This is a genomic window from Rhodococcus pseudokoreensis, assembly GCF_017068395.1.
GTDB classification, from domain to species: Bacteria; Actinomycetota; Actinomycetes; order Mycobacteriales; family Mycobacteriaceae; genus Rhodococcus_F; species Rhodococcus_F pseudokoreensis.
This window is the reverse complement of record NZ_CP070619.1, coordinates 4,297,075-4,412,417: the sequence shown is the minus strand read 5'-3', so window position 1 is coordinate 4,412,417 and position 115,343 is coordinate 4,297,075. Positions and strand designations below refer to the sequence as shown.

102 protein-coding genes, 2 tRNA genes and 2 pseudogenes (2 of these 106 only partly in view) are annotated in these 115,343 nt (G+C 68.0%); 55 read left to right on the top strand and 51 right to left on the bottom strand.

The window, feature by feature from the left end; all coding sequences use genetic code 11:
* The 3 genes in view from dmpG to JWS13_RS25425 are tightly spaced (each overlapping or abutting the next) and all read right to left on the bottom strand, a layout consistent with a single transcriptional unit that may run on beyond the window.
* On the bottom strand, window positions 1–723 hold the 5' portion of the coding sequence (dmpG, locus tag JWS13_RS25435) for a 4-hydroxy-2-oxovalerate aldolase (protein WP_206008131.1). 309 nt of this gene lie to the left of the window's left edge; only the first 723 of its 1,032 coding nucleotides appear in the window; its start codon is at window positions 721–723; its stop codon lies off the left edge, out of view.
* Window positions 720–1,691 carry an acetaldehyde dehydrogenase (acetylating) gene (locus JWS13_RS25430; RefSeq protein ID WP_206008130.1) on the bottom strand — a complete coding sequence of 324 codons (972 nt, stop codon included), beginning with the start codon at window positions 1,689–1,691 and terminating at the stop codon, window positions 720–722. Before JWS13_RS25430 ends, dmpG begins: the two co-directional genes overlap by 4 nt.
* Entirely contained in the window at window positions 1,688–2,503 is an 816-nt protein-coding gene (locus tag JWS13_RS25425) for a 2-keto-4-pentenoate hydratase (protein WP_206008129.1), read from the bottom strand. Before JWS13_RS25425 ends, JWS13_RS25430 begins: the two co-directional genes overlap by 4 nt.
* A gap of 132 nt (window positions 2,504–2,635) precedes the next feature.
* Here JWS13_RS25425 and JWS13_RS25420 point away from each other — a divergent pair, with 132 nt between their 5' ends.
* Window positions 2,636–3,418 (top strand): IclR family transcriptional regulator, encoded by a 783-nt coding sequence (locus JWS13_RS25420; protein WP_206008128.1) that lies wholly within the window; start codon window positions 2,636–2,638, stop codon window positions 3,416–3,418.
* A 14-nt stretch (window positions 3,419–3,432) separates the two neighbouring features.
* Here the strand turns inward: JWS13_RS25420 and JWS13_RS25415 are convergent, their stop codons facing one another.
* From JWS13_RS25415 to JWS13_RS25400, 4 genes are all read right to left on the bottom strand, one after another.
* Window positions 3,433–4,062 (bottom strand): alpha/beta fold hydrolase, encoded by a 630-nt coding sequence (locus tag JWS13_RS25415; protein WP_206008127.1) that lies wholly within the window; start codon window positions 4,060–4,062, stop codon window positions 3,433–3,435.
* 29 nt (window positions 4,063–4,091) lie between these two features.
* Window positions 4,092–4,736 carry a dihydrofolate reductase family protein gene (locus JWS13_RS25410; protein WP_206008126.1) on the bottom strand — a complete coding sequence of 215 codons (645 nt, stop codon included), beginning with the start codon at window positions 4,734–4,736 and terminating at the stop codon, window positions 4,092–4,094.
* 87 nt (window positions 4,737–4,823) lie between these two features.
* Window positions 4,824–5,657: an aldo/keto reductase gene (locus JWS13_RS25405; RefSeq protein WP_206008125.1), complete on the bottom strand. Its 834-nt coding sequence runs from the start codon at window positions 5,655–5,657 to the stop codon at window positions 4,824–4,826.
* Window positions 5,654–6,412 (bottom strand): SDR family NAD(P)-dependent oxidoreductase, encoded by a 759-nt coding sequence (locus JWS13_RS25400; protein WP_160100570.1) that lies wholly within the window; start codon window positions 6,410–6,412, stop codon window positions 5,654–5,656. The genes JWS13_RS25405 and JWS13_RS25400 overlap by 4 nt, the downstream gene beginning before the upstream one ends.
* Before the next feature lie 167 nt (window positions 6,413–6,579).
* On the opposite strand from JWS13_RS25400, the gene JWS13_RS25395 reads away from it, so the two are divergent.
* Window positions 6,580–7,737, top strand: coding sequence for a dihydrodipicolinate synthase family protein (locus tag JWS13_RS25395; RefSeq protein ID WP_206008124.1), 1,158 nt, complete (start codon window positions 6,580–6,582; stop codon window positions 7,735–7,737).
* Between the two features lies 1 nt (window position 7,738).
* A complete protein-coding gene (locus tag JWS13_RS25390; protein ID WP_206008123.1) occupies window positions 7,739–8,542 on the top strand; it encodes a sugar phosphate isomerase/epimerase family protein in 804 nt (267 codons plus the stop codon).
* A gap of 31 nt (window positions 8,543–8,573) precedes the next feature.
* On the opposite strand, the gene JWS13_RS25385 is transcribed toward JWS13_RS25390, so the two are convergent.
* The 5 genes from JWS13_RS25385 to JWS13_RS25365 all read right to left on the bottom strand — a co-directional run bounded on the left by JWS13_RS25385 (window position 8,574) and on the right by JWS13_RS25365 (window position 17,336).
* Window positions 8,574–9,374, bottom strand: a complete 801-nt coding sequence (locus JWS13_RS25385) for a TetR/AcrR family transcriptional regulator (RefSeq protein WP_206008122.1) — start codon at window positions 9,372–9,374, stop codon at window positions 8,574–8,576.
* Between the two features lie 38 nt (window positions 9,375–9,412).
* Window positions 9,413–10,996 carry an FAD-dependent monooxygenase gene (locus JWS13_RS25380; protein ID WP_206008121.1) on the bottom strand — a complete coding sequence of 528 codons (1,584 nt, stop codon included), beginning with the start codon at window positions 10,994–10,996 and terminating at the stop codon, window positions 9,413–9,415.
* A 147-nt stretch (window positions 10,997–11,143) separates the two neighbouring features.
* Window positions 11,144–12,841 carry a (2,3-dihydroxybenzoyl)adenylate synthase gene (locus JWS13_RS25375; protein WP_206008120.1) on the bottom strand — a complete coding sequence of 566 codons (1,698 nt, stop codon included), beginning with the start codon at window positions 12,839–12,841 and terminating at the stop codon, window positions 11,144–11,146.
* Between the two features lie 55 nt (window positions 12,842–12,896).
* Window positions 12,897–15,221 (bottom strand): hydantoinase B/oxoprolinase family protein, encoded by a 2,325-nt coding sequence (locus tag JWS13_RS25370; RefSeq protein WP_206008119.1) that lies wholly within the window; start codon window positions 15,219–15,221, stop codon window positions 12,897–12,899.
* A gap of 12 nt (window positions 15,222–15,233) precedes the next feature.
* Window positions 15,234–17,336, bottom strand: coding sequence for a hydantoinase/oxoprolinase family protein (locus tag JWS13_RS25365; protein WP_206008118.1), 2,103 nt, complete (start codon window positions 17,334–17,336; stop codon window positions 15,234–15,236).
* A 277-nt stretch (window positions 17,337–17,613) separates the two neighbouring features.
* Here JWS13_RS25365 and JWS13_RS25360 point away from each other — a divergent pair, with 277 nt between their 5' ends.
* The 6 genes from JWS13_RS25360 to JWS13_RS25335 all read left to right on the top strand — a co-directional run bounded on the left by JWS13_RS25360 (window position 17,614) and on the right by JWS13_RS25335 (window position 22,797).
* Window positions 17,614–18,372, top strand: a complete 759-nt coding sequence (locus JWS13_RS25360) for a maleate cis-trans isomerase family protein (RefSeq protein WP_087558582.1) — start codon at window positions 17,614–17,616, stop codon at window positions 18,370–18,372.
* Window positions 18,373–18,395: 23 nt separating this feature from the next.
* The gene (locus JWS13_RS25355) at window positions 18,396–19,040 is read left to right on the top strand and encodes a VOC family protein (protein WP_206008117.1); all 645 of its coding nucleotides are present in this window, start codon (window positions 18,396–18,398) and stop codon (window positions 19,038–19,040) included.
* Entirely contained in the window at window positions 19,037–19,282 is a 246-nt protein-coding gene (locus tag JWS13_RS25350) for a hypothetical protein (protein ID WP_160100588.1), read from the top strand. The genes JWS13_RS25355 and JWS13_RS25350 overlap by 4 nt, the downstream gene beginning before the upstream one ends.
* The gene (locus JWS13_RS25345) at window positions 19,279–20,514 is read left to right on the top strand and encodes an alpha/beta hydrolase (protein ID WP_206008116.1); all 1,236 of its coding nucleotides are present in this window, start codon (window positions 19,279–19,281) and stop codon (window positions 20,512–20,514) included. Before JWS13_RS25350 ends, JWS13_RS25345 begins: the two co-directional genes overlap by 4 nt.
* Window positions 20,515–20,581: 67 nt before the next feature.
* Window positions 20,582–21,886 carry an MFS transporter gene (locus JWS13_RS25340; protein ID WP_206008115.1) on the top strand — a complete coding sequence of 435 codons (1,305 nt, stop codon included), beginning with the start codon at window positions 20,582–20,584 and terminating at the stop codon, window positions 21,884–21,886.
* Complete coding sequence (locus JWS13_RS25335; RefSeq protein WP_206008114.1) at window positions 21,883–22,797, top strand: SDR family NAD(P)-dependent oxidoreductase; 915 nt, start codon at window positions 21,883–21,885, stop codon at window positions 22,795–22,797. The genes JWS13_RS25340 and JWS13_RS25335 overlap by 4 nt, the downstream gene beginning before the upstream one ends.
* A gap of 49 nt (window positions 22,798–22,846) precedes the next feature.
* Here JWS13_RS25335 and hppD read toward each other — a convergent pair whose 3' ends face one another.
* From hppD to JWS13_RS25320, 3 genes are all read right to left on the bottom strand, one after another.
* Complete coding sequence (gene hppD / locus JWS13_RS25330; protein WP_206008113.1) at window positions 22,847–24,061, bottom strand: 4-hydroxyphenylpyruvate dioxygenase; 1,215 nt, start codon at window positions 24,059–24,061, stop codon at window positions 22,847–22,849.
* A 65-nt stretch (window positions 24,062–24,126) separates the two neighbouring features.
* Window positions 24,127–25,542: an amino acid permease gene (locus JWS13_RS25325; protein WP_206008112.1), complete on the bottom strand. Its 1,416-nt coding sequence runs from the start codon at window positions 25,540–25,542 to the stop codon at window positions 24,127–24,129.
* A gap of 13 nt (window positions 25,543–25,555) precedes the next feature.
* Window positions 25,556–26,890: a Glu/Leu/Phe/Val dehydrogenase family protein gene (locus JWS13_RS25320; RefSeq protein WP_241032294.1), complete on the bottom strand. Its 1,335-nt coding sequence runs from the start codon at window positions 26,888–26,890 to the stop codon at window positions 25,556–25,558.
* A 132-nt stretch (window positions 26,891–27,022) separates the two neighbouring features.
* Here JWS13_RS25320 and JWS13_RS25315 point away from each other — a divergent pair, with 132 nt between their 5' ends.
* Window positions 27,023–28,234 (top strand): PucR family transcriptional regulator, encoded by a 1,212-nt coding sequence (locus JWS13_RS25315; RefSeq protein ID WP_206008111.1) that lies wholly within the window; start codon window positions 27,023–27,025, stop codon window positions 28,232–28,234.
* Between the two features lie 3 nt (window positions 28,235–28,237).
* Here JWS13_RS25315 and JWS13_RS25310 read toward each other — a convergent pair whose 3' ends face one another.
* The gene (locus JWS13_RS25310) at window positions 28,238–28,876 is read right to left on the bottom strand and encodes a GntR family transcriptional regulator (RefSeq protein ID WP_206008110.1); all 639 of its coding nucleotides are present in this window, start codon (window positions 28,874–28,876) and stop codon (window positions 28,238–28,240) included.
* A gap of 133 nt (window positions 28,877–29,009) precedes the next feature.
* On the opposite strand from JWS13_RS25310, the gene JWS13_RS25305 reads away from it, so the two are divergent.
* On the top strand, window positions 29,010–29,744 hold the full coding sequence (locus JWS13_RS25305) for a haloacid dehalogenase type II (RefSeq protein ID WP_206008109.1): 735 nt from the start codon (window positions 29,010–29,012) through the stop codon (window positions 29,742–29,744).
* 14 nt (window positions 29,745–29,758) lie between these two features.
* On the opposite strand, the gene leuS is transcribed toward JWS13_RS25305, so the two are convergent.
* Window positions 29,759–32,623, bottom strand: coding sequence for a leucine--tRNA ligase (gene leuS, locus JWS13_RS25300; protein WP_206008108.1), 2,865 nt, complete (start codon window positions 32,621–32,623; stop codon window positions 29,759–29,761).
* Window positions 32,624–32,738: 115 nt separating this feature from the next.
* Here leuS and JWS13_RS25295 point away from each other — a divergent pair, with 115 nt between their 5' ends.
* Complete coding sequence (locus JWS13_RS25295) at window positions 32,739–33,140, top strand: SdpI family protein (RefSeq protein ID WP_072942681.1); 402 nt, start codon at window positions 32,739–32,741, stop codon at window positions 33,138–33,140.
* Between the two features lie 22 nt (window positions 33,141–33,162).
* On the top strand, window positions 33,163–34,134 hold the full coding sequence (locus tag JWS13_RS25290; protein ID WP_206008107.1) for a DUF1648 domain-containing protein: 972 nt from the start codon (window positions 33,163–33,165) through the stop codon (window positions 34,132–34,134).
* A 32-nt stretch (window positions 34,135–34,166) separates the two neighbouring features.
* On the opposite strand, the gene JWS13_RS25285 is transcribed toward JWS13_RS25290, so the two are convergent.
* Window positions 34,167–34,844, bottom strand: a complete 678-nt coding sequence (locus tag JWS13_RS25285) for a FadR/GntR family transcriptional regulator (RefSeq protein ID WP_206008106.1) — start codon at window positions 34,842–34,844, stop codon at window positions 34,167–34,169.
* Between the two features lie 68 nt (window positions 34,845–34,912).
* Here JWS13_RS25285 and JWS13_RS25280 point away from each other — a divergent pair, with 68 nt between their 5' ends.
* Both JWS13_RS25280 and JWS13_RS25275 read left to right on the top strand, forming a co-directional pair.
* The gene (locus tag JWS13_RS25280) at window positions 34,913–36,217 is read left to right on the top strand and encodes an MFS transporter (protein WP_206008105.1); all 1,305 of its coding nucleotides are present in this window, start codon (window positions 34,913–34,915) and stop codon (window positions 36,215–36,217) included.
* A gap of 9 nt (window positions 36,218–36,226) precedes the next feature.
* The gene (locus tag JWS13_RS25275) at window positions 36,227–37,009 is read left to right on the top strand and encodes a Mut7-C RNAse domain-containing protein (RefSeq protein WP_206008104.1); all 783 of its coding nucleotides are present in this window, start codon (window positions 36,227–36,229) and stop codon (window positions 37,007–37,009) included.
* On the opposite strand, the gene JWS13_RS25270 is transcribed toward JWS13_RS25275, so the two are convergent.
* From JWS13_RS25270 to JWS13_RS25260, 3 genes are all read right to left on the bottom strand, one after another.
* Window positions 36,997–37,173, bottom strand: coding sequence for a hypothetical protein (locus JWS13_RS25270; protein ID WP_206008103.1), 177 nt, complete (start codon window positions 37,171–37,173; stop codon window positions 36,997–36,999). The two genes, JWS13_RS25275 and JWS13_RS25270, sit on opposite strands and share 13 nt — an antisense overlap.
* A gap of 88 nt (window positions 37,174–37,261) precedes the next feature.
* The gene (locus JWS13_RS25265) at window positions 37,262–37,867 is read right to left on the bottom strand and encodes a YqgE/AlgH family protein (RefSeq protein WP_087554905.1); all 606 of its coding nucleotides are present in this window, start codon (window positions 37,865–37,867) and stop codon (window positions 37,262–37,264) included.
* 67 nt (window positions 37,868–37,934) lie between these two features.
* Complete coding sequence (locus JWS13_RS25260; protein ID WP_206008102.1) at window positions 37,935–38,630, bottom strand: TetR/AcrR family transcriptional regulator; 696 nt, start codon at window positions 38,628–38,630, stop codon at window positions 37,935–37,937.
* A 145-nt stretch (window positions 38,631–38,775) separates the two neighbouring features.
* Here JWS13_RS25260 and JWS13_RS25255 point away from each other — a divergent pair.
* Both JWS13_RS25255 and JWS13_RS25250 read left to right on the top strand, forming a co-directional pair.
* Window positions 38,776–39,716, top strand: a pseudogene (locus tag JWS13_RS25255) (NAD-dependent epimerase/dehydratase family protein).
* A 10-nt stretch (window positions 39,717–39,726) separates the two neighbouring features.
* Window positions 39,727–41,025, top strand: coding sequence for an MFS transporter (locus JWS13_RS25250; protein ID WP_206008101.1), 1,299 nt, complete (start codon window positions 39,727–39,729; stop codon window positions 41,023–41,025).
* An 8-nt stretch (window positions 41,026–41,033) separates the two neighbouring features.
* On the opposite strand, the gene JWS13_RS25245 is transcribed toward JWS13_RS25250, so the two are convergent.
* Together JWS13_RS25245 and JWS13_RS46485 are read right to left on the bottom strand one after the other, a co-directional pair.
* Window positions 41,034–41,444 carry a PaaI family thioesterase gene (locus JWS13_RS25245; RefSeq protein WP_206008100.1) on the bottom strand — a complete coding sequence of 137 codons (411 nt, stop codon included), beginning with the start codon at window positions 41,442–41,444 and terminating at the stop codon, window positions 41,034–41,036.
* Window positions 41,441–41,842 (bottom strand): hypothetical protein, encoded by a 402-nt coding sequence (locus JWS13_RS46485; RefSeq protein WP_206008099.1) that lies wholly within the window; start codon window positions 41,840–41,842, stop codon window positions 41,441–41,443. Before JWS13_RS46485 ends, JWS13_RS25245 begins: the two co-directional genes overlap by 4 nt.
* A gap of 223 nt (window positions 41,843–42,065) precedes the next feature.
* On the opposite strand from JWS13_RS46485, the gene JWS13_RS25235 reads away from it, so the two are divergent.
* Window positions 42,066–43,598: a DUF4185 domain-containing protein gene (locus JWS13_RS25235; protein WP_206011718.1), complete on the top strand. Its 1,533-nt coding sequence runs from the start codon at window positions 42,066–42,068 to the stop codon at window positions 43,596–43,598.
* Between the two features lie 21 nt (window positions 43,599–43,619).
* Here JWS13_RS25235 and JWS13_RS25230 read toward each other — a convergent pair whose 3' ends face one another.
* The 4 genes from JWS13_RS25230 to JWS13_RS25215 are packed head-to-tail and all read right to left on the bottom strand — an operon-like array spanning window position 43,620 to window position 46,709.
* Window positions 43,620–44,699: a sulfate/molybdate ABC transporter ATP-binding protein gene (locus JWS13_RS25230; RefSeq protein WP_206008098.1), complete on the bottom strand. Its 1,080-nt coding sequence runs from the start codon at window positions 44,697–44,699 to the stop codon at window positions 43,620–43,622.
* Entirely contained in the window at window positions 44,696–45,502 is an 807-nt protein-coding gene (locus JWS13_RS25225) for an ABC transporter permease (protein WP_206008097.1), read from the bottom strand. The genes JWS13_RS25230 and JWS13_RS25225 overlap by 4 nt, the downstream gene beginning before the upstream one ends.
* Window positions 45,499–46,308: a molybdate ABC transporter substrate-binding protein gene (gene modA, locus JWS13_RS25220; protein ID WP_206008096.1), complete on the bottom strand. Its 810-nt coding sequence runs from the start codon at window positions 46,306–46,308 to the stop codon at window positions 45,499–45,501. Before modA ends, JWS13_RS25225 begins: the two co-directional genes overlap by 4 nt.
* Window positions 46,305–46,709 (bottom strand): TOBE domain-containing protein, encoded by a 405-nt coding sequence (locus JWS13_RS25215; RefSeq protein WP_072942706.1) that lies wholly within the window; start codon window positions 46,707–46,709, stop codon window positions 46,305–46,307. The genes modA and JWS13_RS25215 overlap by 4 nt, the downstream gene beginning before the upstream one ends.
* 239 nt (window positions 46,710–46,948) lie before the next feature.
* On the opposite strand from JWS13_RS25215, the gene JWS13_RS25210 reads away from it, so the two are divergent.
* Window positions 46,949–48,100: a DUF3089 domain-containing protein gene (locus tag JWS13_RS25210; RefSeq protein WP_241032293.1), complete on the top strand. Its 1,152-nt coding sequence runs from the start codon at window positions 46,949–46,951 to the stop codon at window positions 48,098–48,100.
* An 18-nt stretch (window positions 48,101–48,118) separates the two neighbouring features.
* Here the strand turns inward: JWS13_RS25210 and JWS13_RS25205 are convergent, their stop codons facing one another.
* Window positions 48,119–52,255, bottom strand: coding sequence for a bifunctional nitrate reductase/sulfite reductase flavoprotein subunit alpha (locus JWS13_RS25205; protein ID WP_206008094.1), 4,137 nt, complete (start codon window positions 52,253–52,255; stop codon window positions 48,119–48,121).
* Between the two features lie 248 nt (window positions 52,256–52,503).
* On the bottom strand, window positions 52,504–53,955 hold the full coding sequence (locus JWS13_RS25200) for a CCA tRNA nucleotidyltransferase (protein ID WP_206008093.1): 1,452 nt from the start codon (window positions 53,953–53,955) through the stop codon (window positions 52,504–52,506).
* A gap of 149 nt (window positions 53,956–54,104) precedes the next feature.
* On the opposite strand from JWS13_RS25200, the gene JWS13_RS25195 reads away from it, so the two are divergent.
* The 5 genes from JWS13_RS25195 to JWS13_RS25175 all read left to right on the top strand — a co-directional run bounded on the left by JWS13_RS25195 (window position 54,105) and on the right by JWS13_RS25175 (window position 62,570).
* Complete coding sequence (locus tag JWS13_RS25195; RefSeq protein ID WP_124392372.1) at window positions 54,105–54,680, top strand: NUDIX hydrolase; 576 nt, start codon at window positions 54,105–54,107, stop codon at window positions 54,678–54,680.
* A 2-nt stretch (window positions 54,681–54,682) separates the two neighbouring features.
* On the top strand, window positions 54,683–57,079 hold the full coding sequence (locus JWS13_RS25190; RefSeq protein WP_206008092.1) for a DUF6049 family protein: 2,397 nt from the start codon (window positions 54,683–54,685) through the stop codon (window positions 57,077–57,079).
* Between the two features lie 113 nt (window positions 57,080–57,192).
* On the top strand, window positions 57,193–61,101 hold the full coding sequence (gene murJ, locus JWS13_RS25185; protein ID WP_206011717.1) for a murein biosynthesis integral membrane protein MurJ: 3,909 nt from the start codon (window positions 57,193–57,195) through the stop codon (window positions 61,099–61,101).
* Between the two features lie 47 nt (window positions 61,102–61,148).
* Entirely contained in the window at window positions 61,149–61,730 is a 582-nt protein-coding gene (gene sigM, locus JWS13_RS25180) for an RNA polymerase sigma factor SigM (RefSeq protein ID WP_124392370.1), read from the top strand.
* A 90-nt stretch (window positions 61,731–61,820) separates the two neighbouring features.
* The gene (locus JWS13_RS25175) at window positions 61,821–62,570 is read left to right on the top strand and encodes a hypothetical protein (protein WP_206008091.1); all 750 of its coding nucleotides are present in this window, start codon (window positions 61,821–61,823) and stop codon (window positions 62,568–62,570) included.
* Between the two features lie 3 nt (window positions 62,571–62,573).
* On the opposite strand, the gene JWS13_RS25170 is transcribed toward JWS13_RS25175, so the two are convergent.
* Window positions 62,574–63,143, bottom strand: a complete 570-nt coding sequence (locus JWS13_RS25170) for a TetR/AcrR family transcriptional regulator (RefSeq protein ID WP_206008090.1) — start codon at window positions 63,141–63,143, stop codon at window positions 62,574–62,576.
* A gap of 89 nt (window positions 63,144–63,232) precedes the next feature.
* Between JWS13_RS25170 and JWS13_RS25165 the strand changes: the two genes are divergently transcribed.
* The 5 genes from JWS13_RS25165 to JWS13_RS25145 all read left to right on the top strand — a co-directional run bounded on the left by JWS13_RS25165 (window position 63,233) and on the right by JWS13_RS25145 (window position 68,254).
* Window positions 63,233–64,204 carry an NAD-dependent epimerase/dehydratase family protein gene (locus JWS13_RS25165; protein ID WP_206008089.1) on the top strand — a complete coding sequence of 324 codons (972 nt, stop codon included), beginning with the start codon at window positions 63,233–63,235 and terminating at the stop codon, window positions 64,202–64,204.
* A 33-nt stretch (window positions 64,205–64,237) separates the two neighbouring features.
* Entirely contained in the window at window positions 64,238–65,425 is a 1,188-nt protein-coding gene (nox, locus tag JWS13_RS25160) for a 4,4'-dithiodibutanoate disulfide reductase (protein ID WP_206008088.1), read from the top strand.
* 111 nt (window positions 65,426–65,536) lie between these two features.
* Window positions 65,537–66,520, top strand: a complete 984-nt coding sequence (trxB, locus tag JWS13_RS25155) for a thioredoxin-disulfide reductase (RefSeq protein ID WP_087554923.1) — start codon at window positions 65,537–65,539, stop codon at window positions 66,518–66,520.
* Between the two features lie 47 nt (window positions 66,521–66,567).
* Entirely contained in the window at window positions 66,568–66,891 is a 324-nt protein-coding gene (trxA, locus tag JWS13_RS25150; protein WP_005249122.1) for a thioredoxin, read from the top strand.
* Between the two features lie 163 nt (window positions 66,892–67,054).
* Complete coding sequence (locus JWS13_RS25145; protein WP_124392364.1) at window positions 67,055–68,254, top strand: N-acetylmuramoyl-L-alanine amidase; 1,200 nt, start codon at window positions 67,055–67,057, stop codon at window positions 68,252–68,254.
* Between the two features lie 16 nt (window positions 68,255–68,270).
* On the opposite strand, the gene JWS13_RS25140 is transcribed toward JWS13_RS25145, so the two are convergent.
* The 4 genes from JWS13_RS25140 to rsmG all read right to left on the bottom strand — a co-directional run bounded on the left by JWS13_RS25140 (window position 68,271) and on the right by rsmG (window position 71,984).
* A complete protein-coding gene (locus JWS13_RS25140; RefSeq protein ID WP_206008087.1) occupies window positions 68,271–68,969 on the bottom strand; it encodes a GNAT family N-acetyltransferase in 699 nt (232 codons plus the stop codon).
* A gap of 157 nt (window positions 68,970–69,126) precedes the next feature.
* Window positions 69,127–70,221, bottom strand: a complete 1,095-nt coding sequence (locus JWS13_RS25135; protein ID WP_206008086.1) for a ParB/RepB/Spo0J family partition protein — start codon at window positions 70,219–70,221, stop codon at window positions 69,127–69,129.
* A complete protein-coding gene (locus JWS13_RS25130; protein WP_087554928.1) occupies window positions 70,218–71,231 on the bottom strand; it encodes a ParA family protein in 1,014 nt (337 codons plus the stop codon). The genes JWS13_RS25135 and JWS13_RS25130 overlap by 4 nt, the downstream gene beginning before the upstream one ends.
* Window positions 71,232–71,300: 69 nt before the next feature.
* Window positions 71,301–71,984: a 16S rRNA (guanine(527)-N(7))-methyltransferase RsmG gene (gene rsmG / locus JWS13_RS25125; protein WP_012690670.1), complete on the bottom strand. Its 684-nt coding sequence runs from the start codon at window positions 71,982–71,984 to the stop codon at window positions 71,301–71,303.
* A gap of 136 nt (window positions 71,985–72,120) precedes the next feature.
* Here rsmG and JWS13_RS45555 point away from each other — a divergent pair, with 136 nt between their 5' ends.
* Window positions 72,121–72,480, top strand: a complete 360-nt coding sequence (locus JWS13_RS45555; RefSeq protein ID WP_241032292.1) for a hypothetical protein — start codon at window positions 72,121–72,123, stop codon at window positions 72,478–72,480.
* Between the two features lie 369 nt (window positions 72,481–72,849).
* Here JWS13_RS45555 and JWS13_RS25115 read toward each other — a convergent pair whose 3' ends face one another.
* The 6 genes from JWS13_RS25115 to rpmH all read right to left on the bottom strand — a co-directional run bounded on the left by JWS13_RS25115 (window position 72,850) and on the right by rpmH (window position 76,834).
* Complete coding sequence (locus tag JWS13_RS25115; RefSeq protein WP_241032595.1) at window positions 72,850–73,254, bottom strand: nuclear transport factor 2 family protein; 405 nt, start codon at window positions 73,252–73,254, stop codon at window positions 72,850–72,852.
* A 987-nt stretch (window positions 73,255–74,241) separates the two neighbouring features.
* Window positions 74,242–74,796, bottom strand: a complete 555-nt coding sequence (locus tag JWS13_RS25110) for a Jag family protein (protein ID WP_037234922.1) — start codon at window positions 74,794–74,796, stop codon at window positions 74,242–74,244.
* Between the two features lie 19 nt (window positions 74,797–74,815).
* A complete protein-coding gene (gene yidC, locus JWS13_RS25105; protein WP_206008084.1) occupies window positions 74,816–75,919 on the bottom strand; it encodes a membrane protein insertase YidC in 1,104 nt (367 codons plus the stop codon).
* A 4-nt stretch (window positions 75,920–75,923) separates the two neighbouring features.
* Window positions 75,924–76,289 (bottom strand): membrane protein insertion efficiency factor YidD, encoded by a 366-nt coding sequence (gene yidD, locus JWS13_RS25100; protein WP_206008083.1) that lies wholly within the window; start codon window positions 76,287–76,289, stop codon window positions 75,924–75,926.
* The gene (gene rnpA / locus JWS13_RS25095) at window positions 76,286–76,663 is read right to left on the bottom strand and encodes a ribonuclease P protein component (RefSeq protein ID WP_206008082.1); all 378 of its coding nucleotides are present in this window, start codon (window positions 76,661–76,663) and stop codon (window positions 76,286–76,288) included. Before rnpA ends, yidD begins: the two co-directional genes overlap by 4 nt.
* A gap of 27 nt (window positions 76,664–76,690) precedes the next feature.
* On the bottom strand, window positions 76,691–76,834 hold the full coding sequence (gene rpmH, locus JWS13_RS25090; RefSeq protein ID WP_005263481.1) for a 50S ribosomal protein L34: 144 nt from the start codon (window positions 76,832–76,834) through the stop codon (window positions 76,691–76,693).
* A 739-nt stretch (window positions 76,835–77,573) separates the two neighbouring features.
* Between rpmH and dnaA the strand changes: the two genes are divergently transcribed.
* The 21 genes and pseudogenes from dnaA (at window position 77,574) to JWS13_RS24985 (ending at window position 101,655) form a co-directional block, all read left to right on the top strand.
* A complete protein-coding gene (dnaA, locus tag JWS13_RS25085) occupies window positions 77,574–79,163 on the top strand; it encodes a chromosomal replication initiator protein DnaA (protein ID WP_206008081.1) in 1,590 nt (529 codons plus the stop codon).
* 660 nt (window positions 79,164–79,823) lie between these two features.
* On the top strand, window positions 79,824–81,008 hold the full coding sequence (gene dnaN / locus JWS13_RS25080) for a DNA polymerase III subunit beta (protein ID WP_206008080.1): 1,185 nt from the start codon (window positions 79,824–79,826) through the stop codon (window positions 81,006–81,008).
* Between the two features lie 10 nt (window positions 81,009–81,018).
* Window positions 81,019–81,981: pseudogene (gnd, locus tag JWS13_RS25075) on the top strand (phosphogluconate dehydrogenase (NAD(+)-dependent, decarboxylating)); the annotation flags it as partial.
* Window positions 81,982–83,214, top strand: coding sequence for a DNA replication/repair protein RecF (recF, locus tag JWS13_RS25070; RefSeq protein WP_206008079.1), 1,233 nt, complete (start codon window positions 81,982–81,984; stop codon window positions 83,212–83,214).
* Window positions 83,204–83,767, top strand: a complete 564-nt coding sequence (locus JWS13_RS25065; protein ID WP_124392354.1) for a DUF721 family protein — start codon at window positions 83,204–83,206, stop codon at window positions 83,765–83,767. Before recF ends, JWS13_RS25065 begins: the two co-directional genes overlap by 11 nt.
* Before the next feature lie 124 nt (window positions 83,768–83,891).
* Window positions 83,892–84,800: a metal-dependent hydrolase gene (locus JWS13_RS25060; RefSeq protein WP_206008078.1), complete on the top strand. Its 909-nt coding sequence runs from the start codon at window positions 83,892–83,894 to the stop codon at window positions 84,798–84,800.
* Window positions 84,797–85,915, top strand: a complete 1,119-nt coding sequence (locus JWS13_RS25055) for a PDR/VanB family oxidoreductase (RefSeq protein WP_206008077.1) — start codon at window positions 84,797–84,799, stop codon at window positions 85,913–85,915. The genes JWS13_RS25060 and JWS13_RS25055 overlap by 4 nt, the downstream gene beginning before the upstream one ends.
* 41 nt (window positions 85,916–85,956) lie before the next feature.
* Window positions 85,957–86,895 (top strand): alpha/beta fold hydrolase, encoded by a 939-nt coding sequence (locus JWS13_RS25050; protein ID WP_206008076.1) that lies wholly within the window; start codon window positions 85,957–85,959, stop codon window positions 86,893–86,895.
* 197 nt (window positions 86,896–87,092) lie between these two features.
* Window positions 87,093–89,135: a DNA topoisomerase (ATP-hydrolyzing) subunit B gene (gyrB, locus tag JWS13_RS25045; protein WP_124392350.1), complete on the top strand. Its 2,043-nt coding sequence runs from the start codon at window positions 87,093–87,095 to the stop codon at window positions 89,133–89,135.
* A 425-nt stretch (window positions 89,136–89,560) separates the two neighbouring features.
* Window positions 89,561–92,410, top strand: a complete 2,850-nt coding sequence (locus JWS13_RS25040; protein ID WP_206008075.1) for a sensor histidine kinase — start codon at window positions 89,561–89,563, stop codon at window positions 92,408–92,410.
* A complete protein-coding gene (locus tag JWS13_RS25035; protein ID WP_005249096.1) occupies window positions 92,407–92,823 on the top strand; it encodes a roadblock/LC7 domain-containing protein in 417 nt (138 codons plus the stop codon). Before JWS13_RS25040 ends, JWS13_RS25035 begins: the two co-directional genes overlap by 4 nt.
* A gap of 7 nt (window positions 92,824–92,830) precedes the next feature.
* Window positions 92,831–93,205 (top strand): DUF742 domain-containing protein, encoded by a 375-nt coding sequence (locus JWS13_RS25030; protein WP_124392348.1) that lies wholly within the window; start codon window positions 92,831–92,833, stop codon window positions 93,203–93,205.
* Window positions 93,206–93,218: 13 nt separating this feature from the next.
* Window positions 93,219–93,770 carry a GTP-binding protein gene (locus JWS13_RS25025; protein ID WP_087555308.1) on the top strand — a complete coding sequence of 184 codons (552 nt, stop codon included), beginning with the start codon at window positions 93,219–93,221 and terminating at the stop codon, window positions 93,768–93,770.
* Between the two features lie 11 nt (window positions 93,771–93,781).
* Window positions 93,782–94,624, top strand: coding sequence for an MHYT domain-containing protein (locus JWS13_RS25020; RefSeq protein WP_206008074.1), 843 nt, complete (start codon window positions 93,782–93,784; stop codon window positions 94,622–94,624).
* 151 nt (window positions 94,625–94,775) lie between these two features.
* On the top strand, window positions 94,776–97,298 hold the full coding sequence (gene gyrA, locus JWS13_RS25015) for a DNA gyrase subunit A (protein ID WP_124392346.1): 2,523 nt from the start codon (window positions 94,776–94,778) through the stop codon (window positions 97,296–97,298).
* Window positions 97,298–98,698, top strand: a complete 1,401-nt coding sequence (locus JWS13_RS25010) for a DUF3566 domain-containing protein (RefSeq protein WP_241032291.1) — start codon at window positions 97,298–97,300, stop codon at window positions 98,696–98,698. The genes gyrA and JWS13_RS25010 overlap by 1 nt, the downstream gene beginning before the upstream one ends.
* 131 nt (window positions 98,699–98,829) lie before the next feature.
* Window positions 98,830–98,903 (top strand) — tRNA-Ile (locus JWS13_RS25005).
* A 120-nt stretch (window positions 98,904–99,023) separates the two neighbouring features.
* Window positions 99,024–99,096, top strand: a tRNA-Ala gene (locus JWS13_RS25000).
* A 93-nt stretch (window positions 99,097–99,189) separates the two neighbouring features.
* On the top strand, window positions 99,190–100,023 hold the full coding sequence (locus tag JWS13_RS24995; protein WP_206008073.1) for a siderophore-interacting protein: 834 nt from the start codon (window positions 99,190–99,192) through the stop codon (window positions 100,021–100,023).
* 19 nt (window positions 100,024–100,042) lie between these two features.
* The gene (locus JWS13_RS24990; RefSeq protein ID WP_206008072.1) at window positions 100,043–100,633 is read left to right on the top strand and encodes a chorismate mutase; all 591 of its coding nucleotides are present in this window, start codon (window positions 100,043–100,045) and stop codon (window positions 100,631–100,633) included.
* A gap of 50 nt (window positions 100,634–100,683) precedes the next feature.
* Window positions 100,684–101,655, top strand: a complete 972-nt coding sequence (locus JWS13_RS24985; RefSeq protein ID WP_206008071.1) for a helix-turn-helix domain-containing protein — start codon at window positions 100,684–100,686, stop codon at window positions 101,653–101,655.
* Here the strand turns inward: JWS13_RS24985 and JWS13_RS24980 are convergent.
* Entirely contained in the window at window positions 101,645–102,109 is a 465-nt protein-coding gene (locus JWS13_RS24980) for a hypothetical protein (RefSeq protein ID WP_206008070.1), read from the bottom strand. The two genes, JWS13_RS24985 and JWS13_RS24980, sit on opposite strands and share 11 nt — an antisense overlap.
* 139 nt (window positions 102,110–102,248) lie before the next feature.
* Window positions 102,249–102,788 (bottom strand): hypothetical protein, encoded by a 540-nt coding sequence (locus JWS13_RS24975; RefSeq protein WP_206008069.1) that lies wholly within the window; start codon window positions 102,786–102,788, stop codon window positions 102,249–102,251.
* A gap of 100 nt (window positions 102,789–102,888) precedes the next feature.
* Here JWS13_RS24975 and JWS13_RS24970 point away from each other — a divergent pair, with 100 nt between their 5' ends.
* The gene (locus JWS13_RS24970) at window positions 102,889–103,416 is read left to right on the top strand and encodes a peptidylprolyl isomerase (RefSeq protein WP_087554953.1); all 528 of its coding nucleotides are present in this window, start codon (window positions 102,889–102,891) and stop codon (window positions 103,414–103,416) included.
* A 13-nt stretch (window positions 103,417–103,429) separates the two neighbouring features.
* The gene (locus tag JWS13_RS24965; protein WP_206008068.1) at window positions 103,430–104,347 is read left to right on the top strand and encodes a rhomboid family intramembrane serine protease; all 918 of its coding nucleotides are present in this window, start codon (window positions 103,430–103,432) and stop codon (window positions 104,345–104,347) included.
* Here the strand turns inward: JWS13_RS24965 and JWS13_RS24960 are convergent.
* Both JWS13_RS24960 and crgA read right to left on the bottom strand, forming a co-directional pair.
* Window positions 104,341–104,799 (bottom strand): PH domain-containing protein, encoded by a 459-nt coding sequence (locus JWS13_RS24960; protein WP_087554955.1) that lies wholly within the window; start codon window positions 104,797–104,799, stop codon window positions 104,341–104,343. The genes JWS13_RS24965 and JWS13_RS24960 overlap by 7 nt on opposite strands.
* Before the next feature lie 67 nt (window positions 104,800–104,866).
* Window positions 104,867–105,130 (bottom strand): cell division protein CrgA, encoded by a 264-nt coding sequence (gene crgA, locus JWS13_RS24955; RefSeq protein WP_005249082.1) that lies wholly within the window; start codon window positions 105,128–105,130, stop codon window positions 104,867–104,869.
* Window positions 105,131–105,249: 119 nt separating this feature from the next.
* Here crgA and JWS13_RS24950 point away from each other — a divergent pair, with 119 nt between their 5' ends.
* Window positions 105,250–105,951 carry a DUF881 domain-containing protein gene (locus JWS13_RS24950; RefSeq protein ID WP_206008067.1) on the top strand — a complete coding sequence of 234 codons (702 nt, stop codon included), beginning with the start codon at window positions 105,250–105,252 and terminating at the stop codon, window positions 105,949–105,951.
* Between the two features lie 65 nt (window positions 105,952–106,016).
* On the top strand, window positions 106,017–106,670 hold the full coding sequence (locus JWS13_RS24945) for an aminodeoxychorismate/anthranilate synthase component II (protein ID WP_087554957.1): 654 nt from the start codon (window positions 106,017–106,019) through the stop codon (window positions 106,668–106,670).
* A gap of 58 nt (window positions 106,671–106,728) precedes the next feature.
* Here the strand turns inward: JWS13_RS24945 and pknB are convergent, their stop codons facing one another.
* The 7 genes from pknB to JWS13_RS24910 form a co-directional block, all read right to left on the bottom strand.
* Window positions 106,729–108,648 (bottom strand): Stk1 family PASTA domain-containing Ser/Thr kinase, encoded by a 1,920-nt coding sequence (gene pknB / locus JWS13_RS24940; protein ID WP_206008066.1) that lies wholly within the window; start codon window positions 108,646–108,648, stop codon window positions 106,729–106,731.
* Window positions 108,645–110,033 (bottom strand): protein kinase domain-containing protein, encoded by a 1,389-nt coding sequence (locus JWS13_RS24935; RefSeq protein WP_206008065.1) that lies wholly within the window; start codon window positions 110,031–110,033, stop codon window positions 108,645–108,647. Before JWS13_RS24935 ends, pknB begins: the two co-directional genes overlap by 4 nt.
* Before the next feature lie 2 nt (window positions 110,034–110,035).
* A complete protein-coding gene (locus JWS13_RS24930; RefSeq protein WP_206008064.1) occupies window positions 110,036–111,523 on the bottom strand; it encodes a penicillin-binding transpeptidase domain-containing protein in 1,488 nt (495 codons plus the stop codon).
* Window positions 111,520–112,974 (bottom strand): FtsW/RodA/SpoVE family cell cycle protein, encoded by a 1,455-nt coding sequence (locus tag JWS13_RS24925; protein ID WP_206008063.1) that lies wholly within the window; start codon window positions 112,972–112,974, stop codon window positions 111,520–111,522. Before JWS13_RS24925 ends, JWS13_RS24930 begins: the two co-directional genes overlap by 4 nt.
* Window positions 112,974–114,458: a PP2C family protein-serine/threonine phosphatase gene (locus JWS13_RS24920; protein ID WP_206008062.1), complete on the bottom strand. Its 1,485-nt coding sequence runs from the start codon at window positions 114,456–114,458 to the stop codon at window positions 112,974–112,976. The genes JWS13_RS24925 and JWS13_RS24920 overlap by 1 nt, the downstream gene beginning before the upstream one ends.
* Window positions 114,455–114,919, bottom strand: coding sequence for an FHA domain-containing protein FhaB/FipA (locus tag JWS13_RS24915; protein ID WP_087554963.1), 465 nt, complete (start codon window positions 114,917–114,919; stop codon window positions 114,455–114,457). Before JWS13_RS24915 ends, JWS13_RS24920 begins: the two co-directional genes overlap by 4 nt.
* A 256-nt stretch (window positions 114,920–115,175) precedes the next feature.
* A protein-coding gene (locus JWS13_RS24910) for a DUF3662 and FHA domain-containing protein (protein WP_206008061.1) crosses the window boundary here: on the bottom strand, window positions 115,176–115,343 show its final stretch. The gene runs 1,131 nt beyond the window's last position; 168 of the gene's 1,299 nt are visible here — the last part of the coding sequence; the start codon falls outside the window, past its right edge — the gene reads right to left on this strand; the stop codon is at window positions 115,176–115,178.

The following is a 115,343-nucleotide window of genomic DNA, read 5'->3' as shown; positions in this document are numbered from 1 at the left end:
GGCGACGGCGATGAACGCCTCGATCGGGCAGTTGCCGGCGCCGGCGCCGTGCCCGGCGAGGGAGGCGTCGACGCGGGTGACGCCTTCTTCGACGGCGACGACACTGTTCGCGACGGACAGCGACAGGTTTTCGTGGGCGTGGATCCCGATCTGGGTGCCGGGGTCGAGGATGTCGCGGTAGGCGCGGACCCGGTCGCGGACACCGTTCATGGTGAGCCGGCCGCCGGAGTCGGTGACGTACACGCAGTGCGCCCCATACGATTCCATCAGCTTCGCCTGCTTGGCGAGGTTGTCGGCGGGGGTCATGTGGCTCATCATCAGGAACCCGGAGACGTCCATGCCGAGTTCGCGGGCCTTGGTGATGTGCTGGGCGGCGACGTCGGCCTCGGTGCAGTGGGTGGCGATCCGGATGGAGCGGACCCCGAGCTTGTGGGCCTGTTCGAGTTCGGCGATGGTGCCGATACCGGGCAGCAGCAGGGTAGTCAGGGTGGCGTGGGTGAGGTTGTCGGCGGCGGCCTCGATCCACTCCCAGTCAGTGTTGGAGCCGGGCCCGTAGTTGAGGGAGCCGCCGGCGAGACCGTCGCCGTGCGCGACCTCGATGGCGTCGACCCCGGCGGCGTCGAGGGCGGCGACGATCCGGCCGACGTCGGTGGGGGTGATGCGGTGCCGGACGGCGTGCATGCCGTCACGCAGGGTGACGTCCTGGATGTACAGCTTGGTCATGGTGCGACCTCCGCGGGGATCGTGTTCTGGATGCGTCGGGCGATGGATTCCGCGGTGCGCAGGGCGGCGGAGGTCATGATGTCGAGGTTGCCGGCGTAGGCGGGCAGGTAGTGGGCGGCGCCCTCGACCTCGAGGAACACCGACACCTTGGTGGTGACCGGGCCGGCGCCGCCGGGGAGCAGGGTGTGGACGGGTTCGCCGTCGGGGATCGGGGTGAACTGGACGTCCTGCTTGAGCCGGTACCCGGGCACGTACTCGGCGACGCGGGCGGCCATCTCGGTGATCGAGGCGCGAATGGCGTCGTGGTCGGCGTCGCCGATGAGGGCGAGGACGGTGTCGCGCATCAGCAGGGGTGGTTCGGCGGGGTTGAGGACGATGATCGCCTTGCCGCGGGCCGCGCCGCCGACCTGTTCGATGGCGTGCGACGTGGTTTCGGTGAATTCGTCGATGTTCGCGCGGGTGCCGGGGCCGGCGGACTTCGACGCGATGGACGCGACGATCTCGGCGTAGCCGACAGGGGTGACGGCGGAGATGGCGGCGACCATGGGGATGGTGGCCTGCCCGCCGCAGGTGACCATGTTGACGTTGTCGACGTCCCCGTCGAGGTGCTGCTCGAGGTTGACCGGCGGCACCACGTACGGGCCGATCGCGGCCGGGGTCAGGTCCACCAGCTTCTTGCCGTAGGGGGCGAGGGCGGCGGCGTTGGACCGGTGGGCCCCTGCGGAGGTGGCGTCGAAGACGATGTCGATGTCGGCGAAGTTGTCGAGACCGATCAGGCCCTGGACGCCGTCGGCGGTGGTCGGAACGTTCAGGCGGGCGGCGCGGGCGAGCCCGTCGGAGTTGGGGTCGATGCCGACCATCGCGCCCATCTCCAGGATGTCGGAGTTGCGCAGAACCTTGATCATCAGGTCGGTGCCGATGTTGCCGGAGCCGATGATCGCGACCTTGATCGTGGGGGTGTCGCTCATGAGTGGGTGTCCTTCGAGAAGGTGGCGGTGACGGTGCCGAGGGTGGACAGTTCGGCGCGGACGGTGGTGCCGGGTGGGGTGGGGACCATGGGGCCGAGGGCGCCGGAGAGGATGACCTGCCCGGCGCGGAGCGGTTGCCCGTACTCGCGGGCGGTGCGGGCGAGCCAGGCCAGGGCTGCGAGGGGGTCGCCCAGGCAGGCGGCGCCGGTGCCCTCGGAGACCAGTTCGTCGCCGGAGTACAGCTGCATCACGACGTCGCGGGGTTCGAATTCGTCGAGGGTGAGCCAGTTGTCGCCGAGGACGTATAACCCGGAGGAGCCGTTGTCGGCGACGGTGTCGGTGATGGTGATGTCCCAGTCCGCGATCCGGGAGTCGACGATCTCCAGCGCGGCGGCGGCGCGGGCGACGGCGGCGCGGATCTGGGCGTCGTCGAGGTCGCCGTCGATGAGGTCGGCGCCGAGCACGAACGCGATCTCGGCCTCGGCCTTCGGCTGCAGCAACCGGGCGCTGGGCACCTCGGGCAGGGCGGTGACGTCCATGTCGGCGAACAGCACCCCGAAGTCCGGTTGGTCCACCCCCAACTGCTGCTGCACGGCGGGGGAGGTCAACCCGATCTTGCGGCCGGTGACCGTTCCCCCGGCAGCGAGACGCTGGTCGGTCAGCAGTTGCTGGACGGCATATGCCGCGCCGATGTCGGTGGTCCCGAGCAGGTCCCGCACGGGCGCACACGGTCGTGTGGAGGCGGCCGTGAGCCGCTCCGCGGCGGTCTGGATCGACGAATTCGGTTGGGAATCAACTACGGGGGCGGCCATCAGTTACCTCGCAATGTGGCATCTCGGCACCGGGTTCGGGCCGGTCGGTCATGGGTTCGGAGTCTTTCGTTCTTGTGACGTGGTGTCCGTCGTTGCTTGTACTGTGCCGGGCCGAATGGGGATACTCAACGAATGAGTCCCGTAGAACGGAACACTTCTTCGGCGGGTGACGAGCCGACGTCCGTGGTCCGGCGGATATCGGATCTGCTCGCGGCGTTCGGACCCACCGACACGGCGCTGGGTGTCAACGAGCTGACCCGGCGCACCGGGATCCCGAAGGCGACGGTGTCGCGGTTGGTGAAGGAGATGGAAGGCGTCGGGTTTCTCGAGCGCAGCGGCGTCAAGGTAGGGCTCGGACTGCGGCTGTTCGAACTCGGGGAACGGGCGTCGCGGCGACGTTCGGTCCGTGAGGTGGCGCTGCCGTTCCTCGCCGACCTGCGCGAAGCGACACGGCAGACGGTGCACCTGGCGATTCTCGACGGGGCCGAGGTGGTGTACGTCGAGATCCTGCCGGGGCGGGATGCGCCGTGGCTGCCGTCCGGCGTGGGCGGGCGTCTCCCCGCACACGCGACGGGGGTGGGCAAGGCCCTACTCGCGGGATCACCGCCCGCGGCGTTCGAGGCCGTGGTCGCGGCCGGGCTGTCGCGGGTGGGTCCGCGCACCATCACCACGCCCGGAGCGCTGGTGCGGCAGTTGCGGCGGATCGCGTCGACCGGCATCGCCTACGAGCACGAGGAGTCGGCGCCCGGCGTCGCGTGTGTCGCCAGTGCCGTCCGCGGCGGCGACGGTCCACCGGTGGCCGCCGTCTCGGCGTCCGGGTGGATCGGCAAGGTCGACATCCGGCGCGTCGGGCCCGCCGTGCACACCACCGCACTGAGCATCACGCGAGCGCTCACCGAAATCGGAACGCACTGAGGTCCGCGCCGGAATCAGCCGGCCAGCCGCTCGAGGATCGCACCCATGGCCGCGTCGGCGTTTTCGCCGTCGAAGATGTTCTGCCCGTGGTCGGAGCCGGGCAGGAGGATCACGTCGTTGTTCTGGCCCGGTGAGTTGTCGGCTAATTGCTGCGACACGTCGGCGACGGGTTCGTCCTCGCTGGCGATGAACAGCTTGGGCTCGTCGCCGAGGCCGTCGACGACCTTGTTGGGGGAGAGCAACACCAACTGGTGGGGGAGTCCGGGCTGCTGCGACACCAATTGAAGGATCGCGTCGGCGCCCGCGCTTCCGCCCATCAGCGCGACGTCGGCATGACCGTCGTCGTGGAGTTTCGCGACGGCGGCCGCGATCGACTCCGGCGAGATGTTCTCCACGGCGATGACAGTGGCGCCCTGATCGGCGATCGCCGTGGCCTGATCCTCCCAACTGGCGGCGTCGAAGACGGCACCGTGGGCCAGCACCACCCCGTACTGGCCGTCGCCCCACTGCAGCGCGTCGTCTCCGCCGACCTCGATCCTGGTGCCGGTGGCGTCACCACCCGTCGACGGCGGGTCGTCATTGACGGAGCAACCCGCGACGACCATCACGAGCAGCGCCGACATCAGGACGAGTACGGCCCTCATTCCTCAACCTTATCGAAGTGCGCCGCAGGTCACTTTCGCCAGAACAGGTGGTGGGTGACGCCGCTCGGGCTGGGCACGACGTCGCAGTGGAATCGGTCGAGCAGCTCGTCGGGAGATTCCCACAGTCGTGCCCCGGATCCGAGTTCGATCGGCGAAACCACCACGTGCAGGGTGTCGACGAGGTCGGCGTCGAGGAACTCCCGGATGGTGGTGGCCCCGCCGCCGAGCCGGACGTCCTTACCCTGCGCCGCCTCCCGCGCCTTCTCGAGGACCGTGGCCGGATCGGTGTCGACGAAGTGGAACGTGGTGTCGGAGAGCGTGAACGACGGGCGAACGTGGTGGGTCAGCACGAATACCGGGGTGTGGAACGGGGGTTCGTCGCCCCACCAGCCGCGCCACTCGTAATCCGCCCAGGGCCCGCGATGCGGGCTGAACTTGTTACGGCCCATGATCTCGGCGCCGATATTGCGGTCGTAGTCCCGAGTGAGGTAGTCGTCGAGGCCGCGGCTCCCGCCGGGATCGGTGCGCATGGGCCAACTGGCCGTGGCACCCGCCCACGCGAACAGGACACCGGGGTCGGCATGACCGAACGGCCTCTCGAGGCTCTGGCCGTCACCGGCACCGAACCCGTCTCTCGACACGTTGAAGTTCTGGACTCTCAGCAGCTGACTCACTCGGTTCCTCCTGCGCTCTCGACGATGGTAACGAGGAAGGGACTCCGGGGCGGGACAATCTCGTCGGCGCGAGGGCTGGGCCCTGGTTCAGTTGACGTCGTCGGGGTGGGGCCCCGTTCTCTCGTTCCGTCCCAGTGTGGAGATCTGCGCGATCTCGTCGGCGTCGAGTTCGAAGTCGAACACGTCGATGTTCGCGCGCATCCGTTCCGGTGAAGACGATTTCGGCAGAGGTATGGTGCCGCGCTGCAGATGCCACCGCAGCACGAGCTGAGCGAGGGACACGTCGTGCCGGCGTGCGAGTTCGGTGAGTACCGGGTTCTCCTGCAACCGGCCACGGGCAAGCGGTGCCCACGCCTGCGTGTGGATGCCCAGACTCCGATGCAGTTCCACCATCGACTGCTGGGGAAGGAGTGGATGTATTTCGATCTGGTTCACCATCGGACGCACGGCGGCGACCTCGAGCAGCCGGTCCAGATGATCGGCCTGGAAGTTCGAGACGCCGATCGCCCGGATACGTCCGGCGGCGTGGAGTTGTTCGAGTGCCCGCCACGTGTCCAGGTACGCGCCACGAGCGGGGGCGGGCCAGTGGATCAGGCACAGGTCCACGTAATCCAGACCGAGGCGGGCGACGCTCTTCTCGACGGCGTCGAGGGTCGACTGGTAGCCCTGGTCTTCGTTGGAGACCTTGGTGGTCACGAACAGTTCTTCGCGGGGCACACCGGAATCGCTCAGGGCGCGGCCGAGGGAGCGCTCGTTGCCGTACATCGGAGCGGTGTCGAAGGCCCGGTACCCGGCCGCCAGTGCGTGCCGGACGGTGGTGCCCATGGCGTCGTCGGGAATCTGAAACACCCCGAATCCGATGGCGGGCATCACGACCCCGTTGCTCAGAGTGACCGACGGAATCGTCCTTGCCTCGGTCATGTGATCGAGTACCCGCCGTCGACGGGCAGCACGACGCCGGTGACGTACCGGGCGGCGTCGGAGACGAGGAAGAGCACGACATCGGCGACGTCGTCACCGTCGGCGAACCGCTGCAACGGAATCCGGCTCAGCTTCTGGGCGCGGAACTCCTCCTGGCCGAGAACTTCGGCGGTCATCGGGGTCTCGATGTAGCCCGGCGCGATCGTGTTCACGCGCACACCCTGCGGTCCCAGTTCGACCGCCAGTCCCTTGCCGAGTTGGGTGAGCGCCGCCTTGGTCGCGCCGTAGGGCACGATGCCGGGCACCGCGCGATCGGCGGACAGCGAGGCGATGTTGACCACACTGCCGCCCGACGCGATCAGCGATTTCATCGCCTGCCGGGTCAGCCGGTACACGGCCGAGAGGTTCACGTCGACCAGCCGCTGCCAGCCGTCCTCCTCCACATCGATCGCGGGGGTCCGCAGCTGGATGCCTGCCGCGTTGATCAGAATGTCGAGACTCCCGGCCACCTGCTGGGCGAGGTCGACGGCGGATGCACTGAAGGCGGAATCGGTGAGATCCCCGCACAGCCCGTGCCCACCGATCCCGTCCATGACCTCGGTGATCTTCGGGTCGGCGTCGACACCCACCACCACGATGCCCTGCGCCGCGAGCGCCCTGGCGATTGCGGATCCAATTCCTCCGGCCGCGCCGGTGACGATGGCGGCCTTGCCGCTCAGGGTCGTCACCCCGCTGCCCTGTGTTGTTGCGCCCACGTCGTGGCTCCCTTCCGATGCCGCGCGGCGAAGTGACCATGGGGCCCTGCAACGCGCTAGAAAATGCTTTCATTCCGAAATCTGATCCATATTTAACCTGGACCTCGATATTCATCAGCGTATATGGTGGGTTTCACTTCGGCAAGAAAACGATTTCAGGAGTTTGTATGGCCTCGATCGCCCTTCCCACCTCCGACGGTTCCACCCGCACACTCGCGTTCGGCGAGCCCGCCCGGCTGAACACCCGGTCCACGGCGCCGACCAGCAGGGCGGTGTACGCGGCCTCGCACGTGGTCGCCGATCCGCTGCGCGCGTCCGCCGAGAACGCCGCAGACCAGATCGACTGGGACGCCACCCTGCAACTGCGCCGCGACCTGTGGTCGCTGGGGCTCGGGGTGGCCGAGTCGATGGACACCGCGCAGCGCGGCATGGGGCTCGACTGGGCCGGTGCCCGCGAACTCGCCGTCCGCACCCTCACCGACGCGAAGTCGGTCGGTGGCCGGGTGGTCGTGGGTGTCGCCACCGATCAGCTGAAGACCGATTCGCCCTCGCTGGAGGAGATCCGCGACGCCTACATGGAGCAGGTCGAAGCGATCGAATCCGCCGGCGGCGAGGTGGTGCTGATGGCCAGCAGGCACCTCGCCCGGGCGGCGAGCGGCCCCGACGACTACCTCTCCGTCTACGACGCGGTGCTGTCGGCCGCCACCCGGCCGGTCGTACTCCATTGGCTGGGTTCGGTGTTCGACCCCGCACTCGACGGCTACTGGGGGTCCGCGGACCCGTCGGCGGCGATGGACACCGTCCTGCAGATCATCGACAGCCACCGCGAACGGGTGCGCGGCATCAAGGTGTCGCTGCTCGACCCGGCGCTCGAGATCGCGCTGCGGCGTCGGATGCCCGACGGTGTGCGGGTGTTCACCGGCGACGACTACAACTACGTGGACCTGATCGCCGGCGACGGCACCCACACCAGCGACGCCCTCCTCGGGGCGTTCGCCGCGCTCGGCCCGTTCGCCTCCGCCGCGTTCGCCCGCCTCGACGACGGCGACGAGCAGGGCTTCCGGAACATCCTCGGCCCCACCGAAACCCTGAGCCGGCTGCTGTTCGCCGCACCGACGCAGTACTACAAGGTCGGCGTGGCGTGGCTGGCGTACCTGGGCGGCAAGCAGGACCATTTCCGGATGATCGGCGGCTTCGAAACCGGCCGCAGCCTGACGCACCTCGCCGAACTGGTCCGCGCCGCCGACGCGATCGGCCTGTTCACCGATCCCGATTTCACCGCCGCACGCGCCTCGGCGTACTTCGCGGTGCACGGGATCCGCTGACATGGACCTCTCGCGGTGCAGCCTCAACTCCGTCACGATCAAGGGATCGGGATTCACCGAAGTGGCCGACCTCGCCGAGAAGTGGGGGTTCGGCGGCGTCGGCCTGTGGCGGGACGTGCTCGAGGACCTGGACCTGACCGGGGCGGCCACCCGGCTGCGGCAGTCGGGTCTGCGGGTCAGCAGCGTCTGCCGCGGCGGGATGTTCCCGCAACCGACCGCCACGCAGCGACGAAAGACCATGGACGACAATCGGATCGCCGTGGATCAGGCGCACGCCCTGGATGCGGACTGCCTGTACCTGGTGTGCGGCGCCGCCTACGGCGACCTCGCCGGCGCCCGCAGGCAGGTCTGGGACGGCATCGCCGAACTCGAGCCCTACGCGCGAGCGGCCGGGGTGCGGCTCGCCGTCGAACCGATGCACCCGATGATGGCGTCGAGCCGATCCGTGATCACGTCGCTGCAGGAGGCGAACGATCTGGTCGAGTCCATCGACTCCGACCTGGTGGGGATCGGGATCGACTCGTATCACGTGTGGTGGGACGTTCACCTGAGCAAGGAAATCACGCGGGCCGGCGACAAGCTGTTCTCCGTCCAGCTCGCCGACTGGATCACCCCGATCCACGGGGAGTTGAGCAGCCGCGGCATGCCCGGCGAGGGCTGCATCGACATGACCGGATTCGTCACCGAGTGCGAGCGCGCCGGCTATCGAGGGCTCGTGGAGGTCGAAGTCCTCAGCGACCGGTGGTGGGCCGAGACCGCCCTGGTCGCCACCGAGGCCGCCGCCGAGGGCCTGGCCCGCATCTGAGCGTCATCCACTCTGCCAGGCGGGTCGCCGCTCAGCCGTCCGAATCGTCGCCCGAGGTGTTCGGCGTGCTCTCGAGGAGTCGTTCGAGGTAGTTGAGGTCCTGCCGGAGCAGCGCGATGGCCCGTGCGGGTCCTTCGAGCCCGGTCGGGGTGGACTCTTCGTGAACGACGGCGCGCAGTGCCATGTCCGCGAGTTGGGCGGCGACGGCGCGGTCGTCGTCCTTTTTCCCCGGCTGGTGCCACCAGGCGATCCAGTTGAGCATGCCGATGATGCCGAGTGCCGACGTCCGCGGATCGGCCGGGCGCATCTCGCCGGCTTTGATGCCGTCTTCGATGACGGTGATGAATTCCTTCAGCACGTGCCGTCGGCTCTGCTGGTACCTGCGCGCGATGTCTTCCGGAAGCTCCGCTTCGGACCGGATGATCAGCCTGAACCGGTCGGGGTTCTCACCCTGGTGCATGGCGATGGCGACCGCCATTTCGCGCAGTTTCTCGGTGGGGCCGAGTTCGGTGCGCTCGTTGATCTCGTGCAGCAGGGCAGCCGGAGTTTCCGTGCTCTCGCTGACCAGCCGTGAGAGCAGTTCGTCCTTGTTGGCCACGTAGTGGTAGAGGGCGGGCCGGGTCAGACCGGTGGCGTCGGCGATGTCCTGCAGGGTGGTGCTGGCGAATCCCCGCTCGGCGAACAGCCGCGTGGCCTGTTCCATGATCTGCTTCTCGACCAGCTCGCGGCGGGGATTCCGGCCGGTGGCGCTGTCCTCGGTGGGCTGCGCTGCCGGGCCGGCCGTTGCCTTGCCGCGGCCTCGCCGGCCGGGCGTGGCCTGCTCACGTGTCATGCCCGAAGGATAGTGCGAGCCGGATGCGGTCCGCGCAGTCATGCCGGTGCTCGGGTACCGGACATGACCGGCTCGGGTTCGGTGGCCGCCGGTTCGGTGAAGAACGCGAGGTGCGCTCGTGCGCTCGCGAGGCCGGCCGCCACATCGGCCCGGTAGGTCGCGGGGGCCTCGACAACAATGGTCGCCGAAGTGGCCCGGAGTAGACGTTCAGCGAGGTCGAGACGGTTGAGGACGGCGGCGCGGGAGTCCGGGCCGGTGAGCCACAGCGTCTCCGCCTGCGGTGCGTTCTCTACGACGGCGTCGGCCTCCGCGTCCCAGGCGGTAGCACACGCGACGGCGACAACTGCCGTCGTGGACGCTCCGCGCAGGTCTGCCGACGCGATCCGGGTGGCGAAGTCGGCGCCGTGGTGGGCGAGTGGTTGCGCGAGGATCCAGTCCGTGATGTCGGTAGGGGAGACGCTGTCGGCGGGCCGGCTCGCGTAACTCGCGAGGCCCTGGGACACGATCGTCGGCGCCGATTCGGCGAACCGGTCCAGCCCGACCTTTCCCGCCCGGGTCATGTACGCGATCATCAGCTGGTCGACGGGCAGGTCCATGCGCTGCGGGAACGATTCCCACCAGAGTTCGCTGCGGTGCGCGATCTGCTGGAGGTGGTCGACGGCGGGACGACGGACCCGCTCGTACTCGGTCAGGGCGTCGTCGATGTTCGACGCGCTCGTCAGGGCGTGGTCGAGCGCGATGGCGTCCTCCATTGCGAGTTTGGTGCCGGATCCGATCGAGTAGTGCGCGGTATGGGCGGCGTCGCCGAGGAGCACGACGTTGCCGCTGTGCCAGCGTCTGCAGCTGACGGTGCGGAACCGCATCCACTTCGTGCGGTTTCCGATGAGCCGATGGTGCTGCAAAGTTTCCGCGAACGCGTCCTGCAGGTACTGCAATGAGACCTCGTCGCTGTCCTGCGGTTCGGTGCGATCGGTGGAGACGTCGAATCCGGCTCGCCGCCAGGTGGCTTCATCGGTTTCGATGAGGAAGGTGCTGCGGTCCGGCGCGTACGGGTAGGCGTGGGCGACGAACGTGCCGTGCTCGGTGGTGACCGGGACGAAGATGGCGCTGGGGAGTGCGAAGTCGGTTCCGCACCACAGATACAGTCCGGCGCCGGTGTCGATTCGGGGTTCGAACTCGTCGGTGAGCTGCGCGCGGGTGGCACTATTGATCCCGTCCGCCGCGATGACGAGGTCCGCGTCCAGGTCCGCGGCTTCGCGCCGTTCGCCGAAGCGCAGGCGCACGCCGGCGTCCTGGGCGTGCTGTTGCAGCACGGCGAGCAACGTCGTGCGCGCGATCGCGAGGAGATCGCCGTGCGCGAGCCGAGCAACCTCGCTCCCGACCTGCATCGACATCTCGTGCGCGTGAGCGGCGGCCACGATCGCGTCCAGCGACGCGGCATCGGCGTCGCGGAGGTTGCGCTGCGTTCGGGAGGCCAGACCGACACCGAATCCGAATGTCGTGTCCGGCGAACTCTGTTCGTAGACGGTCACTTCGGCGTCCGGGCGGCTTCGCTTGAGCAGTCTCGCGGCGTAGAGACCGCCGGGGCCGCCGCCGATCACTGCGACTCGCTCGAGGTTCATGGGCTGACTCCAGTCTGTGTGACGTTTGTGTTGATTATTCTACGTATATGTCGATCGGTCAATCCAGCAGGGTGAACGACTTTCGGGGCACACCTGTGCAGGCATGCCCCGAAAGTGGTGATCCGCAGTCGATTCGCGCTGCGGTCCCTACACGACCGCGTGAGGCGCGTCCGCTTCGGCGAGTAGTTTCGCCGCGATCTCGGCGCGCAACCGCTTCTTGTCGATCTTGTTCACGTTCGTGTGGGGCAGGGAGGGTACCCACTCGAGCCGTTCCGGCCACTTGAATTTCGCGACGCCGAGTTTCGCGAGATGCTCCTGAATCTCGGTGAGCGGCAGATCTTCCCCGCCCTTCGCGATCAGATACGCACACGTCTTCTCCCCGAGGCGGGGATCGGGCATGGCGACGACCGCGACATCGGAGATGCCGGGGTGCTCGAGGAGGAGTAGTTCGACTTCCTCGGCGTTGACCTTCTCACCGCCCCGGTTGATGAGGTCCTTGATGCGGCCCTCGATCGACACGTACCGCTCGCCGTCGATGACGGTGATCGCGGCGAGATCTCCGGTGCGGTAGAAGCCGTCGAAGGTGAAGGCGGCCGCGTTGTGCTCGGCCGCGTCGAAATAGCCGGGAATGGTGTACGGCCCGCGGCAACACAATTCACCCACCTCCCCGTCGGCGAGTTCGCTCTCGCCGCCGGGTTCGAGGATGCGAATTTCGTCGTCGGAGGCGATCGGGGTGCCCACCGTGGTCAGGCGGGCCCGCGCGGGGGAGTCGAGCGGGGTCACCGTGAACAGTCCCTCGGACATCCCGAACAACTGCCCCGCCCAATGCCCGGCCCCGTCGTCGACGCGGTCGAACACTTCGGCGGGGACCTTGGCACCGGACAGGACGACGCGGCGCAGCGTTTCCCGCGCCTTGTCGAAGTCCGGGCCCAGCACCGCCTGGTAGTGGCCGTGTCCGATGAGGACTTCGGTCGCCCGCGCCTTCGCCATCAACGCGAAGGCCGTCGGCGCATCGGCGGTGGCCAGCACCAGGCAGGCCCCGACGGAGTGCGCCGCGTGCAGCCCACACGAAATTCCGGCGTTGTGGATGATCGGGATCAGGTGCGCCACCCGGCTGTCCTGGTCCCACCCGAGCCGCTGCGCGTACATCCGGGCGTTGTTCCAGTACTCGGCGTGGATGCGTGGAATAACCTTGGGGACACCGGTGGTGCCGCCGGACAGCTGGAACGCGGCGACGTCGAGCGGATCGGTCTGCGCCTCGATCTTTTCGACGGCGGCGCGGGCCGCAGCGGGATCGGCGCCGGCCCCGAGATCCTCGAGTCGAATCACGTCCGGCCCCTCGTTGCTCGCCCCGTCTCCGACGGTGATGACGTGCCGGAGGCTGGGGTGGCCGTCGGCGTGCTCGCGGGCGAATTCGACGAGGTCGAACGTGGGCAGTCCGGCCTCGACGAGGTGGGCGACGGCGCCGACCGTCCGGCTGACGTGCCCGATCTCGTGCATGCGGTGCGCGGCCAGGGTGGCCACCGGGACCAGCCCGGCCTTGATGCATCCGTACCACGCGAGGACCGTTTCGAGCCGATTGGTCAGCTGGAAGATCACCGGATCGAGTCGGCGGAGTCCGAGCCCGGCCAGTCCGGCGGCGATCTCGTCGGTGCGCCTGTCCAACTCGGCGAAGCTCATCGAGCCTTCCGCGCTGATCACGGCAGGCCGATCCGGGAACCGGATGGCGACCTGATGCAGCCGCCTCCCAGTGGGGTCATCGCTCCACGCCCCGCTGTCGCGATAGCGGGCGGCCCGGTTTTCGGGGAACGTGACGAGGCGTCCGCCCCAGTCCGAGAATGTCACCGCTGTCCTCCTTCCCTCCATTGTGTGATTACCCGGTGTGCGATTACCCGGAAAGTCACCGCTCCGCCACCGCGGGCAGGAGCCGGGCCACATCGAGGGCGTGATCGGGGTGATCGGCGGGCACGATGCCGGAGTAGACGGCAGTCCAGCAACCGGGGCAGCACAACTGCCGGAAGACGACGGGGGTGTCCACGTACTCCGCCGGATCGGAGGTGACCTGCGGCCCGGCCGTCGACGACGGGCCCTCGAAACGTGCCAGATCGAGCGAGGTGCTGTTCTTCTCGTCGCCGAGGAGGCGTCCGCACTGGGCGCACGCGATCACCCGGGTGTCTCCCACGGTGACCTCGGCGAGGTTGTCGTCGAGCCGGCGCGCCCCGGCGAGGTCGACCACCGGGGCATCGGCCGGGGTTCCGCCGGAGCGATCCCGGCGCTCCGTGCGCATCTCGTCCCGCCGATCCGAGGTGCGGATCTCGTCGGCGTCACCGTCGGCGAGGACGACACCGTAGACGGTCTCGGCACCGTGCTCGGTGACCTTGCCCTCGCGAACGTCGGCGGCCACCGCGGCCGGATCGCGCAGCAGCGGGTCCCCGTATCCGCCGCCGCCCTGCCAGTGCATGTAGAGCACTTCGCCTGGGGCAACGTAGCTTTCGGCGTAGCAGGCGCCGAACTCGCGACCGCCGCCGAGGTCGTCCAGCGAGCCCGGGATGCGACCGGCAGCGAATTGCTCGACCACGCCGGTGTCGCGGGCGAGGACTTCCACCCCGGTGTTGCCGGGGTATCCGCCTGCGAGTCCGTTGTTCTGGGCGACGGCTTTGCCCGCGGACGCCAGGACCAACCCCATCGGCAGGCTGGTGCCGTACGGGGTGACGGCGATCGAGGCGCTGACACCGCCGCGCTGGCGTCCCGGCCCGCCGGAGTCGGGTTCCTCCCGGCGCCACAGCGTCAGCAGCGGGTACAGGAATTCGGTCATCTCGGTGTCCGGGATCCGGCCCATCGGGATGCAGAACAGGCCACCGGTGTCCATGCCGTCGGCGGTCGGGCGGGCGCCGTATCCACCGGACATGGGTTCCATCATGATGTTCAGGAACGGCACCGACTGCTCGGGCCGCTCGTCGAGACCCGCGATCACCGCGGTGTCCCACGTGCCGCAGCACGCGGCCTGCACACTCTTGCCGAGATCGACGGAACGGTCGAGCATCTGGGACAGGCATTCGGCGATCAGCGTCCCGGTCAGCCAGGCCGGGCCGATCGGTCCGCGGCTGACCGCGGCGGGGAACGTGGCGTTGTTGATCGTGCCCTCCTCGGAGACCAGATCGAAGCAGCGCATCAGCCCGCCGGCGGACCAGGGGATGTCGCCGGCGAGGATCGGCAGCAGGGCGAGCATCACGCCGCCGCGCATCCCGGCGTACGTGCAGTTGATGACGCCGGTCTGCGGGTCGGTGCCGGTGAAGTCGAACGTGAGATGGTCCGCGGTCTTCGTCATCGCCACGGTGATCTTGTGGATTCCGCGGTCACCGGTGTGGGACTGGTCCTGGTAGCCGGTGGCCTTCCAGGTGCCGTCCGGCAACGACTCGAGCTTGCCGCGCAGGCGCCCCTCGGCGTCTGCCATCATCCGCTTCATCACGGCCTTGACGGTGTCGGCGCCGTACTGCTCGATCACCGCGAGCAGACGATTGCGGCCGACGGTGTTGGCGCCGATCTTCGCGCGCAGGTCGAGCCCGACGAGCATCGGCACCCGCGACCGACGCACCCAGGCGTCGGCGACGTCGCGCTGCAGTTCGTAGTCGCGGACCACCTTGATCGGCGGGGTGGGCAACGACTCGGAGAAGACGTCCTTCGCAGACGGGTCGAACGAGCCGAGCCCGGACCCGCCGAGGTCGGGTTCGTGGCAGATGGCGCTGGTCCAGCCGAACAGCTTGCCGTCGTAGAAGACCGGCTGATAGACGATCACGTCGCTCTGGTGCAGGCCGCCGCCGACCCACGGGTCGTTGCACAGGAACATGTCGCCCTCGGTGATGCCCGGGTTGGTGGCCCGGTGCCGGAGGGTCCAGTAGATCGCGAGGTCGACGGCGCCGACGAGCATCGTGTTGTACAGACCGACCTGAACTTCCTGGCCGATCTCGTCGCTGATCGCGAAGTCGAAGTCGTTCGCGTCGGTGACGATCGGGGAGCCGGACATCCGTTTGAGGGCCTCGCCCATCTCGTCGGTGACCGACCACAGCCGGTGCCGGATGACCTCGTAGGTCAGCGGGTCGAGTTCGTCGATCTGCTCCTGGGTGACGCTGTGGACGGGCAGCGACGGCGGCAGTGAGCGCGAAAGTTCGTCGGGGTCGATCGGTCGGCTCGAGAAAATTTCGGCGCCGGGGATTTGCATGGTCATCTTCGGGTGCTCCTACTGGGCGACGATGTTGAGGTTGCCGAGGCGGTCGACGGTGCCGGTGGTCTCGTGCGGGACGACGACGGTCGTGGTGGGGACCTCGACGATCGCGGGACCCTGGAGGACGTGTCCGGCGAGCAGTTTGCTGTAGTCGTAGACGTCGGTGTCGGCGTAGCCGATCCGACCGTCCAGGCACACCTTGCGGGTGCCGATCTTCGCGGCGGACGCGTCGGCCGAGTCCGCGGATTTCAGTTCGGGCAGGGTGGGGGAGAACGGCAGGACGCCGGTGACGCGCACCCGGTAGGTGATCGCCTGGATCCCGGCCTCCCGGAATCCGCTGTCCTGTCCGTAGAGTTCGGCGTAGCGCTGTTCGAACAGGTCCGAAGCCCGGGCGACTCCCTCGCTGTCGAGGCTTCCGGCCGGGACCGGGGTCGCCACCTCCGCCAGCTGCATGGTGTAGCGCATGTCGATCTCGCGTTCGACCTCCACGCCGGTGAACTTCAGCCCCTGCCGGTCGAGTGCTGCCCGGACCTGTTGCTCGAGTTGGTCGAAGTTGCGTTCGGCCCGGACGGGATCGAGTGGCATCGCGGCCGGGTCGGACAGCTCGGCGGCCAGCACGATGTTCGACGACGCCAGACCGTACGCGGAGAACGCGGAGGCCACCTGGCCGAGCGGGACGACGACCTCGCGGACCCCGACCTCACGGGCGTAGGCGGCGCAGTGCGCGGGGCCGGCACCGCCGAACGCGTACAGCACGAAGTCGCGCGGGTCGTGTCCGGCCTCGACCACGGTCTTGCGGAGCAGGTCACCGGTCTGCGCGTTCTGCACCGCGTAGATCGCGGCGGCGGCGTCCTCGATCGACAGCCCCAGGGGTTCGGCGATCCTGGTGCGGATCGCCTCCCGCGCGAGTTCCTTGTCCAGTGGTTTGCGGCCACCGAGCAGGCCGCGTTCGGGCAGGATCCCGAGCACCAGGTTCGCGTCGGCGTTGGTGGGTTCGGTGCCGCCCTGCCCGTAGCAGGCAGGCCCGGGCACGGCCTGCGCACTGTGCGGGCCGATCTGCAGGTTGCCGCCTTGGTCGACCCAGGCGATCGCGCCGCCGCCGGACCCGATGGCGTGCACTTCGAGGGTGGGGACGTTGATCGGGTGATGGTTGATGATCGTGCTGGACGCGCGCACGGGCTCACCGTCGACGACGAGTCCGACGAGGAAGGTGGTGCCGCCGACGTCGGTGGCGATGATGTTGCGGTGCCCGAGCTGGGTGCCGAGCGACACCGCTCCGACGACGCCGCCGGTGAGCACCGACCCGACGGTGCTGATCGCGTTCTTCGGCGCCTCGGCGGCCGCGACGGCACCGCCGTTGCTCTGCATCACCAGCAGCGGTCCGGCGAGCTTCCGGTCACGCAGCTTCGACTCGAGTTCGCCGAGGTAGTCCCGCAGCCCGGGGCCGATCTGGGTGCTCATGATGGTCGTGGCGTTGCGGGCGAACTCGCGGATACGCGGGCTGACCTCACTCGACAGGGACACGAACATCGTCGGGTCGATCTCGTGGACGAGTTCGCGGATCCGCTGCTCGTGCGCCGGGTTGCGGAACGACCAGAGCAGCGAGACGGCGATGCCCGACACCCCGTCGTCGACGAGGGCGTGAATCGCCTCGCGGGCGGAATCCTCGTCCAGTGCCACGACGACGTTGCCGTCGCGGTCCAGCCGCTCCGTCACCTCGAGGGCATGCTTCTTCGGTACCAGTCCGTGAGACTTGCTCTGCCCCATCACGTTCTGCAGCTGCTCCGGTGAGCTGCCCAGATAGCGGCCCTCGACGTTCATGATGTAGATCGAGTCGCGGTGCCCCTTGGTGGTGAGGAACCCGACCGGCGGCACGTTCCCCATGACCAGGGCGTTGAGCGAGGACGTGGTGCCGTGCGCGATGTGGTGTGTGTTCGCCAGCATCTCCTCGACCGGGCACCCCAGTTGCTCGGCGAGCACGTCGAGGACGTCGATCACGCCCTGCGAATAGTCCGGCGGGGTCGAGGGAGCCTTCGCGGCGAGAACTGTGCCGGCATTGTCGTCCAATACCGCATCCGTGAACGTGCCACCGACGTCCACTCCGATCACATATGCCATTACCTCTGCGCTCCTTCGAAATGAGGTGGAAGTTCTCGACCGGTGCGAGGTCGTCCTCCAACACCGTCTTACGTCAATGTCGAGTATTCGACGTGTCTGATGACATGTCAAGAGTGGACTGTGAAGACAGTCACGTTCCGGGCGCCGTTTACCGGCCCGGACGTGGGGGCTTGACGAATCTTCGCGAACGTCGAATACTCGGCATGAGCGTAAATCAACGCATGCCGGGGTGCTCACTCCCCCGCCTCGCGACAATTCGACATCAGAAGGGCACACCATGGGCATTCATCGCATCGGACTCGTCGTCCCGAGTTCCAATGTGACCGTCGAGACGGAGATGCCGGCGCTGCTCGGTCAGCACGCCGACGCACAGTTCTCGTTCCACTCCAGCCGGATGCGCATGCAGGCCGTCTCACCCGAGCAACTGCGGGCGATGAACGCCCAGCGTGAGCGCTGCATTCTCGAACTCGGCGACGCCGGAGTCGACGCCATCCTCTACGCCTGCCTGGTCGCGCTCATGTCGGTCGGACCGGGTGAGCATCAGCGCGTCGAAGGACTGGTCGCCGAACAACTCGCCACCGGCGGCTCCGAGGCGGCGGTCCGCTCGAGCGCCGGCGCGCTGATCGAAGCGCTCCGGGCGATCGGGGCCCGGCGCATCGCCCTCGTCACCCCGTACCTGCGTCCCCTCGCCGAGCAGGTCGTCGCGTACATCGAGGCCGAGGGCATCCAGGTCCACGACTGGCGCGCGCTCGAGGTCGCCGACAACGCCGAGGTCGGATGCATCCCCGGCGACCGGGTGATGGACGCCGCCCGATCCCTCGACCTGCAGGGCGTGGACGCACTCGTGATCTCCGCGTGCGTGCAGATGCCGTCGCTTCCCCTGGTGCAGGCCGCCGAGGACGAGTTCGGATTGCCCGTCCTCTCCGCCGCCACCGCCGGCGCCTACAGCCTGCTGCGCGCCCTCGACCTCCCCGTCGACATCCCCGGGGCCGGCAGTCTGCTCCGCGCCGACGCACCGGCCGCCGCCCGTCAGTAACCCCGAACCCCTTGGAGTTCACCATGTCCGAACTGCAGCACACCGTCAAAGGCGTCGACCACGTCGCCTATCCGACCTTCGATCCGGCCGGCACCGTCAAGTTCTACCGCGACGTGCTCGGGTTCCCCGTTGTCCACTCGATCTGCGCGGCCGGGTGGGGGCCGGAGAAACACCCCGACTTCATCCACTTCTTCTTCGACATCGGCAACGACGACCGGCTGGCCTTCTTCTACTACTTCGGTCTCGAACCCTTCGACGGCGGACCGCAGGGTGACTCGTACTCCCGCTTCGCCGAGGACGTGCCGATCTTCTTCATCCGCTCCCGGCACCTCGCCATCCACGTCGACAGCGAGGACGACCTGATGGAATACCGCCGCCGCCTCGACGGCAGCGCGTGGCCGGTGGAGATGCAGATCCAGCACGAGACGATCGAGTCGATCTACACCCACGACCCCAACGGCTACATGATCGAGATCACCCGGGCGCTGCGCCCGGTCACCCCGCAGGAAGACCTCGACGCCAACCTCACCATCGACGCCCTCGTCGACGTGGTGACCGGGCCCGACCCCAGCATGGACGCCCTGCTGACCCGCAAGGCCGAACTCATCACCGAACGCGCGGCCGCCTGGCAGCAGCAACAGGAATCGAAGGAGGTGGCGACCCGATGACCACCCTGTTCGTCCTCGACGTCCCCGAGAACACCGCGGTCGCGGAGGTCGCCGGCCGTGATCCGGCGGTCACCGTCGACCACGTCGGACCCTACTTCCGCATCGTGTCCGACTCCCACATCGTCATCGACCGGCGGGCCACCGGCTGCCGTCACGCCGTCTGGTACAGCAGCGTCGCCGGACTGGCGCAGTCCCGGATCACCCAGTGGGACAAGGACGCCATGCGAATCGAGCCGCGATGAGCACGGACACCCGGCGGCTCGGCGCCGGCCGGTACATCGACGCCGCGCAGGCACCGGACAGCACCGTCACGTCCGTGCACGAACTCGCGACCGCCGACGGGGCGAAGGTCACCGGCGTGCTGCGGGTCGTCCCCGGCGCCCGCACCGTCGTCGCGCTCATGCACCCCCGCCAGGACCTGACACACCACGTACTGGTGCCCGAACTGCTCGCCCGCGGCCACGCGGTGTGGACGCAGGGCACCCGCTCGGTCAACAACGACGTCGCCCTGGTGCACGAGCAGGCCCTGCTCGATGCCGCGGCCGGTCAGGTCTTTCTGCGCGAGAAGGGTTTCGAGCACGTCGTCACTCTGGGGCACTCGGGCGGCGGCACTCTGTTCGCGTTCTATCACCAGCAGGCCGGTCTGCCCGCGGCGGAGCGGTTGACCCACACCCCGGCCGGACGACCGATCGATCTGGCCGGGGCGCAGATGCCGCTGCCCGACGGCGCCGTGTTCATGGCTCCGCATCCCGGGCAGGGCGCGCTGCTGCTCCGATTGATCGACCCGTCCGTCGTCGACGAGTCCGACCCGTTGGCGGCCGATCCCGCGTTGAATCCGTTCGACCCGGCCAACGGATTCGCCGAACCCCCGCACAGTTCGGCCTATGCACCCGAGTTCGTCACCCGCTACCGGGCAGCGCAACACGACCGCGTCACCCGCCTCGACGAGATCGCCCGGCAGCGCGTCGAGGAAGCCGCCGACGCGCGCCGACGGTACAAGAGCACCGGCGAACCCGCCGACCGGCGCGCCGCCCTCGTGCCCCGCGTCCTCACCGTCTACCGCACCGACGCGGACCTGCGGTTCACCGACCTGTCGCTGAGCCCCAACGAGCGCCCGTACGGGTCGCTGTTCGGCCGGCGGCCGGATCTGACCAACTACGGACTCGTCGGCTTCGGCCGCTTCGCCACCCCCGACGCCTGGCTGTCGACGTGGTCCGGGCTCAGCACCAACGCCGACTTCCTGCGCTGCGCTCCCGCCGTGACCACCCCCGCCCTGTTCGTCGAACTCACCGGCGACCAGGCCTGCTTCCCCGACGACGCCAAGACCATGTGCGATGCCCTCGGGTCGACGGACAAGACCCACGTCCGCGTCGCCGGCACCCACTTCGGCGGGCCCATCGCCGAGGGCGCACCCACCGGGGCCGCCCTCGCCGCGGCCGACATCGGCGCCTGGCTGTCCGACCGATTCTCCTGACCCCCTTTATATCCGGGCACCCGATACCGCGTCGCGGTCGTCGGGTGCCCGGTCGAGCGGAGTACACATGACTGCCCGCCCCACCACTGCCCCCGTCATCGGGCTCTGCCTGATGGCCCTCGTCCTCGAGGGATACGACCTGCTGATGTACGGCACCGTCGTTCCCTCCCTCCTCGCCTACGAGCCCTGGCAACTCGACGCCACCGACGTCGGGATGCTCGGCTCCCTCACCGGCGTCGGCATGCTGATCGGCGCGCTGGTCGCCGCCGGCGTCGCCGACCGCTGGGGCCGCCGCCGCACCCTCCTCGCCGCGGTCCTGGTGTTCTCCGCCGCGATGGGTGTCTGCGCACTCGCACCCACCCCCGCGGTGTTCGGGGTCGGCCGGACGGCGGTGGGCATCGGTGCCGGCGTCCTCATGCCGACCGCCGCCTCCACCCTGATCGAGTTCTCCCACAGCCGAACCCGGGCACGCTCGGTGGCGATGGGATTCGTCGGCACCAGCATCGGCGGAATTCTGGCCGGTGTGCTGTCCCTGTGGCTCGTGCCCACGTTCGGTTTCCGGGCGATGTTCGTGGCCGGGCTGGTTCCGGCGCTGCTGTTCCTGCCGCTGATGCTCCGGTATCTCCCCGAATCACCCGCGTACCTGACCTCCCGCGGCCGCGCGACCGAGGCCACGGCGATCGGCGCACGGTATGGGCTCGAACCCGAGCCCGCCACCTCGACCGTTCCGCACCCCGAGCGCGGACTGCGTGCCCTGTTCGGCAGCGGGCGGACGACCGCGACATTGTTGTTCTGGGGCATGACCCTGGTGTGCCTGCTGGTGCTGTTCGGTGTCGCGACGTGGCTGCCCGCCCTGATGAAGTCGGCCGGATATCCGCTCGGGGCCGCGCTGTCGTTCCTGCTGACACTGAACGTCGGCGGCGCTGTCGGAGCCCTCGGCGGCGCCGCACTCGCCGACCGGTACGGGATCAAACCCGTCACCGCGATCGGATTCCTCTGCGCCGCAGTCTCACTGATCCTGATCGCCACCGGTCCGCCCACCGCTGTCGTCTACCTGCTGGTGCTGCTCGCCGGCGTCGGCACCACCGGAACCCAGATCCTGCTCAACACGTTCATCGGCGGTCACTACCCCGCGGCATGCCGGACCACCGGCATCGGAATGGCTCTCGGAGTCGGACGTATCGGGGCGATCATCGGACCGACGTACGGCGGCTTCTTCGTCACCATCGGCGCGGGCAGCACCTGGCAGTTGCTGGCCTTCGCCGCCCCCGCCGTCGTCGGCGCGGCACTGACCGCTCTGGTACCGCGGCGAAACGACGACACGAACACGACACCGGCCGTTTCGGCCACCGATCAGGAAGCTGTGCGATGACCCTCGACTTCACCGGACAGGTCGCCGTCGTCACCGGCGCGGGCGGAGGCCTCGGCCGCGCCCATGCGCTCGCCCTCGCGGCCCGCGGCGCCCACGTCGTCGTCAACGACATCGGCGGGTCCCGCGACGACACCTCACCCGACAGCACCCCCAACACCCCGGCCGCGTGCGTCGTCGCCGAAATCACCGCCCGTGGCGGGTCGGCGGTCGCCGACTACGCCGACGTCACCGACCACACCCAGGTCACCGCCATGATCGGCCGGGCGCTCACCGCTTGGGGCCGGATCGACATTCTCATCAACAACGCAGGCATCCTGCGGGACGCCAGCTTCCGCAACGCCACCCTCGACGACTTCCGCACGGTCGTCGACGTCCATCTGATGGGCGCGGTGAACTGCACCAAAGCGGTGTGGGAACACATGATCGCCCAGCAGTACGGCCGAATCCTCATGACGACCTCGGCGTCCGGCATCTACGGCAACTTCGGACAGGCCAACTACGGTGCCGCCAAGTCCGCTCTCGTCGGGCTGATGAACGTCCTCGCCATCGAGGGCGAACCGAAAGGCATCCGGGTCAACGCACTCGCCCCACTGGCCGCGACCCGCATGACCGAATCGATCCTCGACTCCGCTGCCGCCGAGGCACTGCGACCGGAGGCAATCTCTCCCGGCGCCCTGTTCCTGGTGTCTCCGGACGCACCGACCAAGACCGTCCTCGGGGCGGGCGCCGGAGTTTTCGCGGTCAGCGAAATGCGCGAGTCCCGAGGCTGTTTCCTCCCCGACGACGCCAGAACTCCCGAAGACATTGCCGCACACTGGCCGCAGATCAGCGACTTCAGCCGGCTGTCGAGCACCGACAGCACCACCGCACAGATCCGCAATTACGTCGGCATGCAGAAGTCCACGGCGTGACCGGCGCTCGGCTCATCGGTCACGCCGTGGCGCGCACGGCGGTGGCGTCTCAGAGGTTGCCGCGTTTGTCCTGCTCGCGCTCGATGGATTCGAACAGTGCCTTGAAGTTGCCCTTGCCGAAGCCGAGGGAGCCGTGGCGTTCGATGATCTCGAAGAACACCGTCGGCCGGTCGCCGAGGGGACGCGTGAAGATCTGCAGCAGATAGCCGTCCTCGTCGCGGTCGACGAGGATGCCCCGTTTCTGCAGTTCCTCGACGGGAACGCGGACCTGGCCGATGCGGGCGCGCAACTCGGGGTCCTCGTAGTAGGCGTCAGGGGTGGAGAGGAACTCGACCCCTTCCTTTCGTAGTTCGTCGACGGTGCGCAGGATATCGCCCGTGGCCAGGGCCAGATGCTGGGCGCCCGGTCCCTGGTAGAAGTCGAGGTATTCGTCGATCTGCGAACGCTTCTTGGCGATCGCCGGCTCGTTGAGCGGGAACTTCACGCGGTGGTTGCCGTTGGCGACGACCTTCGACATGAGTGCGGAGTAGTCGGTGGCGATGTCGTCGCCGATGAATTCGGCCATGTTCACAAAGCCCATGACTCGGTTGTAGAAGCCGACCCATTCGTCCATCTTGCCGAGTTCGACGTTCCCGACGATGTGGTCGAGCGCCTGGAACAGTCGCTTGGGTGCGCCGTCGCGTTTGACGTAGGTGCTCTGCGCCGCGGTGTAGCCGGGCAGATATGCCCCGTCGTAGCGGCGGCCGTCGATCACGCGCTGGACGAGGGTGTGCCGGGTCTGCCCGTAGGTGGCGATCGCGGCGATGCGGACCTTCCCGTGCTCGTCGGCGACGTCGTGGGGCTCGTCGAGAACGGTGGCGCCTGCCCGCTCGGCCTGGGCGATGCACTTGTCGACGTCGGGTACTTCCAGGGCGATGTCGACGACGCCGTCGCCGTGGGCGGCGTGGTGGGTGACGAGGGCGCTGTCGGGGGCAACGGCGCCCTTGACGACGAAGCGGATCGAGCCGGATTTGAGGACGAATGCCTTGTGGTCGCGGTTGCCGTTCTCCGGGCCGGAGTAGCCGACGAGTTCCATGCCCCAGACGGATTGGTAGTAGTGCGCGGTCTGGGTGGCGTTTCCGACGACGAAGACGATGGCGTCCCAGCCGCTGACCGGGAACGGGTCGGTGCTTGCGTCGTAGTCGACCAGGCCGACGAGCTGCTGGAGCTGCTCGAGGTCGAGCTCGGCCTCCGTCTCCTGGGCGGTGAGCGTGTTGTGGGGCATGGAGGTTCTCCGATTCTGTATGGGGTGAAAAACTCTTGGCGGCAATGTCTTTACGGGTTCCGGTGTCAGGTGGGGTTGTGGTCGATCAGGGGTCGCCCGGTCTCGGTGGGCTCGGTGTCGGTGTGCCCCCGGCTGCGGCGGATTTTCCGGTAGACGAGAGCAGCGAGCAGCAGGCCCGCGAGCCAGAGTGGGAGGGCGATGGCGCCGGCGCGGAAATCCGGTAGCCGGGTCATCAGGGCGACCACACCGGCGAGGTAGGCCAGCACCAGGTAGTTGGCGTAGGGGAACCGCGGCGACCGGAAGGCACCGGCGCCGGCGGTCCGCCGGAATCGCAGGTGGCTGATCGCGATCGTGCTCCACGTGATGATCTCGGCGGAGAGGATGATCGCCACCAGGATCATCAGCAACTGACCCGGGAAGAGGTAGTTGAGCAGCACCACGATCGCGGTGATCGCGGAGTTGATCACGATGCCGGTGACCGGCACTCCGCGGTGATTGGTTCGGGCGAGCAGGGCCGGCGCCTGCTTCTTCGCGGCCATGCCGTGCAGGACCCGGGCGTTGCTGTAGACCATGGTGTTGAAGACCGACAGGGCCGCCACGAGCACCACGATGTTGAGCAGGGTTGCGGCGCCGCCGACGCCGAGGCCGTCGAGCATCAGGACGAACGGGCTGCCGTCCACCCCGACCCGGGCCCAGGGCCAGATCATCAGCATGACCCCGATCGCGCCGACGTAGAACACCAGGATGCGGACGATGACGCCGTTGACGGCCTTGGGGATACTGCGGGCAGGATCCTTGGCCTCGCCGGCGGTGGTGCCGAGCGACTCGATGCCACCGAAGGTGAACGTGACCGCCACCAGGGACAGCAGAATGCCGGTCACCCCGTGCGGGGCGAATCCGCCACTGTCCCACAGGTTGCTCAACGCCGCGGAGTCGTAGTGCCCCGCCCCGAAGACGATGGCGACACCGAAGACGATCATGGCGACCACGGCGGCGACCTTGATCAGGGTGAACCAGAATTCGAACTCCCCGAAGGCACTGACATGGATGAGGTTGACGCCGGTGATCAGGACCAGGGCGACGGCGGCGGTCATCCAGTGCGGCAGGCCCGGGAACCAGAAATCCATGAACGTGCCCACCGCGGTCAGCTCGAGCATGCTGACGACGATGCACGTCATCCACCAGTTCCAGCCCGCGATGAACCCGACGATCGGGCCGCAGTGCTCGCGGGCGTATTCGCTGAAGGAGCCGGAGACCGGCCGGGCGACGGCCATTTCTCCGAGCATCCGCATGATCAGGAAGATCACCGCCCCGGCGACCACGTAGGCCAGTAGGACCGCGGGTCCGGCGGTTTGGATGGTGGACCCGGAGACGAGAAACAGCCCGGTGCCGATCGCCGACCCGAGGCCGATCATCCGGATGTGACGGTTCTGGAGTCCGCGCTGCATCAGCGCGGGGGCGGGCGTTGTCGGTTCGTCCATGGTGTACTCGCTCTTATCGCTGGTAGATGGTGTCGACGCAGGTGCGGTAGGCATTCTCGGTGGGCGTGATGCCGAGTTCCTTCGCCTGCGTGAGGTTGGCCCGGGTCTTGGCGGGGACGATGCGTTCCACCTTGGCCATCAGGTCGGCGGTGTTCGCGGCGGCTCCATGCAGATATTCCTCGGCGCCGCACATCACGCCGGCGGTGTTGTGCCACCACTCGGTCTGGAAGAGGATGCCGCGTTCGGCCAACAGGTCGGCCAGCCGGATCTCCTCGTCCTGCGTGGTGGCCTTGAGCTGGTTGTTCGCCGGCCCGAAGACGTAGCGGAACTGGATTCGCCGGATGGTGTCCTCGTCGAGGATTCCGCCGATCGCACAGGGGCAGAACACATCTGCTTCGATGTCCATGATCGCCCCGACGGGCACCGACTCGACCGCCCGACCGGGGTGGCCTGCGAGGAAGTCCGCGGCGCGGGCCTCGTCGATGTCGGAGACGACGACGCGGGCGCCGCCGTCGAGCAGGTATTCGGCCATCGACCAGCCGACCGCACCGAGGCCCATGACGGCCACGGTCTTACCGGTCAGGGTGTCGGTGCCCTCCTCGAACCGGACGGCCTCCTTCAGGGCGAGGTACGTGCCGTATGCGGTGGGCTTGCCGGTCTCGCCCAGCGGTGACGCGGGGCCGCTGGTGAACGACTTCGAGAAGTGCGCGTTGATGACGTCGGACATCGCGGTGGGGAAGTTCATGTCCGGGCCGGTCATGGTGCGGCAGTGATCGAGCGCGAACGACAGGAAGCCCAGCGCTTCGAGGTCGTCGAGGTTCAGCGGGTCCATCTGCACGGTGGTCTTGCAGCCCCCGAAATCCAGGTCTGCGGCGATGTTCTTGAAGCTCATCGCACGGCCGAGGTTCAGACCGTCGATGATCACGTCCAACTCCCGCTCTTCGAGCGGATGGCGGCGGATCCCGCCGGCCAGGGTCGCGTGGCGCTTGTTCATCAGGCCTTGCCGGCGACTGTGCTGGTGACACATGAACCGGATGTCGCGGCCCTCGTGGTAGTAGACCTCGATACCGAAGTGCTTGCCGCCGCGCAGCAGTTCGAGGACCTCGTCGAGGTAGTCGGCGAGGCCGTGCTCGGCGTAGAGGGCGAGGACCTGCTCATGACCCAGGTAAACCGCGTTCGAGGTCAGCAGACTCTCCACATGGAAGCTGCGGTTGTACTGTGCGAAGTCCAGATCGGCATCCCACTCCTTCGCCGCATACAGGCGGTGCCGATCGGTCCTCCAGTCGTATTGCAACTTCAACGACGTCAGGCCGGCGGCCTTCAGCGGGGCGAAAATGCTCTGATCCACGATGTGTCTCCTCGTCTTCCACGTGTACCCGGATACTCCCGATGTGACCCGGGTCGCAGTTCCAGTGGCTTCCATCGTGGGGCTCTGACCAGTGCGTTGTCTCTAGCCACCCATCTCGAGTACCTTCGACATATGTCTAAGGTCGACGGAAGCGGGCCGAGCCGCCTCAGCGAGATGCAGGCGCTCGTCGACGACCTGGCCGACGCGCTGCACCGCTCGGTCGCCGTCGACAATCCCCGCTTCGAGCTGCTGTGCGCGAGCGCCCAGACCGGGCCGATCGACCAGATCCGGGTCACCGCGATCATCGACCGCGCGCCCCCGGAACCGCCGTTGCCGTGGATGCTCAGCCTCGGCGTCGCCACCTCCACCGAGCCGGTGCGGCTCCCCCGCAACGAGGACTACGGCATGCTCCCGCGGGTCTGCTTCCCCATCCGACGGGAAGGGGCACTGCTCGGCTACCTGTGGCTGTTCGACGAACCCCCCGTCACCGAACCCGAGATGTCCGACGCCGGCAGCACCGTCTCCGCACTGGCTCCACTCCTCGCGTCCGACGACACCGAAATCCGCCGGCGTGCAGACGAACTCGCCCGCCTTCTGACGGCCGCGACCACACGGCAGACCGCATCCGCCGCCGTCCGAGAGGCGTTGGACAGCGGTCATCTACCGCCGCGTGGGGATCTGCGCGTGCACGTGGCCGAAGTCCGCCGGCGCCGCCGGGGAAAACCGGCGAACCAGGACAACCGAGACCTGGAACTCGAACTGGCCCGCCGCCGGCTCGCCCGACCCTTCCTGGCCCGGTATACCGACGACCGACTGGTCACCGTCTCCATGAACACCACCGCAGGGGAGATTCGAGAGGTCGAATCGACCCTGACCCGCGCCGTGCACGCCGCCGGATACGAGGTGGTCGGAGCCGGCACCGCCGCCGCCGACACCGCCGACGAACTCGAAGAGTCCACTCACCGAGCGCAGTTCGCCGCCGAACTCTCCTCCCCGAACACCGGCTCGACGCGCTTCCAGCAGTGGGAGGACCTCGGATCCTGGCGCCTGCTCTACGGCAGACCGCTGCGACAGGACACGGTGCGAAACCTCAGCGCCGACGCCGACCGCCTCCTTCGCAACGGCAGTGTCGAGCACTGGAAAACAGTCGTCGCCTACCTCGACGCCGGCCGTCGCGTCGACGCCACCTGCGAAGCCCTCTCGATCCACCGCGCCACCTTGTACTACCGGCTCAACCGAATACGCGAACTACTCGGCGATCAGGCCCTCGACGACGGGTGGCGCGCCACGGCCCTGCACGTCGCACTCAAACTGCACCAGCACCTCGCCGATAGGCAGGCGTGACGATCAGGTGGTCTCGTAGTTCTCGACCGCGCGCTCGAGGTGCCTGCGCATCTCGCTCTGTGCGCGATCGAGGTCGGCGGATCGTAACTCGTCCAGGAGTTTGCGGTGCTCCGTCGCGAGATCGCGGGGGTTCGGATACGACTTCTGGATCTGCGCCAGGCACAACTGCATCTCGTCTTGCAGTGTCGAGTAGATCCGGCTCAGCCGGTCGCTGCCGACCGCGTCGATGATCGCGACATGGAACGCCGAGTGGACTTCGACTCGGTCCGCCCAACTGGCGTCGGCCGGCATCTGCTCCATCTTCTCGAGATACCGCTCGGCCTCGCTCAGGGGGATGCCGTTCTCGACGATGACCCGGACGCTTTCGAGTTCGAGCGGAATGCGCACGAAATACAGATCACGGACGTCCTCGTGATCGAGAACCGGAACGATCAGCGACCGGCCCTGGGACTGCTGGGCGAGATGGCGACTCGTCAGCACCTGCAGCGCCGACCGCACCGTGGGGCGAGCGACGTCGAACATCGCAGCCAGGCCCGTCTCGGTGAGCGGGGTGCCGGGCGCGAGGTCACCACCGAGGATCTGGGCGCGGATCTCCGCCACCAGCGCGTCGCGGGTGGTCTGCGTTTGTAGCACTGGACTCATACCGTCCTCCTCCGGCCCGCAGTATATCTGCTATACCGTCTTCCACCATCGGACGCTCTGTTGTACTGTATAACAGTAATACCGATTTGGTTGCCAGTCACGACACTGCGACGACACCTCGAGGAGAACCACCATGAATCTGGCCGACTACGACGCCTTGAGCTTCGACTGCTACGGCACCCTGATCGACTGGGAAGCCGGCATCGCCGCTGTTCTCGCGCCCTGGGCGAAGGATGTCGGGCTCGCGCTGACGGACGAGGAACTGCTCCGCGCGTACGCGGACAACGAGGCCCGGGCCGAACGCGACACCCCCGGCGCGCTGTACTCGGCGATCCTCGCCGACGCCTTCCGCCGCACGGGGAAGACGCTCGGCAGGGACGTCAGCGACGAATGGGCAGCCAGGCTCGGCGCCTCGGTCCCCGACTGGCCGGCGTTCCCCGACTCCGCCGAAGCGCTTGCCTCCCTGGCGAAGGACTACAAGCTGATCATCCTGTCCAACGTCCACCGTGCGGGCTTCGCCGGCAGCAACGCACGTCTGGGAGTCGAGTTCGACAAGATCATCACCGCCGAGGACGTCAAGGCATACAAGCCTGCGCCGAACCACTTCGACGCTCTCGACGGCGCACTGGAGGAACTCGGCGTTCCCCGTGAGCGTCTTCTGCATGTGGCGCAGAGCCTCTTTCACGACCACGTGCCAGCCAAGCGCCACGGCCTGCCCTCGGTGTGGATCAATCGCCGCCACGACCGTCCGGGCTGGGGAGCCACCCCCGAACCCTCCGACGAGTACACCTACGCCCTCGAATTCCCCACCATGGAAGGGTTCGCCGCCGCCGCACGCGCCGCGAAGGAGGCACGGCGGGCCGAATGACTCCGCGGTCCGCGTCAGAGGACGATGTTGACCATCTTCCCGGGCACGACGATGACCTTGCGCGGATCCTTGCCGTCGAGCAGTGCGACGATCTTGTCGTCGGCGAGCGCGATCTTCTCGATCTCCTCACGCGGGGCGTCGGCGGCGACGGTCACACGGCTGCGGACCTTGCCGTTGACCTGGATCGGGTACTCGACGGTGTCTTCGACGAGCCACTTCTCCTCGGCAACCGGGAAGGGTCCGTGCGCCAGCGACTTCTCGTGGCCGAGCCGCGACCACAGTTCCTCCGCGAGGTGCGGGGCCAGCGGCGCGAGCATGAGCACCAGCGGTTCCACCGCCGAGCGGGGGGCACCGGCGGGGTACGCCTTGGTGAGGTGGTTGGTGTACTCGATCAGCTTGGCCGCGGCCGTGTTGTCGCGCAGTGCGGTGTAGTCCTCGCCGACACCGGCGATCGCCTTGTTCAGCGCGCGCAGCGTGTCCTCGGTCGGGGCGTCGTCGGTGACACGAACGGCGCCGGACTCCTCGTCGACCACCACACGCCAGGCGCGCTGCAGGAAGCGCTGCGCACCGACGACGTCCTTGGTCGCCCACGGCCGGGACGTGTCCAGCGGACCCATCGACATCTCGTAGACGCGGAGCGTGTCGGCGCCGTACTCCTCGCAGATGTCGTCCGGCGACACGGAGTTCTTGAGGCTCTTGCCCATCTTCCCGTATTCGCGGTTGACCTCGGCGCCCTGGTGGAAGAACTTGCCGTCCTTCTCCTCCACCTCGTCGGCGGGCACGTATACGCCGCGCGCGTCGGTGTACGCGTAGGCCTGGATGTAGCCCTGGTTGTACAGGCGGCGGTACGGCTCGCTCGAGCTGACATACCCGAGGTCGAACAGCACCTTGTGCCAGAACCGCGAGTACAGCAGGTGCAGCACCGCGTGCTCGACACCACCGACGTACAGGTCGACGCCGCCGGGATCGTTCGGCCCGTGGATCTCCGGCCGGGGACCCGTCCAGTACCGCTCGTTCTCCTTGTCGCAGAACACGTCCGGGTTGGTGGGGTCGATGTAGCGCAGCTGGTACCACGAGCTGCCCGCCCACTGCGGCATCACGTTGGTGTCGCGGCGGTACGTCTGCAGTCCGTCGCCGAGGTCGAGTTCGACGTTGACCCAGTCGGCGGCCTTCGCCAGCGGGGGAGAGGGCTCCGAGGACGCGTCGTCGGGATCGAACGACACGGGTGCGTAGTCCTCGACCTCCGGAAGCTCCACGGGCAGAGCCGATTCCGGCAGGGCGTGCGCGTAGCCTTCGGCGTCGTACACGATCGGGAACGGCTCGCCCCAGTACCGCTGCCGGGCGAACAGCCAGTCGCGCAGCTTGTACTGGATGGTGCCCTGGCCGGTGCCGTCCGCCTCGAGCCGCTCGGTGATGGCCTTCTTCGCGTCGGCGACGGACATGCCGTTCAGGAAGCCGGAGTTCACGATCGTGCCGTCGCCGGTGTACGCGTCCTTGGAGAGGTCGCCGCCGGAGATCACCTCGACGATGTCGAGACCGAACTCGGTGGCGAACTCGTAGTCGCGGTGGTCGTGACCCGGGACGGCCATGATGGCCCCCGTGCCGTAGCCGGTGAGGACGTAGTCGGCGATGAACACCGGCAACTTGTGCCCGTTGACGGGGTTCACCGCGTACGTGCCGAGGAAGACGCCCGTCTTCTCCTTGTATTCCTGCCGCTCCAGGTCCGACTTGGCGGCGATCGACTTCCGGTACGCCGCAACCGCTTCGGCGGGCGTTGCGGCACCGCCGGTCCAGCGCGAATCCACACCCTCGGGCCACGCGGCCGCGACGATCTCGTCGACCAGTTCGTGCTCCGGCGCCAGCGTCACGTACGTCGCACCGAACAACGTGTCCGGCCGCGTCGTGAACACCTCGACGTCGTGGGCAGTGGATCCACCCTCACTCTGCTCGACCGTCACGGCGAACTTCACCTGCGCACCGTGCGAGCGCCCGATCCAGTTGCGCTGCATGGTCTTGACCTTCTCCGGCCAGTCCAGGTACTCCAGGTCGTCCACCAGGCGGTCGGAGTACGCGGTGATGCGCATCATCCACTGCTGCAAATGCTTACGGAACACCGGGAAGTTGCCGCGGTCGCTGCGGCCGTCGGCGGTGACCTCCTCGTTGGCCAGCACCGTGCCCAGACCGGGGCACCAGTTGACCATCGAATCGGAGTGGTACACGAGGCGGTAGGAGTCGAGGACCGCTTCCTTCTCGGTCACGGGCAGCGACGCCCAGTCCCGTCCGTCCTCGAGGGCGCGGGCGCCCGACACGAACTCGGCCTCGAGCTCGGAGATGCGGCGGGCCTTGCCGGCCTCCTTGTCGAACCACGCGTCGTGGATCTGCAGGAAGATCCACTGCGTCCAGTGGTAGAAGTCCACGTCCGTGGTGGCGAAGGTGCGGCGCTCGTCGTGGCCGAGCCCGAGGCGGCGCAGCTGACGCTTCATGTTGCCGATGTTGGCCTCGGTGGTGGTCCGCGGGTGCGTGCCCGTCTGCACCGCGTACTGCTCGGCAGGCAGACCGAACGCGTCGTAGCCGAGGGTGTGCAGCACGTTGTGGCCCTGCATGCGGTGATAGCGGGCGAACACGTCGGTGGCGATGTAGCCCAGCGGGTGGCCCACGTGCAGACCCGTCCCCGACGGGTACGGGAACATGTCCTGCACGAACAACTTGTCCGCGGGCACGTCGCCGGCGAGGGGGCCGACCGGGTTGGGCGCGTCGAACGTGCCCTCCTCGCTCCACCGGTCCTGCCAGCGCTGCTCGATCTGGCCGGCGAGCTCCGCGGTGTAGCGGTGCTGCGGGGTCGCGTCGGACGGGTTGGCGGGCTGCACGTGCTCGGTCACTGTGGTCGCTATCTACTTGGCTGACATTCTGAATTAGGGGGATACCGACAACCAGGGTAGAGCCTCACCCCACCCGGGCTCACCTGCGCGTCCGGGTCCGCCGTATCCTGGTCTCGTGTTGATTGCCTCCGTCGTGCTGTTCGTGCTCGCCGTCGCCGTCTCCGGTGTCGCCGTTGCAGGCCTCGCCGAGCGCCTCCCGCGCAACCGGTGGGCGGGTGTCCGCACCCCCGAGACGATGCGCGACGATCAGACGTTTGCGCTGGCCAACAAGGTTGCGGGGCCCACCCTGCTCGCCGCGGCCGGGCTCCTCGTCATCGGCGGAATCGCCGGAATCCTGATCGGTGGAGTCTTCGGAATCGGCGCCGTCCTCGTCAGCGTCGTCGCCGCCGCGCTCACCGCGGCGACGGGCGGATCGCTCGGTGCCCGTGCCGCCGCGTCGGTGCCCGCCGCCGACACCGGTGGGTGCGGCAGTTCCTGCGGCGCGTGCTCCCTGAAGGGCGCCTGCCAGCCGTCCTGACCGGCAGGCGACGGCCCGTCCGGTGAACTCCTCGCGCGTCGTCGACCCCGCAGGCGCAGTCTTCGGTCTGCTGCTCCCGGTGATCGCGGCGCTGTCCGGGGTGATCCTCACGAAGGTGTGGGAACCGCGGCTCCCGGCGCAGATCGCGACGCACTGGACCACCACCTCGCCGGACGGCTTCTCCACCCCGATGTCCAGCGCCTGGACGTTCGCCCTGGTGACGGTCCTGTTCGGTGGCGGATGCGCGGCGATCGCCGCCCTCGCCCAGGCGATGCTCATGATGCGCCGCACAATGCTCGTCGTCGGACTGTCCGTGGTCGGCCTAATCCTCACGGTGCAGGTGGTGCTGCTCTACGTCCAACTCGACGTCGCCGACCCCGCGGCCACCGAACTCCCGATGTGGTCGCTCGGCCTCGGTGTCGTGATCGGGGCCGTCGTCGGTCTGATCGGCGCCGCCCTGCTCCGTGACTACCGGCCCCGGGTCGCCGCGACCGGCTCTCCCGACCCGCGGTTGCCGCGCGCCGACCACCCGACGACCGTCGCGGACACGGTCGGGTTCGGCACCCTCGGGTCGCTGATCCTGCTCCTGATTCTCGGGGTCGCTCCCGCGCTCGCGGTCTGCCTGCTCGTCGACGGATGGTGGCCGCTCGCGGTGTTCGTTCCGGTGGGGCTGCTGATCGTGAGCCTGCTCCGGTTCCGGGTGATCGTCGACCGGTCCGGCATCCGGGTGGTGAACATGGGCATGACCGCGTTGCAGTACGGGATCGAGGAGATCGAGGGCGCCCGCGTCGACGTGATCAAGCCGTTCGACGACTTCGGCGGCTGGGGACTCAAGGTGAAGGGCAGGCGCAACTACGGCGTCGTGACGAGGACCGGCCCCGCCGTGATCGTCACGACCGCCTGCGGCGACCGCCTGACCGTCACCAGCGCGCGGGCCGAGGAGATGGCCGGTGCCCTCAACACGTACGCCGAGGTGCGGCTCCGCCGCCCGTGAGTGGTTAACGAGTGCAGGGACTCGCTAACCACTCACGGGCGGGAGGCCTGGTGCACCGCTTCGAGCACGCGGTCGAGGTAGCCGAGGGCGGCGCGGACGGCGGCGTCCTCGTCGCGGGCGGCGATCGCGTCGACGACGGCATGGTGGTCGTCGGTGGTCAGCGACGGCGGGTGGACGCCCTCGGTGAAGTCGTATGTGGCGCGGGTGGGTTCGAGGATCCCGGCGAAGAGGTCGGACAGCACCGGATTGTGCGCGGCCTCCACGACGCCGAGGTGGAACGCGAGGTCGGCGTCCGCGAATCGGGACGCCTCGTCGGCCGTGCGCTGCCGTTCGTCGAGTAGCGCGGACAGCGACCGCAGATCGTCGTCGGTGCGGCGCTCGCACGCCAGCCGGACGGCCTCCGTCTCGAGAGCTCGCCGGACCTCGAAGACGTTCAGCATCTTCGCGACTGCGACCTGCCGCCCGAGCAGCCCGCCGATGTCGGTGCGCGCCCGAACGAACGTCCCCGACCCCCGCCGGATCTCGAGGATGCCCGTGGACGTCAGGGTCTTGATGGCCTCGCGCACGGTGTTGCGACCGACTCCGAGCAGCGTCATCAGCTCGGGTTCGGTGGGGATGCGCTCGCCCACCGTCCAGTCGCCCTCGGCGATCCTGCCGCGCATCCAGTCCAGGGACTGCTGATACGCGGACTCGCGCCGAACCACCGTCATGTACTCATCCTCACACCTCGCCGGCTCGCTCGTCCCGACCGGCCCGTTTAAACTACGTAGGACGTCCCATGTATTTGTACAGCTTCACGCATCCGGACAGCCCGAGGAGGCGACCCCACACGTCCACGTCAACCGCTCCCGCCGACGCCCTCCCGACCGCCACCGCCCGCCCCACCGGCCGCCACTTCCACGGCCTGAACTATCTCCTCGTCGTCCTGCTCCTCGGCTCCAACATGCCCACGGCGCTGTACTCGCTCTACCGCCACGAATTCGGGTTCACCCCGCTGGTCCAGACGCTGATCTTCGCCGTCTACGTCGCCGGCCTGCTTCCGTCGCTGCTGTTCTTCGGCCCGCTGTCGGACGCGCTCGGACGCCGCTTCGTGTTGCTGGCCGCGATCTTCTTCAGCCTCCTGGGCGCCGTGCTCCTCGCCTTCGCCGACTCGACCGTCTGGCTGTTCCTCGGCCGGATCTCCCAGGGCATCGCCGTCGGCGCCTGCTCGGCCGCCGGTTCCGCCGCCCTGATCGAGCACGAACCCGCCCGGAACCTCCGCCGCGCCGGTCTCGCCGCCACCCTCACCACCGCCCTCGGTGCGGCGCTCGGCCCGCTCTTCGGCGGCGCCGTCGCGCAGTACCTTCCGCACGCCCTTGTCCTGCCGTACGTGCTGTTCGCGCTGGCGCTCCTGCCCGCGCTGATCATGGTGCTGCTGCTCCCCGCACCCACCGGCGGTACGTCACGCCCCACCCAGTTGTTCCAGGTGCCGCACGTCCCCGCACCCCTGCGCCGGGTGTTCTGGCTGTCCTCCCTCGGAGTGGCACTGGCGTGGGGCGCCGTCGGCCTGTTCCAGTCGGTGGTCCCGACGTGGATCATCGACCTGCTCGACGTGAACAACCTGGTGGTCGCCGGCGGTGCCGCCGCGCTGGTCATGGTGTGCTCGGTGTCCGCGCAACTCGTCGCCAACCGACTCGGAACCGTGCTCTGCCGAACCCTGGGCATCGGCGCCGTGGGCGTCGGCATGGTCGGATTGCTCGTCGTCGACTTCGCGCCGTCCCTCGCCCTTCTGGGCGCCGTCACCGTCGTCGTCGGTGTGGGACACGGACTCTCGTTCGCCGGTGCGATGCGCGCGGTGGGCGCCGCGGCCGCCGAGCACGCCCCCGACGCCCAGGGCGGGACGCTCGCCGCGTTCTTCACCGTCGGCTACGTCGGTCTCGCGGTGCCGTCCATCTGCGCGGGCATCGCCATCACCGTCCAGGGCATGCACGTGGCCGTCCTCGAACTCGCGATCATCGGAGCCGTCCTGTGCGGCGTCGTCGCCGTGCTGGGCGTCCGCACGAAGGGTGGGGACCGGGCAGAGGAGGCCAGTACTGTGGCCTGAGGACGTGAAATGCCGATGCCCGAACCGCTTCGCCACTGCGAGTTCCGCTTCTACGAGGAGCTGAACGACTTTCTGCCGCCGGTGCAGCGCAAGCGCACCTTCGAGCACCGATTCGACGGCACCCCGTCGGTGAAGGACCGCATCGAAGCGCTGGGCGTCCCGCACACCGAGGTGGATCTGATCCTCGTCGACGAGGTGTCCGTCGATTTCGCGCACCTCCTGCGCGGCGGCGAACGCGTCGCCGTGTACCCCGTGTTCGAGTGTTTCGATCTGACCGGGGTGACGAAACTGCGCCCGCGGCCGTTGCGGGACCCGACATTCGTGCTCGACGTGCACCTCGGCCGCCTCGCCCGCTACCTCCGCCTGCTCGGCTTCGACACCCGCTACCGCAACGACTTCGACGACGCGGAACTGGTGGACATCTCCCTCGCCGAGCATCGCATCGTCCTGACCCGGGACACGGGACTGCTCAAGAGGTCGGCGGTCACCCACGGCGCGTTCCTGCACGAAACCGACCCACGCCGGCAGCTGCGGGAAGTGTTGGACCGCTTCGACCTTCGGTCGCGGATCACGCCGTTCACGCGGTGCGCGCGATGCAATGGGCTACTCGCGCCGATTGCCCGCGACGACGCGCTCGCCGAGGCGCCGCCGGGGGTCGCGCGCAACGAATACGAGTTCAGCCGGTGCCGGGACTGTGCGCAATTGTACTGGCCGGGCAGTCATCTCCCGAAGCTGAGCCGGCGACTGTCGGAGGTCGGGGTGTCGCTCGAGGTGGATTCTCAGGAGGCGTGACGCAGCTGCTCGGCGAACACCGCCGAACACGCGCAGTCACCGAATTCGTCGCAGTCGATGATCAGTGCGTGCCGGACCTCGGACAACTCGACGCACGACTCGTCGGTGCATTCGGCTCCGTAGAGCGTGTGCACGATCAATGTTCCGTGACAGGTGTCGATCACGTGTGCTGTCCTCCTCACTTCTCGTTCCCCACCTCTGTTGATACCACCCGTCCCCGACAGCCCAGGGACGTGCGCGGGGTGTGTCGGCTCAGTTGCGCTCGACGTCGATCGGGTGGGTCGCGAGCAGGGCGAGGGGGAGCGGCTGCCTGCGCAGCACCTGCGCCCACACGTCGACACGGGCGGGGGCGACGACGTCCGATGCGAGCGCCGAGATGACGATCCAGTCGTCGCGCTGCAGTTCGGAGTCGAGCTGACCGTACGTCCATCCCGAGTAGCCGGCGAAGATCCGGATGCCCTCCACCAGCGGGGCGACGACCTCGGGGTCGGAGTCGAGATCGACCATCACGACGCGGCCGTGCACCCGGCGCAGGCCGGGGACGCCGTCGGCCTGCGCGCCGGTGCGCAGCGTCGCCAGGCACAGTGCGGCGTCACGTTTGACGGGACCGCCGACGTACAGCGCGGACGGGCGCGCGGTGAGCGGCGCCCACTGTGGCAGCACGTCGTGGACGGCGGTTTCGCTGGGACGGTTGATGACCACACCGAGACTTCCGGCCTCGTTGTGCTCGATCACATAGATCACGGTGCGACGGAAAGCGGGTTCGACGAGATCTGTGGACGAGACCAACAGGCTGCCGGGCCGGACCACCGGTTCCGTCGACGCCGTTCGATCTTCGGGTTCTTCTGCGTGCGCCACCTGAACATCATCCCACCGCGACGAACGCGATGTGACGGAGGACGCGACCTGCGTCCGGTTCGCCGCTTTACGCCGCGGGCAGCCCCGCCGTCTCGGCCAGGACGGCGAGGTGATGCTCGAACAATGCGCCCGGTGCGGTGAACGTGTCGGCGCCGTATTGCCCGAACACCTCGAAGTTCACGGCCCCGAACAGTGCCGACCACACCAGCACTCCGCGGACGAGCAGGTGGTCGGGTGTGGTGAGGCCGAGTTCGGCGCGGACGCGTTCGAGGTCGGCGGCGAGGCGGTCGTCGATGGGCGCCGCCGCGTCCGCCTCGAGCTTGCCCGCCCGGAATGCGTTGTCGAAGATCCCGACGAGGGCGTTGATCACCCGCGTTCCCGGAGTCGTGGTCTGCTCCCCGGGCGCGTGGTAGCCGGGAACCGGGCTGCCGAACAGCAGTCCGTAGCGGGCGGGCTCGCGCAGCGCCCACTCGCGCACCGCACGTCCGAGCGCCAGAAACTGATCCCGAGGTTCGGCCGCAGACGCCACGGCCGCCTCCGCGGCGTCGCCGAGTTCGTTGTATGCGTCGACGACGAGCAGCGTCAGCAGTTCGTCGCGGCTGCTGACGTACCGGTAGACGGCGGACGACACCACGCCGAGGTCCCGCGCGACGGCCCGCAGCGACAGGGCCGCACCCCCGACCGCGGCCAGCTGTTCGCGTCCGATTCTCGTGATGTCCTGCAACGTCTGCTCGCGGGCGCGCTCTCGTGGTGTTACCGGCATGGGTTCAGCGTCGCAATTTTAGAGAGCAGTGTCAACAAACGAGAGCACTGCTCTTGACATCTCCGTCGGGAGGGCGCATTCTCGAAATGACACCGAGAGCAGTGCTCTCCAATCACCGAAATCGACTCACCCAGCGGGAGCAGAAATGTCGAACCTCGAGATCGTCACCGGAGCAGGACCCGTCGGCTGGACCGTCGCCCGGCAGCTCGCGGAACAGGGCCGACGGGTGCGGGTCCTCACCCGCTCGGGCAGCGGCCCGCAGCATCCCCTGATCGAGCGGCGGAAGGTCGACGTCTCCGACGCCGCCGCGCTGCGTGACGCGTTCGACGGAGCGACCGCCGTCTACCACTGCATCCACGCCGCCTACAACGCCGACGCGTGGGAGCGCGAACTCCCCGCCGCCGAGCAGACCGTCCTCGCCGCCGCCGGACACGTCGGCGCGGTCGTCGTGTTCCCCGAGAGCCTCTACTCCTACGACGCCTCCCGGCAGCCGATGACCGAGCACACGCCGCGGTCGGCGGACTCCGGCAAGCGCGGCATCCGGACCCGGTTGCTGAAGGCCCGCGCCGAGTCCTCGACGCCCACCGTGAGCGTCGTCGCGTCCGATTTCTTCGGACCGCAGGTGCTGAACGCGCACGCCGGCGAGCGCATGGTGCCCGTCGTCCTCGCGGGCAAGACGATGCGCGTCCTCGGTTCCGCCGACCTGCCCCACTCGTTCACGTACATCAACGACTTCGCGGCCGCGATGATCGCCGCCGCCCACGACCCACGCTGTGGAACTCGGTGCTGCACGCACCGACCGCGCCTGCCGTCACCCAGCGGCAGATGGTCGAGGCCTACGCGAAGGCCGCCGGGGTTCCCGTCCCGAAGGTGGGCACCCTGCCCGGCTGGGTGATCCGCGGCGCCGGGCTCGTCCACCAGGGGAGCCGCGAACTCGCGGAGATGCTCTACCAGTTCGAGGAGCCGTTCGTGATGGACTCGTCCGAGAGCGAGGCCCGGCTCGGACTGGCCCCGACGCCACTCGACCGGGCCGCCGAGGAGACCGTCCAGTGGTGGCAGGACAGGTCGGTCGCGGCCGCCGGATAGGGTCCTGTGAATGGCGAAACAGCTCGGGGACCGGCGCGAGGCGTGGCGCAGAACGGCATACACCCTCCGGCGGTCGCCCGGGCTGGCCCGTCTCGCCACCGTGCGATTCGCCAGCCAGTTCGGCGACGGCATGTTCCAGGCCGCACTCGGCGGCGCGATTCTGTTCAACCCCGAGCGGGAGACGGATCCCATCGCGATCGCCGCCGGTTTCGCGGTGCTGCTGCTCCCGTACTCGGTGATCGGACCGTACGCGGGCGCACTCCTGGATCGCTGGGACCGCCGCAGCGTGCTGCTGTGGGCGAATGTGCTGCGCGGACTGCTGATTCTGGTGACCGCCGCGCTGCTGGAGACCGGGACCGGTGAGTCCGCGCTCCTCGTGCTCGCCCTCGCCGCCATCGGTGTGAGCCGGTTCGTTCTCGCGGGAGTCTCGGCGGCGCTGCCGCGCGTGGTGCACCGGTCTTGGCTCGTGGCCACCAATTCGGTGCTCGCCACCACCGGTTCCGTCGTCGCCGCGCTGGGGGCCGCGACGTCCGTCGCCATCATCTCGTTCGTCGGCGCCGGTGACCGCGGCTCCGGAATCGCCGTGGCGGCCGCCGCCTGCGGTTCCGCGGTGGCCGCGTTCGCGGCGTCGCGCTTCCACCATCGGCTTCTGGGTCCGCACGCCGACGAGAAACCCGAATACGGGGCGGTCCGCGCCGTCGCCGCCGGACTGCGCAACGGGGCGCTCGCCGTGTGGCATTCGCCGGGCGTCACGACCGCGATGATCGGGATCGGCACGCACCGGATCGTGTTCGGGATCAACACGTTGATCATGGTTCTGGTGTTGCGTGACACCGCCACCGTCAGCGCGCTGCCGGGCGGCCTCGCCGGTTTCGGTGTCGCCCTCGGCGCCACCGCCGCGGGCATGCTGCTGGCCGCGATCTCGACACCGTTCCTCATTCCGCGCATCGGACGGTCCCGCACCATCGTCGGCGGCCTGATCCTCGCCCTCGTCGTGCAGTGCACGCTCGTCGCGACCCTGACGCAGGTGTCGCTGCTGTGCGGTGCGCTGCTGCTCGGATTCGCCGGGCAGTCCATCAAACTCAGCGGCGACGCAGCGATGCAGATCGAGATCGAGGACGACCGCAGGGGACAGGTGTTCGCGCTTCAGGACACCGTGTTCAACGTGGCGTTCATCGGGTCGATCGCCGCCGCGTCCCTCGTGATCGCCCCCGACGGCCGATCACTCGAACTGGTGCTGGCGGGCGGGGCGATCTACGGACTCGGACTGGTCGGCGTCCTGTTCAACACCCGGCGCGAACCTGCCTGAGAACCGGGCTATTCCGACCCCGGCATCGGCACATTCTGCAGGCGGACCTGACCGCGCGCCACCTCCTTGCCGGTGTCGGCTGCCGTGATCACCACCGACCACAATTGCTGCACGCGGCCCTGCTGGATGGGTACCGCGACCACGTCGACCCGTCCGTCGGTGCGGGCCCGCAGGAAGTCGGTGCCGTTGTGCACGCCCACCGCGAACTGACCGCGGTCGGCGACGGCCGTGCTCGCGCCGATGCTGGCGGCCGATTCGATCGCCGTCGTGTAGACGCCGCCGTGCACGACTCCCCACGGTGTGTGGTGGTCGGCGGAGAGGTCGATGTGGCCGACCACCTTCGTCCCCGACACCTCGTCGAGTTCCAGTCCGGCAGCGACGACGAAGGCGCTCGCCGCCTCGCGGGTCAGATCGGTCATCGTGTGTTCTCCTCGTCGAACCCTCGGTAAGTTTGATTTCCCAACCCACCTTGCCCGGCTTCGGCGTCGGCGTCAATGGTCCCGGCGGTGCCGCCCACCGGATCGGGGCGCCACGTGTGCACCGCCGCGATCACCGGTGGCTCGGCATTCCACGTCCCGTCGCCGGAAGGATCGGTGAAGTAGCGGGCCTCATCCTCGGCGTCGTAGTCGAGGACCGAACGATCGGCCACCCCGTCGCCGTCCGAGTCCCACATCGCGTCGTCGAGGAGTCCGTCGCCGTCGAAGTCCAGGCGCACCGCGTCGACGCCGCCGGGCGGTCCGAGGTCGAGATCGGCGAACGACGTCCACGTCACCGGGGCGTCGGCACCGGTTCCGAACGAATACTCGAGAGGATCCATATGAGGGTTGGACGCAGCGCGACCGCATCCGGTTCCACCGAATGACCGCGAATTCCGCTGCAACGGTGAGACCGCACTGTGACCGGACCGCGACCGGACGGGCCGGGCGCGTGCGCCGCGGGTGCCGTCCGCCGGTGTTATCTTCGACCCGCGCGTGCAGGTCGGTCCACCATCACTCCGACCACCGATGTGGAGGGGTCCCGTGGTCGACAAGTCCTGGTCTGTGTCCGGAGTGCCCCTGTGCGTTGCCGCCGTCGTGGCCGCGACGATCGGCTTCACCGCCGCCCCGGCAGCAGCCGAAACCCTGCCGTGGCTCCCGGTGAACGCCTGCGGCGAGACCGGATTCAACCCGGCGAAGGAGCCGCCGAGCCCGGGCGGGCCACTGCTGCCCTCGATCCCGCCGACCGTGAGCATCCCGATCCCGTACCCCGACTTCGTGCCCGTCCCCGTTCCCGGACCGCGCGTCGATCAGACCCGCGTCGCCCAGGACCTTCCCGCCGACCCGTGCGCGGACCCGTGCCCCGACCTCACCGACGAAGTCGACGAACCGGAAACCGGCCCTGGTTCTTCGGGTTCGGCAGGGTCGTCGGGCTCGTCCGGTTCTGCGGGCTCGTCCGGCTCGAGTGCGCTGACCATCCCGAAGATCTCGATCGATCCACGGCCCGAGACCATCCCCATTCCCGTTCCCGGCGGTCCGGGGCCCGACCCGCAGCCGGCGCCGCCGGTCGAGATCAACCCGGCCGTACGTGGTTCCCTCACCGCGGCGATGGCGAAGCCGGGCGTCGGCGACGTACGCCTGGTGTCGCAGCTGACGGGTCGCGGTTCGGAGAACCGGACGGACAAACGCTGGCAGGTGGACGGCACCGACCTCGGCATCACGTGGGAGACGAAGCCCGGCGAGGTGGCGGTCGCGTTCGGTGACACGTTCGGCAAGGACTGGGCACCGCCGGGTGCGTTCGGCGAGGACTGGCGCAGCAACGTTCTCGGGCACAGCACCGACACCGACCTGTCCGACGGCATGACCATCGACAGCATGGTCCAGGACAGCCGATGCCACGCCGCCGAGATCATCGACAGCAGGCACGTCAACAACTTCGAGACGACCACCATCCCCACGTCCGGGTTCGCGATCGGTGACCGCCAGTACCTCAGCTACATGTCGGTGAAGCGCTGGAGCATGGTCCCCGGCATGTGGTACACGAACTACGGCGGCATCGCCTACTCCGACGACAACGGACAGACCTGGACCAAGGACCAGCACGCCAAGTGGGACAACATCTTCGGCGCCCGGTTCCAGGTGTCCGCGATGGTGCCGCACGGCGACTACGTGTACATGTTCGGTACCCCCAACGGGCGGATCGGCACCATCGGCCTGGCCCGGGTGCCCGTCGACCAGGTACTCAACACGACGTCGTACCAGTACTGGTCGGACGGTACGTGGACGCCCGTGTCCCAGCACCTCGCGACCCCCATCGTCGGCGGGGTCGCGAGCGAGTTGTCGGTGCGCTACGACGCGGCCTCGGACAAGTGGCAGATGAGCTACCTCGAACCCGTCGGCGGTTCGATCATCCTGCGGCAGTCGTCGAGCCCGCAGGGTGTGTGGTCGGACGCGGCGACGCTCGTCGACACGGCCGACTACCCGAAGGCGTACGGCGGCTTCATCCATCCGTGGTCGACGGACGAGGATCTGTATTTCACGATCTCGGAGTGGGACAGCTACAACGTCTATCTGATGCATGCGTCCCTGCACCCGTGAGTACTTGTTAACCGCCGGACGTTAACAAGTACGCACGGTGTGGAGCGCAACTTCGGTGGCCTTGACGACGAAATACACGTCCAGGCCCGGCACCAGGTCGAGTTCCGCGACGGACGCCGCCGTCACGTCGGCGCTCAGTTCGAGCCGGCCTCCCGCTTCGGCGGCGCGCACCCGGACCGTCGGTCCGCGCACCTCGATCTCCGAGATGGACACCTGGAAGACGTTGCGCGGACTGCCTTCCGGAGACCGCCGGTGGACGGCCACCGAATGCGGGGCGAACACCGCGACAGCCGGCGCACCCCCGACGAAATCGGCGTCGAGCAGGCCGTGCATCCGGACCCCGGTCTCGGTCTCGAACCCGTCCTGCGCCGCGAACACGGGAACGAGGTTGAGCCCGGCGATCCGCGCGGCGAACGCACTGCGCGGGCGCGTCAACACGTCACGCACCGAACCGGATTCGACGACCTGCCCGCCCTCGACGACGATCACCCGGTCGGCCAGCGCCAGCGCGTCGAGGACGTCGTGGGTGACCACGACCGCGGTCCGGTCGCCCTCCCGCAGCACCCGCCGGAGCAGCACCCGCAGGGCGGGGGCCGCCGCCACGTCGAGGGCGGACATGGGTTCGTCGAGCAGCAGCGCCTGCGGTTCCGCGGCGAGCGCCCGGGCGACCGCGACCCGCTGCGCCTGCCCCCCGGACAACTCGTGCGGACGGCGGTCGGCGAACTGGGTCGCATCGACCGCGTCCAGCCACTTCTCGGCGACCGCCCGCGACTCCCGGCGGCCGCGGCCCGAACTGCGCGGCGCGAACGCCACATTCGCAGCCACCGTCAGGTGCGGGAACAGCAGTGCCTGCTGCGCGAGCAGCGCGATACCGCGGCGGTGCGGCGGCAGCGCGATGCCGCGCTCGGTGTCGGTGAGCACCCGGCCGTTCAGTTCGACTCGTCCGGCGTCCGGGCGGACCAGGCCCGCCACCACCGACAGCGCCGTCGACTTGCCTGCGCCGTTCGGTCCGAGGACGGCCAGCACCTCACCCTCGGCGAGGTCGAATCCCACCTCGACGCCGCGTGCGGCGACCCTCGCCTCGACGCTCAGGCCGGTCACAGCGCCGCCCTCGACGCCCAGCCCCGCGAACCCACCACGATGACGACCGCCACCACGACGAGCACCAGCGACAACGCCACGGCCGCATCCGCGTCCGTCTCGCGCTGCAGGTAGATCTCGAGCGGCAGGGTCCGCGTGACGCCCTGCAGACTGCCCGCGAACGTCAGCGTCGCCCCGAATTCGCCGAGCGCCCGCGCGAACGCCAGCACCGCACCGGACACGAGTCCGGGCAGCACCAGGGGGAGTGTCACCCGCCGGAAGACGGTGGTGGGACTCGCACCGAGCGTGGCGGCGGCGTGCTCGTACCGCCTGCCCGCCGTCCGCAGCGACCCTTCGAGGCTCACCACCAGGAACGGCAGCGCGACGAAGGTCTGTGCGAGCACCACGGCCGTGGTGGTGAACGCGATGTGGATTCCCGCGACCTCCAGGTGCTGCCCGATCAGACCCTTCCGGCCGAATGTGTAGAGCAGGGCGATACCCCCGACCACCGGTGGGAGCACCAGGGGCAGCAGCACCAGCGACCGCAGCACGTTCAGCCCCCGAAAGCTGCTGCGGGACAGCACTGCCGCCATCGGGACGCCCAGCACGATGCACAGGGCAGTGCTCGCGGCGGCGGTGCGCAGGCTCAGTTCCAGCGCCGCGAGTGAGGATTCCGACGTGACCAGTTCGAAGAAGCGCGTCCAGTCGACACTCGCCAGCATCGCGAACAGCGGCAGGACGACGAACAGGCCGCCCACTGCTGCGGGCACGAAGATCCAGCCCGGAAGCCCGGACGGAACCTTCACGCGCGGCGCTCGGATCACGGCTGGGCGAATCCGGCCTTCGCCAGCACCGCCTGGCCTTCGGGTCCGGTGACGAGGTCGATGAAGCCCTGCGCCGCCTCCGGCTGCTTCGAAGCGGACAGCGCGGCAATCGGATAGGTGTTCACGGCCTGCGCGGCCTCCGGGAAGGGCACCGCGGTCACCTTGTCGCCCGCGCCTGCCGCGTCGGTGACGTAGACGAGTCCGGCGTCCGCCTGACCGGCCGTCACCTTGTTCAGCACGTCGGTGACCGAAGACTCCTCGCTGACGGGCGTGAGGTCGACACCCGAAGCCGTCTCGACCTTCTGCGTGGCGGCACCGCACGGCACCTGCGGAGCACACGTGACCACCAGCGTGCCCTCACGGTTCAGATCCGCGAAGGACGTGATGCCCTTGGGGTTTCCGGGTGCCGTCACGATGGTCAGCGTGTTGGTCGCGAAGTTGACCGGGGCTCCCTGGACGAGTCCCGCGTCGACGACCTTCGTCATGTTGTTCGTGTCGGCGGACGCGAACACGTCGGCGGTGGCGCCCTGGTCGAGTTGCGCGGCGAGGTCGGAGGAACCCGCGAAGCTGAACTCCACGTGCGATCCGGGGTTCGCCGTCTCGAACATCTCGCCGAGTTCGGTGAACGTGCTTTTCAGCGACGCCGCGGCGAACACCGTGATGTCGCCACCCGACGCGGCTGCGGACGTCGACTCGGCCGAACCCGAGGTGCCGCTGTCGTCGCTCGAACCGCATCCGGTGAGAAGGCCCAGACCGAGCGCGGCCGCGGCAGCCCCCGTCGTGACCCGGCGCCAGGACATCTTCATGAAATTCCTCCAGGAGTTTCGACGATCACCGTGGTCGACTTGACGACGGCTACCGCGACCTTGCCGGGCTCGAGCCCGAGGTCGCGGACGGCTTCACTGCTCATCAGGGAGACGACGCGGAAAGGCCCGCACTGCATCTCGACCTGGGCCATCACCTTGTCCATCACAACCGCGGTGACGATGCCGGTGAATCGGTTGCGCGCCGAGGATTCCGATCCGAGCAGGTCGGGCGACTTCGACGCGTTGGCGCGCGCGAACTCGGCGAGCGCGGGACCGTCGATCACCTTGCGGCCCGACTCGTCCTTGTCCGCCGCGAGGCTCCCGTTGTCGATCCACCGCCGGACCGTGTCGTCGCTGACGCCGAGTAGTTCCGCGGCCTGTCGTATCCGGATACCCGTCATCCGGAGATCGTCCGCGCATGCGTCATATCGGACATGTTATGTCGGCATATGCGGATCCACCAAGCGGAAACTGCCGAGAATGCGGCTTCCCGCGCCTCGGGTTGCGGCGTCGGGTTGCGAGTTGACTAGGGGCTTCAGTTAGACGTTACCGGCTGGTATACATAATCGGCCCTGTCGAAGTGTTACCTGGATCACGTGAGGCGGTACCCGTGTCGGTATGGAGAAGGCTGTCGTGCGCGGTGAGTGCGACGGTGCTCGTCGGGGTCGGTGCGGTGGGCCTCGCGGCTCCGTCGACTGCGCAACCCGTCCCACCGCCGGCGGCGCCGGTGCCGGTGCAGTGGTTGTGCAGCCCGCACATCGGCGCCGATCCGTGCGACCTCCCCTCGGACACCACGGACCTGGGCACCGGAGAGGTCACGGGTTCCCCCGAACCGGGCGACGAGGCGGACAAGCCGGTCGACTGCTTCTACGTCTACCCGACCGTCAGTGACCAGCTCGCCCTCAACGCCGACCTGACGGCGCAGCCCGAGGTGCAGTCCATCGCCCGCTATCAGGCCGCGAGATTCGCGGGCCGGTGCCGGATCTTCGCCCCGATCTACCGGCAGATGACGCTCGTTCCGGGCATCGCCGCCGGGCTCGCCGGCGCACCCCTGGCCCAGACCGGCTACGGCGACGTCCTCGCCGCCTGGAACGACTACCTCGCCCACGACAACAACGGGCGCGGCGTCATCCTCATCGGCCACTCGCAGGGCACGATGATGCTGCGCAAACTCATCCACGACCAGATCGACCCGAACCCCGCTCTCCGCCGGCAGCTCGTGGGGGCATTCCTGATGGGCGGCAACGTCCTCACCGCCCGTGGCAGCACGGTCGGCGGCGATTTCCAGAACATTCCCGTGTGCACCCGGCAGGGTGAATCCGGCTGTGTCGTCGCGTATTCCACCACGGTGGCAGATCCCACCGTGTCCTTGTTCGGCAACAGTTCCGTCGACGCCCTCTCACCGGCGTTGGGTTTGCCCAGCGGGCCCGGCTATCAGGTCGCCTGCACCGACCCTGCTGTCCTGAGCGGAAACCCCGACCCCGTGGGCATCACCATCCCCAGCGCCCCGTACGCGTTCGGGATCATCTCGGTGCTGCTGGGATACACCTCGTTCCCGCAGGGTGCACCCACGTCGCCATCAACATGGACCACCAGCGCCGAACGCGCCGTCGGCCGGTGCACCGAGGTGAACGGCTACCACGACTACCAGTTCCGCGTCACCGACCCCTCAGCCCAGCAGGTGAACGAACTGCCCCTGTTCAACAGCCATCTCGTCGACATCAACCTCGGATACGACCGGCTCGTCTCCATCGCCGAGCAGCAGACCGACAGCTGGCTCGCGTCCACGTAGCCTTCCGGGGACGAGCGATCAGTACACGTCCCGCACGTAGCGCTTGTCGGTGGACAACTGCTTCATGTACAGCTCGGTGTCCTCCTCGTCGAGGCGTCCGTGGGTGCGGACGACTTCGCGAACCGTCTCGTCGACGTCCTTCGCCATCCGGCTGGCGTCGCCGCACACGTACAGGGAGGCACCCTCCTGCATCCAGCCCCACAGCTTGGCGCCGTGTTCGCGAATGCGGTCCTGCACGTAGATCTTCTGCCGCTGGTCCCGGGAGAACGCCGCATCGAGGTGGGTGAGAAATCCGTCGCGGTGCATAGCTTCCATCTCCTCGCGGTAGTAGAAGTCGGTAGCCTCGTGCTGCTCACCGAAGAACATCCAGTTCTTGCCCGTGTGACCCAATTCCCTGCGTTCGTGCAGAAATCCGCGGAACGGTGCGATCCCGGTGCCGGGACCGACCATGATCATCGGCGCATCGGCGGCCGACGGGGGACGGAAGTGCGCCGACTTCTGCACGAAGATCGGCACGTCGGCGTCGTCGCAGTGATCGGCGAGGAACGTCGAGCACACCCCGGAGCGGTTCTTGCCCTCGTGGTTGTAGCGCACCGCGGAGACGGTCAGCTGCACCTCACCCGGATCCACCTTGGGGCTCGACGAGATCGAGTACAGCCGCGGCTGGAGGCGCTTGAGGACACCCAGCCATTCCTCGGCGTCGGCATCGACTTCGTACTGCGCCAGCACATCCATCGACTGCCGCCCCCACAACCACTGCTGGAGCGCGATCTTGTTGTGCGGGCGCAACAGTCGCGCCAACTCGGTGTCCTGTGTGCGGCTCTGCACGAACCGCAGTAGTTCGGGGGTCACCTTGGTGATCTCGAGTTTCGTGCGCAACGCCTCGCGCAGCGTCATCTCCGGCAGGTCCGGCAGCGTGACGGGGGTGTCCGGGATCGACCGGGTGACCTTCAGCCACTCGTCGACGACGCCGTCGCTGTTGGTGGGCCACACACCGAGCGCGTCGCCCGCCTCGTAGGAGAATTCCGGATCGTTCACCTCGAAGCCGAACTGCCGCACGTCCTTCGACGAACCGGCCGCGCTGAGCGGGATGTTCCTCGTCAACCGGGTGACCAGGGGGGTCTTCCGGGTGAACGTCGCCGCCTTCTTCGCCGCGGGCTTCGTGGGCGCCGGTGCAGCCGTGGCCGCGCCGCCGGCCGCGCGCTCGCGGACCAGGTTCTGCACCTGGGTCAGCCACTGATGAGCCTGGTCCTCGTAGTCGGGTTCGCAATCGACGCGCTCGGTCAGCCGCTTCGCCTCGAGCTGCTCCAACCGGGCGTCGATCCGCTTGCCGTGCCCGCAGAAGTCGTCGTAATTCGAGTCGCCGAAAGCCAGTACCGCGTAGCGGGTCTGCGCCAGCCGCGGTGCCTCGTCGCTGCTGAGCGCCGACCAGAAGCTGCTGCCGTTGTCCGGGGCGTCGCCGTCGCCGAACGTGCTGGTGATGATCAGGAGATCGCGGACATCGGCGAGGCCCGCGACGTCGTAGTCGTCCATGCTGGTCAGGTGCGTGCCGTGGCCGGCTTCCTCGAGTTGGCGGGCACATTCGGCGGCGAACTCCTCCGCGTTGCCGGTCTGCGACGCCCACACCACGACCACGGGATGCTGGACCGATTCAGCGGTCGCGGGAGTCGCATCCGGCGCCACGGAGCCGTCCGGCACCGCGGAGCGGGAGAACAACCCCGCCATCAGACCGTCCAGCCACACCCTCTTCGACCCGGAGATCGGCGCGGTGCGCGGAAGGACCGGAACACCCTGCAGTTCGGTGGACTGCAGACCCGCCAGCAGTCCCGCGAGGTACGTGCGCTCGTGTTCGTCGAAGCTGGGGGAAGCCGAATCATCCAGTCCGAGAATGCGGCTCATCTCGGCGGCGGGCGAGCCACTCGCGAGGGTGAGCGCCCCGGCCGGTTCCGGGACCTCGGGCGCGGACACCGGGGCCACCCGGGTCAGGGAGACGGCACACACCTTGAACTCCGGCTGGAAGGACGTGGGGTCGACGGCGTCGTTGGTGACGGCGTTGATGCTGAGGTATTCACCGAACGAGTCGTTCCAGTGGAACGGGGCGAAACAGCCCCCGGGCAGCACGCGGTCGCTGACGACGGCGGGCAGTACCGCGCGGCCGCGCCGGGACGCGACCTCCACCTTGTCACCTTCGGCGATCGAAAGCTTCTGCGCATCAATCGGGTTGATCTCGACGAACGGGCCGGAGTTCAACTTGTTGAGCTTGGCGACCTTGCCGGTCTTCGTCATGGTGTGCCATTGATGCTGCAGGCGCCCGGTGTTGAGGACCATCGGGTAGTCGTCGTCGGGCATCTCCGCGGGCAGCATGTGCGGGCGCGGGAAGAAGGCGGCCTTGCCGCTCGCGGTGGCGAACGCGAGGCGGGGGAGTGAACCGTCGGGAGCGGACAGCAGGTTCTGGCTGACGCCGTCGTTGACGTAGCGGATCGGGTTGCGGTCGGTGCGGTTGCCGGGCGGGCTCGGCCACTGCACCGGCGTCTCCCGCAGGCGGTCGTAGCTGACGCCGCGAAGGTCGTAGCCGGTCTTCGGATTCCAGGTGCGCTTGATCTCCTCGAACACGTCCTCCGAGGATTCGTACGTGAACGCGTCCGCGTACCCCATCTCGCAGGCGACGCGGGCGATGATCTGCCAGTCGGGCAGCGCCTGGCCGACCGGGTCGACGGCCTGCTGCAGCAGGGTGAGGTTGCGCTCGGAGTTGATCATCACCGAATCCGACTCCGCCCACAGCGCGCCGGGAAGCAGGATGTCGGCGTACCCGTTGGTCTCCGTGTCGAGGAAGACGTCCTGGGTGATCACGAGATCGGCGGCCTCGAGGCCCTCGATCACGGTCCGCCGGTTGGCCACGGTGGCAACAGGATTGGTGCAGATGATCCAGCAGGCCTTGATGTCGCCGGCCACCATGCGCTCGAACATGTCGACGGTGCCGGTGCCGACCTCGGTGCGGATGCTGCCTTCCGGCAGCTCCCACAGGTCCTCGATGAACGCCCGGTCGTCGGCGGCGAGCACCGACCGCTGGCCCGGCAGACCGGGACCCATGTACCCCATCTCGCGGCCGCCCATGGCGTTCGGCTGACCGGTGAGGGAGAACGGGCCGCTGCCCGGACGGCAGATCGCCCCGGTGGCCAGGTGCAGGTTGCAGATCGCGTTGGTGTTCCACGTGCCGTGGGTGCTCTGGTTGAGGCCCATCGTCCAGCAGCTCATCCAGTTCTCGGCCTCACCGATCCACTGGGCGGCCTGCCGGATGTCGGATTCGGGGATGCCGGTGATCTCCGCGACCTTCTCGGGGGTGTACTCCTCGAGGAATTCCGGCATCACCTCCCAGCCCTCGGTGAACTCGGCGATGAACTCGGGATCGGTGTGCCCGTTGCGCACGAGCAGGTGCAGCAGGCCGTTGAGCAGTGCGAGGTCGGTGCCGGGCGCGATCTGCATGAACAGGCCGGCCTTGTCGGCGGTCGCGTTGCGGCGCGGGTCGACGACGATCAGTTTGGCGCCAACCTTGATCCGGTCCATCATCCGCAGGAACAGGATGGGGTGACAGTCGGCCATGTTGGCGCCGATCACGAAGAACACGTCGGCCTTGTCGAAATCCTGATACGAGCCGGGCGGGCCGTCGGCGCCCAGGGACTGCTTGTAGCCGGTGCCGGCGCTGGCCATGCACAGCCGCGAGTTCGACTCGATCTGGTTGGTCCCGACGAAACCCTTCGCCAGTTTGGTGATCAGGTACTGCGCCTCGATGGACATCTGGCCGGACACATAGAAGGACAGGGCGTCGGGACCGTGCTCGTCGAGTTGTTCCTTCAGCCGTCGGGCGGTCTCGCTGATGGCGGCGCCGACGTCCACAGCGGCGGGAGCCTCGCCGCGCTCGTCCCGCACGTACCCGGTTTCCATGCGGCCACCGGCCACGAGCATCTCCGCGCTCGTCGCACCCTTGGTGCAGAGCCGCCCGAAGTTGGTGGGATGGTCCTTGTCGCCGGACGCCTTGAGCACCCGGCGGGCATTCGTCTCGGGATCGATCCCGATCTCGAGCACCATGCCGCAGCCGACACCGCAGTACGAGCACGCGGTCTTCACTGTGGAAGTCCCGGCTTTCTGCTGCTGCATCGACTCGCTCCTCACCTGCACGGTCGCCGCGTGTCCACCTGGCTCACGACCTGTATCTATGGTGCCGAGCGGCGTGTTTCGTCGGGATTAACCCCGGTGAGCGTTCGATGACGTCTCTCGCACCCGGCCGCGGGTGCGGTGGTGATGTCGGCACCACCGCGACGACAAAGTCTGTGACCGTCGTCACTCGATTCAGGTGTGCAGGGACGCTGAGCAGGGGGGAGCGCCTCGAGCGACCGGCGGGGCGGTCAGGCCTTCTGCTCGGCCCACCACGACAGGAGTTCGGCCTCCGCCTCGTCCCGGCTGAGGGGACCACGATCGAGCCGGAGTTCCTTGAGGTACTTCCAGGCCTTCCCGACCTCCGGCCCCGCCGGAATGCCGAGCAGTTCCATGATCGCGTTGCCGTCGAGGTCCGGGCGCACCCGGGCGAGGTCTTCCTGCTCCGCGATCCGGGCGATCCGCTCCTCGATGTCGTCGTACGTCGCCTGCAGCGCGGCCGCCCGCCGCTTGTTGCGGGTGGTGCAATCAGCGCGGACCAGCTTGTGGAGACGCGGCAGCAGCGGACCGGCGTCCGTCACGTACCGGCGCACCGCGGAATCGGTCCACTGCCCCTTGCCGTAGCCGTGGAACCGCAGGTGGAGGAACACGAGCTGCGAGACGTCGTCGACCATCTGCTTCGAGTACTTCAGGGCCCGCATCCGCTTGCGGACCATCTTCGCGCCGACCACCTCGTGGTGGTGGAAGCTCACGCCGCCACCCGGCTCGTTGCGTTTCGTGTCCGGTTTGCCGATATCGTGCAGCAGCGCCGCCCAGCGCAGCACCAGGTCGGGGTCGCCGTCCTCGAGGTCGACGGCCTGCTTCAGCACCGTCAGCGAATGCCAGTACACGTCCTTGTGCTGGTGGTGCTCGTCGATCTCGAGCTTCATCTGCGGCACCTCGGGCAGCACGAAATCGGCCAGACCGGTCTCGCACATCACGTTCATGCCGTCGATGGGGAACTCGCCGAGGATCAGCTTGTCCAGTTCGGCCCGCACGCGTTCGGCGGTGATCCGCTCGATCTGCGGGGCCATGTCGGCGATGGCCCGGTGCACGCGCTCGTGCAGGGTGAACCCGAGCTGGGACACGAAGCGGGCGGCCCGCAGCATCCGCAGCGGGTCGTCGTTGAACGAGTTCTCCGGCGCCGACGGCGTGTCCATCACCCCGGCCAGAAGCGCGTCCATGCCGTTCAGCGGGTCGACGAAGTCCTGCGAGCCGTCCGCACCGATCCGGACGGCCATCGCGTTGACCGTGAAATCGCGACGCACCAGGTCGTCCTCGAGCTTCGTCCCGAACTGGACGACGGGATTGCGCGACACCCGGTCGTAGGCGTCGGCCCGGTACGTCGTGATCTCGATCTGCTGACCCGCCTTGGCGGCGCTGATCGTCCCGAACTCGATGCCCGTGTCCCACTGGTTGTCGACCCAGCCGGACAGCAGTTTCTGCACCTGCTCCGGGCGGGCGTCGGTGGTGAAGTCGAGGTCGGTGCCGAGACGACCCAGGATCGCGTCCCGGACACTGCCCCCCACCAGGTACAACTCGTGACCGGCGGAAGCGAACTTCTCACCGAGCGGCGTCAGGACTTCGGACAGCTCGCGCAGCGTCACCGCGGCGCCGGCAAGCAGTCGCGTACGGCGCTCGTCGTCGAGAGAAGGGGCAGTCACGTCCAGGAAGCTTACCGAGGTGCGCAAATAGCGGGATACGCATACACGCTGTCACCTCGCAGTTCGGTTCGCCACAGGTGTGTCACGAAGCGTCTCGGTTCGGGTGCGGCGTTCCGGTGGAAACGGCAAAGCCAACTACTATCGATGGGGTGTCTGCTGCCGAACGTGCGAACAGGAGTCGCCGCAACTCGCGGCGGCGCGGCGCCGTCGGCAAACCCGCGAAACCCCACATGAGGACGGTGCGGGAAACCTCCGCGGGCGGGCTCGTCGTCAACGGTCTCGGCGGACCGCGGGAGAATCTGTGCGCCGCGCTGATCGGGCGCACCGACCGTCGCGGGCGGCTGCTGTGGTCGCTGCCCAAGGGGCATATCGAGCAGGGCGAGACCGCCGAACAGACCGCGATGCGTGAGGTCGAGGAAGAGACCGGCATCCAGGGCACCGTCCTCGCGTCGCTCGGCAGCATCGACTACTGGTTCGTCACCGAGGGCCGCCGGGTCCACAAGACCGTCCACCACTATCTGCTGAGATTCCTCGGCGGGGAACTGTCGGACGAAGACGTGGAAGTCACCGAGGTAGCGTGGGTGCCGCTCGCCGAGCTGGGATCACGCCTGGCCTACGCAGACGAACGGAAACTCGCAGAAATCGCCGGTGACTTGATCTCCAAGATGACTACCACTCCGCCCACTTCCGACCTGAAGCTCCAGAAGGGGCCAGACGCCGGATGAGGATGGCTTTGCGTCGGGTCGGTGCCGTGACGTTGACCGCACTCGCGGTCGTTCTGGCTCCCACCAGCACCGTGGTGGCGTCGGCCCAGGAACCCGTGCCGCCGGAGAGCGCCGGGACCCAGCTCGTCGACGAGGACCCCGAGTTCCTCGAACTGCACATCGACAACGTCACCCCGTCCACGGTCACCACCACCAGCGACCCGATCGTCACCGTCACGGGCTCGGTGAAGAACATCGGCGACCGCACGGTCCGCGACGTCAGCGTGCGACTGCAACGCGCTCCCGCCGTCGCGAGCAGCGAGGGCCTCCGCACGTCCCTCACCCTCGATCAGTCCCGCTACGACACGGTCGGCATGTTCGACACGGTCGCGGGCCGCCTCGACGAGGGCCAGAGCAAGCAGTTCACGCTGTCGCTGCCGCTGCGTTCCGACACCGACCTCTCCCTCGACATCACCGAACCCGGCGTGTACCCGCTGATGGTGAACGTGAACGGGACCCCCGAGTACGGCGGCGCCGCGCGCCTCGACGACGCCCGGTTCCTGTTGCCCGTGTTCGGGGTCCCCGGCACTCCGGCGGTGCCCCCGGACATCTCCAGTCCCGTCGCCGTCACCATGATGTGGCCCCTCGCCGACCGCCCCCGGCTGGCGGCGGGTGTCGCCGGTTCCGTCACCGAACCGGTGCGTCTCGTCGACGACGACCTCGCGACCTCCCTGGACGACGGCGGCCGACTGGACGAACTGCTGGGGGCGGCGGAATTCGCCACCCGGGAGAGCGTCGACCGGGACCACACGCTGCGGGACAGTCTGTGCCTGGCGGTGGACCCCGACCTGCTGATCACCGTCGAGAACATGACCCGCGGCTATCTGGTGGTGGACGACCCGTCCGATCCCACCGGTTCCGCGCACGAGGGTACAGGCAAGGATGCCGCGTCGGCATGGCTCGAGCGCGCCCGGACGCTGGCCGCGTCCATGTGCACCACGTCGGTGCCGTTCGCGCAGGCCGACCTGTCCGCGATCGGTGAGGTCGGGAACGCCGACCTCACCGCGACCGCCGTCGACGCCCCCGCCGACATCGTCGACAATGTGCTCGGTGTCACGTCGCTGCGCAATTTCGTGTGGAGCGACGCCGGCGTGCTCGACGACGCGACGGCGCAGATGCTCCGCGGCGACGACGCGACCACTGCACTCGTGGCCGCGAACTCCGTCGACACGACCGCGCCCCGGGAAAGCGCCCACGTCATCGAGGCGACACCACCGCCCGCAGCCCCCGTCCCGGCGAATGGGGAGACCACCACGCCGGCGGCCACCGAGACACCGACGGCCACCGGAAGCGTCGACGCGCTGCTGTTCGATCCGTCCGTCGGCACGGCGCTCGCCGCGATGGGGACGACTCCGCAGACTCCGTCCTATACCCCCCAGCGCGCCCGGTACGACCTCTCGGACGATTCCCAGACGGCCCGGCTGCAGGACGCGCTCGGTGCGGTGTCGTGGTCTGCCCTCGAACCGGAGGCCGCCCGGGCCGCCGGCGTCCCCCGATCGCTGATGGTGGTGCCGCCGCAACTGTGGACCGCCGGCGCCGACGACGCGAAGACGCTGCTGTCGACGGTGTCGTCGCTGATGCGCTCCGGCCTCGCGACACCCCGGCCGCTGCCGTCGTTGCTGGGCCGTCAGCCCGGATCACCCGAGATCGCGAGCCTGGACTACCCGGATCAGGCCGCCGAGGACGGCGTCCCCGCCCACATCCGCGACGCCGCCGCCACGCAGATGCCCCGGATCGAGGCACTGAACGCGGCGCTGGTCGACGACCCGCAGGCCCCGCTCACCCCGGAACGGTTCACCGCGCCGCTCCGCGAGGACCTGGTGCGGTCGATGAGCCTCGCGCATCGTCGCGACGACGAACGCCGGTCCGCGGAGGAAGCGTCGGACACGCGCGCCGACGAGGTCGCCGAAACGATGGACGACATGTTCGGGGCCGTGACCGTCGTGTCGCCGGGCGGTGTCTACACGCTGGCGTCGGAGCAGAGCCCGCTGCTGCTGGTCGCCAGAAACGACCTCCCGGTCGGGATCACCGTCCGCCTGCAGGTGGACGCGCCGTCCGGGATGACCATCACCGACATCGGCCCCACCACGCTGCCTCCGCGGGGCAGTCGCACGCTCACCGTTCCCACCGAGGCAAACGACTCCCGCAAGCTCGTCGTCGAATTCTCTCTGACCACGGCCGATGGACAGCAACTGGGAGAGCCGACCAGCGTGACGGTACGGTCCAACGCGTACGGGCAGGCGTTGGCGATACTGACAGCATGCGCGGGTGCTCTGCTGCTGTTCCTCGCCGGCCGCCGGCTGTGGCATCGATTCCGCGGCCAGCCGGATCCAGCTGACGAAGGGTACGAACGTTCATGACCGGGAACTTGCCCAGTAGGGGCCAGAGGCTTCCCGATCGCTCCCATCCCCGGGTCGCGCCGTGGGAGCGGGACCACTGGGCTCGGGAGATCCGGCCGGACGAGGCACCGACGGTGCAGTTCGCGGCCATCCGGGTCGACCCCCCGCCGCCGCCTCCGGCCCAGGACTCCGGGCCGTCGACGGCGCCGCAGAAGCAGAGCAACTCCCGACTGCTGGCGTCCACCGGGTCGATCGCGGTGGCGACGCTCGTCAGCCGCATCACCGGATTCGCCAAGCAGCTGCTCGTCCTGACGCTGCTGGGTGGGTCGGTGGCCAGCTCGTTCACCGTCGCCAGCCAGATCCCGAACATGATCTCCGAACTGGTGCTGGGCGCGGTGCTCACCGCGATCGTGGTGCCAGTCCTGGTGCGCGCCGAACGGGAGGACCCGGACCAGGGTGCCGCGTTCGTGCGGCGCCTGTTCACCGCCACGTGTGTGCTGCTCGGAACGGCGGCGCTGCTGGCGACCGCCGCGGCGCCCGTGCTCACCACCCACGTCTTCCTGTCGGCCGACGGCAAGGTGAACACGTCCCTCACCACAGCCCTGTCCTATCTACTGCTGCCCGCAATCCTGTTCTACGGACTGTCGGCGCTGCTCACGGCCATCCTCAACACCCGGCAGGTGTTCAAACCCGGTGCCTGGGCTCCGGTGCTGAACAACGTCGTGATGCTCACCGTGCTGGTGATCTACTACGCCACCCCGGGAGAGATCACCCTCGATCCGGTCCGGATGAGCGACCCGAAACTGCTCGTCCTCGGTGTGGGCGTCACGCTCGGTGTCGTGGTGCAGGCGATGAGTCTGGTGCCGGCGATCCGGCGCGAGGGCATCTCACTGAAACCGCTGTGGGGCCTCGACGACCGGCTCAAACAGTTCGGCGGCATGGCCGTCGCCATCATCCTGTACGTGCTGATCAGCCAGGCGGGCATGATCGTCGCCACCCGCATCTCGTCCCACGCGGACGCGTCGGGTCCCGCGATCTACAACAACGCGTGGCTGCTGCTGCAGCTGCCGTACGGCGTGCTCGGCGTGACGGTGCTGACGGCGATCATGCCGCGGCTCAGCCGCAACGCCGCCGCCGACGACACCCCCGCCGTGGTCGACGACCTGTCCGTCGCCACCCGGCTGACGATGATCTCCCTGATCCCGATCATCACGTTCCTCACGTTCGCCGGACCGGAGATCGGTCAGGCGCTGTACGGGTACGGCAACTTCGGGTCCGGGGACGCCGAACGTCTCGGCGAGGCCGTCAGCTGGTCCGCGTTCACGCTCATCCCGTACTCGCTCGTCCTGATCCAGCTCCGCGTGTTCTACGCCCGCGAGCAGGCGTGGACTCCCACGTGGATCGTCCTCGGCATCACCGCGGTGAAGATCGCGCTGTCCGCGCTCACCCCGATGATCGCCTCGAGCGACGACCAGGTGGTGATCCTGCTCGGCGTGGCCAACGGCCTCGGCTACATCACCGGCGCCCTCGTCGGCGGGTATCTGCTGCACCGCAGCCTCGGCAATCTCCAGATGGCGAACGTCGGCAAGACCGTGTGGGTGGTGGTCCTCGCGTCCCTCGCGGGCGCCCTCGCGATGCTCGGCGCGGACCGGCTGCTGCAACTCGACCGGCTCACCGAACTGTTCGGCGGACCGGGTTCCATGGTCCGCGTCGCCATCAGCGGCGTGCTGATGCTCGTCGTCACGTTCGCGATCCTCTGGTTCGCGAAGATCCCCGAAATCGTGTCCATCACCGTCGCCGTCGCCCGCAAGGTCCGCGCGTTGCGCGGTCGCGGCGCCGCACCGGAACCGGAAGTCGACCCGCTCGCGGACGCCGAAACAGAACTGATTCCAGTGGTCCGTGCCACACCGCGCGACGTCGGAGGACAGCCGCGTGGTATCGAACGACCCGGTGGACTCCCGTACCCTGGACACGAGCGGGTCGGATCGCCGCCCGGTAACGGTCGGAGTTGGGCATTCGAAAATGAAGGAGTGAGGGTGAGCGACGACGACGTGGCCGGCAGCAAGAGAGCCGGGAGTTCTACGGTGCAAGCGTCCGAACGCGATTCGGCCGCCGCATCCAACGGCGTCGACGCCCCGACCACCCGGATCTCGTCCGAGTCGGCCTCCACCGGCTCTGCGAAGTCCGACAAGAAGGCCGCCGACGCACCGCAGAAGAAGGACGCGGACACCTCGCAAAAGAAGACCGCCGACGCGTCCGCGGGCTCTGCCGACACTCCGAAACCTGCGCAGAGCAAGGAGACCGGGGCCGACGTCGCGAAGAAGGCTGCGCCGAAGACCCCCGCCGAAGACTCCGGCGAGTCGCCCGCCGACGAGCGTCGAGACACACGTCACATGGGCTCCGCACCCGCACGGGATCTCAGCTACGACACCGGCGTGATCCCGATCACACCCGCACCCGGTCGTGAGCCCGGAGCGGGCCCGCGTCGTACTCCCCGTGGCCCCAAGCTCATTCCCGGCGCCTCCGTCGCCGGTGGCCGCTACCGCCTGCTGACCCCGCACGGTGGTTCGCGGGGACTGCAGTTCTGGCAGGCGCTGGACGTCAAACTCGACCGAGAGGTTGCCCTGACGTTCGTCGATGCCGAGCAGCGCTCCACCTCGGCCGGTCCCGAAGGCCCGCAGGCAATCCTGTCGCGCACCCTGCGACTGGGCCGGATCAATTCGCCCGGTCTCGCCCGCGTCCTCGACGTGGTCCGGGGAAGCTCCGGCGGCATCGTCGTCGCCGAGTGGACTCCGGGCCGTTCGCTGCGGGAGATGGCCGACACCAAGCCGTCTCCGATCGGCGCCGCCAGCGCCATCCGCGCACTCGCCGCTGCCGCCGAAACCGCGCACCGGGCCGGTGGGGCACTGTCCATCGACCATCCCGACCGCGTCCGGATCAGTATCAACGGCGATGCCGTGCTGGCGTTCCCGGCCACGCTCGCCGACTCCGACTCGAGTTCCGACGTGCGCGGACTGGGCGCCATGCTCTACGCCCTCATCACCGCCCGCTGGCCGCTCGGCGACCCGTCCGCACCCGCGGGTGATCCGTCGGGTTCGCAGCGCCCGGGCAGCGTCGGCGGCATGCGCCTGGCCGACCGCGACTCCAGCGGGCAGCCCATCGGACCGCGGGTGATCCGGCCGGAGGTCCCGTTCGAGATCTCCGCGGTGGCCCTGCGCTCGCTCGAACCGAACGGTGGAATCCGCACGGCGGCCACCGTGCAGCACATCCTCGATCAGGCGTCCGTCGTCAACGAGAAGACCGAGTTCATCCCCGTATTGCGGCTCGGGCAGCGGGCCCCAGGCCCGTCCGGTCACGCTCTCGCCGACCCGGAAGCGCTGGAGGCGGAGAAGAAGAAGTCCAACCGGATGATCGCCGCGCTCGTCGGCCTGGCGGTCGTCACGATCATCGTGCTGGCGCTGCTGGGCTTCTGGCTCGCCACGTTCCTCACGGGCAGCAGTTCCGACGCGCCGCTCACCGAACAGGACTTCGGACTCACCACCTCGGCGGAGGCCCCACCGAACCCGGAGTCGACCGCAGCCGCGCCCGCCCCGGCGGCGAACGTCGCACCGATCAAGCCCTCGGGCGCGACGGTGTTCTCGCCGCAGGGCACACCCGACTCCGCCGCCAACGCCCGGCTGGCCATCGACGGCAACACGTCCACCGTGTGGAGCACCGACTCGTACTTCCAGCCGTTCCCCGCGCTGAAGAACGGTGTGGGCCTGATGGTCACGCTGGACGAGCCGGCGACCCTGTCGAGCGTGTGGATCAACTCGCCGACCCCGGGCACCAACGTCGAGATCCGCAGCGCCCCGTCCGAGAACCCGACCCTCGACCAGACGCAGGTGCTCGGTTCGAAGGTCCTCGGCAACGGTGTCACCGAGATCCCGGTCAAGTCGGAGGGACCCACCAAGAACGTCCTGGTGTGGATCACCGGCCTGAGCAATTCCCGCGGCACGAACCAATCGTCCATCGCCGACATCGGTTTCAACGCCTCCACGTAGTCGGCACCCGATGCTCGCGGACCGGCGAACTGAGCTAACATCCGCCGGTGCGAATCTTCCGGGGGGATTCCGAGGGTGAGCCCTCGGACGTCGACCTGTTGGCTGCGCACGTCGCCGGCGATCGGCACGCCTTCGAGACCCTGCTCGGACGGCACTACGACCACCTGTGGCACGTCGCCAAACGCACCAGCTACACCACCGAGGACGCGGCGGACGCCCTGCAGGAGGCGCTGCTGTCGGCGCATCGCAACGCGGGCTCGTTCCGCCGGGACGCCGCGGTCCGCAGTTGGCTGCACACGATCGTCGTCAACGCCTGCCTCGACCGCATCCGCCGCAACAAGGCCCGTCCGGCGGTGTCCCTGTCCGCCGACGAGGACGACGAACCGCGCGACGCCCGCGATTACGTTTCCGAGGTGGAGCTCAGCCTGGTGGTCGAGCGCGCTCTGGCGCAGCTCCCGCCGGATCAACGGACCGCGATCGTGGCCGTGGACCTCGAGGGCCGATCGACCAGCGAGGCCGCGGCGCTTCTCGGGGTTCCGGAGGGCACCGTGAAGAGCCGTTGCGCCCGCGGCCGGAAGAAACTGGCCGCCTCTCTCGAATATTTTCGGGTGGAGGGGAACCGATCATGACTCCGCAGCGTCAAAACGTAATAGGAGCGGGGAAGCGTCCTGACGTCCCGGACCATGTCCCGGACCACGATGACTCGGTGAGGAGGTGCCATGGCCGACCGTGAATCCGAGCCGTCCGATGCCGCGCTGCCCGAACCTCCCTACTCCGAGGACCTACTCGCGGATCTGCATGCCGGGGTGCTTCCGGAGTCGGTCAGCGATCGCCTGTGGCCACTCGTCCGCAGCGACCCGCAGTCGATGGCCGTCATCGACGCCCTCGACCGGGTGACGGATCAGCTCGGTGCGCTCGGCCGCGACCATTCCGTCTCGACCCCGATCCCCGCCGACATCGCCGACCGCATCAACCGTGCCCTCGCCGCGGAACGCGACACCCCTGCCGAGGCGACCGTGGTGCCGCTCGCCCGGCGCCGGAAGTGGGCTGCCGCTGCCGCGGGAACGTTTGCGGCGGCGGCAGCGGTCGTGGTGGCCGTCGCGGTCGTCGTACCGGACGGCCGGGAATCCGAGCCGCCGCCCGTTGCCCTGCCCGGTTCCGAGACCTCGCAGGCACCGGCGGTCCTCGAACTGGGCTCGGACCTCGACTCCGGACGCCTCCTCACCGTGATCGGCTCGCGGCAGCTCGGACCGCTCGAGGATCCTGATCGGCTCGCAGATTGCCTGCACGCCAACGGCATCGAGCCGGACCGTGCCCTTCTCGGCTCCGGTGAGGTCCGCGTCGACGGTGTTCCCGGGGTACTGCTCCTGGTGGCCGCGCCGCGTCCGCCGCAGATCACCGCCCTGGTGGTGGGCCGCGAGTGCGGCGCGGGCGATCCGGCCACGATCGCCGTCACCGACATCGGTTGACCCTCAGTCTCTTTCGGATTCCGAGCGGGCGACCGGCATGAGCAACTCGAGGATCTTCGCCCGCAGTTCCGGAGTGTCGTCTTCCACGGCGATCAGGCTCGTGAACAGGGCCGCGCCTGCGGCGAGCACCAGCACGGCCGTCGCGGTGCTCGACTCCCCGGAATCCGCGCCCCCGAACAGTTGAGTACTCGGCCCGCTGAATCCCCGCCAGAGCGCGGTCCGGAGATCGTCGTGGTCCCGTATCGCGGCCAGCAGTCCCGGCGTGGCCGCCCGCACCTCCGGCCGTGAGAACAGTTCGGCGCTGCCGGTCACCACCCAGCGGATCCAGCCTTCGCGATCGGTGCCCTCGAACGGCGTCAGGTCGGGTGTCGCGCCGAGGATCGCGTCGAGAACGAGGTGCGCCTTCGACGGCCACCGCCGGGTGATGGACGCCCTGCTCACCCCGGACCGCGTCGCGATGGCTCGCATGCTCAGTTGTTCCCAGCCCGACTCCACGAGCATCGCGCGGGTGACCGCGAGGACGTCGGTGTCGATCCGTGGGTCGCGGGGGCGGCCGGTTCCGGTTGCATTCATTGGTTCGAATTGTGGGACAGAAGTGCCGTCCGCGCTATATCGTACCCATTACGAGTCCAGTGGCACCGTAATTCGAACGAGGCGGATACATGAAGATCGCGGTCACCGGTGGCACCGGCTACGTCGGCGCCCACACCACACTGGCGCTGCTCGCCGACGGCCACACGGTTCGGCTCCTCGTTCTCCCCACCGAATCTCCTGACGCCCTGCTCGCCGCGGCCGGGGCCGACGCCGCACGGATCGAACCGGTGGTCGGCGACATTCGCGACGCCGAGACGGTGTCGCGCCTGCTCGTCGGCTGCGACGCACTCCTCCACGCCGCCGGGGTGGTGGGCACCGACGACCGCCGCGAACAGTTGATGTGGGAGATCAACACACAGGCCACCGCCGCGATCCTCACCCGCGCGGCCTTCCTCGGGCTCGATCCGATCGTCCACGTCGCAAGTTTCAGCGCCCTGTTTCCGTCGCCCGACGCCGTCATCGGCCCGGACAGTCCGACGGCGTCGGGCCGCAGCGCCTACGGCCGCACCAAGGCCGCCGCCGACCGCATCGCCCGCGCGCTCCAGGACGCGGGCGCCCCGGTGGTCATCACCTACCCGACCAGCGTCGTCGGCCCCGGCCTCGGCACCACGAAGGGGGTCACCGAACAGGGCTGGGGCGCGATCGTCGGCGGCGGGGTGGCGCCCCGATTCGACGGCGGCATGCAGATGATCGACGTGCGGGACGTGGCCGCCGTCCATGCCGCCGCGATGCACCCCGGCCGTGGTCCCCGCCGGTACGTCTGCGGCGGCGAACTCGTCGAGTTCAATCAGCTCGTCGACGTCCTCGAACACTCGTCGGGTCGTCGTATCCGGCGCATCCCGCTGTCGGGCAGCGCCTTTCGCACCATCGGGCGGATCGCCGACGTGATCGGCAGGCTCACACCCCTCAGCCCCGGGCTCGGTTACGAGGCGGCCTGGCTCCTCACCTCGGCCACCCCGACGGACGACTCGCGAACCCGCGACGAACTCGGACTCACCTGGCGGCCGGCCCGCGCGGCGCTGGCCGCGACGTTCGCCTGAGCACCCATCACTTCCCCCCGAAGGCAGACCACCATGACCGTTCCACCACCGCAGCCCGATATCTGGGAGCCGGCCCGCCTGGGCCCCCTGACGCTGCGCAACCGCATCGTGAAGGCCGCCACGTTCGAGGGCGTCATGCCCCGCGGCCGGGTCACCGACCGGCTCGTCGACTTCCACGCCGAGGTCGCTCGCGGCGGGGCCGCCCTGACGACCGTCGCGTACTGCGCCGTCTCACCCGGCGGACGCGTCCACGCGAACACCCTGGTGCTCGACCGCGCTCACGTCCCCGACCTGCGTCGGCTCACCGACGCCGTCCACGCCGAAGGGGGATTGGCCGCTGCCCAGATCGGTCATGCCGGTCTGGTCGCGAACACGCTGTCCAACCGCACCAAGACCCTCGCGCCGTCCACTCGCCTCAGCCCGCCCGCGATGGGCCTCGTGCGGGGTGCCACCCGGGACGAACTCGACGACGTCACGCACGACTTCGAGAACACGGCGCGCAACGCCGTCGACGCCGGATTCGACGCGATCGAGGTCCACCTCGGCCACAACTATCTGCTCAGCTCGTTCATGAGCCCCAATCTCAACCGGCGCACGGACGAGTACGGGGGCAGCCTGGAGCGGCGGGCGGCGTTCCCGCGCCGGGTGCTCGAGCGGGTGCGCCACGCCGTCGGCGACTCGGTGGCCGTCACCGCCAAATTCAACATGACGGACGGTGTCCCGAAAGGGCTGTGGCTCGACGACAGTCTCCGCATCGCCCAGCTCCTCGAAGCCGACGGGCACCTCGACGCGATGCAGCTCACCGGCGGCAGCTCGCTGCTCAACGGGATGTACTTCTTCCGCGGCGACGTCCCGATGGCGGAATTCGTTGCCTCACAGCCGAAACTGGTGGGCTGGGGACTGAAGATGTACGGGCCGCGCATCTTTCCGACCTACCCGTTCGAGGAGGCCTTCTTCCTGCCGATGGCCCGGCAGTTCCGCGACGCCCTGTCGATGCCGCTGATCCTCCTCGGCGGAATCAACCGGCTCGCCACCATCGAGAACGCGCTCGGCGAAGGATTCGAGTTCGTCGCAATGGCCCGCGCCCTGCTCCGCGACCCGGACCTCGTGAACAAGTTCCGCGACCGGCACGTCGCCGAGGGACTGTGCATCCACTGCAACAAATGCATGCCCACGATCTACACGGGCACGCGCTGCGTCATCCGGGAGACACTGCGCTGATCACGTGGCCTGCGAGGGGAGCGACCGGTATCACCTGCAGTCCGGGAACAACACCCTTTAGTCTTGTGTTGATCCATACGACTGAGCACCCCTCACTACTGGAAGGCCCGCATGACCACTCCATCGACGGTTCATGAACTCATCATCGTTGGTTCGGGACCTGCCGGATACACCGCTGCCGTCTACGCGGCGCGCGCGGAACTCGAGCCGCTGCAGTTCGAGGGGACCCAGTTCGGTGGCGCCCTCATGACCACCACCGAGGTCGAGAACTTCCCCGGATTCCGCGAGGGAATCATGGGACCCGACCTGATGGACCAGATGCGCGAGCAGGCCAAGCGCTTCGGCACCGACATCCGCACCGAGGACGTCGAGGAACTCGACCTCACCGGCCCGATCAAGAAGGTCGTCGTGAACGGCGAGACCTACCAGGCGCACGCGGTCGTGCTGGCGATGGGTGCCGCAGCCCGCTACCTGGGGATTCCCGGGGAAGAGAAGTTGCTCGGCCGCGGCGTCAGCGCCTGCGCCACGTGCGACGGATTCTTCTTCAAGGATCAGGACATCGTCGTGGTCGGCGGCGGCGACTCCGCCATGGAGGAGGCCACCTTCCTGACCCGCTTCGCGCGCAGCGTCACCGTGGTGCACCGCCGCGAGGAGTTCCGCGCGTCCCGCATCATGCTCGAGCGCGCCAAGGCGAACGCGAAGATCCGGTTCGTGACCAACGCGGCACCCGTCGAGGTGCTGGGGGAGAACAGCGTCACCGGCCTCGTGATCCGCGACACCGTCACCGGTGAGACGTCCACGCTGGACGTCACCGGCATGTTCGTCGCCATCGGTCACGATCCGCGCAGCGAACTGGTCAAGGGTCAGGTCGACCTCGACGAGGCCGGCTACGTGATCGTCCAGAACCCGACCACGGCCACCTCCGTGGACGGCGTCTTCGCCGCAGGCGACCTCGTCGATCACATCTACCAGCAGGCGATCACCGCTGCCGGCACCGGATGTTCCGCGGCGATGGATGCCGAGCGCTGGCTGGCCGAGCGCGGCGACATCACCGCCAACACCGTCGCGGCCGCCGGCTCACCGGTCGACGCCTGAGCCGGCCACCCACACACACCTACCCACCTCGAGTAAGGGAAATTCCCGTGTCGAATACCGTCACCATCACCGATGATTCGTTCCAGCAGGACGTCATTTCCAGCGACAAGCCCGTCCTCGTCGACTTCTGGGCCACCTGGTGCGGCCCCTGCAAGATGATCGCCCCCGTCCTGGAGGAGATCGCCGGTGAGCACAGCGACAAGCTGACCATCGCGAAGCTCGACATCGACGCCAACCCGGGCGCTGCCCGCGACTTCCAGGTCATGTCGATCCCCACGCTGATCCTGTTCAAGGACGGCAAGCCGATCAACACGATCGTCGGTACCAAGGGCAAGGCTGCGCTGCTGAAAGAGCTCGCCGACGTTCTCTGATCGACACCCGAACACCCAGCGCGATTCCCGATTTTGTGGGAATCTCTGAGACAATCGATCGATGTGCTCCAGTCGCATCAGCTAGACCGACCGGGCACATCGATCGTTTTGTTTGTACCGAGATTCGTATTTCTCGTTGATTCGGACTGAGAGGCCCTGAAACATGCACCGACTCCGTCACGGCGACCATGGTCCGGCCGTCGCTGAGATTCGGGGCACTCTGGCCGGTCTCGGTTTCCTGCACAACGGTGTGCCCGGCACCCGGCGTGAGGGCATCAACGGATCTCACTGGATCGCCCCCGACGCCGTGTTCGATCATCACCTGGACAGCGCCGTACGGGCCTTCCAGCAGCAGCGTGGGCTCCTCGTCGACGGAATCGTGGGCCCGGCCACCTACCGGTCCATGAAAGAGGCGTCGTACCGCCTGGGCGCGCGCACGCTGATCTACCAGCTGTCCGCACCGCTCTACGGCGACGACGTCGCCACCCTGCAGACCCGCCTGCAGGACCTCGGTTTCTACGTCGGCCGCGTCGACGGCTTCTTCGGCCCGCAGACCCACGACTCCCTGTCCTCGTTCCAGCGGGAGATCGGGATCGTCGCCGACGGCATCTGCGGTCCCGCCACCCTGCGGTCGCTCGAATTGCTCGGCACCCGCGTCACCGGTGGGTCACCGCACGCGATGAGCGAAGAAGAAATGGTCCGTAGCTCGGGACCGCAGCTGAGCGGCAAGCGGATCGTCATCGATCCGGGCCTCGGCGGCAACACCTACGGCACCATCGTCCGTTCCCCCTACGGCACGATCTCGGAGTCCGACATCCTGTGGGATCTCGCCAGCCGACTCGAAGGTCGCATGGCCGCCACGGGGATGGAGACGTTCCTGTCCCGCCCGCACCACGAGAACCCCACCGACGTCGAACGCGCATCCACGTCGAACGCCTTCGATGCCGACCTGATGATCTCGCTGCGCTGCGACGGGAACACCAGCCCGTCCGCGAACGGTGTCGCCAGCTTCCACTTCGGCAACTCGCACGGTTCGACGTCGATGATCGGTCAGGTACTCACCGGATTCATCCAGCGGGAGATCGTCGCGCGGACGCCGTTGCAGGACTGCCGCACCCACGGCCGCACCTGGGATCTGCTGCGTCTGACCAACATGCCGACCGTGCAGATCGACCTGGGGTACCTCACCAACGAATTGGACGCCACGGTTCTCTCCAACCCGCGGGCGCGCGACGCCATCGCCGAGGCGATCCTGATTTCCGTGAAGCGTCTGTACCTGCTCGGTCAGGACGATCAGCCGACCGGAACGTTCACTTTCGCGGAGTTGCTCGCCGAAGAGCTGTCTTCCTCCGAACGCTTCTAATCTCCCGCCCGAGCGCTCAGTGCGCTCCGACGGGTGTCCGCTCACCGATGTCAACCAGGCTCACGGATGCGGTGTGGATGAGACGCTCCAGCGCGGCCTCCACGTCTTCCTTCCATCCGTGGTCCCGGTTCAGTTCGAGCCGCAGTCGCGGGAACCGGTGATGGGGCGCGACGATTTCGAAGCCGTTGTCCTCGAGGAAGTCCGCCGGGATCATGCACTCCTCGGGGGAGCACTCACGGGCGGCGGTAGCCGAGGCCAGTCCCGTTGTGTCGATCGGCCCGGTTTCCTCGGTATTGCGGATCCCGAACGCCTCGAGCGCGCGAACACCGCGGCGCACCAGATCGGCCACGACGGCCTGGATCAACGTGGTCCCGAGGTTCTGTTCTTCGCCGGCCGGTTCGAGCCGGAGGCTCGTGAGGAGGACTGCGTCGGCACCGACCGGAGCGGTCGGGAGCAGCTGCGCGCGGGGCACGGTTCGTGGGGGAGCGTAGAGGGCGCTGCCGACCGGCTTCCCGTCCATGACGGCGACCTGTCCGCACGATCCCCATTCGAGCATGACCATGGAAAGCCACGCTTCCTTCTCGAATTCCTGGTCGCAGAATCCGCGCGAACTGTGGATCGCCGCCGGATCCATCTCCCAGAAGACACAGCGACGGGCATGGGCGGAGAGTTTGTCCAAGCCGTCGAGAGTGAGCGATGTGACGTGAGTCGACACTGGCTAGCTCAGCCTCCATATGTCACTACCGCAGATCATTCGACATCCTCTGGTATTCAATGTGTTTCGCCCCCGATAGTTCTGCCGGATTCGGTCCGCCGGCGGCCGCTGTCACAGTGACGGATCATCCGCGGGTACTTCTACCTCTCTCAGGCGCTCACGAATCGGCCTTCTGTGCCTCCATCATCCCAACGATCCTCTGAAGATCGTCCACCGAACCGAACTCGACCACAATCTTGCCCTTGCGCTTGCCGAGGCTGACCGTGACCCTCGTGTCGAACGAATCGGACAGCCGCTCGGCGACGTCCTGCAGTCCCGGCATCTGGATCGGCTTGCGTCGCTGGGCGGGCTGCGCCTGGTCGTCGTTGCGGTTGGCGAGCGTCACCGCCTCCTCCGTCGCGCGAACCGACATGCCCTCCGCGACGATACGTGCCGCCATCACTTCCTGCGCGTCGGCGCCGGCCTCCAGGGACAGCAGCGCGCGAGCGTGACCGGCGGACAGCACACCCGCCGCGACGCGTCGTTGCACGGGAATCGGCAACTTCAGCAGTCGGATCATGTTCGTCACGACGGGACGCGAGCGGCCGATCTTCGCCGCCAGTTCCTCGTGGGTCACCTCGAACTCTTCGAGCAACTGCTGGTACGCCGCAGCCTCTTCGAGGGGGTTCAGCTGGACGCGGTGGATGTTCTCCAGCAGTGCGTCGCGGAGCATGGCGTCGTCGCCGGTCTCACGGACGATGGCCGGAATCGTCTCCAACTCGGCTTCCTGGCTGGCACGCCACCGACGCTCGCCCATGACGAGTTGGAACTTGCCGTCCTCGAGCGGGCGCACCACGATCGGCTGCATCAGCCCGAACTCGCGGATCGAGTGGACGAGTTCGGCGAGAGCGTCGTCGTCGAACACCTGACGCGGCTGCTTCGGGTTCCGCACGATCAGGTCGGGAGCAATTTCCCGGTACACCGCTCCGGTGGGGGAGGGGAGGGGTTGGGCGCCGTTGCCAGATGCGCCGTCGGCCCCGTTGCTCCCTCCGTTGTTTCCCTTGGACTTGCTTCCCTTGGACGCGGGAGCGGTCTTCTCGTCGGTCGCAGAGTCCGACGAGTCCGGGGCGGGCGCGGTCAGCACGTTGCGCCGGTCCGTCCCGATCACGACGTCGGCGGCGGCGTTACCCAACCCCGGGCCGGTCGTGGTCGGTCCGGTAGGAATGAGCGCAGCCAGTCCACGGCCAAGTCCACCCTTACGCGTCTGACTCATCGCTGCTCCTGCTTCGTGATGTGCGCGGTGCGTGCTGCGAGTTCACGTCCCGCATCGAGGTAACTCATGGCTCCCCGTGAACCGGGGTCGTAATCGAGCACGGTCATCCCGTACCCGGGAGCTTCGGACACCTTGACGCTGCGCGGAATGACAGCGCGGAGGACCGCGTCCCCGAAGTGGTTGCGAACTTCCTCGGCCACCTGGTCCGCCAGCTTGGTGCGGCCGTCGTACATCGTGAGAAGGACCGTCGACACGTGAAGGTCGGGGTTGAGATGCGCCTGCACCAGTTCGATGTTCCGCAGCAGCTGTCCCACACCCTCGAGTGCGTAGTACTCGCACTGGATCGGGATCAGCACCTCCTTGGCGGCGACCATGGCGTTCACCGTGAGCAGTCCGAGCGACGGCGGGCAGTCGATGAGGATGAAGTCGGCATCCACCTCGCCGAGTGCCTTCTCGGACAATGCACCCTTCAGCCGTCCCTCGCGGGCGACCATGGAGACCAGTTCGATCTCTGCGCCGGCAAGGTCGATCGTGGCGGGAATGCAGAACAGCCGGTCGTTGTGCGGGCTCTTCTGGATCGCTTCCGCGGCCGTCACCTCACCGAGGAGGAGCTCGTAGCTGGACGGCACACCGGAGTGGTGGGCGACGCCCAACGCGGTGCTGGCGTTGCCCTGAGGGTCGAGGTCGATCACCAGAACGGTCAGTCCCTGAACCGCCAGAGCGGACGCGAGGTTGACGGCACTTGTCGTCTTGCCGACGCCGCCCTTCTGATTCGCGATGGTGAGGATTCGCCGTTCTGGCGGCTTCGGCAGGGATACCGAGTGCGGGTGCAGCACCTGACTCGCGCGGTGCGCGGCGGCTCCTATCGGAGTCTCCTCGACGGAGATTCCGTTGTAGGGGGCAGTGAATCCGTCGTCTCCGTTCCCTGAGCTCGTCGCCTGGTCGGATTGATGGTCGGTTTCACGTGAAACTGTTTCACGTGAAACGGCGGATTCAGGCCCACCCGACATTGACTACTCCTTCAATTGGGAATCGCTCGTTACTCGACATACTCACTCCCTGGTCCACCGTGCTCATCGTCATCGACGCTGACGGCGTTTCGGCAAACGTTCTGCCCGAACGACAACGGTGGGGACAGGAAGCAGGCCCACCCCGCATTCCACGATATCCAGCTTGCCAGCACCCAACCGAGTCAGGGAAGCGCGATCACGGGAAATCTCTTCGGCGGCGCTCGAACCTTTCAATGCGAGCATTCTCCCATGCTCGTGGATCAGCGGCAGCGACCACTTGGCCAACTTCTCCAACGGCGCCACCGCCCGGGAAGTGACGACGTCCGCGCCGCCGGCTTCCTTCACAACACCGGACTCCTCGGCACGGCCACGGACGACGAGCACGTCCAGCCCGTTCGACTCGACGAACTCCGCGAGATACACCGACCGGCGCAGCAGGGGCTCGACCAACGTGATGCGGAGATCGGGCCGGGCGATCGCCAGGGGGATACCGGGCAGTCCAGCCCCGCTTCCGACATCGACGACCGACTCGCCCTCAGCGATCAACTCGCCGACGACGGCACAGTTGAGAAGGTGACGTTCCCAGAGTCGCGGAACCTCCCGCGGTCCGATCAACCCCCGCTCGACACCGTCGGTCGCCAACGACTTGTAGTAGCGCTCCGCAATATCGAATCGTTCACCGAACACCTGGCGTGCCGCCGCTTGTTCGTCCCATTCGGCCGGCTCTCCAGCATTCGGTTCCACGTGAAACATCCTCCCGCGAATAACGCGAAATCAACAAACACAGCCTCTCCATTATCCGCCCTCGCCCGCGACTATGTCCCTCAACTCGAACGCGCAACGCCGGACAGTGTCGAGCCGCACCCCTTCCGGTGGGGGAGGGGAGGGGTTGGGCGCTCCAACGCCCGCCCGGCCTAGCCTCGCGGAGCCCGCGGACGTCAGGACTGGCGACGTCATCACCACGCTCGACGGCAAGGACATGCCCGCGTTCGCCGCTGCGACCCGTTCGCTGTCCGGTGCCGTCGACTTCACGATGGAGTGGGACCGCGAGGATCAGACGATCGCCGTCCAGTACTCGGTCCTCTCCGCGGTTCCCAGTGCCTATAAGCCGTTGACGAACGGGGCACCGCGGACACCGCATCGACGTCGCCCACGGCATGTTTCACGTGGAACCGCCGAGCGAGCGCGCAGCCGCCGGGAAGTCTGCACCCCTCGCGCTGTCGCCCCGACGGAGATGACATCCGGATAGCGGACGAGCCAATCGATCCTGTCACGGCGAGGTCGCGGTGCCCCACCCGCGACATGGCAGCCTCATGTCTACCCGTCCCGCCCCCGCGTCGCCTTCGACGACAAGAGTTCACCGCGCCGATTGAGTGCCGAGCAGTTTCACGTGGAACATCGGGGCGGTGTTTCACGTTGAACAGACTTCGTGCGAATGCCTGTTTCCGACTGCCGCCCGCACTTCCATCGGACTCACCCTGTCGCACCGATGATTCCCAGTTTCGTAATCATCACAGTGACGAAACTCCCGGGTGTGGTTGGGTGGGTGAAACTACAACCTAAGTTCGCCCGAAATATCCCAAAAATATGACCATCGCCGACCCATTTCGACCGCCCGTCAGACACTGGTGTCGGGGAAGGAATGATGCTCGTGAGCGACGAGCCAACGTCCGTCTTCCTTCCGCAACCCGACAGTAAGCCGAAGACGGTTCTCCGGATCGTCGGCGAGCTCCGCTTCCGTTCCGCACCGGAGGAGCGCGTGGGCGAAGGCAACATCCTCGCCCGCGGTTACGTCCAATGACACCAACTCGAACCTGGCACCACTCGACTGCCATTCGAAGAATGGTGGCCATGTCTCGCGATACTCATCGATCCCGCGAGCACCTTCGTAGGGTGGTGGCACGTCGAACATCACGATGTCGTCGGAGTGGTCCGCGAGGACCCCAGCCATGTCGCCACCGTGCACGGCCTCGGCCCAGCGGTCGATCAGATTCCGGATCTGTTGTTCGTCCTCGCCCATCAGTCACTCCATCCACTTGACGGGCCCCGGTTCGGCCCCTTGGAAGATGTGGACTTCGGAACGTCTCGAAACTCATCGCCGGCTCGGTGCACCCGTCGGGTAGGCACCCGGCGCAGAGCCTGTCCACCGGCGCGACTTCCGGCCCGCATTGCATTTCGAGGAGTTCAAACTTTGGCGACGCCCGCGGACTCGAGCGGGACTCGAGCACTTGCCAGGGCCGCGCGGTCTCGGGACCCGCGAAAGACAATGCGCTGCTTCACTGACTGCCCCGCGCCCGAAGACCCATCTGGCGGTCGAGGCCGCGATCCGATTCCGTCTCCTGTCGGGATGATCGTCGGCGGGATGCCGTTCGCGACCGCCGCCTCCGCGGTGGCATGTCTGCCGAGTCCACCACACGGCCAGAGTTCCAACTTTTGAGGCGGTAGCTATCGCCTTCGAGGGAAATAACGACGACGTGGTGGACGAGGCGGGCGACCTCCTCTGCCGCGACGAGGGTGCCGGTGCAGCCGACCCGCACCCCAGCCACGACGGTGACTACGAATCCGCCGGTCGATCACCGACGGGTGCACCTAATCGTCGTGAGACTCGAGACGGGCGTAGTGGCTGCGGGCAAGCAGCGTCGTCCCGCATCGGCGGCACCGGCGGCAGTGCGAGCATCACGTGCCAGTCGATCTCGACCCGGTCCGCCGGTGCCCAGTCTCGGCCCGACCTTCCACCGACGACATCCCGTCGCCCCTCCCGACCTACTTGAGTCGGGATCGGCGCGCGGGAGGTCGAACTCGAGATCACGTGCCGCCGCGTCTACATCTGCTGCGCGACGGAGCCGGGCACGGATCTCTCGGTGGGGGAGGGGAGGGGTCTGTGTTTCACGTGAAACGAAACGAACCCAAAGTGACTAACCGGCACATCGACTCCCGCGACTACGCGTAGAAAAAGGCGGGACTCCCGGAGGTGAATCCGGGAGCCCCGCCTTGGTGGTGCGTGTGTGGATCAGTCCTTGATGACGACCACGCGACGCGACGGCTCGGCGCCTTCGCTCTCACTCGATACGCCGTCGACCTTCGCGACTGCGTCGTGAACGATCTTGCGCTCGAACGGTGTCATCGGAGCGAGCTCCTCGCGTTCACCGCTCTCGAGTACGCGACGTGCTGCCGAGGAACCCAGCTCGGTCAGTTCGGCGCGACGGCCGGCACGCCATCCGGCGATGTCCAGCATCAGTCGACTGCGTTCGCCCGTCGCCTGCTGCACGGCGAGGCGAGTCAGCTCCTGAAGTGCGTCCAGCACCTCACCCTTGCGCCCGACCAACTTGGTGAGATCGTCTCCACCGTCGATGCTGACAACAGCGCGGTCGCCCTCGACATCCAGGTCGATGTCGCCGTCGAAGTCGAGTACGTCGAGCAGCTGCTCCAGGTAGTCGCCGGCGATTTCCCCTTCCTCGATCAGGTAGTCGTCAGAATCGGAATCCACCTCGGTGTCCGGGTTCTGCGTCGGTGCAGTCACGTCTGTCTCATCTCCGTCCACTGCGATGTCAGGCTCACTAGCCATGCTCGTTCTCTTTTCTGAATCAGCGCCGCTTGCGCTTGGGGGACTTTCCGCGGTTGGACTGGGGGCGGGCACCGGGCTTCGGCTTCGACGCCGAACCGTCACCATTCGGCTGATCGGAGACGTCGCCTTCGATGACGCCCTCGACGATCTCCGATTCGCTGTCGGAGGGAGAACCGTCCGTTGCGGTCGCGGACTTCTTCTTTTTCTTGGTGAGATCGGGCCGTGCGCCGGGCTTCGGAGCGTTGTCCGCGCGCCGTGCGATGGCAGCCTGCTTCTTCTCTTCCTCTTCAGCGTCGATGCGGCGGAAGACGATGTGCTGCTGCCCGTAGGTCCAGATGTTGTTACTCACCCAGTACAGGAGGATCGCGATGGGGAGGAACGGACCACCGACGAGAACACCGAGCGGGAAGACCCACAGTGCGAGCTTGTTCATGATCGCCGACTGCGGGTTCGCGGCAGCCTCGGGGCTCTGACGCCCGACGGAGGCACGCGAGTTGAAGTGCGTTGCGATGCTGGCGATGACCATCAGCGGGACCGCGACAACCGCGATGTTCAACACGGTGGGAATGGGACCGTATGCGGCGAACGCGTCGAGCTGCGCCTTCGGCATGGTGATCCAGGCCGAGATGGGGGCACCGAACAGGCGGGCACTCAGGAAGGACTGCACGTCCTCGACGCTGAAGAAGTAGTTCGGGGTGTTGGCGTTGGCCTCGACCGACATGCCGAGCTGACCGATACCGGTGCCGGTGCGGTTGAACGAGCGAAGCACGTGAAACAGGCCGATGAAGACCGGCGCCTGCGCGAGAACCGGGAGGCAGCCCATGATCGGGTTGAACCCGTGCTCCTTCTGGAGCTTCTGCATCTCGGTGGCCTGACGCTGGCGGTCACCCGAGTACTTCTTCTGCAGAGCCTTGATCTGCGGCTGAAGTTCCTGCATCTGGCGCGTCGTGCGGACCTGCTTGACGAACGGCTTGTACAGCACGGCACGCAGCGTGAACACGAGGAACACCACGGAGAGCGCCCACGTGATGCCGCTGTCCGGACCCAGGAAGGGAATGGCACCGAAAACCTTGTGCCAGACCCACAGGATCCCGGACACCGGATAGTAAATGAAGTCGAGCACGGCTCTATGTACTCCTCTGTTCGTCCACGTTCGCCGGACAGCAACGACGGCTACCCGCATGACGGTCGTGACGGGCAGGGACCGGGTCCCACCCTCCAGGGTGCCAGGGGGCACACTTCGCCAACCGAACCACCGTCAAAAGAAGGCCTTTGATCGCCCCGTGGGTACGCAGGGATTCCACCGCGTACTCGCTACAGGTCGGCATGAACCGGCAGGTCGGCAACCGCAGGGGCGACACATACGTCCGGTAGAGCTCAATGAAGAAAATGAGAGTGCGCGCCGGGAACGCACGGACCGACTTCCACGCCGAAGAGGCCGAGGACGTGCCCTCGGCCGTGTCGGCGCGCGACTCGTGGAGTGCGCTTTTCATGTGGAGTTACTCACGGGCGCAAGAAGGTCCAATCGAAGGAGACCTGCACGGAGTTGCTTCTCCAGGTCCCGGCTACTTGCAGTCGCAGCTCCCGGAAGAGCGCGAATCACCACATCGGTTCCCCGTGGAACCACGTCCACGAGGTCGATGCAGATATGACGAAGCCGGCGTGCGACTCGATGTCGAATCACCGCCGGCCCGACAGCCTTACTCACAACCAGTCCGAATCGCGGACCGCCGCTACTCACCAGCTCATCTGTCTGCGCACGGTCGAAAGCGTGCACAACCAGGTCGCGTCTCCCCATCCGACGACCACGTCGCACAGTCAACGAAAAATCTGAATGACGACGCAATCGGTGCGGCTCAGGCAACACCCCGAGCTCCCGAACCCAGTGTCGGGATCAGGCGGTGAGGGATTCGCGGCCCTTACGGCGACGCGCCGAAACGATTGCACGACCCGCACGGGTCCGCATACGAAGACGGAAGCCGTGAACGCGCGCGCGGCGTCGGTTGTTCGGCTGGAACGTCCGCTTGCCCTTGGCCACGGTCAACACTCCTCGAAGTTCATCGACGCCTCCCGGCGTCATGGATCTAACATTGGCGAAAACTCAGGTGTTCATCCACAGGTGGGGATGAAACGACTTCGAAACTGGACTCGAGCCAGCACGAAACCGCCACCTCACCACAGGGTGACTGTTCGAGAGTACTTACCACTCCCGGTCAGGTCAAACTCGCTCACCTGCGATTCCCCCGCGAATCGGCTGACCGACACGCCGAGGATCGACAAATGCTTGCACCCCAACTTCCAATGTGCCAAACCGCTGTGAGCTTGCCGACACTGTTGCTAGCGTCTATAGCATGGTCTCGCCGATGAACCCTGATCGAGTGCCCAGCTCTCGACTTCACCGTTCTCATCTGCACATTCACCACAATTCATCCACAGGGCACAGATGGTGTCCCGCTTCGGATCATCACGAGGGTTCCTGACGCCCTTCACTTCTCGGGTCCCCGAACCCGCCCATCCAGGTTTCGTATGCATAAGCGCAGGTCAGCGCGCTCAATCTGGACTCCTCGCCGTGCCACAACGCCCAAACAAACGGCGTCTGCGGTTTGTCCACATCTGTGGATAATTGTGTGGAAACACAGTTCAGATGGCATATTCGTAGGTCCGTACGGGGTCCATCCTCAGGTCGGGGAAGCTCCCATTTCCGCCTCGACGACGGCACCGACACTGGACTCGGCACCGCACGCGCCGAGTCCGCGAACACACTGGGGAGGAACCACGTGAACGACGATCCGAATGCGCTCGCACGGATCTGGATCGACGTCGTCGCCGACCTCACATCCGATTCGCCCGGCGGCGATCTGCCGCCGTTGACGAGGGGACAGAAGGCGTGGTTGGCGCTCGTCAAACCGCTGACGCTCGCACAGGGCTTCGCGCTCCTGTCCGTTCCGTCACCCTTCGCGCAGGAAGCGATCGAACGGGATCTGCGTGAGCCGATCCTCCACGCGCTGGGCCGCCATCTCGGTGAGCAGGTCGAGGGTCTCGGTGTGCGCATCGCCGCCCCGGTCGACGACGAACCCGAATCCGAGGCCCCGAGCCGGGAGCGCAGGCCCGACCCGGAACCTGTGGTCCACACCCCTCGCCACCTCGAACCTTCCGTCACCAGTTCCGGCACGTTCCGCAGGCGCCGCTTCGGCTCCGGCGAAGACCAGCCCTACTCGGACACCACTGACTTCGAGGAGGTGGACGACGACAGCGAGGCCCTCGCCAGCGTCCACGAATCCTGGCCGTCGTACTTCACGAAGCCGCCCGCGGGCCCCGCACCTGCGGCGACGGGCGGAAACAGCCTCAACGCGAAGTACACGTTCGACACGTTCGTGATCGGCTCGTCCAACCGGTTCGCCCACGCCGCGGCGGTCGCCATCGCCGAGGCCCCGGCGCGCGCGTACAACCCGTTGTTCATCTGGGGTGCGTCCGGCCTCGGCAAGACGCACCTGTTGCACGCCGCCGGCCACTACGCCCAGCGGCTGTTCCCGGGGATGCGCGTGAAGTACGTCTCCACCGAGGAATTCACCAACGACTTCATCAACAGCCTCCGTGACGACCGCAAGGTGGCGTTCAAGCGTCGCTACCGCGAGACCGACGTGCTGCTGGTGGACGACATCCAGTTCATCGAGGGCAAGGAAGGTATCCAGGAGGAGTTCTTCCACACCTTCAACACCCTGCACAACGCGAACAAGCAGATCGTCGTCTCCTCCGACCGGCCGCCGAAGCAGCTGGCGACACTCGAGGAACGCCTGCGTACCCGGTTCGAATGGGGCCTGATCACCGACGTTCAGCCCCCTGAACTCGAGACCCGCATCGCCATCCTCAGCAAGAAGGCCCGAATGGACCGGCTCGAGGTGCCCGACGACGTCCTCGAGTTGATCGCCTCCCGGATCGAACGCAACATCCGGGAACTCGAGGGTGCCCTCATCCGTGTGACGGCGTTCGCGTCCCTGAACAGGCAACCCCTGGATCTCACGCTCGCCGAGGTGGTGCTGCGTGACCTGATGCCGGACTCGTCGAGTCTCGAGATCAATGCGGCGACGATCATGGCGGTCACCGCGGAGTACTTCAACATGTCGATCGACGACCTGTGCGGGCCCGGCAAGGCGCGTCCGCTGGCTTCGGCCCGCCAGATCTCCATGTACCTGTGCCGTGAGCTGACCGATCTGTCGCTGCCCAAGATCGGGCAGACGTTCGGCCGCGACCACACCACCGTCATGTACGCGGACAAGAAGATTCGCAAGGAGATGACGGAGCGGCGGAAGGTCTACGACCAGGTCCAGGAGCTCACCGCCCGGATCAAGCAGCGTTCCAAGAGGTAGTCGCCCGCCCCCGTCTCTCCTGTGCCCCTGGTAGCTCGGCTACCGGGGGCACAGGTCGTTTCACGGGGGTTGTGGCCCGACTCCGCCGCCGCGAGCAACTCGAGGGGCTCCTCGAGCCGGTCCTCGAGGGTGGGCTCGAGCGGGTCCTCGAGGTACCGCTCGAGGGTCTACTCGAGGCCCGCACGAACCCCCGCCGGCGCGACACACCGGGGCAACACGCCGACGCCTGGACCTGGGATAAAGCATGCACACCTGTGGATAAGTGTGGGGATGAGGTGGAATCTCTGTGGACAGAACGTGCAGAACTTTGAACAACCTCGAGTAGTCCACACGGGTGGCAAATCGGTCCTCGAGTTTGTCCTCGAGAATTCCCCATACGGGTAGGCGGAGGGACCAGCGTCTACAGCTGTTCGTCCACAGATTCCACAGGACCTAATAGTACTTCTCATTAATTCTTATAGAAAACTCTTTGAAAACAGGGTTGGGGATCGCGTCCGTTCACAGGCCTCCGCCTGAGACTCGAGGACGGAAGCGTTCCGCTTTCAAGTTCGTCCTCGAGGGCATACGGTTATGCATCGCCGCTCTGTGAAAGACTGCAGTGCTGTGGTCACGGCCCGACCGTGGCGAACAACCGTGCCTACCGAGAGGAACAACCCGGCGATGGAGCTTGGAAGCCTGAAGTTTCGTGTCTCCCGGGAAGAATTCGCTGATTCAGTGGCATGGGTCGCTCGCAGTCTGCCGTCGCGGCCTCCTGTCCCCGTCCTCGGCGGAGTTCTCCTGGACGCGACCGAGCAAGGGTTGACGGTTTCCGGATTCGACTACGAGGTGTCGGCCCAGGTCAGGGTGGGGGCCGAGGTCGGTAGCGTCGGTCAGGTCCTGGTCTCGGGCAAGCTTCTCGCCGACATCACGAAGTCGCTCCCCAACAAGCCCGTCGACGTGACACTCGAGGGCACCCGCGTGCTGATCACCTGCGGAAGCGCCAAGTTCTCCCTGCCCACCATGCCGGTCGAGGACTATCCCCAGCTTCCGCAATTGCCGCAGCAGACCGGCTCGATTCCCGCGGACCTGTTCTCCGAGGCGATCAGTCAGGTGGCTGTCGCGGCGGGCAAGGACGACACCCTGCCGATGCTCACCGGCATCCGGGTCGAGATCGAACGCAACGCGATCGTGCTCGCGGCCACCGACCGGTTCCGTCTCGCGGTTCGCGAACTCGAGTGGTCGCCGGCGAACCCGGACACCACCGCGGCCGTGCTCATCCCGGCGAAGACGCTCTCCGAATCGGCGAAAACGCTTGCGGGAGATGCCACTTCGCCGGTCGAGCTGGCTCTCGGTTCGGGTTCCGCGGTCGGAAACGACGGCCTTCTCGGCATCGTCAACGACGGCCGTCGCACCACCACCCGACTGCTGGACGCCGAGTTCCCGAAGTTCCGGCAGCTGCTGCCGTCCGAGCACACCGCGCTGGCCACCGTGGAGATCGCTCCGCTCGTCGAGGCCATCAAGCGTGTCGCCCTCGTCGCCGAGCGCGGTGCACAGGTCCGCCTGCAGTTCTCCACCGAGGGGCTGCTGCTCTCCGCCGGCGGCGACGATGCCGGTCGCGCCGAGGAAGGCTTGAACGCGATGTTCCAGGGCGAGCCGCTCACCATCGCCTTCAACCCCGGTTACCTGATCGACGGGCTGTCCTCGCTGCACAGCGAGCAGGTGCTGTTCGGCTTCACGACCCCCAGCCGCCCCGCGGTGCTGCGTCCGGCCACCGAAGAAGAGATCGAGCCCGACGATTCCGGCAACTTCGCGGCACCGGAGAGCGCGTACACGTACCTGCTGATGCCGGTGCGTCTGCCGGGCTGACGGTTCGCGGAAGCGAAACCAGTACTGCCGCAAGATATCTCACGAGTGGACGGAGATCACGATGCAGATCGGGTTGGTCGGGCTCGGAAAAATGGGATTCAACATGCGCGAGCGGTTGCGCGCGCACGGGCACGAGGTGGTCGGCTACGACCCCCGCCCCGAGGTCACGGATGTGGCGTCGCTGGCGGAACTCGCGCAGCGACTCGAGTCTCCGCGCGTCGTGTGGGTGATGGTTCCGGCGGGGAAGATCACCCAGGACACGGTGACCGGGCTGGCGTCGGTGCTCGAGAGCGGCGACCTGGTGATCGACGGCGGCAACTCGAGATACACCGACGACAAGATTCACGGTGAGCTGCTCGGTTCCCACGGCATCGGCTACCTCGACTGCGGTGTGTCCGGTGGGGTCTGGGGGCTCGAGAACGGCTACGGGTTGATGGTCGGCGGGTCGGCCGCGGACGTCGAGCGGGCGCTGCCGATCTTCGACGCACTGCGCCCCGAGGGCGAGCGTGCGGACGGCTTCGTCCATGCAGGCCCGGTCGGCGCAGGCCACTACGCGAAGATGATCCACAACGGCATCGAGTACGGACTGATGCAGGCGTACGCGGAGGGCTACGAACTGCTCGAGGCCGAAGACCTCGTCACCGACGTCCACGGTGTCCTGCGCGCGTGGACCAACGGCACCGTCGTCCGGTCGTGGCTGCTGGAACTGCTCGTCAAGGCGCTGGGTGAGGATCCCGATTTCGCCGAGATCTCCGGTTACACAGACGATTCCGGTGAGGGCCGCTGGACCGTGCTGGAGGCGATCGACCACGCCGTGCCAGCGCCGGTGATCTCGGCCGCACTGTTCGCGCGGTTCGCGTCCCGTCAGGACGATTCCCCCGCGATGAAGGCCGTCTCGGCGCTGCGCAACCAGTTCGGTGGTCACGCCGTGAAGAAGGCGGCAGGCGAGGCAGAAGCCGGTTCTGGAACGTAGGTGTTCGTTCGCGCACTCTCGCTCAGAGACTTCCGTTCCTGGGACGCCCTCGGTCTGAACCTGCGTCCGGGCTGCACCGTCTTCGTCGGACCCAACGGGCACGGCAAGACGAATGTGCTCGAGGCGCTCGGTTACCTGTCGACGCTCTCGTCGCACCGGGTCAGCTCGGACGCCCCGCTGATCCGGACGGGGACGGCTCAGGCGTTCGCGGGGGCCACCGTCGTCAACACCGGCCGGGAACTGACCGTCGATCTCGAGTTGAACGACGGCAAGTCCAACCGGGCCCGGATCAACCAGTCGCCCACCCGGCGGCCGCGGGAGATTCTCGGGATTCTGCAGACGGTGCTGTTCGCGCCGGAGGATCTGTCGCTGGTCCGCGGGGATCCGGGGGATCGACGCCGCTACCTCGACGAACTCCTCACTTCCCGGATCCCCCGGATGGCGGCGGTGCGTGCCGATTACGACCGGGTGCTGCGGCAGCGGTCGGCCTTGCTCAAGACCGCGGGCGGAGCGTTGCGACGGTCTTCGCGGGGCAGCGGTCAGCCGAGCGAGGACAGTGCGAGTGCTCTTGCCACACTGGAGGTCTGGGACGGACACCTCGCCGCGCACGGCGCCGAGCTGCTCGCCGGGCGGTTGCATCTCGTCCACGATCTGGCGCCGCACCTGGCCGAGTCGTACCAGTCGCTGGCGCCCGAGTCGAGGCCCGCGAGCATCCGCTACCGATCCAGTCTGGGGTCGTCGCTGCCGCCGGAGTTCACCGAGCCCGCGCGAGCGCCCGAGTCCGGCGACATCGCGTTCCTCGAGGAGCGGTTCCTCCAGGAGCTGTCCGTGATGCGCTCGAAGGAGATCGAGCGGGGTGTGTGCCTCGTCGGACCGCATCGTGACGATCTCGAACTACAACTCGGCGACACCCCGGCCAAGGGATTCGCGAGTCACGGCGAGTCGTGGTCGTTCGCGCTGTCGCTGCGGCTCGCGGGATTCGCCCTGCTGCGCTCGGACGGCAGCGATCCGGTCCTCATGCTCGACGACGTGTTCGCCGAACTCGACCGCAAGCGTCGCAGTGCCCTCGCCAAGGTGGCGTTGGACGCCGAACAGGTGCTGATCACGGCCGCGGTGGCGGAAGATGTACCGGAAGAACTCGACGCCGTCCAATTCGGCGTGGAGGCCCGCGACACCGATCGAGGACGAATTTCACACATCCTGGAAGAGACGGAGGACCGCCGTGACGGATGATGCCGAACCCACCGCGCCCGCGGCGGCCCCCGAACCGGAGGTGAAGGGAATCGACCTCGCCCGGCGTGCCCTCGAGGAGGCGCGGGCCGCGGCGAAGGCGAGTGGAAAATCCGTCGGGCAGGGCCGCCGGTCCGGGACCGGTGTGCGGGCCCTGCGCGCCCGACGCCGACGTGGGTGGTCCGGCCCGGGGCCCGACGACCGCGATCCTCAGCCGTTCGGTGCGCTCACCAGCGCGCTCGCGAAACAACGCGGCTGGTCGCCCAAGGTGTCCGAGGGGACCGTCCTCGGGCGGTGGGTGCAGGTGGTCGGCGAGGACATCGCCGCGCACGCCGAGCCGACCGGGCTGCGGGACGGGATTCTGAGTGTCTCCGCGGAGTCGACGGCCTGGGCGACCCAGCTCCGGATGATGCAGTCGCAGATTCTCGCGAAGATCGCCGCGGCCGTCGGTGACGGCGTCGTGAAGTCGCTGCGCATTACCGGTCCGACCGCGCCGAGCTGGCGAAAAGGGGAACGGCACATCCGGGGGCGCGGCCCCCGCGACACCTACGGATAGGCCGGAGCGGGCGTTCGGTCCCTAGTTTTGTCTATTACCCGGTGTTACAGTTACTCCAAGTCATCGAGTGAACTGTGCCACAAGCCTTCGTCGTGGCGCAGCCGCCGCACGAAGGAGTAGTGAGATGTCCGCCCCGACTGCACCCCGGAACGCGATCCCCGAACCGGACCACATCCTCCTGCAGGCCAGGAATGTGGAGTTCGACTGGTCGAACCTCCCGATGCACTGGATCCCGGGCGATCCGTTCACCACGCACGTCCTCAACGTCCTGCACCTTCTCCTGCCCGCGGGCGAGGAGTGGTTCGTCGAGACGTTCAAGGAGGCACTGCCGCTGATCGAGGACGAGCAGCTCCGCGACGACGTCGTCGGGTTCATCGGCCAGGAGGCGATGCATGCCAACGCGCACACCGGCGTGCTGGTGCACCTCAAGGAGAAGGGTCTCGATCCGACACCCTTCACCGAGCAGATGGAATGGACGTTCTCCAAGATCCTCGGACCGCGACCGCTGACCGGTCTGCGTGAGAAGAACTACCTGATCGAGCGACTGGCGGTCATCGCCGCCATCGAGCACATCACCGCGTTCCTCGGCGACTGGGTGCTCAACGCCGAGGGCCTCGACCGCGCGGGGCTGCATCCGACGATGCTCGACCTGCTGCGCTGGCACGGCGCCGAGGAGGTCGAGCACCGGTCGGTGGCGTACGACGTCATGCGGTACTTCGACAAGCGGGAGTCGCGGCGGATCCGCACCCAGCTGATCGTGACCCCGGTCATCGTGTGGCTGTGGGTGCGCGGAACCCGATTCCTCATGCGGAACGATCCGGAGCTCGCGCAGTGGTCGGCGCACCGCCGCAAGCCGCACCTGACCGATTTCTTCGCGGCGGGCAAGCGCGGCACCCTCCCGACGGCCCGGGAGCTCGGCAAGCGGATGTCGACGTATTTCACGCGTGCGTACCACCCGAGCAACGAGGGTTCGACGGCGCAGGCCGTGAAATACCTGGCGTCCTCGCCGGCGGCACAGGCGGCCGAGCGATGAGGCTGTCCCAGGTTCGGGAGGTGCTCACCGGGCAGGGGCTGCCCCGCTACGACGCGCCGCCGGACATCAAGGGACGCCCGCGTCCCGACCGCGCCATGCGCCTCACCGAGGCGGTGGCTGCCAAGTATCTCCGCGTTCTCACCGCGTACGAGTACGACCCCGGCGTCGCCGGGCACAACCCCGACGTGGCGATGAAAATGGTTGTCTCCCAGCGGGACGTCGTCGCGTTGGACGACAACGTGGTGCAGTTGCGGTTCGAGGCCGAGGACGGCGCGGAACTTCCTGCGTGGCAGCCGGGTTCGCACCTCGACTTCCACCTGCCGTCCGGGCTGCGACGCCAGTACTCGCTGTGCGGCGACCCGTCCGATCGCACGGGCTACAGCATCGCCGTCCGCCGGATCCACGACGGCGGCGGCGGATCCCTCGAGATGCACGCCCTCGAGCCGGGGGCGTCGGTGACGGTTCGCGGTCCGCGCAACGGATTTCCGTTCGTGGGCGAGGGGAGTGCCCTCTTCGTCGCCGGTGGTATCGGCATCACGCCGATCCTGGCGATGGTGCGCGCCGCGCGCGATCTCGGGATGGACTGGCAGTTCGTGTATTCGGGCCGGTCGCGGGAGTCGATGCCGTTTCTCGACGAGATCGAAACATTCGACCGGTCACGGGTTTTCATCCGTCCCGACGACGAGTTCGGACTTCCCACCGCCGAGGAGTTGCTGGAGCGTGCCGCGGCCGGCGGCGCCGTGTACTGCTGCGGGCCGACGCCGATGCTCGAGTCGGTGCGCCGCGCGTTTCCCGGAAGCCCGGCCACCGCCTTGCATTTCGAGCGATTCGGTGCGCCGCCGGTGCTCGACGGGACCGAATTCGAGGTGCAGCTCGTCAGTACCGGTGAGGTGCTCACCGTGCCCGCCGACGAATCCGCGCTCACGGTGATCAAGAAGACGATGCCCGGAGTCGGGTATTCGTGCCAGCAGGGATTCTGCGGGACGTGCCGGGTCAAGGTGCTGTCCGGCACCCCGGACCACCGCGAGACCCGGCTCACCGACGCCGAGCAGGAGAACGAGATGCTGATCTGCGTGTCCCGCGCCGACAGCGGCCGTCTCGTCCTCGACCTGTAAACCGCAGATTCCCGCACCCGAACGACGACCAGAGGACACCCATGACTTCATCCACGTCCGGTACCGCACGGCGGATCACCAACGGTTCCGTCGACCTCGCCGTGTTCGAGGACGGCAATCCCGCCGGCGAGACGATGGTGCTCGTCCACGGCTGGCCCGACACCCACGAACTGTGGAGCCGGGTGGTGCCGTTCCTGACGGAACGGTTCCGGGTGGTCAGTTACGACAGCCGCGGAGCCGGTGAGAGCACCGTGCCCACCCGGGTCGAGGACTACCGGCTGCCCGCCCTGGCGAGCGACCTGTTCGCGGTGATCGACGCCGTGAGCCCGGGCAGGCCGGTGCACGTGCTCGCGCACGATTGGGGGTCGGTGGAGGCGTGGGAGGCGGTCTGCGAACCGGGCGCCCGCACACGGATCGCGTCGTTCACGTCCGTCTCCGGGCCGAACCTCGACCACCTCGGCAAGTGGATGCGCCGCCGCATCTCGGACCGCAGCTTCGGTGGGCCGCTCGCGCAGGCCGTCGCGTCCGGCTACACCGTCCTGTTCCAGATTCCGGGCCTGGCGACGCTGCCGCTGCGGCTGTGGTTCTCCCGGCACTGGCCGGCGTTCCTGAAGTTCTTCGACCGCCTCGACCCCGCTCTGGTCCGTCCGGCGCCGACGCTGGCGGACGACATGGTCAACGGTCTCAAGCTGTACCGGGCGAACATCCGGACCAGCCTGTTCAAGCCACGGGAGCGGTACACCGACGTTCCCGTCCAGCTGATCCTGAACGAGAACGACAAGGCGGTGCGGCCCGTCGGGTACGAGGACACCGAGAAGTGGGCACCCGACCTGCGCCGTCGAGGGGTCGACGCCGGTCACTGGTCGCCGATCTCCCACGCCGAGGACATCGCGCAACTCGCCGCGGAGTTCGTGCTGGACGTCGAGGACCGGCAGTGGGGAAATGCCCCGGACGGTCCGTCCGAGAGCGCGTCGGCCTAGGTTTTCACTCCCGAAGCGCCCTGAAAATTCGCCTACGGGGCGCTCAGGGGTGTCATAGCCCGCTCCTGGGCCAGACGTACCAGTAAGATGGCCGAGGTAACTAGCGGCAAGATTCCCGATTCTCGTCTCCCGCGTGCCCGACCAGGGCGGTGGGCGCCTGCGTCGGGCATTGGACGGAGAAGGAGAGCTACCCACCCGTGGCTGCCCAGAAGTCAGACAAAAGCACCTCCAGCAAGGACTACGGCGCTTCTTCCATCACCGTCCTCGAGGGACTCGAAGCCGTCCGTAAGCGACCGGGTATGTACATCGGTTCCACCGGTGAACGCGGTCTCCACCACCTGATCTGGGAAGTCGTCGACAACTCCGTCGACGAGGCCATGGCCGGCTATGCCAGCAAGGTCGAGATCACCCTTCTCGAAGACGGTGGCGTCCAGGTCGTCGACGACGGCCGAGGCATCCCCGTCGGGATGCACGCCTCCGGTGTCCCCACCGTCGAGGTCGTCCTCACCCAGCTGCACGCCGGCGGCAAGTTCGACTCCGACTCCTACGCCGTGTCCGGCGGTCTGCACGGTGTCGGTATCTCCGTCGTCAACGCGCTGTCCACCCGCCTCGACGTCGACATCAAGCGCGACGGCTTCCGCTGGAACCAGACGTACACCGACTCCAAGCCGGGCGAACTCGTCAAGGGCGAGGCCACCAAGGAGACGGGCACCACGGTCACGTTCTGGGCCGACCCGAACATCTTCGAGACCACGGTCTACAGCTTCGAGACGGTCGCGCGCCGCCTCCAGGAGATGGCGTTCCTCAACAAGGGCCTGACGATCACCCTCACCGACGAACGCGTCAGCGACGCCGAGGTCACCGAAGAGGTCGTCAGCCAGGTTGCGGACGCACCCAAGACCGCCGAGGACGAGTCCGCCGAAGCCGGCGCGCCCGCCGTGCACAAGGTCAAGACCCGCGTCTACCACTACCCGGGCGGACTCGAGGACTACGTGCGGCACATCAACCGCACGAAGCAGCCGATCCACAACTCCGTCGTCGGGTTCACCGCGAAGGGCACCGGCCACGAACTCGAGATCGCGATGCAGTGGAACTCCGGCTACTCGGAGTCGGTCCACACGTTCGCGAACACCATCAACACCCACGAGGGCGGCACCCACGAAGAGGGGTTCCGGTCGGCTCTGACGGCGACGGTCAACAAGTACGCGCTCGACAAGAAGCTCCTCAAGGAGAAGGACCCGAAACTCACCGGTGACGACATCCGTGAGGGCCTCGCCGCGATCATCTCCGTCAAGGTAGGTGAACCGCAGTTCGAGGGTCAGACGAAGACGAAGCTCGGCAACACCGAGGTCCGGTCGTTCGTGCAGAAGGCGAGCAACGAGCACCTGTCGCACTGGTTCGAGGCGAACCCGGCCGACGCGAAGACCATCGTGAACAAGGCGGTGTCGTCGGCGCAGGCCCGCGTCGCCGCCCGCAAGGCCCGCGAGCTGGTCCGCCGCAAGAGCGCGACCGACCTCGGCGGCCTGCCGGGCAAGCTCGCCGACTGCCGGTCCAACGATCCGAGCAAGTCCGAGATCTACATCGTGGAGGGCGACTCCGCAGGCGGCTCGGCCAAGTCCGGCCGTGACTCGATGTACCAGGCGATCCTGCCGCTGCGAGGCAAGATCATCAACGTCGAGAAGGCGCGCATCGACCGGGTACTGAAGAACACCGAAGTCCAGTCGATCATCACCGCGTTCGGCACCGGCATCCACGACGAGTTCGACATCGCGAAGCTGCGGTACCACAAGATCGTGCTGATGGCCGACGCCGACGTCGACGGCCAGCACATCGCAACGCTGCTGCTCACGCTGCTGTTCCGCTTCATGCGGCCGCTCGTCGAGCACGGCCACGTGTACCTGGCGCAGCCCCCGCTGTACAAGCTCAAGTGGCAGCGCGCCGACCCGGAGTTCGCGTACTCCGACCGCGAGCGCGACGCCCTGGTCAAGGCCGGCCTCGAGTCGGGCAAGAAGATCAACAAGGACGACGGCATCCAGCGTTACAAAGGTCTCGGCGAGATGAACGCCAAGGAACTGTGGGAGACCACGATGGATCCGGCGGTGCGCGTCCTGCGTCTGGTGACGCTCGATGACGCGGCCGCAGCCGACGAGTTGTTCAGCGTCCTCATGGGTGAGGACGTCGAGGCCCGGCGAAGCTTCATCACCCGTAACGCCAAGGACGTCCGCTTCCTCGACGTCTAGGTATCCGGCACAAGAGAATACGGATCTGGTGCAGCCACCGGTGGTCGGAAGACCCCGGTGGCTGCATCTGTCTGGGCGGGTTGCGGGAGCGGGCGGCGCGGAATTCCGTCCTCGACTGTGAACGGCGATTCTGTGTAGCCTGGTCGGCTGATCCACCCCGTGACGGCAATGTCTGGGATCAGTGGTGCGCATGTTACTTGGAAGTAAGGATCGGGGAATTTCTGTGGTAAGAACGTTCCCCATGGGGATGTGATGAACTCGTTACATTCGGAAATCGGTGCGTCGGGCAGCGCTGCGCACAGCGCAACTGATCGATCACTTTCCTCTGTCGACGCGTGTCGTCCGATCCGGTACGGCTGCCCTCTCGCGGGCGGGGTCACGAGCACAGAGCGACAAGCTATGAGTGGTTGGAAAGGAAGCGTGGGATGAGCGACGATTCGCCGCCCCGGGCAAAGTTCTGGGATATCGAGGGCTGGGGTCTGCGGTGGAAGGTCACTGCGGTTCTCGCAGTTCCCGTCACCGTCGCCATGGTGCTCGGCGGGCTCCGCGTGCAGGGCGAGCTGAGCAACGCCGTCCACTTCACCGAGGCCGCCGACCAGATCGTCGTCGTCCCGGACATCGTGGCCCTCGAGGCCTCGATGGGTACCGTGACCAGTGGTTACGCCTCGGGCACCCTCACCAAGGACGACCGCGCGGCCGCGGAATCCCTGATGAATGACGTGTCCGAACAGGCCCGGAACCCCGAACTGGATCCCGCTGTCGCGAGTTCCATCAACCAGACCGTCTCCGACGGCCGGGCCCTCCTGAATCTGATGGATTCCCCGGGTGTCGCCACCGATCTGCTCGCGGAACGCCAGCGCGCGTTCGCCGCGGACTTCATCCGGGAAGTCGACGACATCGTCCGTCCCATCGAGGACAGTGAGGTCGTCGACAAGGGCTACCAGCTGACCAACGCCTGGCAGGCGCAGCGCCGCCTGTTCGAACAGGCCATGGGTCTCGTGATCGTGAAGGACGTGTACGCCAGTCCCGAAGGACGGGAGATGGCCCGCACGGGCAACATTCCCACTTCCGCAGTCGTCGCGGCCGCCGGCGCCGAATCGAGCCTCCTCGACGTCCTCGATCGGTACTACCCGAAGGGCGACGAGCGCCTCCAGACGCTGCGGAACAACATCAACGACCGCAACGCCCTCATCGACAGGGGTCTGGCCGACGCGGCGCGCGGCGGGGTGCTGCCCATCCTGCAGCTGCGTTCCTCCCTCATCGCGAGCCGCGACGTCTACCAGGAGCTGACCAGCGAGGCGGCGAAGGACATCGCGTCCACCGTGCAGGTCCGCGCGGCCGAGACCCGGTCCGCCGCGCTGCGTGACACGGCGATCGTCCTCGGAACGCTGCTCGCCGCGCTCGTCCTCGCGCTCCTCGTGTCGCGGTCGCTGATCGGCCCGATCCGCCGCCTGCGCTATGGCGCCCTGAAGGCCGCCCGCCGCGACCTTCCGGACGCGATCGAGCAGATCAAGGCCAGCGACGATCCGAGGGCACTGTCGTTCGAGCCGGTGGCCGTGCACTCGTCCGAGGAGATCGGCCAGCTCGCCCGCGCCGTGGACGACATCCACGGACAGGCACTCAAGCTCGCCGGTGAGCAGGCCCAACTGCGCCTGCAGATCAACGACATGTTCGAAACGCTCGCCCGCCGAAGCAAGTCGCTCGTCGACCAGCAGCTCGGCTTGATCGAGAACCTCGAGTTCGAGGAGAAGGATCCGAAGCGGCTCGAGAGCCTGTTCCGCCTCGACCACCTGGCCGCGCGTATGCGCCGGAACGGTGAGAACCTGCTGATTCTGGCCGGCACCCGCGTGCGTCGGTCGCAGGCGGCGCCGATCCCGCTCGGCGACGTGCTGCGTGCCGCGATCTCCGAGGTCGAGGACTACCAGCGCGTCCAGATGGGTGCGACCCCCGAAGGCGCACTCAGCGGCACCGTCGTCACCGACGTCGTGCACCTGCTCGCCGAACTCGTCGACAACTCGCTGCGCGCCTCGCCGCCGGACACGTCGGTGACGTTCAGCTTCGCTCGCGCCGTGGACGGCGGAGTGCTGCTCGAGATCGCGGACCGCGGCATCGGTATCCCCGCCGACGACATGCGTGCCGTCAACGAACGCCTGGCGTCGGGTGGCGAGGTCGGTCCCGAGACCGCCCGTCACATGGGCCTGTTCGTCGTCAGCCGGCTCGCGAAGCGACACGGTCTGACCGTGCGCCTGCGGTCGACGTTCGACACCGCCCGCAACCCGGGTGTGACCGTCAGCATCCACATCCCGAATGCGCTGATCGTGTCGCAGGCCGCGCGGCAGGACACCGGATCGCAGCGGAAGATTCCCGCGGCACCGGTCCGGACCGCCATCCCGGCTCCCGCGGCCCCCGCACCGCGCAAGGACGGCCCGCAGCTGCCGGCAACCCGCAACGGACTGCCCACCCGCACCCCGTCCACGCCTCCGCCGGCGCCGAGCCCGGCTCCCGCGGGTGCGGTGGCGACGGCGTCGGGCACGAGCCTGCCCCGGCGACAGCCCGGTGCCAGTGGCATCGCAGCCGGCGCGGGATCGTCGGTCGCTGTCCCGGCCGCGCAGTCCCAGGACACCGTCAACGTCCGCGGATCCGGAGCGATGCCGAAGCTGCCTGTGCGGCGGCCGCAGGCGGCGACCTCGGCGGCCGCGGCCCCGGAGACGCCAACCCAGGAATCGCAGCCGCAGCACGCGCCGCACGCACCACGCAGCGAGAACCGCATCGACGCACGGACCGCGGACCAGCCGGCGCCCCCGTCGTCGAACGGCGACGATCAGAGCCCGGTCCGGCACCGCTACCGCACCAACTCGGCGAAGACCGCGTCGTTCTTCCAGTCGCGGATCGATCCGCCCGCGGCCGAGGCGGCCCCGCGGCCCGGCGGCGGCACCCCGATCTTCTCCGACATGGTGTCCGACTGGCTGACCGACCCGACCGGCACCGAGGGCGCACCCGGCGTCTGGCACTCCGCCGGCGACGCCGGATGGTCCGCCGCGGAACGGATCAGCGAGACCCCCGTCGAGGTCGACCCGGAGATCGGACTGCCGAAGCGGCGTCCCGGCGACCGGCTGGTTCCCGGCACGGTCGAGGGCGCGCACAATACGGGGACCCTGCGCCGGGTGCGCGACCCTGAGACAATTCGCGCCAATCTCAGTCGTCACCAGCAGGGCGTCCGAAACGGCAGGGCCACGAGGCTCGCGGAACGTAACAGCATTGAAGGAGACCGATGAACACCGCTCATGGATCCGACGTCACGCGACCTCTCGACTGGTTGGTGTCGAACTTCGCCAGTGACGTGCCCGGTGTCTCGCATGCCGTGCTGGTGTCCGCGGACGGTCTCCTGATGGCGGCCAGCGCCCACCTCCCCATCGACCGGGCCGAGCAGCTGGCCGCGGTCACGTCGGGGCTCGCCAGCCTGTCGGCCGGTGTGTCCCGGCTGTTCGAAGGCGGCGGCGTGCTGCAGTCGGTGGTCGAGATGCAGCACGGCTACCTGCTGCTCATGAGCGTCGGCGACGGTTCGCACCTCGCGACCCTGACGGACGCCGAGTGCGACATCGGCCAGGTCGGCTACGAGATGGCGATCCTGGTCGACCGCGTCGGCGCATCGGTGCAGGCCACAGCCCGCACCCCGCAGGGTCTCTGACCAGCCCATGCCCATGAACGACCACCACTCGGAGCAGCCGGGCCCGAACATCGTGCGCCCGTACTCGCTGACGTCGGGCCGGACCCGGCCCGCGGTCGAGCTCGCGCTCGAAGCGTTGATTCAGGCACTGCCGCAGTCGGTGGACCGGCAGTGGGAACTCGACGACGTCAACGCGGCCATCGTCGCGTTGTGTCAGCAGTCGCCGTCGGTCGCCGAGATCGCCGCCCGGGTGGGTGTGCCCCTCGGAGTGGCACGCGTCCTGGTCGCCGACCTGGTCGAGGCCGGTCATCTTCAGATCCTGGCCACCCTGAAGGAAGACTCGACCGACTTTGAACGTCGTGAACTCATCGAAAGGGTCCTCAGTGGACTTCGCGAAATCTGATCCCCGCAATCGGGTGACCTCGACCAAGATCGTGATCGCCGGCGGGTTCGGTGTCGGCAAGACCACGCTGGTGGGGGCTGTCTCCGAGATCGTCCCGCTGCGCACCGAGGCGCTCGTGACCAACGCCAGCGACGGCGTCGACAACCTGGCTGCGACGCCGCAGAAGGCCACGACCACCGTCGCCATGGACTTCGGTCGCATCAGCCTGGCCGACGACCTGGTGCTGTATCTGTTCGGCACGCCCGGTCAGCACCGGTTCTGGTTCATGTGGGACGACCTGATCCGCGGTGCGATCGGGGCGATCGTCCTGATCGACACGCGCCGGCTGGACGAGAGTTTCGCGGCGGTCGACTTCTTCGAGGCCCGGCAGCTGCCGTTCCTCGTCGCGATCAACGAGTTCGACGACGCCCCGCGTTACCCCATCGAGGACATTCGGGCTGCCCTCGCGATCTCCGAGGACGTGCCGATCATCCCGATCGACGCGCGCGACCGGGAATCGGCGAAACGCGCCCTGGTCGCGATCACCGAATACGCACTGACCAAGCTCCACACGGCCGCGTACTGAGGATTCGAAACATGTCGGACGAGTTGCAGCACTTCTCCATGGGCACCTGGATCGTCGCCCTCGCGGCGGTCACGTCGTTCATCGGCGTCTTCGTCGGTATCGCCAGCGCCCGCAAGGCGATGACCGCGCCCAACCCGAGGCAGCGGTACCTGTGGCTGGCGTGGGGTGCGCTGTCCATCGGCGGTTTCGGCGCCTGGCTGCCGCATTACATCGCGATGGTCGGGTTCGAGGTCTACGGCAGCGTGGTGCGCTACGACGTCCTGTGGATCGCGATCTCGTTCGTGGTGCCCGTCGCGGCCGCCGCGGTGGCATTGGTGATCATCAGCCCGCCGCCGACGAAACACCGGCGGCCGAGCACGTCGGTGGAGATCAGTCGCCTCGCAGGCGGTGCGGTGCTCCTCGGCATCGGATTCACCGGAATGGACCTCGCGATCGTCGCCTCCCTCGAAATCCAGGGTGCGGTGAACTCCGACATCGTGCTGACCACGGCATCCGCCGCGATCGGCTTCGTCGTCGGCGCCGGAATCATGTGGTCCATCTCGGCCCTCGAGTCGCGCACGCTGCGACTCGTGGCGTCGGTGGTCGTGGCGGTCGGACTGGTGGCCATGCACTACACCGGCGTGTTCGGGCTGAGCGCCACCGTCGACCAGTCCGTGGCGCGCCCGGACGGACTCGAGGTGTTCTCGATCCTGTTCCCCGTCTTCGTGCTGGGCATGCTGGTGGTCACGATCCCGATCACCGCCCTGTTGATGGCGCCCGACCGTGTCGCCGCCGAGCTCGAACTCGAGGCCGACATGCTCGCCGCCGAATCCCTCGCCGCCGAAACGCAGGGCAGGGAGCTCGAACTCCAGTAGTTGAGGCGGCTCCTGCGGCAACGATTCCCGGGCGCACCCGAGTCCTTCACCCTCATAGCTGACCTGCACCTATAGACTCGGGTGGTTGCGCGACGTCGTGCTGGACCGCGAGTCCGCGAGGAGACGTCAAGCCGAGTAGAAGAAGGAGCTCATGACCGACACAACGTTGCCGCCGGAGGGACCGGGGCACGACCGCATCGAGCCCGTCGACATTCAGCAGGAGATGCAGAGCAGCTACATCGATTACGCGATGAGCGTGATCGTGGGTCGTGCGCTGCCCGACGTGCGGGACGGCCTCAAGCCGGTGCACCGCCGCGTTCTGTACGCGATGTACGACAACGGTTACCGGCCCGATCGCGGTTATGTGAAGTCTGCGCGACCGGTCGCCGAGACGATGGGTAACTACCACCCCCACGGCGACTCCTCGATCTACGACACGCTCGTCCGCATGGCCCAGCCGTGGTCGCTGCGGTACCCGCTCGTCGACGGCCAGGGCAACTTCGGTTCCCGCGGCAACGACGGCGCCGCCGCGATGCGGTACACCGAGTGCCGGCTGACTCCGCTGGCCATGGAAATGCTCCGGGAGATCGACCACGAGACGGTCGACTTCACCCCGAACTACGACGGTCGTACACAGGAACCGTCAGTTCTCCCCAGCCGTATCCCCAACCTGTTGATCAATGGTTCCGGCGGCATCGCCGTCGGTATGGCCACCAACATCCCGCCGCACAACCTGCGTGAGGTCGCCGAGGCCATCTACTGGGCCCTGGAGAACTGGGAAGCCGACGAGGAGTCCACCCTCACCGCGGTCATGGAACGCGTGAAGGGCCCCGACTTCCCGACGCACGGCCTGATCGTCGGCGGCCAGGGCATCCACGACGCCTACACCACCGGCCGCGGCTCGGTCCGCATGCGCGGTGTCGTGGAGATCGAGGAGGACGCCAAGGGGCGCACCACGATCGTCATCACCGAACTGCCGTACCAGGTGAACCCGGACAACCTGATCACGTCGATCGCCGAGCAGGTGCGCGACGCGAAGATCGCCGGCATCTCCGACATCCACGACGAGTCCTCGGACCGTGCGGGTATGCGCATCGTCGTCACCGTCAAGCGTGACGCGGTCGCGAAGGTCGTGCTCAACAACCTGTACAAGCACACCCAGCTGCAGACCAGCTTCGGCTGCAACATGCTGTCCATCGTCGACGGCGTGCCGCGCACCCTGCGCCTCGACCAGATGATCCGCCTGTACGTCGCCCACCAGGTCGAGGTCATCCGCAGGCGCACCGAGTACCTGCTCCGCAAGGCCGAGGAACGCGCTCACATCCTGCGCGGACTGGTGAAGGCCCTCGACGCCCTCGACGAGGTCATCGCGCTGATCCGCGCGTCGCAGACCGTGGACATCGCGCGGGCAGGCCTGATCGAGCTGCTCACCGTCGACGAGATCCAGGCCGACGCGATCCTCGCGATGCAGCTGCGTCGTCTCGCCGCCCTCGAGCGTCAGAAGATCATCGACGAACTCGCCGAGATCGAGCGGGAGATCGCCGACCTCAAGGACATCCTCGAGAAGCCCGAGCGTCAGCGCCGCATCGTCCGGGACGAGCTGAAGGAGATCGTCGACAAGCACGGCGACGACCGCCGGACCCGCATCATCGCGGCCGACGGCGACGTGGCCGACGAGGATCTGATCGCCCGCGAGGACGTCGTCGTCACGATCACCGAGACCGGCTACGCCAAGCGCACCAAGACCGACCTGTACCGCTCGCAGAAGCGCGGCGGCAAGGGTGTGCAGGGTGCCGGGCTGAAGCAGGACGACATCGTCTCGCACTTCTTCGTCAGCTCCACCCACGACTGGCTGCTGTTCTTCACCACGAAGGGCCGCGTGTACCGGGCCAAGGCGTACGAGCTGCCGGAGGCGAGCCGCACGGCCCGCGGACAGCACGTGGCCAACCTGCTGGCGTTCCAGCCCGACGAGCGCATCCAGAGCGTCATCCAGATCAAGACGTACGAGGACGCGCCCTACCTGGTTCTCGCCACCCGCAACGGTCTGGTCAAGAAGTCCAAGCTCACCGACTTCGACTCGAACCGCAGCGGCGGCATCGTCGCGATCAACCTGCGCGGCGAGGACGAACTGGTCGGCGCGGTCCTCTGCTCCTCCGACGACGATCTGCTGCTCGTCTCCGCGCAGGGACAGTCGATCCGCTTCTCCGCCACCGACGAGGCGCTGCGCCCGATGGGACGCGCCACGTCCGGCGTCCAGGGAATGCGGTTCAACGGCGACGACGAACTGCTGTCGCTCAACGTGGTGCGCGAGGGGACCTACCTGCTGGTGGCGACGTCGGGCGGCTACTCGAAGCGCACCGGCATGGAGGACTACCCGGTCCAGGGTCGCGGCGGAAAGGGTGTACTCACGATTCAATACGACAAGAAACGTGGCACCCTGGTCGGAGCGCTCATCGTGAACGACGACGACGAGCTCTACGCGATCACGTCGGGCGGTGGCGTCATCCGCACCGCCGCCAAGCAGGTCCGCAAGGCGGGTCGGCAGACCAAGGGTGTTCGTTTGATGAACCTCGGGGAAGGCGACACCCTGCTCGCGATCGCGCGCAATGCCGACGAACCCGACGAGACCGACGACAACGCCGAGAGCAGCGGCAAAGGAGCTAAGGAGTCCTAGTGAGCACTCCCAACCAGCCAGGCAGTGACCGGCAGAACCCGGGTTCCGCCAATCAGGCGCGATCCGAGCAGCAGGCCTCCCGCGCGCCCGAGAACGGGTCGGCGCGACCGAACCCGCAGCAGGGTTCCGCGCCGCAGGGGCCGCAGGCGTCAGCCGGTCGTGGTCCCGCTCAGGCGGGGCCGGCTGCCCGGCCGGGCGGTGCTCCCGACGCGAGACCGGATCGGCAGGCTCCGGCCGATCCGGCCCGGTCTCCGTCGACGCCCCAGCATCAGGGTCCGCGCACGCAGACCCCGCAGGGCCGGTCCGTGCCGCCGCAGCAGGGTCAGGCTCCGAACCAGCAGGCTCCCGGGCATCAGGCCCCGCCGCAGCAGGCTCCCGGCAACCGGGCGCCTGCGGGGGGTGCGCCCACCGAGTCGATCCGGGGAAATCAGGCGCCGCCGTGGCAGCGGGGAATGCAGCGTGAGCCGCAGACCAACCTGAAGCGGCCCCTGCAGGGCGGGGCGGGAGCCAAGCAGGCCTCGCGCCCGGAGGGGCAGAACCCGGCCGCCGGTGCGGGAACAGCGGCTGCGGGTGCCGCGGCAGCGAAGGCTGCGGGCGGTTCGCAGACCACCTCGCCGCAGAAGTCGCAGCCCGAGGGTGCGCCCCAGGCGCAGCGACCGCAGGGCGGACAGAACTCGGGTGCTCCGACCCAGGCGGTGCCCACCCAGGCCGTGTCCACGCAGAAGTCGCCTGCAGCGAACTCGTCGGCGCCGGCCAACGGTCAGCCCGCGCAGAAGCAGGAGACCAATCGCACAGCCTCCCCGACGGCCGCCACCGCGGCGGTCGGTGCGGTGTCCGGTGCAGCCGCGGCCGGTGCCGTGACGCAGCGGGAGGCCGCGAAGGCGAAGGCGTCCGCGATCGACGGACCCACCCGGCACATCAACCGGGACGTGCTCCCCAAGGACATGCCGGACCTGTCCGAGGCCAAGCACCCCCTGCCGGGGGCGGCGGCCACCGGTCAGCAGCCGAAGATCGCCGTGGCCCCGCAACGGGTCGAGGAGGGTGAGGCTCTCCGCGCGACGGTGCAGGTCCGCAAGATCGACCCGTGGTCGACGCTGAAGATCTCGTCCGTCATCTCGGTGTCGCTGTTCTTCGTGTGGATGGTGGCCGTCGGGCTGCTGTACGTCGTCCTGGACGGGATGGGCGTGTGGGACCGGCTGAACAACGCGTTCACCGATATCGTCGCCGAGTCGAGCTCTGACGGGCTCGTGACGGCCGGGCAGGTCTTCGGATACGCCGCCGTCATCGGCCTCGCCAACATGGTGTTGTTCACCGCACTGGCGACGATCGGCGCGTTCATCTACAACCTGTGTTCGGACCTCGTCGGGGGCGTCGAAGTGACGCTCGCGGACCGGGACTGAACGCGAAAAACGATAGGGACTGAGCTGGGAAAAGAGCGTCTCGCCGGACCGGTTTTGGTAGTTGCCGGTCCGGTGGGGTAATCTTCCGACTCGGTTCAGGGAACTGCGCGAGATGAGTTTCCGGACTTCAGGGGCCTATAGCTCAGGCGGTTAGAGCGCTTCGCTGATAACGAAGAGGTCGGAGGTTCAAGTCCTCCTAGGCCCACTCCTGGTGCCGGTGAAAGGTCAGTCGCATGAAGGTCCTCCTGTTCGTGGGAGCCGGAGTGCTGGTGGCAATCGGACTGACCAAGTTGCTCCGCGGCAACGAGGTGTGGCACGAGGTAACGGGGCCTTAGCTCAGTTGGTAGAGCGCTGCCTTTGCAAGGCAGATGTCAGGAGTTCGAATCTCCTAGGCTCCACAAGAAAATAGAAGTAACGGTGTGCCCCGGATTCGGAAGAGTCCGGGGCACACTGCTGTGCGGACCCGGAATGGGTGAGGTTACCCTTACTTCATGACCGCACTCGATCCCGGAGCCCGTGACCGTCTCGACCCGCGCAGCCGCGTGGCGTCCCACCACCGGACGGGGGAGGGAACCGCGCGGATCGGTTACCCGATCGGAGTCCGCACGGTCACGGTCCGCGCGCGCGAGTACGTCACGCCCCGCATGGTGCGCCTGACGATCGGGGGTCCCGGACTCGACGGGTTCCACACCTATCAGGCCGACGATCACGTCAAGATCGTGTTCCCCGACGCGGACGGCACCCGCCGCATCCCGGTGGTGAACGACGCCATGATGCTCGACTGGCCGCGACCGCTCCCGACCAGCCGGAAGTACACCGTCCGGCGCTACGACTCCGACGCCCGCGAACTCGACCTGGACTTCGTGCTGCACGAGGGCGGGCTGGCGTCGTCCTGGGTGACGACGGTCGAGATCGGCGACGACGTGACCATCGCCGGCCCGCCCGGCGCGAAGGCGTTCGCCCACAACTTCGACCACTACGTCTTCGCGGTCGATTCCACCGCGCTGCCCGCGGTCGCGCGGTGGCTCGACGAGTCCCCGGCCGACGTGTCGGCGCACGTCGTGATCGAGACCGACGACGCCGTCGAGCACGGCTACCCGCTGGCCGCGCGCGCCAACGTTGACGTGACGTGGCTCGTTCGCGACGGCAGCGAGTCCGCCCTGGCGTCGACGGTGCAGGCGCTCGCGCTGCCCGAGGGTCGCACGTTCCTGTTCGCGGCCGGCGAGGCGAACGACATCAAGCCGCTGCGCGCGTGGAGCAAGGACCGGATGGAGTCGCTGTTCACGGGCTACTGGAAACGCGGAGTCGCCGGTCTGGACGACTGACCGGCCCTACACTCGCACCATGACGACGGTCCGGCCCGCACTCGCCCGCCGAGCGGTCGTCGCCGCGGCGATGCTCGGAATGCTGACGGCGGCCGGTGTCGCGCCCGCGAGTGCGCAGACCCGCCCGCTGCAACCGATCGCCCTGGCGGTGTCGCTGCGCCTCGCCACGGCGGACACGGTGGCGTCCGCCAAGTGGGGCACGCCGTCGCCGATCGACGATCCCGCGCGCGAGGCGCAGGTCCTCGGCGCGGTCGCCGCCCAGGCCGCCGACGAGGGCCTCAGCGCGGCGCGGGTGCAGCAGATCTTCCGGGATCAGATCGAGGCCAACAAGGCGGTGCAGCGCGCGCTGTTCTCCTGGTGGAGTGTCGCGCCCGGTGCGGCGCCCACGGTCCGGCCCGACCTGACGCAGGTTCGCCCGGTCATCGACCGCCAAAACACGGACATCCTCCTGCAGTTGCGTGAACAGGAGGACGTGCTCGCGGGTCCGGGTTGCGTGCCCGCTCTCGTCGACGCCTCGGTCGCGGTGGCGGCCGAACAGCACCTCGACGCACTGCATCAGGCGACGCTGGCCCGCGCGCTCGTGTCGATCTGCGGCGCCGTCCGCGAATGACTGGCCGTTTCGACATGGTCCGGCAAGATTTCGCCAACTAGACTCGGGGCATGATCTCCAAGGTCGCGACACTCCTCCTCGACCGGGTGTCGATGTTCGAGTTCGGTGTGGTGTGCGAGGTGTTCGGAATCGACCGCACCGAATACGGCGTGCCGGCATTCGATTTCCGGATCTGCGGAATCCGCCCCGGCGAACCACTCACGTCGGTCACTCCGGGACTGACGCTCTCCGCCGGATACGGGCTGGACGCGCTGCGCGACGCGGATCTCGTCGTGGTGCCGCCGCCGGGGGCGCAGTCCGGCTTCCCGGAGGAGGCGCTCGACGCCGTGCGGGCGGCCGCGGAGGCCGGTGCCACGGTGCTCAGCCTGTGCTCGGGTGCGTTCCTGCTCGGCGAGGCGGGACTGCTCGACGGGCGCAAGTGCACCACCCACTGGGGGTACGTCGAGGAACTCGCCGACCGGTTCCCGACCGCGGTGGTCGACCCCGACGTCCTGTTCGTCGACGAGGGCAACCTCGTCACCAGTGCCGGCACCGCGGCCGGCATCGACGCCTGCCTGCACGTGGTCCGCCGGGAACTCGGTTCCGCGGTGGCCAACACGATCGCCCGCCGGATGGTCGTGCCGCCGCAACGCGACGGCGGGCAGCGGCAGTTCATCGAGCAGCCGGTGGTCGCGTGTACGTCGGACAGCCTGAGCGTGACGATGGCGTGGATGAGCGAAAACCTCGACTTGCCGCACACGGTCGACGAGCTCGCGGCCCGCTCGTCGATGTCGACGCGGACGTTTGCGCGCAAGTTCGCGGCCGAGACGGGCACCACTCCGGTGAAGTGGCTGACGACGCAGCGGGTCCTCTACGCCCGGCAGCTACTCGAGGGCACCGACCTCGGTCTCGAGGCGATCTCGAGACGCACCGGATTCGGATCCGGTGCGCTACTGCGCCACCACTTCAACCGGGTGGTCGGCGTCGCGCCCGGCGACTACCGGCGCCGGTTCGGCTGCCACACGGCCGAACTCACGCAATGAATGTTCCGATGGCCGGGTTCGCCTGGCAGATCGGGCTGCTGCCGAAGTTGATCGATCCGAACGCCGTGGCCACCACGTTTCCGACGCCGGTGTTCACCGTCGCGGACAGGAACGGGTAGACGCCGCCGAGGTTCACGATCCCCGAGCGTCCGCTGTCGGTGTTGACCCAGGCGACGGTGACCTGCGCGGCTGCCGGGATCGGTGGCGCGGCGGGGTGCGACTCGAAGCGGATGTCGCCGTCGGCGATAGGCGGGACCGCCTCCGGCCCGGACTGCCCGGTGAGCGCCGTCAACGACATCAGACTGCCCTGATTCGGGCATCCGATGGTGAGGGCCGGTCCGCCGAAGGGATGGGGTGGGTCGGCGCCGGCGGGCCCGGCCGTCAGGAGGGCCGCGGTGGCGGCGAGCGGAAACGCGACAACGGCGATGCAGTGGGCGATACGTGTGGCGGTCATGTCTGCTCCTCGGAACGGATCCTCGCGCTGGTGCGCATCTGCCAGCGGGATACCCGTGGTACAAGCCGTGAAACGAAGACAGGACCGTACGCCCGGCGACACCGCGCGCGTGCGCGCCGCGCCGGCCGGGAGTGACGGATCAGTTGGCGGCGAGGGGCTTCGTCGCCGTCGGCGGCGTGGCGTCCTGCGCGTCTGCGCTGTCGAGGTCGCGCAGGTTCGGGGGAGCGGACGCCACCCGCGGCTGCTCCCGGCGGCGGCTCTTGAAGAACACCGCGCCCCCGGCGACAGCGGCACCGATCAGCACGACGATCGCGATGCGACGGCCCTTCCGTGACTTCTTCTCCTCGACCGGCGCGACAGCCGAGGTCAGGGGACGAACGACGTCCTGGGCGACCTCTTTCACCGGTACGGTCCGGGCGCGTTCATAGCCCTTCTTCGCCAGCGACGCCCCCTGCTTGCCGAGGAACACACTGACCTGTCCGGCGCCGCGGGCCGCGGCGAGCGCAGCCGAACGCGCGCAGCGCAGGGCCTGATCGACAGCCTCGGATTCCTTGACCCGAACAGCCGAATCCTCGACGTGGGCCAGCGCGGTCTCGACTCGTTCGGACACCTGCTCCTGCAGGTGCTCGGCGCGTTCGGTCGGAAGCAGATTCGTGAGGGACTCCGTCGCTCGTGTCATGACCCCACTTTGTCACAAGAACCGGCAGCACGAACCGATCCCAAGTACTCGAGTCACGGCGGCGGAACCACGCGGAACCGCACAATGGCAACATGGTGGTGTGACTTCACCTCATCAGACCGCAACCGCAACGCTGCACACCAACCGCGGCGACATCAAGATCGCGCTGTTCGGCAACCACGCGCCCAAGACCGTCGAGAACTTCGTCGGCCTGGCCGACGGTTCGAAGGACTACAGCACCGCCAACGCTGGTGGCACCAACTCCGGACCGTTCTACGACGGCGCCGTCTTCCACCGCGTCATCGACGGATTCATGATCCAGGGCGGCGACCCCACCGGCACCGGCGCCGGCGGCCCGGGCTACAAGTTCGGCGACGAGTTCCACCCGGAACTGCAGTTCGACCGCGCCTACATCCTGGCCATGGCCAACGCGGGCCCCGGAACCAACGGTTCGCAGTTCTTCATCACCACCGGCCCGACGCCGCACCTCAACCGCCGCCACACCATCTTCGGTGAGGTCGTCGACGAGGAGTCGAAGAAGGTCGTCGACGCCATCTCGACCACGGCCACCGACCGCGCGGACCGTCCGCTCGAGCCGGTCGTGATCAACAGCGTCACCATCGCGTAGGGAACCGCAGCACATGACCAACCCCGGCTGGGGCGGTGCCGCGAACGAGGGCACTCCGCCCCAGCCGCGGTGCGTCCGCCATCCCGATCGTCCCACTGCGCTGTCGTGCAATCGGTGCGGTCGTCCCGCATGTCCCGAATGCCTGCGCGAGGCCGCAGTCGGCTACCAGTGCGTCGACTGTGTCGCCGCCGGGCAGCGTGACGTCCGTGCGGTCCGCAACGTCGCGGGCGCCGTGACGACGCAGCGTGCGGTGCCGCTGGTGACGTACATCCTGATGGCCGCGAACGTCGGCATCTTCCTGATCACCGCGGCGCAGTCCCGCAGCATCATGCAGAACCAGGCGGGATCGACGCTCTTCGCGGACTGGGCGCTGTTCCCACCCGCTGTCGTGGACGGTCAGCTCGTCCGTGTGGTCGGCAGCGGATTCCTCCACTTCGGTCTCATCCACCTGGCCGTCAACATGTTCGCGCTGTGGATCATCGGCCGCGACACCGAACTGGTCCTCGGCCGCGCCCGCTACGCGTTCGTGTACTTCGCGTCGATCCTCGGCGGTTCCGCCGCGGTGATGCTGTTCCAGCTGCACGCGGTCACCGCTGGCGCGTCGGGCGCCGTCTTCGGACTGATGGGAGCGCAGGCCGTCATCCTCCTGAGGTTGCGGCGCAGCCCGGCGCCGGTGATCTCGGTGATCGCCATCAACGTGATCATCAGCATCACCATCCCCGGCATCTCACTGTGGGGGCATCTCGGCGGCCTGGTCGCCGGAGCCGCGGCCACCGCGGCCATCCTCTACGGGCCCCAGCTGCTGGGCGCCGGGAACAACCGGGAGAAGGCCGTCACCGTCGGCTGGATCTGCCTCGGCGTCGTGGTGCTGGTGCCGCTGGCCGTCATCGCGGTCCGCACCCTGCAGCTGCGTGCGAGCTTCGGCTACTGACCCCGGCCCACCAGACGGTGCACCGCGAGGGCATCGAACACGTCCTCCGGAGTGGTGCCGAGATCCCAGCGGCCGAAGATCAGGAGGCGTTCGGTGCCGTCCTCGGTGCGGACGTCGATCTCGAGCATCGGCACCCGGCGGCCCAGCCGCGGGTACCGGACCAGACGCGCCCGGTCGATCTGCGAGCGGGAGTACTCGTGGCGGCCCGTCAGCCGGTGCACCACGATCCCGCCGCCTTCTTTGTCGACGGCCAGGCGTGGGCGCTGCCGGAGTGCGGACGCAGCGGTCAGCAGCAGCCCGAGGGCGGCGACACACACGAGTACACGACCCGCAGGCTCGATCGACACCGAAAGTCCCGCGACCCCCAACGCGAGCCCGCCCACGGCCAGAGCGATCACCGCACCGAGCGGCGTCGACCACTCCAGCGGTGCCTCGTCAGCAGACATCGGCACTCGACCTGCGGCTATCCACAGGGGTTGTCCACATTGGGGATGAATGACATGCGTGTAATTGTGATCGTCAACGCCAGCGCATCGTCATGATCAGCCCGACCACCATGAAGCCGAACCCGATGAGGAAGTTGTAGGCACCGAGGTTGTTCATCCACTCGAGCTGGTCGGCGGCCAGGTAGTAGACGAGAAGCCACACCAGGCCGACCAGCATGAACCCGAGCATCACCGAGACGTACAGGGTGCTCGAGGGGCCGGCCTTCACCTTCACCGGGGTGCGGCTCGCAGGGTTGATCGTGTAATCGGTCTTCTTTCGGACCTTCGACTTCGGCATGACGTCCTCGTTCGTGCGGCTCTACGGGAATGTGGGCAGGTAGATTCGGAAATACCTGCGTGTGTACACGCTAACGTAGCCGCGATTCGTGCGGCGAGGACGAGGGGACGGAAACACCGGTGACCAGGTCGATCTTCTGGCGGATCGCGGTGCTGGTGGTGTGTCTCGTGGCCGGTCTGCTGGTGGCCACCACCCGCCAGGTGTCGCACGGCAACGAGATCCGGGCCGGTGATTCCACCCGGTTGTCCGACCTCGTGCGGAACGCGCAGTCCGAGACCGACCAGGTGGCCGAGGCCCGCGACGATCTGGCGGCCCAGGTGGAGTCGCTGCAGCAGGACGCGGCGGCGTCCGACAGCGGTGTCGCGCAGGCCCTCGCCGACAGCAAGGCGCTCGCCACGGACGCCGGGCTCACACCGATGACCGGTCCGGGCGTCACCGTCACCCTCACCGACGCCCCCCGTGACGCGGACGGCAAATACCCCGTCGACGCGTCGCCGGACGATCTCGTCGTTCACCAGCAGGACGTCCAGAGTGTGCTGAACGCGCTGTGGGTGGGCGGCGCCGAGGCGGTCGGCATGCAGGACCAGCGGATCGTCAACACGTCCGCGCCGCGCTGCATCGGCAACACCCTGCTGCTGCACGGCCGCACGTACAGCCCGCCCTATGTGATGTCGGCGATCGGGGATCCGGCGCGACTGGAGGCGGCACTCGCCAACGAACCCGGAATCCGCGTGTTCAAGCAGTACGCGACGCGGTTCGGCCTCGGCTATTCGGAGGCCGCGTCCGGCCAACTGTCCGTGCCCGGGTACGCGGGCCACTGATCCGAACCGACGCTGAACCGTCCCCGGCCGTGCGAGGGTCGGGGCGGGCAGAATACCCTGCTCCCATGAGGATTCTCGTCGTCGACAACTACGACAGCTTCGTGTTCAACCTGGTCCAGTACCTCGGACAGCTGGGAACCCGGGCCGTGGTCTGGCGCAACGACGATCCGAACCTCACCGGGCCCGACGCGATCGCGGCCGCAGCGGCCGAGTTCGACGGCATCCTCCTGAGCCCCGGCCCCGGCACACCGCAGCGCGCAGGGGCGACGATGGACCTGGTCACGGCCTGCGCCGCGGCAGGCACGCCGCTCCTCGGCGTGTGCCTCGGACACCAGGCGATCGGCGCCGCGTTCGGCGCGACCGTCGACAGGGCCCCCGAACTCCTGCACGGCAAGACCAGCGTCGTCCACCACACCGGCAAGGGCGTTCTCGCGGGTCTGCCCGACCCGTTCACCGCCACGCGCTACCACTCGCTGACCGTCCTGGAAGACACCATCCCGGACGAACTCGAGGTCACCGCTCACACCGACAGCGGCATCGTCATGGCGATGCGGCATCGGGAACTGCCGATCCACGGCGTCCAGTTCCATCCGGAGTCCGTACTCACCGAGGGCGGGCACCGCATGCTTGCCAACTGGCTCACCGTCTGCGGTGACGCCCCGAAGGAATCCCTCGTCGCCACGCTCGAAGCCGAGGTCGCGCAAGCTCTAGGGGCATAGCCCCCGTGCGCCTTTCCGGTAGCTGGAGCAACCAGAAAGGCGCACGGGCGCGGAGCGCCTACCGCGGGATGCCGAGCGCGCCGACACCGACCGAGACGACACCGTTCTTGGTGATCTCCGATCCCGGCGGCTGTTCCTGGCTGATGATCTTGCCGACCATCTCCGGGTCCAGTGTGGACGTCTGCGTCTGATTCACCGAAGCCGACGACCCACTCCAGCCGGCGCTGCGCAGCGCCGCGAGCGCCTGCGACACCGTCTTGCCCGTCAGGTCGGGCATCTCGATGTTGTTGCCGTTCGACACCCGGATCTGGATGGTGTCGCCCTTGGCGGCAGTGGAACCGCCGACGGGATCGGTGGAGACGACCTCGCCCTTCGGCGCACCGGAGTCGATGTTCTGGATCTGCGCCTTGAAACCGGCGCCCTCGATGTTCGCCTGCGCGACCTCGACCTTCTGGCCGGTGACGTCGGGGATTCGGATCTGCTCAGGTCCGGTACCCAGCGTGATGGCGACCTCGGAGTCGAGGGAGATGCTCGCCCCGGAGGACGGGTCCTGCTGGATCACCTTGTCGACGTCGGAAGGGTCGGACGGGGCGCGGGCGACGGCGGTGTCGAGCCGCAGACCGACCGCATTCAGTTCCTGCTGGGCTTCCTGCTGCGTCAGGCCCGCGAGCCGCGGGACCTTCACCTGTTCGGGGCCCGACGACACCTCGAGGGTGATCGTGCTGCCCTCGTCCACCTGCACACCACCGACGGGCCGGGTGGTGATGACGTTGCCGGTCGCCACGACGGCGTCGGGTTTCTGCTGCCGGGAGACGCGGAAACCGAGGTTCTGCAGCGTCGTCTCGGCGTCGTCCGCGGCCTGGTTCGTGACGTCCGGCATGGTCACCTGATCAGCCTTCGAACCCGGGCCCACGGACCACAGGAACGCGCCGACGATGCCGACGACGACGAGGGCGCCCAGCGCCATCAGCGCCAGCCGCATCGGGTTCTTCTTCTTGTCGGGTTCGCCGCCGTCCGTCTTCGACGCCGCGGTCTGCGTGTTGGTCTGCTGGCGGCGGTAGTTCCCGGCGCCGGAGTCGACGGCACCGAGGATCGTGGTGCGGTCCTCGTCGCTCATGACCATCGGCGCGCTGGGGCGCTGCCCGCCGAGAACCCGGACCAGGTCGCTGCGCATGTCTGCGGCGGTCTGGTAGCGGTTGGCGGGGTTCTTGCTCATCGCCTTGAGGATCACCGAGTCGAGCTCACGCGGAATGTCCGGGTTGACCACGGACGGCGTCTGCGGGTCCTCCCGCACATGCTGGTACGCGACCGCGACCGGGGAGTCACCCTTGAAGGGGGGTTCGCCGGTGAGGATCTCGAACAGCACACACCCGAGCGAGTACACGTCGGATCGGGCGTCGACCTGCTCGCCGCGGGCCTGCTCGGGCGACAGGTACTGGGCGGTGCCGATGACGGCGGCCGTCTGCGTCATGGGGCTGGACGCGTCGGAGATCGCCCGCGCGATGCCGAAGTCCATCACCTTCACCGCACCCGCACGGTTGATCATCACGTTGGCGGGCTTCACGTCGCGGTGCACGATGCCGTTGCGGTGGCTGAAGTCGAGCGCCGCGCACACGTCCGAGATGACTTCCATCGCCCGGCGCGGCGCCATCGGGCCCTCGCCGCGCACGATGTCGCGCAACGTGTCGCCGTCGACGTACTCCATCACGATGTACGGCAGCGGTCCCGCTTCGGTTTCCGCTTCGCCGGTGTCGTAGACGGCCACGATCGCCGGATGGTTCAGCGCCGCCGCGTTCTGCGCCTCGCGGCGGAACCGCAGGTAGAACGTGGGGTCGCGGGCCAGGTCGGCACGCAGGACCTTGATCGCGACATCGCGGCTGAGCCGGACGTCCCGGGCGAGGTGGACCTCGGACATGCCACCGAAGCCGAGAATCTCACCCAGCTCGTAGCGTGAGGAGAGGTTGCGCGGTGTCGTCATGGCTGTCCTTGTGGGGTCGGAGTAGTTGACTCCTCCGACGTGGTCGTCGTGGTCGTCGTCGTGGGTGCGGTGGTGGTCGTGGTGGTAGTCGTCGTCGGCTCTGTCGTCGTGGTGGTGGGTGCTGTGGTGGTGGTCGTCGTGTACGGCGGCTCGGTGGTGGTGGTCGTCGTGTACGGCGGCTCGGTGGTGGTCGTCTCTTCCTCGGTCGTCGTCGTGGTCGTCGGCCGCGGTGTCGTCGTGATCGTCCGCAGCGACGAGGTCACCGCCGGCGACGTCGGTTCCTTCGTGTCACCACCGTCGAACAGGACGAGTGCGAGCGCGATGATCGCCGCCAGCAGGATCAAACCACCTGCACCCCAGGCAATGGCCTTCTGGCCGCTGGTCAACCCGCCCTTCTTGCCGTCACCGTTCGGGTCGTCCGGCGGCACCTGCCCGGTGACCGGACCCGCGTACGCGGTCTGTGAGGGCGGCATCATCTGGGTTGCACCGGTCATCGGCGGGGGCAGCACCCGCCCCGCCCCGGTACCCGACACGCCCGGCGGCGGAGGCCGCCTGCCCGCCCGGACCGCCGCGACCGCGTCGGCGAACTCTCCGCCACTGGCGTAGCGGGTGCTCGGATCCTTCGCGATCGTGATGTCGATGAGCTCGCGGATGTTCGGTGGCAGGTCGTTCGGCAACGGTGCCGGCGCTTCCTGCACGTGCTTCATCGCCACCGTGATGGCGCCGTCGCCGATGAACGGGCGCCGTCCCGACAGCGCCTCGTAGCCGACGATGCCGAGAGAGTACACGTCGCTGGCCGCGGTGGCGTCCTGGCCGAGCGCCTGCTCGGGCGCGATGTACTGGGCGGTGCCCATCACCATGCCGGTGCGCGTCACCGGCGAGTTCTCCACGGCCTTGGCGATGCCGAAGTCGGTGATCTTCACCTGACCGGTGGGGGTGATCAGAATGTTGCCCGGCTTCACGTCGCGGTGCACGACTCCGGCGTCGTGCGCCACCTGCAGCGCCCGCCCGGTCTGCTCGAGCATGTCCAGTGCGTGCGGCACCGCGAGACGGCCCACCCGCGCGAGGACGGCGTTCAGCGGCTCACCGTTGACGAGTTCCATCACCAGGTAGGCGGTGGAGTCGCCGGTGGCGTCGCGGACCTCGCCGTAGTCGTAGATCCCGGCGATGCCGGAATGGTTCAGCTGCGCGGTGGTGCGCGCCTCGAAGCGGAACCGTTCGACGAACTCCGGGTCGGACGAGAACTCGGACTTCAGCACCTTCACCGCGACACGACGGTTGAGCCGGTTGTCGGTCGCTTCCCAGACCTGTCCCATTCCGCCCGTGGCGATGAGCCGGATCAGGCGGTATCGATTGGCGATCAGCGCGCCGTTGTTCAGTGCCACAATCAGCCCCCTTGTAGTCCGGCTGCGATGACGGCACGGCCGATAGGTGCAGCCACCGAGCCGCCGGTTGCGGCCAGTGCACGATCTCCGCCGTCCTCGACGATGACCGCGATGGCCACGGTCGGGTTCTGGGCGGGTGCGAATCCGATGTACCAGGCGTGGGGCGGGGTGTTCCGTGGGTCGGTTCCGTGCTCGGCGGTGCCCGTCTTGGACGCGATCTGCACGCCCGGGATCTTGCCCTCGCCGCTGGTGTTGTTCTCGGAGCCGATCATCAGATCGGTCAGGGTAGCCGCCACCTGAGACGACATCGCCTGGCCTTCGGACACCGGGTTGGTGGTCGCGAGGTTGGACAGGTCCGGGCTCTGCAGTTCCGACACCAGCTGGGGTTGCATGCGCACTCCACCGTTGGCGACGGTAGCCGCGATCATCGCGTTCTGCAGCGGGGTGAGCGCCACGTCACGCTGGCCGATGCTGCTCTGGCCGAGCGCGGCGTCGTCGGGGATCGACCCGATGGTGCTGTCGGCGACGGGGAACGGGACGCCGGGCATCTGCCCGCCGATGCCGAGTGCACTGGCCTGGTCGCCGACGGCGTCGGCTCCGGTCTTGACGCCGAGTTCGACGAACGCCGTGTTGCAGGACCGCGCGAACGCCTCCCGCAGCGACGCGGTGGGTGCGCCGCCGCACGTGGAGCCGTTGTAGTTCTCGAGCGTCGTCGACGTGCCGGGAAGGGTGATCTGCGGGGCCGCGGTCAGCTGGGTGTCGGGGGTGGTTCCGGCGGCGAGCGCCGCGGCGGTGACCACCACTTTGAACGTGGAACCGGGCGGGTACGTCTGCGACACCGCGCGGTTGATCAGCGGCTTCTCCGGGTCGGCGTTCAGCGCTTCCCACGCCTGCGTGGTCTCGGTGCCGTCGTGGCTGGCGAGCGAGTTGGGGTCGTAGCTCGGGGTGCTCACCATCGTGAGGATGCGTCCGGTGCTCGGCTCGATCGCCACGACCGAACCGGTGTAGCCCTTCGCCGTCAGCTGGTCGTACGCCACCTGCTGCATGACCGGGTTGATGGTGGTCACCACGTTGCCGCCGCGCGGGTCGCGTCCGGACACGAGGTCGAAGAAGCGACGCCCGAACAGCCGGTTGTCGGAACCGTTGAGGACCGGGTCCTCCGACCGCTCGAGTCCGGTGCTGCCGTACTGCATCGAGTAGAAACCGGTGACCGGTGCGTTGGCCAGCGGGCTCGACGGCGCCGCCGGGTTCGGCGGGTACGTGCGCAGGTACTTGTAGCGGTCGTCGGTCGGCACGGACGCCGCGAGCACCTGCCCGGCCGCCGAGATCTGGCCGCGCTGACGCGAGTACTCGTCGAGCAGCACGCGCGAGTTCCGCGGATCGGCCCGCAGGTTGTCCGCCTTGATGACCTGGACGTAGGTGGCGTTGGCGAGGAGCGCGACCACCATCACCATGACGGCGATCGCGACACGACGCAGAGGTGTGTTCATGAGCGCGGCACCATCTCCGTCGGGGCGTCGGCGATGGGTGCGGGCCCCTTCTTCTTCGGGACGGCCGGCTCACGGGCGGCGTCGGAGATCTTGATGAGGATCGCGAGGAGGAGGTAGTTCGCGAGCAGGGACGACCCACCGTACGACATGAACGGCGTGGTCAGACCGGTGAGGGGGATCAGCTTGGTGACGCCGCCGACCACCACGAACACCTGCACTGCGATCGTGAACGACAGACCGGCGGCGAGCAGCTTGCCGAAGCTGTCGCGGACGGCGAGCGCGGTGCGCAGACCGCGGATGACGAGGATCAGGAACAGCATCAGGACGGCGGCGAGACCGATGAGTCCGAGTTCCTCACCGATCGTCGCGACGATGAAGTCGGTCTTCGCGAACGGCACCTGGGCGGGTCTGCCGCTGCCGAGCCCTGTCCCCGCGACGCCGCCGGTCGCGAGCCCGAACAGCGACTGCGAGATCTGGTAGCCGGTGTTGTTGTAGTCGCCCAGCGGGTCGAGCCAGGTGCTGACCCGGACCCGGACGTGACCGAACAGCTGGTACGCGAAGAAGAAACCGATGCCGAGCAGCCCGACGCCGATCAGCAGCCATCCGACGCGTTCGGTGGCGATGTAGAGCATCACGAGCACGGTGCTGAACAGCAGCAGCGACGTGCCGAGGTCCTTCTCCAGCACCAGCACCCCCACCGACACCATCCACGCGACGAGGATGGGCCCGAGGTCGCGGGCACGGGGAAGGTCGATACCGAACACGTGCTTGCCCGCGGTGGTGAACAGGTCGCGCTTCGCGACGAGGACGGACGCGAAGAAGATGATCAGGAGGATCTTCGCGAACTCGCCGGGCTGAATGCTGAAGCCGGGGAGACGGATCCAGATCTTCGCGCCGTTCACCTCGGAGAAGCTCGACGGCAGGATCGCCGGGATGGCGAGGAAAACCAGTCCCGCGAGTCCGAGGGTGTAGCTGTAGCGGGCGAGCAGGCGGTAGTCCTTGAGCAGCACCAGCACGGCCACGAAACCGGCGATGGCCAGCGTCGTCCACAGCACCTGCTGGTTGGCGTCCGGCGACGGGACGGGCAGCCCGAAGTAGGCGGCGGACTGTGCGTCGGCGAGGTCGAGCCGGTGGATCAGCACCAGGCCGAGGCCGTTGAGCAGCGCGACGATCGGCAGGATCAGGGGGTCGGCGTACGGCGCGAACCGGCGCACCGCGAGATGCGCGATCAGGAACAGCGCCGAGTAGGTGGCGGCGTACTTGGCGAGGTCCCAGGTGATGCTCTGTTCCTGGCTGGCCTCCACCAGCACCAGCGAGATCGTCGTGATCAGGATCGCGAAACCGATCAGGATCAGCTCGGTGCCCCGGCGCGTCGACTGGACGGGGGCTGGCGCGAACCCGCCGGGTGGACTGGGAAACTGCGCCCCCGGTGATGCACTTGCGACCGACATCAGCTAGCCGTCCTGCAGTTCTGACCGGGAACCTGGGTCACGGTCGGCGCCGGGGTGGCGGTCGGGGTCTGGGGTGCAGGCGTCTCCGGTGCCGGCAACGCTGCCGGCGGAGCGGGTGCGGGAGCGGGCGGCGGCGTGGTCTCCGGGACGGGCGCGGGTGCCGGCGTCGGAGCGGGACTCGGCGCCGGGGTGGTCGTCGTGGTGGTGGCCGTCTCCGACTCGCACACCGGAAGCAGATCGTTCTGCGCGAGCCGTGTCATCTGGTTGCGGACGTCGTCGAGCTTGCCCGAGGGCAGCCCGGCACGCACCTGCTCACGGGCGGACGGCTGGAGGTCGTCGACCTCGAGGATGGTGCACCCGTTCGGCGATTCGGTCGGCGACATCAACGTCAGGTCGCCGGAATCGCTGACACAGCCGACGAGATTCGCCTCCTGCAGCGAGTATCCGAGCACCGAACCGGGAACTCCACGCAGCACGGTGACGCGTTCGCCGTCGGCGCCGACGTAGTAGTTGTTGCGGACCAGAGCCCGCCCCACGAAGGCAGCGACGGCGACCACGACGATCAGACCGAGCGCGAGTGCAGCCCACCACATGCGGTGACGCTTCTTCTTCGTCGGCGGTTCCTCGACCTGCGGGACCACCCGCTTCGGGGTGGCACGCGGCGGGCGCATCGCCGCGGCACGTCCCGCAGCCGTGTTGGGCGGCGGCGTGTCCTCTTCGTCGTCGGCGGACGCGGCACCGGCCACGATGGGATGACTCTGCCCGTAATCGAGGTCGATGACGTCGGCGACGACGACCGTCACGTTGTCCGGGCCGCCGCTGCGCAGCGCCAGTTCGATGAGCCGGTCGGCGCACTCGTCCTGTGAGCCCTCCCGCATCGTGTTTTCGATGGTTTCGTCGCTGACCACGTCCGACAGTCCGTCGGAGCACAGCAGATAACGGTCGCCGGCGCGGGCCTCGCGGACCGTCAGCGTCGGTTCGATCTCGTTTCCGGTGAGGGCGCGCATGATGAGCGAGCGCTGCGGGTGGGTGTGCGCCTGCTCGGCGGTGATCCGGCCCTCGTCGACCAGCGACTGCACGAACGTGTCGTCGCGGGTGATCTGTGCGAGGGAGTCGTCGCGGAGCAGGTAGGCGCGGGAGTCACCGATGTGGACCAGCCCGAGCTTGTTGCCGGAGAACAGGATTGCGGTGAGCGTGGTGCCCATGCCGTCGAGTTCCGGGTCTTCCTCGACGTGATCGGCGATGGTGTCGTTGCCCTCGCGGGTGGCGGCCTCCAGCTTGCCGAGCAGGTCCTCGCCGGGCTCGTCGTCGTCGAGATGCGCGAGGGCCGCGATCATCAACTGCGACGCGACCTCACCGGCCGCGTGACCGCCCATGCCGTCCGCGAGCGCCAGCAGGCGGGCCCCGGCGTACACCGAATCTTCGTTGTTGGAACGGACGAGGCCACGATCGCTGCGGGCGGCATAGCGGAGTACGAGGGTCACGGGCGCAACTCGATTACCGTTTTGCCGACCCGTACGGGGGTACCGAGCGGCACGCGGACAGATGTGGTGACCTTGGCGCGGTCCAGATACGTGCCGTTGGTCGAGCCGAGGTCTTCGACGTACCAGTCGGCGCCCCGCGGGGAGAGCCGAGCGTGGCGGGTGGACGCGTAGTCGTCGGTGAGGACGAGCGTGGAGTCGTCGGCCCGGCCGATGAGGACGGGCTGGGTGCTGAGCGTGATGCGCGTGCCGGCGAGGCCGCCCTGCGTCACCACCAGATACTTGGCCGTCTTCGTCTTGCCCAGCGACGGCAGAACATTGCCGCTGCGCGAATATCGGGGCGGCACACGTACGCCGGAGCCGGCGTAGATGTCGCCTCGCAACGCCCGCAGGACGGTCCAGACGAACAGCCACAGCAGAAGCAGGAAACCTGCTCGTGTGAGTTGCAGAATCAAACCTTGCACGGCAGTCCACCTCCTTCTGTGGCCGGAACAGTCGAGATTCCGGCGTCTTTTTCTCGCAGCATCATAGGGGCAACCCGCACCCTGCGATCAGGATACGGACAGCCCACAACGATACGGAGTCCCCACCGTGTTACGTCCGACACGGGCTCCGACGCGATGTCGGTCCAGTATCGAAGCCGTCTCGGTTGTGTCTCGGCGAGGGAGTTCGGGTTCGGGTATCGGCGCTGTGTCCTCGGGGTCCCAACTCGGTGGGGCCTCAGAGGATTCGGACCAGGATCTCCGAATGACCGGCCCGGATGATGTCTCCGTCGGCCAGCTGCCAGTCCTGCACCGGCGCACCGTTGACGGTGGTGCCGTTGGTGGAACCCAGGTCGGACAGCATCGCGACCTGACCGTCCCAGCGAATGTCGATGTGGCGGCGCGA

Excerpts from the sequence above, each read along its gene's own strand:
- JWS13_RS25430 (WP_206008130.1), bottom strand. The coding sequence starts at position 1,691 with ATGAGCGACACCCCCACGATCAAGGTCGCGATCATCGGCTCCGGCAAC.
- JWS13_RS25425 (WP_206008129.1), bottom strand. The coding sequence starts at position 2,503 with ATGGCCGCCCCCGTAGTTGATTCCCAACCGAATTCGTCGATCCAGACC.
- JWS13_RS25420 (WP_206008128.1), top strand. The coding sequence starts at position 2,636 with ATGAGTCCCGTAGAACGGAACACTTCTTCGGCGGGTGACGAGCCGACG.
- JWS13_RS25415 (WP_206008127.1), bottom strand. The coding sequence starts at position 4,062 with ATGAGGGCCGTACTCGTCCTGATGTCGGCGCTGCTCGTGATGGTCGTC.
- JWS13_RS25405 (WP_206008125.1), bottom strand. The coding sequence starts at position 5,657 with ATGACCGAGGCAAGGACGATTCCGTCGGTCACTCTGAGCAACGGGGTC.
- JWS13_RS25395 (WP_206008124.1), top strand. The coding sequence starts at position 6,580 with ATGGCCTCGATCGCCCTTCCCACCTCCGACGGTTCCACCCGCACACTC.
- JWS13_RS25390 (WP_206008123.1), top strand. The coding sequence starts at position 7,739 with ATGGACCTCTCGCGGTGCAGCCTCAACTCCGTCACGATCAAGGGATCG.
- JWS13_RS25385 (WP_206008122.1), bottom strand. The coding sequence starts at position 9,374 with ATGACACGTGAGCAGGCCACGCCCGGCCGGCGAGGCCGCGGCAAGGCA.
- JWS13_RS25380 (WP_206008121.1), bottom strand. The coding sequence starts at position 10,996 with ATGAACCTCGAGCGAGTCGCAGTGATCGGCGGCGGCCCCGGCGGTCTC.
- JWS13_RS25370 (WP_206008119.1), bottom strand. The coding sequence starts at position 15,221 with ATGACCATGCAAATCCCCGGCGCCGAAATTTTCTCGAGCCGACCGATC.
- JWS13_RS25365 (WP_206008118.1), bottom strand. The coding sequence starts at position 17,336 with ATGGCATATGTGATCGGAGTGGACGTCGGTGGCACGTTCACGGATGCG.
- JWS13_RS25360 (WP_087558582.1), top strand. The coding sequence starts at position 17,614 with ATGGGCATTCATCGCATCGGACTCGTCGTCCCGAGTTCCAATGTGACC.
- JWS13_RS25355 (WP_206008117.1), top strand. The coding sequence starts at position 18,396 with ATGTCCGAACTGCAGCACACCGTCAAAGGCGTCGACCACGTCGCCTAT.
- JWS13_RS25350 (WP_160100588.1), top strand. The coding sequence starts at position 19,037 with ATGACCACCCTGTTCGTCCTCGACGTCCCCGAGAACACCGCGGTCGCG.
- JWS13_RS25345 (WP_206008116.1), top strand. The coding sequence starts at position 19,279 with ATGAGCACGGACACCCGGCGGCTCGGCGCCGGCCGGTACATCGACGCC.
- JWS13_RS25340 (WP_206008115.1), top strand. The coding sequence starts at position 20,582 with ATGACTGCCCGCCCCACCACTGCCCCCGTCATCGGGCTCTGCCTGATG.
- JWS13_RS25335 (WP_206008114.1), top strand. The coding sequence starts at position 21,883 with ATGACCCTCGACTTCACCGGACAGGTCGCCGTCGTCACCGGCGCGGGC.
- hppD (WP_206008113.1), bottom strand. The coding sequence starts at position 24,061 with ATGCCCCACAACACGCTCACCGCCCAGGAGACGGAGGCCGAGCTCGAC.
- JWS13_RS25325 (WP_206008112.1), bottom strand. The coding sequence starts at position 25,542 with ATGGACGAACCGACAACGCCCGCCCCCGCGCTGATGCAGCGCGGACTC.
- JWS13_RS25315 (WP_206008111.1), top strand. The coding sequence starts at position 27,023 with ATGTCTAAGGTCGACGGAAGCGGGCCGAGCCGCCTCAGCGAGATGCAG.
- JWS13_RS25310 (WP_206008110.1), bottom strand. The coding sequence starts at position 28,876 with ATGAGTCCAGTGCTACAAACGCAGACCACCCGCGACGCGCTGGTGGCG.
- JWS13_RS25305 (WP_206008109.1), top strand. The coding sequence starts at position 29,010 with ATGAATCTGGCCGACTACGACGCCTTGAGCTTCGACTGCTACGGCACC.
- JWS13_RS25285 (WP_206008106.1), bottom strand. The coding sequence starts at position 34,844 with ATGACGGTGGTTCGGCGCGAGTCCGCGTATCAGCAGTCCCTGGACTGG.
- JWS13_RS25280 (WP_206008105.1), top strand. The coding sequence starts at position 34,913 with ATGTATTTGTACAGCTTCACGCATCCGGACAGCCCGAGGAGGCGACCC.
- JWS13_RS25275 (WP_206008104.1), top strand. The coding sequence starts at position 36,227 with ATGCCGATGCCCGAACCGCTTCGCCACTGCGAGTTCCGCTTCTACGAG.
- JWS13_RS25260 (WP_206008102.1), bottom strand. The coding sequence starts at position 38,630 with ATGCCGGTAACACCACGAGAGCGCGCCCGCGAGCAGACGTTGCAGGAC.
- JWS13_RS25250 (WP_206008101.1), top strand. The coding sequence starts at position 39,727 with ATGGCGAAACAGCTCGGGGACCGGCGCGAGGCGTGGCGCAGAACGGCA.
- JWS13_RS25245 (WP_206008100.1), bottom strand. The coding sequence starts at position 41,444 with ATGACCGATCTGACCCGCGAGGCGGCGAGCGCCTTCGTCGTCGCTGCC.
- JWS13_RS46485 (WP_206008099.1), bottom strand. The coding sequence starts at position 41,842 with ATGGATCCTCTCGAGTATTCGTTCGGAACCGGTGCCGACGCCCCGGTG.
- modA (WP_206008096.1), bottom strand. The coding sequence starts at position 46,308 with ATGAAGATGTCCTGGCGCCGGGTCACGACGGGGGCTGCCGCGGCCGCG.
- JWS13_RS25215 (WP_072942706.1), bottom strand. The coding sequence starts at position 46,709 with ATGACGGGTATCCGGATACGACAGGCCGCGGAACTACTCGGCGTCAGC.
- JWS13_RS25205 (WP_206008094.1), bottom strand. The coding sequence starts at position 52,255 with ATGCAGCAGCAGAAAGCCGGGACTTCCACAGTGAAGACCGCGTGCTCG.
- JWS13_RS25190 (WP_206008092.1), top strand. The coding sequence starts at position 54,683 with ATGGCTTTGCGTCGGGTCGGTGCCGTGACGTTGACCGCACTCGCGGTC.
- JWS13_RS25175 (WP_206008091.1), top strand. The coding sequence starts at position 61,821 with ATGGCCGACCGTGAATCCGAGCCGTCCGATGCCGCGCTGCCCGAACCT.
- JWS13_RS25170 (WP_206008090.1), bottom strand. The coding sequence starts at position 63,143 with ATGAATGCAACCGGAACCGGCCGCCCCCGCGACCCACGGATCGACACC.
- JWS13_RS25165 (WP_206008089.1), top strand. The coding sequence starts at position 63,233 with ATGAAGATCGCGGTCACCGGTGGCACCGGCTACGTCGGCGCCCACACC.
- nox (WP_206008088.1), top strand. The coding sequence starts at position 64,238 with ATGACCGTTCCACCACCGCAGCCCGATATCTGGGAGCCGGCCCGCCTG.
- trxB (WP_087554923.1), top strand. The coding sequence starts at position 65,537 with ATGACCACTCCATCGACGGTTCATGAACTCATCATCGTTGGTTCGGGA.
- JWS13_RS25145 (WP_124392364.1), top strand. The coding sequence starts at position 67,055 with ATGCACCGACTCCGTCACGGCGACCATGGTCCGGCCGTCGCTGAGATT.
- JWS13_RS25135 (WP_206008086.1), bottom strand. The coding sequence starts at position 70,221 with ATGAGTCAGACGCGTAAGGGTGGACTTGGCCGTGGACTGGCTGCGCTC.
- JWS13_RS25130 (WP_087554928.1), bottom strand. The coding sequence starts at position 71,231 with ATGTCGGGTGGGCCTGAATCCGCCGTTTCACGTGAAACAGTTTCACGT.
- rsmG (WP_012690670.1), bottom strand. The coding sequence starts at position 71,984 with ATGTTTCACGTGGAACCGAATGCTGGAGAGCCGGCCGAATGGGACGAA.
- JWS13_RS25110 (WP_037234922.1), bottom strand. The coding sequence starts at position 74,796 with ATGGCTAGTGAGCCTGACATCGCAGTGGACGGAGATGAGACAGACGTG.
- yidD (WP_206008083.1), bottom strand. The coding sequence starts at position 76,289 with ATGAAAAGCGCACTCCACGAGTCGCGCGCCGACACGGCCGAGGGCACG.
- dnaN (WP_206008080.1), top strand. The coding sequence starts at position 79,824 with ATGGAGCTTGGAAGCCTGAAGTTTCGTGTCTCCCGGGAAGAATTCGCT.
- JWS13_RS25060 (WP_206008078.1), top strand. The coding sequence starts at position 83,892 with ATGTCCGCCCCGACTGCACCCCGGAACGCGATCCCCGAACCGGACCAC.
- JWS13_RS25055 (WP_206008077.1), top strand. The coding sequence starts at position 84,797 with ATGAGGCTGTCCCAGGTTCGGGAGGTGCTCACCGGGCAGGGGCTGCCC.
- JWS13_RS25050 (WP_206008076.1), top strand. The coding sequence starts at position 85,957 with ATGACTTCATCCACGTCCGGTACCGCACGGCGGATCACCAACGGTTCC.
- JWS13_RS25040 (WP_206008075.1), top strand. The coding sequence starts at position 89,561 with ATGAGCGACGATTCGCCGCCCCGGGCAAAGTTCTGGGATATCGAGGGC.
- JWS13_RS25035 (WP_005249096.1), top strand. The coding sequence starts at position 92,407 with ATGAACACCGCTCATGGATCCGACGTCACGCGACCTCTCGACTGGTTG.
- JWS13_RS25030 (WP_124392348.1), top strand. The coding sequence starts at position 92,831 with ATGCCCATGAACGACCACCACTCGGAGCAGCCGGGCCCGAACATCGTG.
- JWS13_RS25020 (WP_206008074.1), top strand. The coding sequence starts at position 93,782 with ATGTCGGACGAGTTGCAGCACTTCTCCATGGGCACCTGGATCGTCGCC.
- gyrA (WP_124392346.1), top strand. The coding sequence starts at position 94,776 with ATGACCGACACAACGTTGCCGCCGGAGGGACCGGGGCACGACCGCATC.
- JWS13_RS24995 (WP_206008073.1), top strand. The coding sequence starts at position 99,190 with ATGACCGCACTCGATCCCGGAGCCCGTGACCGTCTCGACCCGCGCAGC.
- JWS13_RS24990 (WP_206008072.1), top strand. The coding sequence starts at position 100,043 with ATGACGACGGTCCGGCCCGCACTCGCCCGCCGAGCGGTCGTCGCCGCG.
- JWS13_RS24985 (WP_206008071.1), top strand. The coding sequence starts at position 100,684 with ATGATCTCCAAGGTCGCGACACTCCTCCTCGACCGGGTGTCGATGTTC.
- JWS13_RS24980 (WP_206008070.1), bottom strand. The coding sequence starts at position 102,109 with ATGACCGCCACACGTATCGCCCACTGCATCGCCGTTGTCGCGTTTCCG.
- JWS13_RS24975 (WP_206008069.1), bottom strand. The coding sequence starts at position 102,788 with ATGACACGAGCGACGGAGTCCCTCACGAATCTGCTTCCGACCGAACGC.
- JWS13_RS24965 (WP_206008068.1), top strand. The coding sequence starts at position 103,430 with ATGACCAACCCCGGCTGGGGCGGTGCCGCGAACGAGGGCACTCCGCCC.
- crgA (WP_005249082.1), bottom strand. The coding sequence starts at position 105,130 with ATGCCGAAGTCGAAGGTCCGAAAGAAGACCGATTACACGATCAACCCT.
- JWS13_RS24945 (WP_087554957.1), top strand. The coding sequence starts at position 106,017 with ATGAGGATTCTCGTCGTCGACAACTACGACAGCTTCGTGTTCAACCTG.
- pknB (WP_206008066.1), bottom strand. The coding sequence starts at position 108,648 with ATGACGACACCGCGCAACCTCTCCTCACGCTACGAGCTGGGTGAGATT.
- JWS13_RS24930 (WP_206008064.1), bottom strand. The coding sequence starts at position 111,523 with ATGAACACACCTCTGCGTCGTGTCGCGATCGCCGTCATGGTGATGGTG.
- JWS13_RS24925 (WP_206008063.1), bottom strand. The coding sequence starts at position 112,974 with ATGTCGGTCGCAAGTGCATCACCGGGGGCGCAGTTTCCCAGTCCACCC.